Here is a 115,343-nt window from a genome sequence, read left to right as displayed (position 1 = left end):
AAGCCGACGTCGTCCGGCAGAGCCTGCCGGGCCAGCGCTGCCAGCTCTTGCAGATAAGGTCCGACCGGCATCACCGGCCGATGCCGGGTCCGGCCCTGCTCCACCAGGCCGTTCTGGAACTTCACCTGCGGTTCGGAACCATCCTTGTAGCGCAGCGCCGCCATCTGCTCGAACGACCAGCTTTGCTGCGCCGGCCAGTTCCGCAGCGCACCCTTGACCAGCAAGGGCCGGGTACGGTCGCCGAAACCGCCCTCGCGTTGCAGCTGCTCGGCGTCGACCTGATCGACTAACTGGAAGGAAGGGCCGCGAATCGGAATCGAAGTCATAGGTGAATAAATCTGAGATAAAGAATCGGAATGAAAGCGGATTTTACCGACGGTAATCCGTTAGTTTAGCAGGATGGCTTGAGAATTTTTCTGCCGCGATTGTCTCTGGACAATTGAGTCTAGAGTCAGCATGAAATAAAAAACCACGCTCTCGCGACGAGATCGCGGTTAACCGGTGCAGAGGGGCACTGGAGGGAGACCGGGCGAAAAAAAAGCCCGCCGCCATACGGCAGCGGGCTAAATATCAACATAGGAGAGGATAGGCTCCGATAGACAGCTTTATTTTAGTGACAAACGTAAGCCGGCACACCTGTCAGATTTAACAGGTTTACAAATCGGATCTTTCGCCATCATATTATTTATGACAACATTTCAATTAGTGCTATTTTATTTATTTTTTTTTCGGCGGCAACTGAAATGCCGCCGGCCGACCGCTCAATTCGCCAGAAACTCGCGCCACGGTTCAAAATATTTTTCGCGCCAGCCAATCTTGACCTGCTCGTAATCCTGGTCTGGCACGTCCAGATGCACAAGCTCTATACGCCCATGCTCGCCCTGGGGATGAAATGACAGGATCAGGATCGAATCCGGATCGTCTGCAGTAAACGCCGCCGAACGCCAGGTCTGCACGATCAGCCTGGGCTTGACCACCTGCAGCATGATGCCGGTCAGGGCGCCGTCGAACGCCGAGAACTCGGCGCCGGCGCCGCCGCCAATGGTGGCCGGCAAACCGGTGATTGCCTGATGCAGCACCGGATCCACATACATATCGAACAGCGCCTCGGGAGGCGCCTTCAAGACCACCGTTTTATAAATCACATTGCGCATGCTGGTTCTTCCTGCTGTTAGCAAAGCATCAGGTCTGCAAGCGCCAAGGATTCTGCTTAGGAATGGCGCACTGAGAAATTTTCCGGGCCGCGGCAAATACGAGTACGGATGCAAGTACAGCCACCGCCACAAAACTCTACCTTATTTTTCAAAAACTCATTTCATCGCGCGCCGCATGCCCACATACAAGGCTTCCACCTTCTCACGCGCCCACTCTGTCTTGCGCAAAAATGTCAGGCTGGACTTGATGCTGGGATCGCTCTTGAAACAACGGATGTCGATCCGCTGTCCCAATCCGTCCCAGCCGTAATGGGCTATCAGCTCGGTCAGCATCGCTTCCAGCGTAACGCCGTGCAAATGATGATGTGTATTCTGTGTCATGCGTTTCTCGATCAAGGTTCAGGCTGACATTTTACGGCCACATGGGCCTGCAGCAGCGCGCACGGCACAGTATTCAAGTTTTTGGGGGATCTGTCATTATCTAAATTACAACTATCCAGGTTACCCACAGAAATTGTGGACAGTCCTGTTGATAACTACTAGGCGTTTTAGTTATGTCGTTGATATATATAGATTTTTTATCGCTGCACAGAGTTACCGCGCGGCCCGCCTGAGATTGTTTAAGAATCGTTTAATTCAATCCGGCTAAACTGTGACGACTTTCGGCGTTTGCCAAGTGTTGCTAAGGAGCTGGTGCCATGCGTTTGCTGTTGGTGGAAGACGATCTGATGGTGGGCGAAGCCGTGCGCAAGGGATTGCGCCAGGACGGTTTCGCCGTCGACTGGGTGCAGGACGGCGCTGCGGCGCTGAGCGCGCTGGCGCAAGAGGATTACCAGTTGCTGCTGCTCGATCTCGGCTTACCGAAAAAGAACGGCCTGGAAGTGCTGAAGTCGCTGCGCGCCGGCGGCAACCGGATTCCGGTGCTGATCCTCACTGCGCGCGATGCGGTGTCGGACCGGGTGGCGGGCCTGGATGGCGGCGCCGACGACTACCTGGTCAAGCCGTTTGACCTGGAAGAACTGGCAGCGCGGATTCGCGCCCTGCTGCGGCGCCAATCCGGACGCGCCGAACCGCTGATCGAACTGGGCCAGCTGACGCTCAATCCGGCCACCCATGAAGTGTTGATGGAAGGCCGCCAAGTCAATTTGTCGGCGCGCGAATTTGCTCTGCTGCGAGCCTTCCTGGATCGCCCTGGCGTAGTGCTGTCGCGCGCACAACTGGAAGAAAAAATGTACGGCTGGGATGACAGTATTGAAAGCAATGCGGTGGAGGTATACATCCACGCCTTGCGTAAAAAACTCGGCAGCAATTTCATCAAGAATGTGCGCGGCATCGGTTATATGGTGGCCAAATGACGCCGACATCATCGTCAAGACTGTCAATCCCATCCATACGTAAAAGTTTACTGCTATGGCTGGCAGTCGGTTTGAGCGGCGCCATCCTGGTGGCCGGCGGCGCCCTGTATTTCCAGGCGCGCGGCGAAGCCAACGAATTGTTCGACTATCAAATGCGGCAGATCGTCGCCTCCCTGCCGCGCCAGGCGTTTTCGCCGATGATTGAGAATGGCGATAGCGGGCCGGAACTGGATGACCAGATCATGATCCAGATCTGGGACAACACCGGCGTCGTCATCTATCACTCGCATGGGCAGGCCAACTTGCCGCTGCAAGCCGAACTGGGCTTTACCAACGTCCGCCAAAGCAATGGCCTGTGGCGCGTGTACAGCGCGCAAATCGGCAATACCGTGGTGCAGATCGCGCAGCCGCAAAGCGCACGCAATCAGATTGCGGCACAGATGGCGGTCAAGACCGTCACTCCCCTGCTGCTGCTGTTTCCCTTGCTGGGCATATTGATCTGGGTTGCCGTCGGCCGCGGGCTGGCGCCGATCAAACGCGCTGCGGCAGAAGTCCAGGCACGCGATATGCACGCCTTGTCGCCGATCCCGGACGCCACGCTGCCGCGTGAAATCCGGCCGCTCACCCAGGCGCTCAACGATTTGCTGGCGCGCCTCGGCCAATCCATCAATGCGCAACGCGCCTTCGTCGCCGACGCCGCGCACGAACTGCGCACACCGCTGACCGCCCTGCGCCTGCAAGTCCAGCTGGCTGAACGTGCCGCCGACGACGGCGAACGGCAAGCAGCGTTCGGCGATCTGAAACAAGGACTGGAACGCGCCACCCATTTGCTGCAACAGCTGCTGACACTGGCGCGCCAGGAACCCGGCGCCTTTGAGCAAGCCCACGTCGAACTCGATTTGCGCGCGCTGCTGCATAGCGTAATCGGCGACTTTGCCCTGAGCGCCCATGAGCGCCAGATCGATCTGGGCATCGGCACCGAGACGCCGGCCAGCGTGACCGGCAACGCCGATGCCTTGCGCATCCTGTTCAATAATCTGATCGATAACGCACTGCGGCACAGCCCGCCGGGTAGCAGCATCGATGTCTCGCTGGCCGCCGATGCCGCCGGCGTTACGGTGGCGGTGGAAGATGGCGGCCCCGGTATCCCGGAGGCCGATTTGCAGCGTGTGTTCGATCGCTTCTACCGCGCTGCCGACAGCCAGACGCAGTCGCACGGCAGCGGCCTGGGGTTGGCGATCGTCAAGCAGATCGCCGATGCCCACCGCGCCAGCATCAATTTGCAAAATACCGGACACGGGCTACGCGTCACTGTGCACTTTGCTGCCTGACCACTATTTTTTAAGTCTGCTTTAATTTTTCGTATTTATGCTGTGTGCTATTCCATCTGCAAAAGGAGCACAGCATGAATCGTCAGACCTTTACCCGCAGCATCGTTGCCGCCGCCGTTCTCGCGGTAGCCGGCGGCGCCTACCTGCATTCGAAGAACGGCGATATCGGCATCGATAACGCCAGTGCGGCGATCGTGGCGCCAGCTCCGGCAGCGGCGCCGGTGAGCAATGCGGCGCCGGCCGTGGCGGTGGCCACCGATTTTTCCGGCATAGTCGAACGTTCCGGACCGGCCGTGGTGAACATCAGCGTCACCGGCAAAGCGAAACAGAGCGCCGTATCTGAGCAGGACGACTCCGGCGAGCTCGATCCCAACGATCCGTTTTCGCAGTTCTTCAAGCGTTTCGGCCCGCAATTGCAAATCCCTAGCCATCCGCAGATCATGCGCGGTGAAGGCTCCGGTTTCATCATCAGCACCGATGGCCTGATACTGACCAATGCCCACGTGGTCGACGGCGCCCAGGAAGTGACAGTCAAGCTGACCGACCGCCGTGAATTCAAGGCCAAGGTGCTAGGTTCCGACAAACAGAGCGATATCGCGGTGATACGGATAGCCGCCAAGAACCTGCCGACGGTGCAAATCGGTAATCCGGCCCTGACCAGGGTCGGCGAACCGGTGCTGGCGATAGGCTCGCCTTACGGTTTTGAAAATACCGCTACCGCCGGCATCGTCAGCGCCAAGTCGCGCTCCCTGCCGGACGATAATTATGTGCCATTCATCCAGACCGATGTCGCCGTCAATCCCGGCAACTCGGGCGGGCCGCTGTTCAATATCAAGGGCGAAGTGATCGGCATCAATTCGCAGATCTACAGCCAGACCGGCGGCTACCAGGGCCTGTCTTTTGCGATTCCTATCGATGTCGCCACCAAGGTTGAGCAGCAGCTGGTCAAGCATGGCAAGGTCACCCGCAGCCATCTGGGCGTCAGCGTGCAAGAGGTCAACCAGGCATTGGCGGAATCGTTCGGCTTGAAGAGTGCGGCCGGCGCGCTGGTCAGCTCAGTCGACAAAGGCAGTCCGGCCGACAAGGGCGGCCTGGAAACCGGCGATGTGATCCTGCGCTTCAATGGTCAGCCGATCAATCATTCGTCTGATTTGCCGAACCTGGTGGCCGACACCGCGCCCGGCACCAGCAGCACGATTGAGGTGATGCGCAACGGCCAGGCCAAGACCCTGACCGTCAAGCCGACGGAAGCGGAAGCGCTCAAGACTGCCAGCAACGACAGTAGCGCCGGTTCGCAAGCACGGCTCGGGCTGGCGCTGCGCCAGCTCACTCCGGACGAACAGCAACAGGCCGGTACGCGCGGCGGGCTGGTGGTGGAAGATGCAATCGGACCGTCGGCGCTGGCCGGCATCCAGCGTGGCGACGTGATCCTGTCGCTCAACGGCAAGCCGGTCAACAGCGTCGAGCAGTTGCGCCAGCTGGTGAGCAAGGCCGGCAAGAATGTGGCGCTGCTGGTGCAACGCGACAAGGATAAAATCTTTGTGCCTCTGAATCTGGGCTGAGGCGCCGACAGCGCAGGATGGGATGACGATGACGAAACTGGTAAATAAGCTGCTCAGTAACAATAACTTGTCGCAACACATCCTGCCCTCTTCCGCCACGATGATCGGGGTCTGCATTACCGCCCTGTCGATCATCAAGCTCGCCAGATTCAGCGGGCTGGCGGTATGGCTAAGCCATCTGCTGGCGCTGAACAGCCTGGTATTCCTGACCAGCGGCGTGCTCTCGTACGCCGCCATGCGTTCAAGCCGCAGCGCAAGGCTGGAACAATACGCCGACATCGCCTTCATCTTCGGCTTGATCCTGTTGAGCCTGTCCACCGTCTTCATGGCGGTGGTGATTGACTAAACCTTCCCTGATTGAATTTTCATTCCGATCAAAGTTACCCACAGAAACTGTGGATAGTCCTGTTGATAACTCCAATGTGCTTTGGCTATGTGGTTGATATATATGGATTTTCTATATCTGCTTAATGTTGTGCGAGCAACGGCGCTCAAATAACATCGGATACGTCTGTCCACGGCGCATAAGCGCAGCACAAAAATACGATGTTTGAGCGAGTGCTCAGTTTGTGTTTTGCACCGGGCTTGCCTAAGCTAATTAAGTTCCACTGCCTGGCGCGGCAGATTCAGGATCTGCTGTCAGCTCGACCGGCAGATGAGGCAAGACGGAATTGCGATTTCAACAAGCAAAATCTGCCCATCAAATATAATTTCAAAAAAACTCTGCAGCTTGTCGATCTCGCGGTTTCCCGTTCGACTAATTAGCAGATCCCGGATTTAAGCAGACTGCAGCCGGCATCCTGAGCAAACCATTGAAACCACACGGAGATATGACGATGCGATTCATGATCATACGCAAGGCAGACAAGGACACCGAGGCGGGTACGCTGCCCAGCACGGAGCTGATCGCCGCCATGATGAAATACAACGAAGAAATGATACAAGCCGGCGTCATGCTGGCCGGCGAAGGCTTGCAACCTAGCGCCAAAGGCGCACGCATCAAATTCTCGGCCGGCAAACCGACCGTGCTAGACGGTCCCTTCGCCGAAACCAAGGAGTTGATAGCAGGATTTACCATGATCCAGGTGCAATCGCGGCAGGAAGCGATTGAATGGGTCAAGCGCTGGCCGGCGCTGGACGGCGGCGGCGCGGTCGAACTCGAGCTGCGCCAGGTATTCGAGGCGGAAGATTTCGGCGCCGAATTCACACCCGAGCTGAGGGCGGCCGAAGAACGCCTGCGCCGGCAAAGCGCCGCCCAGCACACCGACGCCAACTCCTGACCCACGCCGCATCGCTGGCAACATAAAGGAAACCATGATCAAGACCATCGTCATCATCGTCGCCGTTGTCCTGGCCGGCATCCTCGGCTATGCCGCCACCCGGCCCGACACTTTCCGCGTACAGCGCACGATCTCGATCAAGGCGCCGCCGGAAAAGATTTTCGCCCGCATCAACGATTTCCATGAGTGGGGTAGCTGGTCTCCTTACGAAAAACTGGATCCGGCGATGAAAAGAACCTTCAGCGGCGCCGCCAGCGGCAAGGGTGCGGCGTATGCATGGGAAGGCTCGGGCAAAGTCGGCGCCGGACGCATGGAGATCAGCGTTACTTCGCCATCGAAAACCCTCATCAAGCTCGACTTCATCAAACCGCTTGAAAGCAGCAACGTCGCCGAATTCAGCGTCGACGCCCAGGACGACAACAGCAACGTCACCTGGGCCATGTACGGCCCCACGCCCTATGTGAGCAAGGTGATGGGATTGTTTTTCAATATGGACAGCATGATCGGCAAGGATTTTGAAACCGGCCTTGCCAACCTGAAAACCGTCACCGAAAAATAAAGACGGACACCGTGGCGCCAGGCCTGGCGCAGTTTCATCGCTAATCGCAACAACCAAGGAGAACATTATGCTATTGAATGCCTATCTCAATTTCGACGGCCGGTGCGACGCCGCGTTCAAGTTCTACCAGCAAGTCCTGGGTGGAAAAATCGCATTTAGATTAACCAACGCTGAAACGCCGATGGCAGAACAAACGCCACCGGACCGGCAAGACAAGATCGCGCACATGCGACTGGAAATGGACGGCGGAGTCTTGATGGGATCGGACTGCCCGCCAGAGTATTTTGAAAAAATGCAAGGCATGGTCCTGTCGATTAATGTCGACAAGATAGCGGACGGCAAACGCATCTTTGACGCGCTGGCACAGAACGGCAAGGTCAAGATGCCGTACGAGAAAACCTTCTGGGCCGCCAGTTTCGGCATGCTGGAAGATCAGTTCGGGACGCCGTGGATGGTTAACTGCGAAAAGGATAGCTGACCAACGCTGAAACGGGACGTTGCGGTTGTTCTTGACCTGAATTCCGCATTTGGGGACCTCCTGCGGAGGTGACGGCTTTGGCAGGAGCCGCGCTCCGTGGCTCGTTAAATAGGGTCAGAGTCAAGTTTCGCGATAAAGCCTGCGAAAGTCGACTCTGACCCTATTTAACTACAGCGCTGGCAATTTGACGACTGTCACGCGGTCGATGAAGAAATCACCGTCGACACACTTCCTGTGAGGCACGCCGGCAACCTTGAATCCAGGGCCGCCTTCCGCCGCCCAAATTTTGGCAACCGTATCGAAATCCTCCAGCTCCAGCCCAAGCAAAGGCGCAGACAGCACAAATTGCGCGCCTTCTTTTTGTCTTGCCAAAACTTCTTCAATCGTTTTTGCCATGGTTTCAATCTGATATAAGAAAATTGTGCGCTATCCGCGATGAAGCGATCAGGCATCGCGCAGCAATTCGCGCGGCAGCTCGTAGGTTTCCTTGATCGCCTGCAGCACGATATTCGAGCGGATATCTTGCACGCCCGGTATTTTATATAACTTTTCCAGCACAAAAGCAGAATAGTGCTTCAGGTTGCGCGCCTTCACCCGCAACAGATAGTTGGCATCGCCCGTGATGATGTAAGAACCAACCACCTCCGGATAATTCTGCAACGCCTGCATGAAATTCTCATGCCAACTCTCAACATCGCGCCGCATGGTCACCTGTACGAACACATCCAGCTCCAGCCCCAGTTTTTCCGGATTCAGCAAAGCGCTGTAGCGGCTGATAATGCCCTCTTCCTCCAGAATCCGCACACGGCGCAAACACGAAGAAGGCGACAGAAACACCTGCTCCGCCAAATCCTGATTGCTGATCCGGCCATTCTGCTGCAATAGCGTCAAAATGTTTAAATCGATAGTATCCAGCTGCATTGAAATCATCTTTCAATATTAAGTATATATTCTCCATACTATTCTAAATAACATCAAAATCACCCACTAATTTCGCATAAAAATTCCAGCAAGCTCACCTAAAATAATTCATCGAATCAGCATGGGAGAACGCCATCACCACCTCAAAGCCCATCTGGGACATCAGCCCCACCCTCTCCGCCCGGACCCCGGTGTGGCCCGGCGACACCGTCTATAGCGCCCAAACCACCTGGGAAATCAGCGACGGCTGCCCGGTCCATGTCAGCCGCATCACGCTTTCCACCCACACCGGAGCCCACTGCGACGCGCCCAGCCACTACGATCCGCAAGGTCTGCCCATCGACCAGGCAGCGCTGGATGCCTATATCGGCCCCTGCCGCGTGATCCATTGCATCGGCGCCGCGCCGGTCACGCCGCAAGATATCGAACATGCATTGGCGGACGTTCCGCCACGCGTACTGCTGCGCACCTATGCCAGCGCCCCGCAAGAACAATGGGATCCGGCCTTTGCCGCAGTAGCACCCGCAACCATCGCGCTGCTGGCGCAACACGGCGTGCGCCTGGTAGGCATCGATACGCCTTCGCTCGATCCGCAAGAATCCAAAACCATGCAAGCGCACCACGCGGTCAGGCAGCACGGCATGGCCATACTGGAAGGCATCGTGCTCGATGCAATCAGCGCAGGCGACTATGAACTGATTGCGCTGCCCTTGCGCCTGGCCGGCATGGATGCCAGTCCGGTGCGCGCCATCTTGCGTCCCCTTTGAGCTTCACGAACACAGCCATAGCAACAACGATGACTACAACCATGACAACCGACATCAAGACCCGGGCAGAACGCCAAACCCTGGATGGCAATTAGCTGAGCGCACGCCCGCATGCAGCGCAACAGGTGATCCAGCAAGAATGGGACGCGGTCGATACCCTGCACCAGATCCTGGCCGACAAAGATTACGAAATCAATGCACAGCAAGAAGCGGTTACCTAATTATTCAGGAGTCAAAAGATGGCATGCCCTTTCAACCCAAAAGAGTCATGGCATGCGCCCAGATGGAATTCGGCCAGCTATCTGAAGTTGATGCTGGACGTAGTGTTGTTCCCGGAGCTGTTTTCACCGCGGACATCTCTCTGAGGCAAGCCACATGCAAACAGTTTTTCAGGCAGTCTGATTGCGCCTTGCGACCCGTGTTCGTACATCTTGCACGTCGACCGGATCGCAACGCAGTTCCAGCAACTGATTGACGGCAATCTCATCGGCCAGTGAAGTCGCCGTCACCTTGGCGCCGAAAAAATCCGTATCCAGGCTGAGTGCATTGCAGATGCGCTTGCGGCCCTGCGCATCGGCCGGCAACTGCAGCACCACTGTCAGGTAATTTGTTGCAAGACCTTCTACTGCGTTCTGTTGAGAGACCATCACTGGCACCGACTGAGATGGCGCAGGTGCAATTTCCACAGGAAAGCGGGCAAGCTGTTCTTCTGCAATTTCATCCACCGACACCAGCACGGTGCTATGCGGGCCGGGCCACTTCTTGACGCCGCCGATCACGGCTGGCGTACCGCCGCTGACTTCATATTCAGTGTCGGAAATCTTCTCGTAATGAAAAGGCTCCCACGCCGGGTCGCCGTGCTTGCGCATCGCCACCGCCTCCAGCACCTGGCCGGCGGGCGCGCCGTTGCCCAGCATGCCGACCGCGCTTAGTCCTGCATCGGCTGTTGTGTCATCCATCTTGCTTACCTCACTTCTCACTTATTTCCCGATTTCCCAACTTCCCACTTGCTTAAAACGGATTGCTGACCTTTACCACGGGTGCAACTGCCAGCATCTCAGGCAATGCCCTCGATTCCAGTTCCGCCACCACCTGGTTGATCAGCGATTGCAAGGTTTTTGCCTGCTCCAGTCCACGCTGGTCCAGCGTCAGGTCGAGATCGCCAAACAAGCTGACCCGGTCCAGCCGATTTTCAATATTCAGCTTGCCGATGGACAGCGTTGCGCTTTCATCGGCGAATGGAATGAATTTAACCATGTTAACCATGCGACCATCCTTTATGTATCAAATTGGTGACGAAATCGAACAGCATTTTCAAGGCATCATTGAATAATTTAGTCAGCAAATCGGCCTCTATTTTTTTTACCTGGGCGGCCGGCTCCTCGCTTCTTTCAGGAGTGCTCCTGCCGCCGTGCTGCCCGGCCCCGGCTTTAGGCAATGGCATCGCTACGTCCTTGATGCGTTTCGGCACACCTGGCAGCAGATCGATGCGCAAAGTGCTTTCCAGCTGCGTCACCGACAAAGCCTGGTAGTGGGAAGTATCCTCGTTCTTGATGAAATAGGCGGCTGCCTGCTGTCTCTTGGGACTATAGACCACTTTATAGATATAAGTCGGCACCAGCACATTGCCGATCTTCTGCAGATCCTGGCCGAGGAAGGCAGGCCCGGTAATCACGTACAGCTCGCCGTCTTTCTCGGCCAGGCGCCGCACCGCGCTTTCGATCTCGGCCCAGATATGGCGATTGTTTTGCGGATTCTGCGGGATCATATTGGCAAGACTAAAACTTTCATACTGCGAAGTACGGTTTGCCATGTCGCCGTTCGGGCTCATGTGGCCGCGGTCGAAGCCGGAGCGCGCGTAATCTTTCAGCTCGGCGCGGCCATTGATCAGCAAGGCTGGCTCGGGATGAAAGGAATTTTCGCGCGACAGCGTGCGGGCGGCGTCGATGTTATCGCGCGTCAAATGCTCGGCCGACCATAAAGGGGTACGTGTGATACCTGAATGCATGACCGCAAAAGCCTGGTAGCACAACTCCTGCGTCTGGCGCGCCAGCTTGTCGTTGAGGATTTCAGGGGCGCGTCCGGCGGCGTAGTGCGAGGGACAATCAGTGGCAAAAACCGGTGAGCTGAGAAATAAAAGGAATAACAGGGACAGCAGGAAGTGAAGGAACTTGTGCGGCATTGCTCACCAAAACTGTATAAATACCCAGTATAAGGTTTATCCTAAATCACTCCAAGCATTATCCCTAAATTTTTCCCAGCATTTCAATGCGGCGTGCGAAATTCGTTGGCAATCCATGCGCCTGCGCTGCTCTCGCTGAGCTTGAAGGTCGCAGCTACCCGCACCTGCGCCAGCTGTTCGCCGTCCGCATTGTGGGCAGTCAGCAAGGCATATGGGAAATCGTCGTCGGGAATGATATCGAGCGCGATATTGAACGTTGCGTCAGCGTCATTCACCACGATGCTCTTGTGCAGCATCGCATGCAGTTGCTGCTCGTGCCTGCGTACAAATTCCGATGCCGTCTTGACCAGCGTGATGAAGGCGGAGGCATCCAGCGGCTTCGGATTTTTCTTGTCGCGCCCCATGGTCCAGGGCCCGATCAGCGCCGGCTCCGGTTCGCCATCCTTGATCATGGCTACCGCCCAGCCGTCATCGTCGTCGTTCTTGATGATGCGCGCGGTCCAGCCATCGTCGCGCCACAGGCGCGGTTCCTGGATTTTCTGGTCATCGCTGGCGTCGTCGTCAACGTATTCATCGGGGGCTGGTGCGGAATGATCTGTCATTACTGAATGCTTCACTGCTAATGGGGTACAGAAAGGAACCGTGAAAAAACCGGCAAGTGCGAATTGTATAGCAGAAAGTGAGGTGTCCCGGTTAGCCGGCTTGGGTGACGGCATCCGCGACGAGTGAAGAGTAAGCCGGAAAATAAGTGGCATACTATGCAAATCGAAGGGCCGGGTGCGCTCGACGGCAATCACTGAAAGGTGGAATGGAAATGAAAAACTGGATTCGTCTCAACAAGGGATTTTTGCTTTTCCTGTTTCTCTTCGGGATCTTCCGCACCGCAGTCGCAGACTGGAACCCGATCCCCTCCGGCTCCATGCGCCCCAACCTGCTGGAAGGCGACGTAGTATTCGTCAACCGCCTCGCATTCAATCTCAAGGTCCCCCTCACCAATATCGTCATCAGCCGCCTCGGCGAACCGAAACGCGGCGACATCGTCACCTTCTTTTCCCCTCTCGACGACACCCGCCTCATCAAACGTGTGATCGCACTACCCGGCGACACCGTCGAAATGCGCGATGAAAAAATGATCATCAACGGCCGCGAAGCCAGTTACGCCATGCTCGGCACCGCCCCCGAACCGCTAGAACAAGGCGGCGCCCTGGTCGCCTTGCGCCTGAACGAAAAGATGGGAACGGAACAACACCGTATCCAACTGCTGCCGCAAGTCAACGCCAACCGCAATTTCGGCCCCGTCGCGGTGCCGCAAGACCACTACCTGATGCTGGGCGATAACCGCGACAACAGCGGCGACTACCGCCACTTCGGCTTCGTGCCGCGCGAGCTGCTGATCGGACGCGCCGAACGCGTGCTGGTATCGGCCGACATCAAAGGCAACTGGATGCCCAGAACCGAACGCTTCGGCATGGAATTGCATTAGGATTTGTTGATCTGAACCTTGATGCGCTTCGGCGCGGTGCGGCTGCCGATGTTATGCAGCCGCTTTTCAATCAACTCCGACATGCCCTGAGCAGCAATGGAAAGAGAACGCTCTTTCTTTTTAACGATCAGGATCGGCCGTACGATTTCGTCCGCATCGACCGGCGCGTCGACCGGGATACTCACCAAATTCATATGGCGAAACTGGAACAAGGTCAGTTCCGGCACGATGCTGACGCCCAGGCCGGATTCAATCAAACCCGCCACGGTAGCCAAATGCTCCACTTCCAGGCCTGAATTCATCACCGGGATCCCGCGCAGCAGCAGCTCGACATGCTGACGCACGCTGGTGCTGCGCGTCAGGTGGATCAGTTCGCAACCGCTCAGGTCAGACAGACGAATACGGCGCTTGCCGGCCAGCGCGTGATCCTGCCGGCACACCAGGTAAAAAGGATCGCTGCACAAGGTTTTGGTGTCGAATTCGGTCAAACCCGAACCCGGTGCGGTCAAGGCGATATCAACCTTACCTTGGCGCAGCATGGCAAGGCACTGGTCCGACAAGGCATCGAACAGTTGCACGGTGATTCCCGGATAAGCCCGCTTGTATTCGGCAATCACCGCCGGCAAGCCGTTCGCCGCCAGCGACGGCAAGGCCGCGATCGCCACCCGGCCTTTGCGGCGCGCAACGTAGTCGCTCATATCCGCAAACGCTGCCTCGATATCGCTCACCAGCGAACGCGCCACCTCGGCAAACAATTCTCCTTCTGCGGTCAGCGTAACGTTGCGCGTATCGCGCTCGAACAGTTTGGCGCCTACCGCCACTTCCAGTTTTTGAATCATGACGCTGAAAGCAGATTGCGACATGAAGCAGCGTTCTGCGGCGTGGGTGAAGTGCTTGCATTCCTGCAACGCGAGAAAGGCGTGCAGCGAGCGGGTAGATACATTGAGTTTCATTGATTAATCTGATTTAGCGATCAATCCATCGGAAAAAACCATTTTACAGTACAAACCCCAACTACCAGAATGCAGTCAAAACAAGATCAATAACAAGACTAAAAACAGATTTTCCAAAATATCCAATGGATAGGAGACAAACAATATGTTGGCATTACTCGGCTTCATCACCATCGCCACCCTGCTCGCGGCGATCCTGAGCAAAAAAATGTCACCGCTGGTGGCCTTGATTGCGATTCCCATCATTGCCGCCCTGATAGGCGGATTTGGACTTGAAACGTCCAAATTCATTGTATCGGGCATCACCAGCATTGCGCCGGTGGCCGGCATGTTCGTATTTGCGATCCTGTTTTTCGGGATTGTCACCGATGCCGGCATGCTGGACCCGATCATCTCCGGCATCCTGCGCATCGTCGGCAGCCGCCCTACCCGCATCGTTCCGGGTACCGCGTTGCTGGCATTGCTGATCCACCTGGACGGCTCCGGCGCGGTGACCTTCCTGGTGACGATTCCCGCCATGCTGCCGCTATACTAGCGCCTCGGCCTAGACAAACGCATTCTGGCCTGCGTCGCATCGCTCGCGGCAGGCGTGAATTTCCTGCCATGGACCGGCCCCATGATCCGCGCCTCAGCCGCCTTGCATATCCCGGTCAGCAACATTTTCACACCGTTGATCCCGGTGCAGATCGTCGGCCTGGTGTTCGTTTTCTCGGTGGCTTACTACCTCGGCTTGAAAGAAGAACGGCGCCTCGGCCTGACCAAGGGCGCCCCTACGGGATTCGTCCATGCCCATGAATTGACGGTAGCAGAAAAGGACATCCGTCGTCCACAGAATTTCTGGATCAATATCGTTCTGACCGTCCTTGTACTAGGCGTGATGATCAGCGGCAAAGTCGATCCGGTGGTGATGTTCATGATCGGTGTGGTGCTGGCCTTGATGATTAATTACCGTAACGCGGACATGCAGCGCAGCCGCATTGACGCGCATGCCAAGGCGGCCCTGCTGATGGCCAGCATCTTGTTCGCTGCCGGCGTATTCACCGGCATCATGACCAAATCCGGCATGCTGAGCGCGATGGCCAAAATGGCAGTCGGCCTGGTGCCGCCGTCCATGGCCTCACATATTCCGGTGGCGCTCGGTCTGCTGTCGATGCCGCTGTCCATGTTGTTCGACCCTGACTCTTTCTACTTCGGCGTGCTGCCGGTGATCGCAGAAGTCGGCAATATGCTGGGAGTGCAACCACTGCACGTAGCGCAAGCCGCGCTGCTGGGCCAGATGACCACCGGCTTCCCCGTCAGCCCATTGACGCCAGCAACTTTCCTGGTCGCCGGCCTGGCCGGAATTGATTTGGCCGACCATCAGAAATACACATTCAAATACCTGTTCGCGGCATCCGTCATCATGACGATTACCTGTGTCGTGATCGGCGTCTTTCCTGTCTAAGACTAGGGCGTGTTGCCATATGATTTGGGAGTGCGAACGCGCGGCAGGCGTTACAGGCCTAGGCGCGACGACGCGACGTAGTGGTGCTACGGCAAGGAGGAGTAACAACGGCATGTGACGCCTGCAGCCGTTCCCGGAGGGTTCAAACCAGAACGTGCGCTGGCCGCGTTGCATGGCTTGCTGGGGCACCAGCCCCAGCTGCGCCACGCGCCTTGCCAGCACACGTTCTGGTTTGAACGCATCTCCCAAATCATATGGCAACACGCCCTAGCATCCGAGGAAATTATCATGAAACATATCAGGATCGGCGCCGGCGCCGGCTACTCCGGAGATCGCATCGAACCCGCCGTCGAACTGGCGGAAAAAGGCGAGATCGACTATCTGGTCTTTGAATGCCTGGCCGAGCGCACCATCGCCATCGCCCAGCAAACCAGAATGAAAGATCCCTCCTTGGGCTTCGATCCGCTGCTGGCAGAACGGATGCGAGCTGTGCTTGGCATCTGCAACGAGAAAAAGATCAAGATCATCACCAACATGGGCGCGGCCAACCCGCTGGCAGCCGCAGCCATGGTCAGGCAGATTGCGCTATCCATGAATCTTCAGCTAAGGGTGGCGGCAGTCAGCGGCGACGATGTGCTGGATACCTTGAAAGCCGGCGCCTACATCAGCGACCAGGATATCCCCGTCAGCAGCCTGGGCGGCAAGCTGCTTTCGGCCAACGCCTACATCGGCGCCGCGCCGTTGGTGGAGGCGCTGGCGCAAGGCGCCGATGTCATCGTCACCGGCCGGGTCGCCGATCCGGCCTTGTTCCTGGCCCCCTTGATCCACGAATTCAACTGGGCCATGGATGACTGGCAAAGGCTTGGACAAGGCACGCTGGTCGGCCATTTACTTGAGTGCGCCGGCCAGATCAGCGGCGGCTACTTTGCCGATCCCGGTTATAAGGATGTGCAAGGACTGGCGCGGCTGGGATTCCCGATCGGCGAGGTGGCGGAAGACGGTTCAGTCGTCATCACCAAAGTGGCGGGTTCGGGCGGCCAGGTGACAACCGCCACCTGCAAAGAGCAATTGCTGTATGAAATACACGATCCCGCCAGCTACCTGACGCCGGATGTGGTGGCCGATTTCTCCGCGGTGACGATGCGTGAAATCGGCCCTGACCAGGTACTGGTGCAAGGCGCCACCGGACGCGCCAGGCCGGACACGCTGAAAGTATCGATAGGCTATATCGACAGCTACATCGGCGAAGGACAAATTTCCTACGCCGGGCCGGGAGCGCTGGCGCGCGGCAAACTAGCGCAAGCCATCGTCGCGGAAAGGCTGAAACTCAGCGCGGTGGGATTTGAAGAATGCCGTTACGACTTGCTGGGCGTCGACGCCATCCACGGCGCCGCCCTGTCGGCTCCCGCATTGCCGGCTCCCGCACCGCCGGCTCAGCCATCCGAACCGTATGAAGTTCGGGTACGGGTGAGCGCCCGCTGCGACAATATGCGCGACGCAATCCGCATCGGCAACGAGGTTGAAACGCTGTACACCTGCGGCCCCGCAGCCGGTGGCGGCGTCACCAAAACAGCCAAGGAAGTGGTGGCTGTGCAATCCTGCCTGCTACCGCGCCAGCAGGTAAAAACTTCTGTTCATTTCAAGTGAGAGTGATGATGAAACTACGCGACCTTGCCCATTCCCGCGCCGGCGACAAAGGCGACATCTCGAATATCTCGGTGATTGCCTATCAGGAAAAAGATTATGCGCTGCTAGAAAACTGCCTGACCCCTGAGCTGGTCAAGGCGCATTTCGCCGACATCGTGCGCGGTGACGTGGTGCGCTATGCGCTACCGAATCTGGGTGCGTTGAATTTCGTCATGCAGCGCGCCCTGGGCGGCGGTGTCACGCGGTCATTGGCTCTTGACGCCCACGGGAAATGCTTGAGTTCGGCGATGATGAATTTGGAAATCCCTGACAGAATAAATAACTAATCAAGCCAGCTTCAACATTCGCCAAAGTCTGACTATCGCTGTCACTGCTGTCGTGTTACTGAATTCGAGCGCAAGAACCAGAGTGTCCAGGATCCGGATATGTCCTATGTTTCAGTTGTACGGCGCTTGCTGCCGGCCAGCTAAAGGGCACTCCCCGTGAATTTTATCGAACTGCTCTTGCTCGCCGCAATCTGGGGCGCATCCTTTCTATTCCTGCGGATTGCCGCTCCCGAGTTCGGCCCTTTCGCACTGATCGCCCTACGGGTCGGCATTGCCGCACTGGTGCTGTTGCCGGTGCTGCGGTCCGCTGCCGCTCGTAGCGAATGTCGCAGCAAGGCGTGGCCCTTGTTTGTGGTCGGCATCTGCAATTCTGCGATTCCGTTCGGCCTGTTTGCTTATTCGACGCTGTACGTGAATGCCGGCCTCGACTCGATCTTGAATGCGACGACACCGGTCTGGACTGCGTTGATCGCCGCGACATGGTTTCAGTCAACTCTGGGTCGCCAGCAAATATGCGGTCTGTTGCTGGGTCTTGCCGGCGTCGTGGTGCTGGTGTGGGATACCTTGGGCGCCGGGGTCCCCGGCGTACCGCAGGCGATTGCCGCTGCGCTCCTGGCTGCCGGATTTTACGGTTTTGCGGTAAATTATTCGAAGCGCCATCTGGCCGGCGCCAAGCCGCTGGTGGTAGCCTTCGGCAGCCAGTTCTTCGCTTCTGTCGTGCTGCTGCCGCCGGCGCTGTCGTATTGGCCGCAGCATGCTGTCGCACCGTCTACCTGGACCTGCGTTGCGGCACTTGGCGTTATCTGCACCGGCTTTGCTTACATCCTTTATTTTCGATTGATCGAACGAGCCGGCGCCGCTTATGCGGCATCCGTGACTTTCCTGATACCGATTTTCGGGTTGCTCTGGGGCGCTGTTTTCCTGAATGAAAAAGTCACGCCGGCGATGTTGGCCGGGTGCGCCATTACGCTGCTCGGGACTGCGCTCGCCAGCGGTAAATTCAACGGTCTGCGGGTAGAGAAACGAAAATCCGCGTGAGCCAGGGCTGGTCGAGATCCATCCAGAAATTACAATTAACGATAAATGATCAATAAATAGACATTTATTATTGTTTTACGATAATTTTATATTAAAATACGACCATCCTATCGAAAAGGAGGCGTCGTGCAGCAAAACATCATCACTCTAGCCCGTCGCTTTCTGGCTGCGCTTTTTTCCTGGCTGGCGATTGTCGTACTGGGGCTCTACCTCTGCAGCAAAATCCTGCCGCACCTTGGCATCAGCGCGTCGCTTGAAATGGTTTTCCATAGCACTTTGGCCGATCAGGCTGCGGCCCGTCTTGGCAATGTCTTTCGTATTTCCATTCATCTCAATGACAAATAACAGGATCATCCCAAAGGACGCTTCATGAAACAAGATCATATTGCGCGAACCAGCCAGCGCATGGCCAGCATCACCATGTTGCTGCTGGTTGGCATGCTGGCCCTGAATATCGGTAGCTGGCTGTTCCCCGAAACGCTTGCCTGCGTTGCTGACTTTAGCAACCCAAGCCTCAAACTGGGCATCGATCCGGCCAGCCTGCCCTGGTGGCAATTGCTGGGCGGCGTGGTATTGACCAACATTCCGCTGCTGGCATTGGGATATGGCCTGTTTCAACTGCGCGCGCTGTTCCAGCGCTATGCCCAAGGTGAATATTTCTCGCCGGCAGCCGCCATCCACCTGGGCCGGGTCGGCCGCGGCATAGCCTGGTGGGTATTGCTGAATTTTCTTTGCGGATCGCTATCTTCCGTCTGGCTGACAATCACCCGGCCGGTGGGACATCGCCTGCTCAACATCAGCTTTGACGGTAATGCGATAGTCGCCCTGTTCATGGCTGCCTGCATTACCGTTATCGCCCGCATCCTGCAACGTGCCAGCGAGGTCGATGCAGAAAATCGGCAGTTTGTATGAGGGCGAGATGAGCATCATCATTACGCTGGACGTTATGCTGGCAAAACGCAAGGCGAAATCGAAGGATCTGGCCGCAGCTATCGGCATTACCGAGCAGAATCTGTCATTGTTAAAACAAGGCAAGGTAAAAGGAGTACGCCTGGAAACCCTGGAGGCGATCTGCCGATACCTGGATTGTCAACCGGGTGAGCTGTTGAGCTATCAGCCGGATAATGCAGCTGCCGCAACAGAACCGGATGCGACACCCTGAACGGCGCTGATAAAAATGTCTGACAAGACCGCTTGGCCTGCTGCGGCACATCCGCGCGCAATGAGCGTGGGCATACTGCTGTCCCTGTTATTCCATATCGGTTTGATGCATTTGTTTTGGCCCCGTCAGGCGGCCGATGTCGCAGCAGCCCGCAACTCGCAGGCAGAGATCACCCTACTGCTGTTGCCGGCAGCAGCGCCGGTAGCGCGAGTCGTTACGCCGCCCGCCGTGCAGCGCGGCTCTCGTCTCCTCAAATCCCCTGCTAGCACAAATACGATAACGCAAACCTTGCCCCCGGCGCCGCGCAGAAACAGCATGGACGACACCCCAAACAACTCCCTGGCAACGGAGCAGCAACCTCGCGTGGATCTCGACGCAGCACTGAAAACGGCCAGGCAAATAGCAATCGATCCGAAGGAGAGGCGCAACGGAACAGCCGTCGCGCAATTGCAGACGCATCCGCTGGAAGCCCAGCCGGATAGTCGCCTGGCGCGAGACATTCAACGCAGCGCGCGCACCGATTGCAAGGACTTCGGCCAGCCCTTCGGCTTAATCGCGCCTCTGGTGCTGGCCGCCGATGCAGTGCTGTCAAAGAAAGATGGCGGATGCAAGTGGTAGTGGCTTGCCGTCACGCTGCGGCCCGATAGCGAGCGCCAGAGCGGGCACAGATTGTCTTGTGATCGGCTACGCGTGATGTTACATTTTCTCTTTGCAATTTCCAGCGACGATGGGCCGCTAGCCTTTTGTCATGCTGTCATCAGGGAGAAAAAGATATGCGCGCCATCGGCAATTTTCTGTGGTTTGTTCTGGGCGGGGTGTTCATGGGCCTGGGCTGGTGGCTGGTTGGCGTATTGGCCTTCATCACGATAGTCGGCATCCCGTGGGGCAAGGCCTGTTTTGTGATCGGACAATTTACCTTCTTCCCCTTCGGTAAAGAAGCGGTGAGCCGCAAGGAAATGACAAAGCAAGACGATATCGGCACCGGCGGTCTTGGCCTGGTCGGCAATATCATCTGGTTCGTGTTCGCCGGAGTCTGGCTGGCTATCGGCCATGTACTCTCGGCAATCGCATGCTTCGTCACCATCATCGGCATTCCGTTTGGCATCCAGCACCTGAAGCTGGCAGGTATTGCGCTGGCGCCGATCGGGAAAACCATTGTGACGAAAGAAGTTGCGGCAGCGGCGCGCAAACAAGGTGCGGAAGAACATGCCGCCAAGATGCGGAACAATGTCTGATAGGCTGAATCTATTTCTTTCCGCTGCGGCCGGATTTCTGCGGCGCCAGATTCTCGACCGCGCCGCGCACCTCGAAACGGACCTGGTCGACCACGGCCATTTCATGGTTCAGCAATTCCAGCACGTGGCGGCCGGGCCATGGCATCCAGTCGAGGGCCAGTTGCGGATCTGGTGCTGCGGCCTGGTGACTAGCTTTCTTGCCATTTTTCCCCGCAGGCGGCGCCAGCATCTTGCCATCCAGCCGCCACCAGCCATTGGATAAGCCATCTGCCGCAAAGCGTATGCGCTGCCGCTGCGGCGGGATATCCGGATCGAGCGCGACCAGCATGCCAGGCGTCGGATAGCGTATGGCGATGGCGATATCGTCGGATTTGGCGGTAGTGATCAGGCTCTGCTCGGTTCCGGCCAGAAAATACTCCTGGCGCGGCGCTTCGATCTTGTCGGCATAGCGAATTTCCTGTCGCACCACAGCGGCCGGCTGTTGCGGAATCTGTTGCCGCTGCTGGCCACGGCGGTGCAGGTACTGCATCACCTCTTGCCAGATCGGCGCGGCGCCGGTTACGCCGGACACATCCCACATCGGCAAGCCGGATGCATTGCCGACCCAGACGCCGACCGTATACCGATCCGAATAGCCGACCGCCCAATTGTCGCGCATGTCTTTCGAGGTGCCGGTTTTCACCGCCGTCCAGATCCGCGTCGAGAGCGCATTCTCAAGGCCGAAGGTAAGGCTGCGGGCGCTGCGGTCAGACAGGATATCGCCGATGATGAAAGCGGCGCCCGGCTCCATCACCTGGTTCATTTTGACGGCAGGGTCGGTCAATGTGGTGCGCACGCCGCTGTAGCGCCCTTGATTGGCTAGCGCACGATAGGCATTGCTGAGCGCCAGCAGGCTGACATCGGCGCTGCCCAGCGCCAGGCTGTAGCCGTAATAATCGCCGGATTCACGCAACTGGAAACCCAGTCCTTGCAGACGTTCGAAGAAAGTCGTGGGCGTGACCGTTACCAAAGTCCGCACCGCCGGAATATTCAGGGATGAAGCCAGGGCGGTGCGCAAACTGACCAGGCCTTTGAACTGCTTGTCGTAATTTTGCGGAATATATAAACCGCTGGCGGTCGGCAGATTGATCGCCGCGTCGTTCAGAATCGAGGCGGCGGTCAGCCATTTTTTTTCGATGGCCAGTTCGTATAGAAACGGCTTCAAGGTCGAGCCAGCCTGACGCAAAGCCACCACACCGTCGACCTCGGCAGCGTTGGAAAACGCGCCGCTGGAACCGACCCAGGCCAGCACGTCGCCGCTGGCGTTGTCGAGCACGACGATGGCGCCGTCTTCGATGTTGCGTTCAACCAGAGACGCCAACTGCCGGCGCAAGGCATCGTTGGCAAAACGCTGGACGCCGGCATCCAGCGTTGAACGCACAGCTTGTCCCGGCGTGCGCAACAGTTTGCGCGCCAAATGCGGCGCTAGTTGCGGCGCGCTGGTGGTGACGATGACTTCCGAATTCGAACCGGTGCGCACCAAAGCCAGCAAAGTGAAATCTTCCAGGCCCTTGCACTCCTGCGCCGCATGCTGCTCTTGCAAGATGCGGCAAGCGCGTTCAGCAACCCGCGCCGGCGTCGCGTTCGGGCCGCGAATCAATGCCACCGCGATCGCCGCTTCGCGCTGGCTCAAACCGCTAGGATGCTTGCCGAACAATACCCGCGACAAGGCATGTATGCCGACCAGTTCACCGCGAAAACTGACCAGGTTCAGATAGGCTTCCAGGATCTGGTCCTTGCGCCAGTTACGCTCCAGCTGTTGCGCCACCATCACCTGGGACATCTTCTGCCTGATCGAACGCGGCGCGCTGCGGCGTCGCAGATCGTCGTCCAGCAAACCCGCAAGCTGCATGGTGATGGTCGATGCGCCGCGGGTTTTGGTGTTCCATAAATTGCCCCATGCGGCGGCGGCCACCGCGCTCCAGTCGACGCCGCTATGCGCGTAAAAACGCCGGTCTTCCGATGCTACTAACGCGTTGCGCAAGGCTGGCGATACATCCTCCAGCGCTATCCATGACAGGCGGCGTTCATTCGGATTCAGGCGAATCTGCTGCAGCAACTGGCCCTTGCGATCGTACAAGCTGGCTTCCGATGAACGGAATTCGTGCTGCACATCGGCGTAGCTTTGCAGGGCGTGCACCGGGCCGGCGCTCAAGGCCAGCATCAACACAGCGCCCAGGGATGAACGCCTGATGCCGACCGAAATGCAAGCCGAAATGCAGATCGAACTCACTTCACCATCCATTTCTGATTAGGGCTTTCACCAAACATTTCCGGAGCATACATCGCTTCCACCCGGGTCGGCGGCAAACTGAATTGGCCCGGATTGTTGATGCGGAAGGTATACGTCATGGTGAATTTCCCTTTCGGCACGTATTCGTAATAACTACGGAACGCTTCAAAGCTGCGTTCTTCATACGCCACCCAGGCATTGCCGGCCGGCCGTTCGCTGCTGGTGGCGATGGCCGAATCACGACCCAGGCCGGAACCCAGCAAGGTGGCGCCGGCCGGAATCGGATCGGTGACCACGACCCAGGTCATGTCGGATTGCGCATCGACTTCCAGATCGACCCGCACGATATCGCCGCGGGTGTATTTGCCTTTTTCCTTTTGTTCTACCGGAACGATGTTCTTGTTGATCCGGTAGCCGCTGGAAAACGGCTTCTTCAATGCCACCGCCGCCAGGCTTTGCACTGTCACCCAAGGCGCGCCGCTGCCGGCATGCGTCAGTTTCAGTTCCGCCGGCGCGGCGGATGCGGGCCACGGCAGTTGCAGCTTGCCGACTTCAGCCGTGGCGGCGCCGGCAGGCCAGTTGTAGCTTTGGCTGCCGCTCACAGTCGCGCCCTGCTCCAGGCTGGCCTTGGTGATACCGCCTACCTTTTCAGATTCGAATTTGCGGGCGAACTTTTGCAGCGCCAGCGAGCCCCACAGATTCGCCGTGGTGGTGGACCAGTGACCGCGCTGCTGCCGCTGGATGGCGCCGTTGATCAGCTTCGGCATGTCCTCTTTCCATGCCGGATTTTCCAGCATGGTCAGCACCAGCCGGTTGGCGTTGGCATCGGCGCTGGCCATCAGCCACCACCAGTAATCGCTGTTCTCGGTGGAGAAGCCCATGCGCGTGCTTTGGTAATTCAAGCGCGCCCGGATGATCTGGTCGGCTTCGGCCTGGCGTTTGGCGCGATCCGGAATGCTGGATACGCGTTGCAGGATATTGATCCAGTCCAGCACTGCCGAAGTCGGCCACAGATTGGGCGACAACTGGATCGAATCCAGCATCGCCGGCCGCACCCGGTCGTAACGCGACAACGCCTCCAGCGCCGCCAGCTTGCGCACATCCAGGTCTTTCTGCGGCGACCAGAAATCGCGGGTGATCTTGCCTTCCACAAACGCCGCCAGGCCATCCAGCATCTTGTCGCGGCTTTGCTGCGGAATCGCAAAACCGGATTCCTGCGTCACCGCCAGCAAATAGGCGGTCAAGGTATCGCTGCCGCGGCGCGCATTGCCCTCGTTCGGCGGATAGTAATAAGCCAGGCCGTCGCTGTCCAGATAGGTCGGTAAGTCGTTCAATACCTTTTGCCACATCGCCTCGTCGCGCAAACCGATCGCCTTCGATGTCTTTTGCTCCAGGCAGGAGAAGGGATAGCTGACGAAGTAGCGGCGCAAGCCGTCGCTGCCGGAAGCCAGCGACGGCGCAAGCGAAAGCGCCAGGCCTCCGCGGCCCGGTAAGCCATCGGCAGGCGGCGCAAGCGCCATGCTGAACGGCTTGTCGAGCTGGAACAAGGTAGCTTGCTGCACCGTCACCGGCACTGCCGGCACCACCCGCTGGGTAAATTTGATGCTGTCCTTGACCTTGGGACCGCCTTGTTCCTGGGCGTTGATTTCCCACACCAGCTGGCCGACGTCCGCCGGCACCGTCACGGTCCAGATCAATTCACGCGTCTCGCCGGCAGCAATGCTCTCATCCTTGGCCGGCAATGCCGCAGCAGCCGGCAAGCCGCCAACCTGCGCCGTGGCATGGACTTGCATGGCGCGGGAGCTGGTGTTACGCACCGTTACCAGCGCACTGAAATTGTCGCCTTCGCGTACCAGCGGCGGCAAGCCGGAAATCAGTTGCAGATCCTGGGTCGAGCGGATGCTGACGGCGCCGCTGCCGAACAGGCTGTCGCCGCTTTGCGCCACTGCGACTATCTTGAAACTGGTCAAGGCATCGTTCAAGGGCACCTCAACCTGCGCCCTGCCGTTAGCATCGAGCACGATGGCCGGCTTCCACAGCAACAGGGTATCGAACAATTCGCGGGTCGGAGATTTGCCGCCGCCGCCGCCGGCCGGTATGGCTTTGCGGCCGTAATGGCGCTTGCCGACTACCTGCATCTGCGCGGTCGAGGTTTCCACGCCATAGCTGCGCCGTTGCAGCATCGCTCCCAGCAGATCCCAGCTCTTGTTGGGTTCCAGCTCAAGCAAGGCTTCATCGACCGCCGCCAGGGCGATTTCAGCACCCGCCGCCGGTTTGCCGTTAGGCAGATTGACCTGGATATCCACCTTGGCGGCGGTGCGGATCGCATAACTCGGCTGATCCGCCTTGACCGTCACCGCCAGCTGGTTGGCCGCGGTGCCGACCGTGATTTCAGCGATGCCGTATTTATAGGCCGGCTTTGCCAGATCGACGGTAGCGCTTGGCGCCTGATACTCCTTGAACTCGCTCCACCAGTTCAACGGTTCTTTCCACCCCCAGATAAAGAAGGAATACCACGGCACTTCCCGCATGCGGCCACGCACCGCCAGCACCGAGACGTACACATTGGGGCCGTAGCCGGCCTTGACCGGCAAGCTGAAAGTCGGATCCTGGCCAGTCAGTTGCACCACCCGGGTTTCGATCACGCCTTCGCGCTCCACCGCGATCAGTGCGGTAGCGTAGCGGAATGGCATGCGTACCTGGAACTTCGCGCTTTCGCCCGGCTGGTAAGTCTTTTTCTCAGGCAGGATATCGATGCGGTCCTGGTTCCCGCCATCGAACCACAATTCGCCTTGTTTGGTCACCCATACCGAGCTGCTGGCGAGCGCAGGATAGCCGCTGCCATCCTGGCCCTTGGCCGTCAATTCAATATTGCCCGGCTCCAGCAATTCGACGCTACAGATCATCAAACCGCGGGCATCGGTCTTACCGGAACACAGCGGCCCCAGGTCGCTGCCGGCGGTGGTGTTTTCGTAGGCGTAGAAACCGCCCACCATGCGCTTGCGGTGCGAGTTGGCTTGCTTGCTCGAACCGCTGATTTCAATCGGCACGCCGGCTTGCGGCTGGCCGGCCGGATTCAGAGCAACCGCGGTCAAGGTCAGTTTCTTCTTGACCGACACCCACTCCCCCGCCTTCAAGCCGACCACCACCGCCGAGGGCCATATCGGCGTGACGCTAGCTACGGTCTGGATTTCGCCGTTCGGATCGGCGTAGGTCATTTCAGTCAGCAATTCCTTCGGCGCCGTGATGGTCGGTAAATCCTTCACCAGCGTTTTTCCGGCGCCGTTTTTATCCAGGGTCACCGGCAATTTGTCGGCCACGATCTTCTGGTTGTCGGCGCTGCCGTCATCCTCATTGCGCTTCACAAAAGAATAACCGTCGTAGCCGGCAAAACCGATGTCCTTGCCGCGCAGCAGGCTGGTGATGTGCACCGCCTGGCCGGAAGCGCCGCCGCCGTTCAGATAATTCAATTGCACATCCAGCGCCACTTCCTTGGGCGCGATCAATGTCTTCGGCGGCGTAATCCGTCCCTGCAGCAGCGGCAAACGGAATTCTTCGACGCGGAAACTGCCGGTGCTGTAGCTGCGCCGGCCCTGGTCGTAGCCGCCATTATCGTTGTCCGTGCTGTCCGCGTCGCCGGTATCCGTGTTATCGCCGCCGCTGACGCCGCTCTTGACCTTGCCGCCGTCCAGTACTACCTCATAGCTGCCGAGCTTGGCTTCTTTCGGAATCTGGAACACGGTTTCGGCATTTTTCTGGCCGCGCCAGCTCAGCGCAAACTGATATTCCTGGCCGCTGCCCTGGTGCGTGATGCGGGCGCGCGTCGGCAGTTTATCGTTTGGCAGCAAGCCGAAACCCTGCATGGTTTCGGTACGGATCACATGTTTCATCGACACCGTTTCGCCGGCCCGGAACAGAGTGCGATCGAATATCGTGTGGGCGCGCACCGTGGCCGATTTGTCGTAGTCCATCGGCAAATTGAAACGCCAGGATTCGATGCCGTCATTCCATGAGGTCAGCGCAAAAGCCATGTCGGCGCGGCCTTTTTCGTCGCTCTTGCGGGCGCTGACGAAGAAGCCGTCGATGTGTCCCGGCTCAGTACTGGCGCCGTTGCGGCAGCCGTCAAGCGGGAATTCCGGCACCATGGCGATCCCTTGCTTATCGGTCTTGCCGCGCCACAGCTCGGCGCCGCGGCAATCGGAAATCCGCACCTCGGCATCGCTCACCGGTTTGGCGTTATCCAGGGTGGTGACCCACACCGCGCCGTTTTGCCGGCCGATCTTGACGTGCACCGATAAATTGGTCACCAGCGCGCTGGTGCGCACATACATGGGCGCAGCTTTGCCCAGCAAGGCCGCGCCCAGTTTTAGCGATTCCAGTTCGACCACATAGAATCCGGGATCCTTGAGAGGAATGCCGATCACTTCAAACGGCCGCACGCCGTCCTTGCTATCCGGCGCCGGCGGCAAGGTCAGGGTTTTGGCGCCAGTCTGTTTTGCCAGCAAACCGATGCTGCGCGTTTCAACCTGCTTCTTGTCGATAGTGATGCTGGTTTCGTGGTAACGCCTGAGCTTAGTCAGCCAGGCAATGATGTTCTGGTCGTCGCTGACTTTCAGATTGCTGACCGTGCCGGGATGGACCTTGCCGTCGGCGCTGCGCGCCAGCATGCTGGTTTCAACGCTGCGCAAGGTGACCGGCAGCGTGGCGTCGGCATTCAGTTCAATGATGCCGAACGGGGCGGACGGGAATTTTGCCAGCGGCGGATAATCCGCCATCCGTACTTTCAATGGAAACGCAGCGGCGTTCGACAACGGCCGGCCGCTCTCGTCCCGGAACCCTTTCGGCAAGTCGACGCTGAGCTCCGATTTTTCGGCAAACGGCGGTTTGAATGTCAATTGCGAGACGGTGTCATCGTTATCGTTTTTTTCAAAAAACGGTTTCAGCTTGCCATTGGCGGCATGCAGCGTCACGCCTTCGGCCAGCTTGCGCGGGACCGGCGCGGTGAACAGGATGCGCAGCGGCAGGATCGGCGCGCAAGCCGCATTGGCATTCTCGCGCTCGCAGCTGACGCTGGCAGTGAACACCGGCCGCACCTTGAACTTGAACGCCTGCGGCTGACTGCTGGCGATGCCGGACGGCGTGCTCACGCCCTTGTCCCATACCAGGCGAACCGCTGCATCGTTAGGCAAGCGTTGCTGGCATTGCACAGTGCTGACTCTGTCGGGATTGATCTTGTCGGCGAAATGGTCGAGCAACTGCTTGCGTTCTGCCGCAGCGATGAACTTGACCGGAATCCGTTCATGCACGCCTTCGGCTTCGCAATACACGTGCTGCAATATGCTGGCGCTGGTGGCGGCGCCGTTTTGTATCAGGATGAAGACTTGCTCTTCATCGATCTTTTCCCCGTAAGGCATGGCATTGACGACAGCAGGGCCGCCGGTATTGAACTGGAACACGCTCTTGCCGCTGACTGCCGCGCCGGATAATAATTTGAATCCCGGTTTCAGGGCAAAGCTGCAACGCGTCCCCGGCGGTACATCGCGCACGAAATCGTAGATCCAGTTGCGCTCGTCGGCCCAACGCCCGCTGCCGGCTTCGGGACAGCTGATGTCGAACGGCATAGGCGCCTTCGGATCGCCGAATTTGACGGCCGCTTCAGAGAAGTTCACCCGCACCTGGCGCACCTGAGCGATCTCGCCTTGCGGCGCAAAACTGCTGATGTTGGCCGCCTGAGCTGCCGGCGCCATCTGAGCGCCCAGCATTCCCAACAGCAGCGCCAAGGTGTTGCGCGCGCCGGCGCCGCCGAGGAACTTGCGTCCGAAAAAAAACAGCCCCGGAAATCTCACGGCGCTGTTATTGTTTTTTTTCCGTTCTGCGGCTACTTGCATGGCTATCCCCGGGTTAGGAAAATATGAAATATGACCTTGCGAGGATACAACATTTTTGTGTCTTTATGGCAATTTTACAGACGTATGGGTGGCACCTGTGTCACCCTGCACTTCGGTTGCGCTGGACCATCTTCGCAAACAGGAAGTACGTGAATTTCAAACCCTTTGTATTGCGTTATCTGCCACACGGTCCCCTTATGAAGGACCGGCAATCCTGAACCGAGCCGCCAATTTGAAGTTACTTAACGACGTCGATGAGGCCTTTTGCGAACGCCATTCCCTGATCACGCGCAGCGTCCCAGGTATTGGACGGGTCGATCTCCGGCGGCGGCTGCAACACTCCGTCAATCAAAACAGCCCAACGATACTTGCCGCCCCTGACGATCGTGCTCGCGACTTTGATCGTGTGTCCTTTGTGCTCTATCTCGAATTGCGGCATATGTCCCTCCACAGATAATATCCGGAAGGCAACGTTACCATGGGCAACGACTACTGCATACTGGTAAAAATACAACCTCCCCCTGATTGGACCGGTCCTTGCATTCACAATGCATTGAACTTCGCCCATGAGCGCGAGATTGGGAGGGTCGCGTGAAACTACAGCCCTTAAATGCCTTATCATTTCATCAAGAATATCGTTGGTACTGTCAAAATTACCAGCTAGACATCTGGCGACAAAAATCTACAATCGCATTTGTGCGCCGCACAATATGCCATTTCAATCAATGGTGCTCTGTAACCAGCGGCTAATCTTTAGCCATCTTTTGCCGTCCTACTGATGTCGTCTGTTTTTACGACACTGTATCCTTGGAGAAACCATGTCTACCATTGCAGAACAATTTTCAGCTGCCGCCAAAGCAAATTTTGAAACTAACCTGGCTCTGTATACCGATCTCACGACCAAAGCATTTGCCGGCGTGGAAAAGCTGATCGAGCTCAACCTGAGCGCTGGTAAAGCTTCGCTGCAAGAGTCGACCGCCACCACCCAGAAACTCTTTGCTGCCAAAGACCCGCAAGAATTTTTCTCGCTGAGCGCAGCGCTGGCCCAACCGAACGCGGAAAAAGCCATCGCTTACGGCCGCCATTTCGCCAGCATCGCTTCCAGCACACAGGCCGAGCTGACCAAGGTTGCTGAAGCCCAGGTTGCGGAAACCAAGCGTAAAGTCATCGAGTTCGTTGACCTGGCGTCGAAAAACGTACCGCCAGGTGCGGAAGGCGCAGTTGCTTTCGTCAAATCGGCAATCGGCAGCGCCAACGCCGGTTACGAACAGTTGGCCAAGAGCACCAAGCAAGCAGTTGAAACCATCGAAAGCAATGTCAACAACGCCGTCGATCAACTGTCGCAGGCCGCTACCAAGGGTACAGCTCATTCGAGCAAGAAGTGAGCTTTAGCTACATGAGCTAGCGCTTAGCATGTAACTTATCGGTGCGGCTTGCCGCACCGGCAAGCTGAGCGTTCCCTTGTTGCTGGCCGAGAATGAGCAGCAGCCTGCCTAACTGCGCTTGGCAACCAGCGTCAGAATATCGTAGGAAGCCACCAATTCACCATGTTGATTGCTGACTTCGACATCCCACGCAACCACCCCCTGTCCGAGGCCGTTGACATCTTTTTTGTTATGATCGATTTTGCGTTTGCAGGTAAGGCGAGCCCGAATCGTGTCGCCGATGCCGACCGGCTTGACGAAACGCAGTGTATCCAGTCCATAGTTGGCCAGCACGGGTCCTGGCGCCGGCGATACGAATAATCCGGCTGCGGCCGACAGGACGAAGTAACCGTGCGCGATACGCTTGCCAAATGAGGATTCCTTGGCGGCAATTTCATCGAAATGCATATAAAAATAATCGCCGGACAAACCGCCGAAATTGACAATATCCGCCTCCGTGACGGTACGACGATGGGTTAACAGCGAATCGCCGATTTGCAATTCTTCAAAGTGATGACGGAACGGATGGATGGCAGATTCGCGCACTGCTGCGCCACGCACATGCTCGCCCACCGCTGCGGCCAGCATGGTGGGAGAACCCTGCAGCGCAGCACGCTGCAGATAATGCTTAACCGCGCGCGAGCCGCCCAGCTCTTCGCCGCCGCCAGCCCGCCCCGGACCGCCGTGCTTAAGCTGCGGCAACGGGGAGCCATGCCCGGTGGATTCCACGGCTGCTTCGCGATCGAGTATCAAGATACGACCGTGCAAGCCCGCAATGACCGGAATCGCTTTCGCCGCCACTTGCGGGTCATGCGTGACGAGAGTACCCACCAAACTACCGCGGCCACGCGCGGCAAGTGCCAGAGCGGCATCGAAATCGTCGTAAGCCATCAAAGTGCTTACCGGCCCAAACGCTTCTACGTCATGCACCGCATCGTTATTCATGGGATCGCGGCACAGCAGCAATGTGGGCGCAAAAAAGGCGCCGTTTGCCACGCTGTCCCCCAACGGCTGAAAGCCGTCGCGCTCGCCGAAGACCAGTTCATTGCCACGAGCCAACAACGCCAACTTTTCAGCGACGTCTTTTTGTTGCGCTTTGGACGCCAGCGGCCCCATCCTTACGTTATCCAGTGAGGGATCGCCGACAATTACCTTGGCCAGCCTTGCCTTGAGCCGTTCCGCGACCGCATCGATATGCGTTTGCGGGACGATGACACGACGGATTGCCGTACATTTCTGACCAGCCTTGGTGGTCATTTCACGTGCAACTTCTTTCACAAACAGATCGAACTCTTCATCATCGGGGCTCACGTCCGGACCAAGAATGGCGCAGTTCAGGGAATCCGCTTCAGCATTAAACGGCACCGACTGCCGGATCAGGTTTGGATGCACACGCAGTTTGGCCGCAGTATCGGCAGAACCGGTGAAGGTAACCACGTCCTGCCCTTGCAAGCGGTCCAGCAAATCTCCTGTGCCGCCGATAATCAGTTGCAAGCTTCCTGCCGGCAAAATACCGGAAGCATCGATCAGCCTGACCAGCGCCGCAGTCAGGTAGCTGGTGGCGGTCGCCGGTTTGACTATGCACGGCATGCCGGCCAGGAAAGTCGGCGCGAATTTTTCCAGCAAGCCCCAGACCGGAAAGTTGAATGCATTGATGTGGAGCGCGACGCCGCCGCGCGGCACCAGTATGTGGGTGCCGGCAAACTTGCCCTGCTTGCCCAGTCCGACCACCGGTCCTTCATGCACCAGATTACCGGATGGGAATTCATTTGCGCCTATGCTGGCGTAGGCGAACATGGTGCCGGTGCCGCCTTCGATATCGATCCAGCTATCGCTTCTGGTCGCACCGGTGTGCGCGGATATGGCATACAGCTCTTCCTTGCGCTCGGCCAGGTACTTGGCGAGCGCCTTGAGACGCGCGGCGCGCTGCTGGAAATCCAGCGCCAGCAATCCGCGCAAGCCGTCGCCACGGGCATGGCTGACCGCCTCGCCGAAATCGATCGCTTCGGAATGTGTAAAACCGACCACCTTGCCGTTGACCGCGCTCAACAGCTCTTGGCCGGCAGCTTCGCCAATCCAGCGGCCGCCAATATAACTTTGTATCGTTTGCATGATTGATTGTCTTTCTTTGGTCGAATATTAAATTTGCCCGTATCGCACATCACATATCGCAGGAGTCAGCGTTTCGCGTTTTTGGTCCGATGCAGAATGCCGCCAGACGCGGCATTCACGCGCTGCCGGTCCGGCTCCACTGCCGTCAGGGCTACCGTTTCTTGCATCGTGCGCAGCGATCTTTCCGTCAATTCCTGGTATTGCCGGGTGCCTGCCGTCTTCCAGGCGATTTCTTCTTCAGTGAGCGCGCGCAGCACCTTCGCCGGCGAACCGACCGCCAAGCTGCGCGCTGGAATCACCGAGCCGGCCTTGACGAAGGCCATGGCGGCCACGATGCTGCTTGCGCCAATCACGGCATCGTCCATGACCACCGCATTCATGCCAACCAGCGCATTGCGTCCTATGCGGCAGCCATGCAGCACCGCGCCATGGCCGATATGGCCATCCTGTTCAACCACAGTATCGCTTTCCGGAAAGCCATGGATGACGCAGGTATCCTGCACATTGGCGCCCTCCTCCAGGACTAGGCGGCCGAAATCGCCGCGCAGCGAAGCTGCCGGACCGACGTAGCACCTTGGCCCGATGATGACGTCACCGATCAGCACCGCACTCGGATGGACATACGCCGATGGATGGACCACAGGCGTGACGCCATCGATTGAATAGACTTTAACCATGAGCAGCTCCATACAATGCAAACTAGCGCCCGCTGAACGCCGGCGCACGCTTTTCCAGGAATGCGGCAATGCCTTCTTGACGATCATCGCTTGCGGCCAGCAACGCGAAGGACTTGCGTTCCAGGTTCAGGCCGCTCTCCAGTCCAAGCTCGAATGACTTCAGCATCGCTTCCTTGGCCAATCTGACAGCCAGCGGCGACTTACCGGCAATCACCTCTGCCAGCGCCAATGCGCGCGCGATAGTCTGGCCGTCCGGCGTGACTTCTGCGACCAGGCCGGCTGCCAGCGCCGCAGCGGCATCGATCATTTCGCCGCTCAACACCATCTTCATGGCCAGCGGCTTGCCCACGGTGCGTATCAGCCGCTGGGTACCGCCTGCCCCCGGTATCGTGCCAAGATTGATTTCCGGCTGGCCGAAACGGGCTCCCGCGCCGGCGACGACGATATCGGCATGCATCGCCAGTTCGCAACCGGCCCCTAAGGCGTAGCCGTTCACCGCCGCCAGCAGCGGCTTGTGAAATGCCGCGATTGCTTTCCAGTACTCAGGTCTGATGTCGGTCAGCGCATCTATCGGCCCCAGCTGCGCCATCTCCTTGATGTCGGCGCCGGCGGCGAATATTTTTTCTCCTCCGGTGATGACCACCGCGCGTACCGCATCGTCGTCAGTTGCGCCACGCAGCGCCACGCCGATTTCGCGCAACGTATCGTTGCGTAGCGCATTACGCGCCTCGGGACGATTCAGCGTGATCAGCAAAATGCCGGCCCGGCTGCGGTCGACCAGGATGTCCTGGTAGTTTTCCATAGGATTTCCTCAGTATTTTTCCGTTAAATGCATTTTTGCGCCTGCCGCCTACATGCCTAGGTAGGCGCTCTTGACTTGCTCGTTGTTCAACAGCTCGGGACCTGGACCCGACAGCGTAATGACGCCGGTTTCAATTACGTAGCCGATATCCGCAATCGACAGCGCCGCATGCGCGTTTTGTTCGATCAGCAGAATGGTGATGCCTTGCGCTTTCAAATTCCCGATAATGCGGAATATCTCTTCTACCAGAAGCGGGGCCAGCCCCATGCTCGGTTCGTCCAGCAGCAGCAGCTTTGGCCGGCCCATCAGCGCGCGCGCCATGGCGAGCATCTGTTGCTGCCCGCCCGACAACGTCCCGGCAGGCAGAAGACGCTTTTCCTTCAAGATCGGAAACAGCGCGTACATCCTTTCCATATCGTGCGCGAGCTCTTCCTGCGGACGGGTAAATGCACCCAGCCGCAGGTTGTCTTCGATCGACATCGGGCCGAATACCTGGCGGCCTTCCGGCACCTGGCAAATGCCGGCGCGCACCCGCTTGTCCGGAGCCATGCGGGTAATGTCGGCCGCATGCAGGGAGATACTGCCGGCACCGGTCGGCTGCACACCGGAGATACAACGCAGCAAAGTCGTCTTGCCGGCGCCGTTGGCGCCAACCAGTGCGACCAGTTGTCCTTCGCCGACCTGCAGGTCGATGCCGTGCAATGCCTGTATGCGCCCATAGTGGCTGGTCACCCCCCTGATTTCGAGCACCGGGCGTTTGGCGTCCGGCTGCGCGTTGGCGATCGCCGCACTACCCAGACCCACAGGCTCCGGCGCAAGCATCACAATGCGGGCGCGCAAATCGGCAAACTCGGCGCGCGCATGCACGCCAAACAGCGGATCCTGGTTGTCCAGGAACGCCGCGTCGATTTCCTGCCAGTCTTCTGCGGTCAATACCTCTCGCGCCAATGGCAACACGGTCGTTTCTTCAAATCGCATATGCGTGCGCAGACTGTCGATGAAACGCGCCATCTGTTCGAAGTATGCCGCCCTGTCGTTCTGGTTGCCTTGCGCCAAACTGAAGACCAGCGCCCGCAGTGCGGCCAGGTGCCGCGGTCCGGCTTCGTGCTCGGCTTCGAGCTTTTCTATGGCGGCGACCGCATGCGGAGCACGCAGCCGTAACAGACGGAATAGATACCTGTCTTCTTTCGGATGGTGCATGCGGTCGATGTACGCGTCCAGATAGTCGAGCATCATGACCACTACGCTGGCGCCGCCATGCGAGCCGCTGCTCTGCATTTCCCGGCTGATGCTGTCGAGCGCCGTGGTCAAACGCCACATTCCGCGGTGTTCCGCGCTGATGATATTGAGAGCTTGCATGACGATTTCCTTAGGCAGATGCGCCCAGATAGGCGGCGATAACATCCGGGTTGGCGCGCACTTCGGCCGGCGTGCCTTCCGCCAGCTTCTGGCCGTAATCGAGTACCGAAATGATGTCGGACAAGTTCATCACCAGCTTCATGTCGTGCTCAACCAGCACCATGGTGACGCCCGAATCCGCAACCTTCCGTATCAGTACCTCGATCTCGCGGGTTTCCGTATGATTGAGCCCCGCCGCCGGCTCGTCGAGCAGCAGGATCTTTGGCTTGGCCGCAAGCGCACGCGCGATTTCGAGGCGCTTCAAGGCCCCGTATGACATCTGGCTGGCGGCTGACCCGAGATACTTGCCGACCCCGACGAACTGCATCAGTTCGGCCGCTTCGTCACGGCATAGGACATCGGCACGGCGCACCGACGGCAGTCGCAGCATGCCGGCAATCAGGCTCCGGTTCAGGCGCAGATGCGCGCCGACCATCACGTTCTCGATCGCGCTCATGTTCATGCATACCTGCAGGTTCTGGAAGGTGCGGCTCATGCCTCGGCATGCCAGCTGGTCGGGCGCCATGCCGGCCACATCCTCGTTCAGAAACATGATCTCGCCGCCGGTCGGGGTGTACACGCCGGTCACCAGGTTGAACAAAGTGGTCTTGCCAGCCCCGTTCGGTCCGATCACAGAATGGATGGTTCCCTCTTTAATCGAGATACTGACATTCTGTACCGCCTTTACACCGCCGAACGTCTTGCTGAGATTTTGAATGCTGAGCATGATTAGCGTCCCTGGCTGCCGAAGCGCCGATGCAAGGTCGGCACCAGGCCTTGCGGCATGAATATCATGGTCAGCATGAGGATCACGCCGTACACCACCGTTTCCCAGCCCTCAAAGGTCGACAGCACTTGCGGCAGCAAGGTGAGCAATGCGGCGCCGACGATGGAGCCGAATACCGACGCCATGCCGCCGGTCACCACCATCGTCACCAGCTCGATGGAGTGGAAGAAGCCGGCGATTCCCGGTGTGACGAAGCCGACGTAATGCGCACTCAGGCTACCGGCCAGGCTCGCCGCCACGGCCGACAAAACGAAGACGCGCAGCTTGAAGCGCGTGGTGTCGACGCCAACCACGCGCGACGCCACTTCCGACCCGTGGATGGCCTGCAGCGCGCGGCCGCCGGGAGAGTCGATCAGATTCAGCGCCGCCCATGTGGCCAGCACCAGCAGCACTGCCACGACTGCGTACCAGGTCTTTTCGCCCGCGATGGTCCAGCCGAGCAATGCGAATGCCGGTACCGCCATGCCGTCCGGCCCGCCGGTGTACTGCGCTTCATTGGTGAGGACAATCGAGATGATGATGCCAAGGCCCAGCGTCGCCATCGCCAGCGTATGGCCTTTCAGCCTCAGGATTGGACGCGCGACGACGAATGCAAGGATGCCGGTTGCGGCAGCGCCCGCCAGCATCGCCGGCAACGGCGCCCAGCTGAAGTGCGAGGTAAGCACGGCGGATGCATACGCACCGATGCCGAGAAAGCCGGCATGTCCGAGGCTGATCTGCCCGGTGTATCCCATCAGCAGATTGAGGCCGATCACGACGATGGCATTGATCGCGATGCGAATCGCAACGTCGTAGTAAAAGCTGTTTGGCAGCAGCCACGGCAGCAGCGCCAGGATCACTGCGAGAATCGCCAGGCCCTTGTAACGCGCAATATGACTGCTCATGCGCGCAGTTGACGCGGTTGGAATAGCAACCGTTGCGGACGCTGGCGCAGGAGTCACGGCAATGCCCGCGGCCCGGGTAGATGAAGTTTTCATACGCGCTCCGTTAGTTTGGCGCCGAACAGTCCGCCCGGACGGAAAAACAGGATCAGCAGAATCAAGACAAACGGCACTGCATCCTTGTAGGCAGACGAGATGTAGCCGGCCGCCATGGCTTCGCTTACTCCCAGGATCAGGCCGCCGGCAATCGCGCCGAGGCCGCCGCCGAGGCCGCCGAGTACCGCGGCGACAAACCCTTTCAGGCCGAGCATGATGCCGATATCGTACGAGGTGTAGGTGATCGGCGCCAGGATGACGCCGCCGACCGCCCCGAGCACCGCGGACAGGCCGAATGAGAGGAGCAGGATCATCCTGGTATTGACGCCGACCAGCTGTGCTGCCAGCTTGTTGTGCGAGGTAGCCAGCATGGCCTTGCCCAACAGCGTTTTGCCGAAGAACCAGCCGAGTATCAACACGATGACCAGCGCCACGCCCAGCACCCATAGGCTTTGGGGCAACAGGCTGGCGCCCATGACCTGGATCGGCGTCTCGCCGGAAAAGGCCGGCAAAGCGTGGTTGCCCTTGCCAAGCCAGACCTGGATCAGGCCGCGAATGGTCAGCGAGGCGCCGATCGTGATAATGATCAGCGTGACGACTTCGGCATTTTTCGCCGGTTCGATCGCCAGCTTTTCGACAATCAGGCCGGCTATGCCAGTCAACACGACGGCGATCGCGATAGCTGCCGGCAATGGCAACCCGGCGGCCAGCAACGCCGTGGAAAACATCCCGCCGAGCATGATGAATTCACCCTGTGCGAAATTGATGACGCCACTGGTGTTGTAAATGATGGTGAAGCCGAGCGCGGCAAGCGCGTAGGCGGCGCCGATCGTAATTCCTGTAAACAGGAACTGGAGGAATTGGGCAAGCATGGTATCTCCTTGATACGCAAAAAACGCAGTCGCGCCAGTCCTACTTCGACAACGTCCAGTCGCCGTTCTTGACTTCAACCATGCGGAACGCGCTCAGATCGAGGCCCAGGTGGTCGGTGGCCGACATGTTGAACACACCGGTCGTGCCGACCAAGCCTTTGGTCTGTTCAAGCGCGGAACGCACCTTTTCCTTGTCAACGGAACCGGCGCGCTTGACCGCATCGACGTAGAGCACGAGCGCATCGAAGGCGTAGCCGCCAAAAGTGGACGGTTCGACCTTGAACTTGTCGCGGTATGTCTTGTTATAGCCGACCACCACTGTCTTTTGCAGATCGTTGGCCGGCAACGCCTGTGCAATCAGCATCGCCGGGGTAGGCAGACGCACGCCTTCCGCCGACTTCCCGCTCAGCTTGATGAATTCCTCCGACGCCACGCCGTGCGACTGGTACAACGGCAGTTTGCTGCCGAGCTGGCCGTAGTTCTTGGTCACGATGGCAGGGCCCTGGCCGAGGCCGAACACGAAGATCGCCTGCACGCCCGGCGTACCTTTGATCTTGGTGAGCTGCGCAGTGGTGTCAGTGTCTTTCGGGCCGTAGGTCTCGTCCGCCACCAGCGTGATGCCATACTTCGCCGCAACGCCCTGGGCTTCCTTGCGGCCCGACTGTCCGAAGCCGCTGGACTCTGACAACAGGCCGACCTTGGCAATGCCGCGCTTCTGCATATCCTGAAACACCTTTTCCGCCGCCATGCGGTCGGTATGCGGCGTCTTGAAGACCCATTTCTTGGCCGGCTCGACGATCACCACCGCGCCGGCAAGCGAAATGAACGGCACGCCAGCCTTCTCGACCAGCGGCACTGTCGCCATGGTGGCGCCAGTAGTAGTGCCGCCGATGATGACATCGACTTTGTCGGCTTCGATCAGGCGCTTGGCAAAACTGTTGGCCTTGCTCGACTCGCTGCCGTCGTCATAGTGCACCAGCTCCAGCTTGCGTCCGAGCACGCCGCCTTCGCTATTGATCTTCTCCACATAGGTCTGCAGGGTTTTCAGCTCCGGATCGCCGAGAAATGCCGCAGGGCCGGTTACGGACAGGATGGAGCCGATTTTGATTGGTTCTGCCGCAGCGGCGCCGAATGCCGTCGACAGCAGGAATGCACCGACCAGGAGGGCCTTGCCAAAAATTTTCTGAGTCATGTTTGTCTCCAACTTCCTCTAAGGATTTTGTAAAATATTTTTAAACTTCTGCTTGCTTCATACCTACCCGTGCGGCTTGCCTGCTTTTGCAGCAGACTTCTGTGTCCGCGTTACACGCGCTCGATGATGAGTGCAATGCCCTGGCCGACGCCGATGCACATCGTGCACAGGGCATAGCGGCCGTTGCTGCGCTCCAGCCGGTTCAATGCCGTCATCACCAGGCGCGCGCCGGATGCGCCGAGCGGATGGCCGATGGCAATGGCGCCGCCGTTCGCATTCACATGCGCCGCATCGTCGGCCAAACCGAGGTCGCGTGTCACTGCCAGCGCCTGCGCGGCGAAGGCTTCATTGAGTTCGATCACGTCCATTTGCGCCAACTTCAGTCCGGTCTGCGCCAGCACCTTCTTCGATGCCGGCGACGGACCGAAGCCCATGATGCGCGGCGCCAGGCCGGCCGTCGCCATGCCCAGCACGCGGGCGCGCGGCTTTAGTCCATGGCGCTGCGCTGCGGCGGCGGATGCCAGCAGGATCGCGCAGGCGCCGTCGTTGACACCGGACGCATTGCCTGCCGTGACGCTGCCGTCCGGGCGCACCACGCCCTTGAGCCTTGCCAGCATGTCCAGCGAAGTCTCCGGACGCGGGTGTTCGTCAGTCGCAAAAACCTTTGCATCGCCCTTCTTTTGCGGGATGCTGACCGGCACGATTTCGTTGGAGAAGAAGCCGGCGGCCTGCGCGCTGGCCCAGCGTTGCTGGCTGCGCACCGCCAGCGCATCCTGATCGGCGCGGCTGATCTTGAAATCGTCGGCGACGTTCTCGGCAGTTTCCGGCATCGAGTCGATGCCGTACTTCGCCTTCATCAGCGGATTGACGAAGCGCCAGCCGATGGTGGTGTCCTCGATTTTCGCCGAGCGCGAGAATGCGCTTTCAGCCTTGGCCAGCACGAACGGCGCGCGGCTCATGCTTTCCACACCGCCGGCGATGATCAGACCGGCTTCGCCGGCCTTGATGCTGCGTGCGGCGAGACCGACCGCATCCAGGCTGGAACCGCAGAGCCGGTTGATGGTATTGCCCGGCACTTCGACCGGCAGCCCAGCCAGCAGTGACGCCATGCGGCCGACGTTGCGATTATCCTCGCCGGCCTGATTGGCGCAGCCATACAGCACATCGTCGACTTCGGCCCAGTTCACGCCTGGATTGCGCTCCATCAACGCCTTGATCGGTAGCGCACCGAGGTCATCCGCTCGCATGGACGACAAGGCCCCACCGTAGCGGCCGAACGGTGTGCGGATGGCATCACAGATAAAGGCTTCATTCATTTCAGACACTCCTAAAATTCCAGTTTTGCTATGGTTTATATGGCGCCACCAGGCCGTTCAGAGGTGATCTTCGGACGCAGATCGATCACATGCCTGGCTTTGCCGGTCAGGGTGCGTTCGATGCCGTTCGGCGGCAACACGCTGACCTTGGTGGTGATGCCAACGTAGGTCTTGATGGCGCGCTGCAGTTCTCTTGCCAGTTCCTCTTTGTCGGACGGCGACACGCTGTTGCTGATATCCGGCCTGATTTCAACCAGCACTTCGACTTGGTCAAGATTGCCGTCACGGCTGATGAGCAACTGGTAATGCGGCGCCAGCTTCGGCATCTTCAGAATCAGTTCTTCAATCTGGGTCGGAAACACATTCACGCCGCGTATGATCAGCATGTCGTCGGAACGGCCGGTGATCTTGCCGATGCGGCGCATCGAACGCGATGTCGGCGGCAGCAGACGCGTCAGGTCACGCGTGCGGTAACGGATGATCGGCAATGCTTCCTTGGTCAGCGAGGTGAATACCAGTTCCCCCTCTTCGCCGTCGGCCAGAACTTCACCGGTGTCCGGATCAATGATCTCGGGATAGAAATGATCCTCCCAGATCACCGGACCATCCTTGCTTTCGACGCATTCGCTGGCGACACCCGGGCCCATCACTTCCGACAGGCCGTAAATATCCACCGCATCGATACCTGCGCGCGCTTCGATCTCAGTGCGCATTGCATCTGTCCACGGTTCGGCGCCAAATATCCCGACCTGCAGCGAACTCTCGGAAGCATCCAGCCCCTGCCGGGTGAACTCTTCGATGATGTTCAGCATGTAGGATGGCGTGACCATGATGATGGACGGCTTGAAGTCGCGGATCAATTGCACCTGCTTTTCCGTTTGCCCGCCGGACATGGGGATCACGGTGCATCCGAGGCGCTCCGCACCGTAGTGCGCACCGAGACCGCCGGTGAACAAACCGTATCCGTAAGAAATATGCACCATGTCGCCGCGGCGGCCGCCGGCCGCGCGGATCGAGCGCGCAACCACATTGGCCCAGGTGTCGATGTCGTTCTGGGTGTAACCGACGACGGTTGGCTGGCCGGTGGTGCCGCTGGAAGCATGTACGCGTACCACCTGTTCACGCGCAACGGCGAACATTCCGAATGGATAGTTTTCACGCAAATTTTGCTTGGCCGTAAACGGAAACCTGGCAAGGTCAGCCAGGGTCTTCAAGTCATCCGGGTGCACACCCGCGGCATCAAACGACGCACGGTAGTGCGGCACGTTGTCGTAGGCATGCTTCAATGACCACTTCATGCGCTGCAATTGCAGCGCTTGCAGTTCGTCCTTGCTTGCCAGTTCAATCGGCTCCAGGTCGCCCGGCTTGGGTTTACGTTGCGGCATATATGTCTCCTTCAGTGAATTATTCGGCTTTACACCGTATCTTTTAAAACTTCGCCGCTGATCTGGTAGGACTTCCCGCGAAACAGCGCGATGCGGATCCCCGCCTGGTTGCTTACCGTAATGTCATACACACCGGTGCGGCCGGCGCGCGACTGTTCGCTGGCTTCCGCTGTCAATACATCGCCTGCGTAGCCGGGGGCCAGATAATCGATGCTGCAACCGGAAGCGACTGTGTTGCGGTTATAGCTATTGCAGGAAAAGGCAAACGCGCTGTCGGCCAATGCGAAAATGAATCCGCCATGGCAGGTCTGGTGACCGTTCAGCATGTCCGGCCGTACCGTCATCGTCAGCTGCGCATAGCCCGGCCCCATCTTCACGATCTGCATGCCCAGCGACTGTGTCGCCTGGTCGCGCTCGAACATCGCCTTGGCGGTCGCTTCCGCCAAGGCCTGCGCGTCCCGTGCTTGTTGCAAGTCATCCATGAAATGTGGCTCCCGTTGCGACCTTGCGATGAATCAGCGGAGAAATGCGATAGCGGTCTTCCCCATAGCTCGCAGCCAGATTGCTTAGCACCGTCCTGACATTGGCCACGCCGATGCTGTCTGCCCAGGCTAGCGGACCGCGCGGATAATTGACGCCATTTTGCAGCGCCGTATCGACCGCCTGCACGCTGCATACACCCTGATTGACTGCATCCGCGGCTTCATTGGCCAACATCGCGACGGTCCGCATGAGCGCCATTCCCGGGACATCGCCCAACGGCGATACCGCATAGCCGGCTGCCTGGAACAGTCCGACCGCTATCTCGTATGCGGCATCATTGCATTGATCGGCACGTGCGAGGGCGATGCGGGAGGCGGTCGAAAAATCAAGCGCCAGATCCAGCAATACCGTATTCGGCAACGCATTGTCGCTTGCGCGTTGGGTGGCACTGCGGCCATCGGTCAGGAAGACCGTTGCATCGCCGCACTTCAGTAGCGCGCCGTCTTCCTGCTGAAAGGAAGTACGGTGCACTTGCAGGCCAGCAGCGGACAAGCGCGCGGCGAGCGTGTCGGCCACGCTATTCTCTCCCTGCAAGATGACTTCCTGTGGGATCGGATACGCCGGCTCAGTCTGCGGCGCCGGCGCAACGGCGTTGTCGCCGTACTGATAGAAACCGCGCCCGCTCTTGCGCCCCAGGAAACCGGCATTGACCAGCTCTTGCTGCAGGAGCGATGGCGTGAAACGCGGATCGTTAAAGTACGCCGCGAATACCGAACTGGTTACCGCAAAGTTGACGTCGTTTCCGATCAGATCCATCAACTCGAACGGTCCCATGCGAAATCCGCCGGCTTCACGCATGACTGCATCCAGCGTTGCCGGCGTTGCGGCCTGTTCGGTCGCCAGGCGCAAGCTTTCCGCGTAATACGGACGGGCGACGCGATTGACGATGAAGCCCGGAGTTGACGCGGTATGCACCGGGCTCTTGCCCCATGCAGCGGCGGTTGCATAGATGATGTCGGCGATGTCGCGGTCGGTAGCGAGGCCGCTGACGATTTCCACCAGTCCCATCAATGGCACCGGATTGAAAAAATGCATGCCGACAAGCCGCCGCGGCAAGCGCAAGCTGGCGCCGATTGCCGTGACTGAAATCGAGGAGGTGTTGCTGGCCAGGATGCAGTCGTCGGCGACCACCGCTTCGAGGTCGGCAAACAGCTGCCGCTTGGCGTCCAGATTCTCGACGATGGCTTCCACCACCAGCGCAGCATCCGCCAGATCGCCGGGCGCGGCAACCGACTGCAGCCGCCCGCTGGCTGCATCCGCGGCAGCGGCGCTCATCTTGCCTTTTGCCGCCAGCGCGCCGTAGGTTTTGCGGATAGCCACGATGGCGCTGTCAGCCGCTGCTGCACGGGTATCGAACAGTTTTACCCGGTGGCCAGCAGCGGCCGCGACCTGCGCAATGCCGGCGCCCATCGCGCCGCTGCCGACGACCGCGACAACCAGCGAAGTATCAAGTGCGATTGCCATGCCTTATGCTCCCTGGAACTTCGGTGCGCGTTTTTCAGTGAATGCTGCCACGCCTTCTCGATAATCCTGGCTATGTCCAAGCTCGCGCATCAAATCGCGCTCAAGATCGAGCTGCTGTTCCAGCGTGTTGGCCGGGCTCGCATACAACGCCTGCTTGGTGCGGGCCAGGCCCTTGGTCGGCGCAGCGGCGAAATGTTTTGCCAAATTGTCCACCTCGGTACTGAATACATCGTCCGCCACACATTTCCAGATCAGGCCCCAGCTTTCCGCCCGTTCCGCGCTAAGCTTTTCGCCGAGCAGCGCCAGTCCCATTGCACGCGCACTACCGATCAGGCGCGGCAGGAAGTAAGTCCCGCCGGTATCGGGAATCAGTCCGAGGCGGCAAAAAGCTTCGACAAACGATGCTGACCTGGCGGCAATCACGATGTCTGCGGCAAGCGCCAGATTGGCGCCGGCTCCTGCAGCAACACCGTTGACCGCGCAGATAACGGGTACCGGCAAATTGCGCAGCGCCAGCACCAGCGGCGCATAGTATTTTTCCACCGATGCGCCGAGATCGACCGTTGCCGCACCCGGCGCGACCGCACGGTCGCCCAGGTCCTGGCCGGCACAGAAGCCGCGCCCGGCGCCGGTTAACACCAGTACACGCACCGACGGATCGGCCTTGACCTGCTCCAGCGCTGCACGCACTTCAAGATGCATCGCAACGGTAAAACTGTTGAGCTTGCCGGGGCGGTTGAGCGTCAGGCGCGCAATACCGTCTTGAATCTCGAACAGGATGTTTTCATAGCTCATCAATCGCTCCAGTCTTTGTTTGTTCGTTGTTTACCTATGCGTGCGCGCGGCTTTGCACGACGCGGAAGCGGCTGGCCACGAAAGCGGCATCCGACAGCGAGGCGTTGGCCGCCGGATTGGCGCCGGTGCCGTGGAAATCGCTGAACGCGGCGGACTGGTTCACAAAGACGGCGCCGGTCAGATTGATCGACAGTGCGACGCCAGCTTCCTCTGCGGCGCTACGTGCGTTGGCAATAAGCTCTGCACTGCTGGAGTACACCGACAGGGTCAATGCGCCATGCTCACGTGCAATCTTCTCGGACAATGCAATGCTGTGCGCCGTGCTGTCGGTAGCAATGCAGAAAGAAATCGGGCCGAAGAATTCCTGCATGATCTTGCTCTCGTCGACTGCGCTGAGCTTGAGCAACAGAGGCGTACGGATGCGCGCTCCGGGGAACAAGGGATGCTCCAGCGCTTGGCTGTCGAGCACGACCTCACCGATGGCGCGCGCGGCGTCGATGCGTTCGAGCACAGCGACGTTCTGGATTGCGCCCAGCACCTCGACCGCCTTGGCCGGGTCGCTGGTCAGCCTGGCGATGCTGTCGCCGATCGCGGCGACCACCTGATCGAAGCTGACGCGTCCTTCCGGCGTGTCGATGCCCTCTTTTGGAATATATATGTTCTGTGGCGCAGTACACATCTGGCCGGAATACAGCGCGAGCGAAAACGCGATATTCCGCACCATGCCCTTGAAGTCGTCGCTTGAGTCGATGATGATCTGGTTAACGCCTGACTTCTCGGTAAATACCTGCGCCTGGTGGGCATTGCGCTCCAGCCAGTTGCCGTTCTGGCTGCTGCCGGTAAAGTCGATCAGACGCACTTCCGGACGAGTCGCAAGCGCCACTGCCGCGTTGTCCCCCTGCTCATGTGCCGCCAGCGTCACGATGTTCGGATCGAAGCCGGCTTCTGCCAGCACTTCGCGCGCGATCTTGACGGTAATCGCCAAGGGCAGGATGGCGCCGGGATGTGGCTTGACGATGACCGCATTGCCGGTCGCGAGACTGGCAAACAGGCCTGGATAGCTGTTCCAGGTCGGGAAGGTGCAGCAGCCGATGACCAGGCCGACGCCGCGCGGCACAATGGTGTAATGCTTTTCCATCTTCAGCGGCTCATTCTTGCCCTGCGGTTTTTCCCAAATGGCTGTTTTCGGAATGTTGCGCATTTGCTGCCATGCGTACGCCACTGCTTCCAGGCCGCGGTCCTGGGCATGCGGACCGCCGGCCTGGAACGACATCATGAATGCCTGGCCGGTAGTGTGCATCACCGCATAGGCGATTTCAAAGCTGTGCTGATTCAGGCGCTGCAGGATTTCCAGCGACACGCCAACCCATGCCTCCGGTCCGGCCTTGCGCCATGCCGGCGCAGCGGCTTTGATTGCGGTGAACAGTTGCTCGAGATCCGCCTTCGGGTAGCTGATGCCAAGATCGAAACCGTAGGGTGACGCCTCTTTTCCGGTTTGACCGGCAGTCGCCGCCTGCGTCAGTGCGAACGGCTTTCCCAGATGGGCTTCGTACGCCGCCTTGCCATCGGCGTTGGCGGTTTCGCCATACGCTTTCGGACTTGGCATTTCGGCATAGGCGCTCCAGTAAGCGCGCTGCTCGATTGCTGCCGTCGCCTGCTGCAGCAGGACTTGGTGCCGCTCAAAAAAGGGATGAGGCATAGTCTATTTCTCCAATATTTCAATTATTTAGCGCTGAATTTAGTGGTCCTGGTCAAAATCCATGACCACTTTGTCCGACACCGGAAAACTCTGACAGGACAGTGCGAAGCCGCGCGCGACTTCGTAGTCTTCCAGCGCATAATTGGCATCCATGTCGACCTTGCCGTCCAGCACCTTGCAGCGGCAGGTGGAGCACACGCCGGCCTTGCAGGAGTAGCGCATGTCGATGCCTTGTTTGAGGGCCGCATCGAGCACCGATTCCTTGTCCTTTTCCATCGTGAAATTGATGTGGGCGCCGTCGATAATCAATGTGATCTCGCAATCCTGGCTGCCCGCTACTGGCCGCGTATTCGGGACATGCTGTTGCTTCGAGGCGCTGGCCGCGAACAGCTCGACCTTGATTTTTTCTTTCGACAGGCCGTTGGCCTGCAATACTTCCGACACGTCGTGCATCATCTGTTCCGGGCCGCAGATAAATGCCTGATCGACGTCGCCGAGCACTATCCAGTGCTTGAAGAATTGTTCACATTTCTCTTTGGTGATGCGGCCGTTGAACAATTCGATGTCCTGCTGCTCGCGGCTCATCACATAGACCAGTTTGAAACGGTCCAGGTAGCGATCTTTCAGGTCCGCCAGCTCTTCCTTGAAAATCACCGACGACGATGCGCGGTTGCCGTAGAACAGCGTGAATGTGCTGTGCGGCTCGGTGATCAGCGTTGTCTTGATAATCGACAGTATCGGCGTAATGCCGCTGCCGGCGGCGAACGCCAGGTAGCGCTTGCGGTGTTCCGGAGACAGGGGCACGTTGAAGTGGCCCATAGGCGGCATTACCTCGATGACGGCACCGGCCTTCAGCGTGTCGTTGGCCCAGGTCGAAAATACACCGCCCGACGCCCGCTTGATCGCCACGCGCAAGGTGTTTTCCTGTACCGCGGTGCAGATCGAATAGGACCGGCGCACGTCTTCGTCGTTGACCATGGCGCGCAACGTGAGATGCTGGCCTTGCGTATAACGATACGCGTCCTGCAACTCTGGCGGCACCGCAAAAGTGACCGCAATGGTGTCGCGCGTCTCGTTGCTCACTTGCGCGACGGTCAATGCTTGGAATTTGCTCATAACGGACTGCTCCCGAATGTGGCCAGAAGCCCTGCGCAACGTGCACGGAGCTGTTTGACTAATAACTAGTGGCATTTAAAATAATCGAATGGCTCCAGGCAGTCGTCGCAGCGGTATAGCGCCTTGCACGGTGTAGAGCCGAACTGGCTGCTGCAGCGTGTGTTGGTCGAACCGCAGTGCGGACAGGCCACCTTCAAATCGTCAGCTCTCTTGCGCGCAAGACGGCTGGTGATGCGGCTGATATCGATCACCTGTTGTGCCGGCGGCGCAATGCCATATCCCTTCAGCTTGAGCTTGCCGGCTGCCGACATCCAGTCGGTAGTCCAGGCCGGCGACAGCTGCGTCTTCATCTTGAAACGCGCGATACCGCGCTTCTTGAGCGCTTCTTCTATCGATTCGGCAATCACCAGCATGGCCGGACAGCCGCTGTAGGTCGGCGTGATGGTGACGATGCATGCACCGTCTTCCCACGCGACGTCGCGCACGATTCCCAGGTCAACCACCGAAATCACCGGTATTTCTGGATCGGGGACTTGCGCCAGCCAGTCCCAGATTTGCTCGGTATTTGCGCTCATGATATTTACCAAACGGCTCCCGGATAGGCGCGTGGCAGGAATTGCATTTCAGCCAGCAGGTAACCGAGATTCTCGGTATGCACGCCCTGCTTGCCGCCTTTTTGCATCCACGCGTTCAGCGGCGGCAGATCCAGCGTCGCTTCTTGAAAAATCCCGGTCACATGCGCTATCCAGGGAGCACGCAAGCCGGCAAGATCCGGCGCGACACCCTGCAGCGCCATGGCATGATCGACCGCGTCCGCCTGGAACATTTCATCAGTGAACATCCACAGGTCATTCACCGCGTTCTGCATCATGCTGCGACTCCGATCGGTGCCGTCACCCAAGCGCACGATCAAATCCCCGCTGCGACGCACGTGATAGCACACTTCCTTCAGCGATTTTTCGGCAATCGCCGCGATACGTTCGTCGGACGATGCAAGCAGCTGTTCCAGCAGCACGTAATGCCAGGAATCGAAGTAGAACTGCCGCGCCAGGGTATCGGCATAGCTGCCGTTGGGCTGCTCGACCAGCAACAGGTTATGGAAATCGTGGGCGTCACGCAGGAACGCCAACCGGTCTTCGTCGCGGCCGGCGCCCTCGATCTCGCCGGCATAGGTGAACCAGAAACGGGCTTGCCCGATCAGGTCGAGCGCGACGTTGGTCACTGCCATGTCTTCTTCCAGCGCCGGGCCTTTGCCGCACAATTCCGACAGGCGCTGACTCAATACCAGCGCATTGTCCGCGAGACGCAACAGGTACTCGAATTTAGGATCTGCCATTTTTCAATCTCCGCGCCGGCTTACAGGTTTTTGACTTCTTCCGGCATCGGAAAGAAGGTCGGGTGGCGATATACCTTGCTGTTGGACGGCTCGAACAACGCCGCCTTGTCGCCAGGGCTGCTGGCGGTGATGTCAGCCGCTTTCACTACCCAGATGCTGATGCCTTCATTGCGCCGGGTGTACACGTCACGCGCATTGTTGACTGCCATTTCTGCATCCGGCGCGTGCAGGCTGCCGACATGCTTGTGCGCCAAGCCATGCTGGCTGCGAATGAATACTTCCCACAGGGGCCATTCTTTGCTCATGAAATTCTCCTCCGGTAATTCAGGCGGCAAGCTGCGCCTGTGCCTTGCGGCGTTCTTGTTTATCCGCGTGCGCTACCAGCGCGTCGCGGAACCATTCACCGTCGTTGTAGGCCTTGACGCGTGTGCGCAGGCGATCGCGGTTGCAAGGTCCGTTTCCCTTGATCACGTTGTTGAATTCGCTCCAGTCGATCTCGCCAAATTCGTAGTGCTGGGTTGCTTGGTTGAACTTGAGGTCCGGGTCGGGTACGGTCAAACCGAGGAATTCGGCTTGCGGCACAGACTGGTCGACCATCTTCTGGCGCAACTCGTCGTTCGAGAACAGCTTGATGCGCCATGCGGCGGATTGCGCGCTATTGACCGATTCCGCGTCGGATGGACCGAACATCATGAGTGCCGGCCACCACCAGCGGTTGAGCGCATCCTGCGCCATCTGCTTCTGCTCCGGCGTTCCTTTGCACAGCGCCAGCATGATGTCGTAGCCCTGGCGCGCATGGAAGGATTCCTCCTTGCACACGCGCACCATCGCACGCGCATACGGACCATAAGAGCAACGGCAAAGCGGGATCTGGTTGATGATGGCGGAACCATCGACCAGCCAGCCGATTGCCCCCATGTCGGCCCAGCTCAGCGTCGGATAGTTAAAAATGCTGGAATACTTTGCCTTGCCTGAATGCAGGTCGGCGAGCACTTCATCGCGCGACACGCCCAAAGTTTCCACCGCGCTATAGAGATACAGGCCATGACCCGCCTCATCTTGAATCTTCGCCAACAGAATCGATTTCCGCTTCAGGCTCGGTGCGCGCGTGACCCAGTTGCCTTCCGGCAGTTGACCGACAATTTCGGAATGCGCGTGCTGCGAGACCTGACGAATCAGGGTTTTACGGTAACCCTCCGGCATCCAGTCCTTCGCCTCGATCTTGATACCTGCATCGACTCGGACCTGAAACGCGCGCTCTTGCGGCGCCATCTCATCCAAGGAACGTATGTGTTTGCTGCCGGTTTCAACCAACTGTGCGTACATGGCCTTACTCTCCTATGCAACGATTTGAGGACTTGTCGGCTCCGATCTTCGGAGCGCCAAACGGTGTTTTGAAAATGCGAAAAACTCGATTTGAATCATTTATTTTTCAGCTGAATCTTGAAAAACCTCGCAGCCATAATACGATACATAAAATATTATGCAAGCAGTTTTTTATGTATCACATAAAATATGCGTATCATTTTATGCATGCAATCACCGCGCGCATTCAAAAAAAATGTCACGTTACCTGTATCATTTGCCGATTTGACGGCGCAGCCAGCATTTATCGTGCTCCGGTGCGCGTGTTATTTTGCATTGCACAAAATCCATTTCCATTCTGACTATGCCATCAACCAAAATCCCAACAATCAAGAAGTGGATTGAGCAATTCATGGCCCACAATCCTCCACGCACCAAATCCGTGGTGATGACGCTCTTCGGTGATGCGATTACGCCGCACGGCGGCGAAGTGTGGCTGGGAAGCCTGATCGAACTACTCGCACCTTTCGGCATCAGTGACCGACTGGTACGCACAAGCGTGTTCCGGCTCGCGGAAGAAGGATGGTTAGACGCCACACGTGAAGGCCGACGTAGCCTGTATGCACTGAATGCGTCTTCGGCTAGCCGTTTCGAGCGGGCGTATCAGCGTGTGTACGCACCATCGAACCGGCCCTGGCAAGGGAAATGGACACTATTGCTTGCGACCTCCGACGAAATCACGGCAGTGCAACGTGCCGGGCTGCGTAAGGAGTTGCTGTGGGAGGGCTTCGGCATGATCGCTCCGGGAATCTTCGGACATCCAAGCGCAGATCCGCAAGTAATCGGGGAAATTCTTGAGCGCGTTGGCGTACGCGGCAACGTCTTTGTGTGCGCCGCATCCGAAACGGAAATGGCGGATGGACGTCCGCTCAGCGGCCTGGTAGAACAATGCTGGCAGTTGGGATCGGTAGTTTCAGATTATGAACACTATATTGAGCGCTTTGCATCGCTGCCCAAACTCCTGAGCGCGAAAAATGCACTTGACCCGCAACAGGCGTTCATGGTCCGCACATTGGCAATCCACGAGTTCCGCCGCGCTCAGCTACACGATCCGCAACTACCGCTGGAACTGCTGCCCGCACAATGGCCTGGCACAACTGCCTATGACCTGTGCTATCAGATCTACAACGCCGTGTACGCCAATGCAGAGAAATACCTGCTCGACACCTTGCGCCGCGAAGACGAAAATGCGCCGCAAGCCGCGCCCTACTTTTATCAGCGATTCGGCGGCCTGACCTGAACAGCTGAGCCAGGACAGCCCGTTATTTATGTTGGCATCTCTCGCAGATGAAGATACGTTCAAAAGACTGTTCGTCACATAGATACCCCGGCTGCCTGCTTCCAAAGCGCCTAATGTGCAAGCGCTTTACCCTTTTTTCGCACGCCGATGAGGAGCGCCATGGCGCTCATGACCAACAATACGCTCAGCAAGTACAGTGCAATATCCATATTTCCCGTGCGCGTTTTTATCTGGCCTATCACCCACGGACTGACGATGCCGCTGGTAATTCCGATGCTGCTTATCATCGCAATCCCGCCCGCCGCAGCATTCCCCGACAGATAGGTGGTGGGCACCGCCCAGAAAATAGGCAGGGCGGCAAAGATAAGAACGGCGGCGGCCGAGAGTATCGTGAGCGTCGCTATCAGACTCCCGGGATGCAGGGTAAGCAAGAACAGCGCGGCCGCGCCGCCTATCGTACACAGGGCGAAATGCCTGCGGCGTTCAGCCTTCAGGTCGGAGTGGCGCGCAATCAAAATCACGCCGACCGCGCCAATGGCATTCGGGATTGCCGAATACAAACTTATCAGGAGCACGTCGCTCACGCCAAAATCCCGAATCATGATCGGCATCCAGAAATTCAAGGTCAGCGATGCACAGGTCAGGGAAAAGTAAATGAAGGCGAACAAGTAAACCCGCGGGTTGGCCAGCGCCGCTGAAAACGCGTGTCGTGAATCGCCCTGCGTTTGCTGGCGATCATGCGTCAGATTTGCAGCTAGCCGCTGTTTTTCTCCGCTTGCCAGCCACCTGGCCTGATGCGGATTATCGTCCAGATAGAAATAGGCGATTAACGCCAGTAGAATTGCCGGCGATCCTTCGATGACAAACATCCATTGCCAGCCGCGCATGCCGAGTACCCCGGCCATGTCGCGCATGATCCAGCCGGAGAACAGGCCGCCCAGGACGCCTGCCACCGCGACGCCCGCGAAAAACACAGACAGCACCGATGCCCGCCGCAATGAAGGGTACCAATACGTCAGATACAGCACAATGCCAGGGAAAAATCCAGCCTCAAATACACCCAGCAAGAAACGCAAGACATAAAAATGGATGGGGGTCGACACCCACATCATCCCCACTGAGGCAACACCCCACAACAACATGATGCGCACGAAAGTTTTGCGTGCGCCGAATTTCTCCAGTAACAGATTGCTGGGCACCTCGCACAGGACATAGCCGACATAAAACACCGCTGCCCCCAGACCATACATTGCATCGCTGAAGCCAAGATCCTGCTTCATCTGCAACTGCGCGAAGCCGATGTTGATGCGATCCAGGAAAGACACGACGTAACAGATAAATAGAAAAGGGATGATGCGCATTGAAACCTTGCGGTAAAGCGCGGCGTCTGCATGGCTTGTATCGATCAGGTCGATCGACTTTTCATTCGCGGGCGTGCTGATCATTTTTGTCTCGCTTCGGGGCTAATGGCTGACGACCTCACAAATCGGCGTGATGGGACAGCGCAATGAGTTGCGACATCTGCGTGTCGTTGAAATTGCGTTAGGTGCATTAGATGACTGGCTACTGTCTGAGAACGGATTCGCGCGCCAACGTCATTGCTTCACATAGCAAGTTGAAATCGCCAATGTGGTTTGCCAGAAGCAAGATCAGCTGGGCATTGGCGGACTGGCTCTGCGCCTCGTCCAGATCGCGATGCATTTCGATCAGGAACTCGTAAAAATCGTCTGGGCGAGTCAGGTTCTGGGTGGTATTTAACGCCATGGTTGTCTCCTATGGGCAGTTCTATTTCTCATAATTTCCAATAATCAGATCGTCAGGCGCTAACGCCCTAGCGCACGTCGCCATGCAGCTTGCACTGCCGGCACATCGATCTCCCGCCAGCGCGCGCTGACGTGCTGGTCTGGCCGCAGCAGGTAAAAGCTGCCGTCGTGCGCGTCATAGCGTTGTGCCGCGAGGCCTTCGTGATCGGAAACAAAGATGGCGCCCGGCAAATCGTTGCGACAACTTGCAGTACCGCCACCGATATGCACCAGTACCAGCTTCAGCGCGGGCTTTCCTTGCTGCAGCGCGCGCAGGGTCGTCACGGTAGGGGTATCCAGTTCCGGACTGCTATGAAAAAACAAGCCGGTGAACACCTGACCAAGTTTCGACAATAGCCAGGCCGGTTGACTATCAGCAGTTACCGGCGCATCCACAGCGGCAGCCCCTGGCATCATCTGCCCGCTGAAGCCATCGCGATCAGGCGTATTCAGCGGCGAGTCGCAAAGAACGGCCGGAACGGATAAGCGACCGCTGTTGACCAGCTGCCGCGCAAAGGAGTGGCGGCTGGCGAGCTGCAAAACCGCATCGCGGAACAAACGACTAACCTTGCTCTTGGGCGTAATAAAGTCAGTCGCGCGGGTCGAATTCCGGATATTTTCGTCAGCGGCGTATTCGCGTTCCTCCGCATAGCTGTCCAATAACGCATCGGGAGCCAGGCCCTTCAGCACCAGCGCCAGTTTCCACGCCAGGTTTTCGGCGTCCTGGATACCGCTGTTTGCGCCACGTGCACCGAAGGGGGAAACGCCATGTGCCGCATCGCCGGCGAACAGGACTCGTCCGTGACGGAATTTGTCCATGCGCAGGCACGAGAACGTGTACACGCTGACCCACTGCAGTTCGAATTCGGTGTCGTTGCCCAACAGCGCTTTGACCCGGGGAATGACTCTCTCCGGGGTCTTTTCCAACTCGGGATCGGCATCCCATCCGAGTTGAAAATCAATCCGCCAGACGTTGTCGGGCTGGCTGTGGAGGAGTACCGACTGATTCGGGTGAAATGGCGGATCGAACCAGAACCAGCGCTCGACCGGAAATGCGGCCTGCATTTTCACATCGGCAATCAGAAAGCGGTCCTTGAAGGTTCGTCCCTTGCTGTCAAGCCCCATCAAGCGGCGCACCGGACTGCGCGCGCCGTCGGCAGCAACCACATACTGGCCATGCAATGCATAGTTGCCTTCGGGCGTCTCGACCGTAAGCGTGACGCGCTCGCTTTCTTGCTGAATGCCAATGATCTTGCTTTTCCAGCGAATCTCAAGATTCGGCAACTGGCGCGCACGCTCAAGCAGGAAGCCCTCCACGTAATACTGCTGCAGGTTGATGAAAGCAGGCCGATGATGACCGGACTCCGGCAACAGGTCGAAGCTGTAGACCAGTTCATCTTTCAGAAAAATCTTGCCCACATTCCAACTGACGCCCTTCTCCACCATCCGCTCACCGCAGCCGAGCCGGTCAAAAATATCCAGCGAACGTTTGGCAAAGCAGATGGCGCGCGAGCCCGTCGACAAAGTGCAATCATCATCGACCAGCACTACCGGCGTGCCTTGCTGCGCCAGATCAATGGCCGTAGACAGTCCCACCGGCCCCGCCCCCACCACGATGACCGGATGCGTCGTGCTGACGGGGACAAGCGCATCTTGTTCGCTGCAGCGCTGGAATTCAAATTTAAGTGATTGATAAACTGTGTTCATCGCGACGGGTCTCCTCCAACTCAGATCTTTCTTATTTACTGCTCTGTAACGCGGACCACATCTCCTGGTCCCGTTGTGCGGTCCAGATGCGAGGATGGGCGATGCCGCTGGCTTCATCGAATGCACGTGATACGTCAAATGGCAGGCAGTGTTCATAGATAAACACTTGTCCGAACTTCGGATCCATCGCCTTGCGCGCGTGTGCCATCGCCCCCTTCAAATCGAGGTTTTGCGCAACGGCTTCGCGTCCCTGCTGCAACAGTGTGGTCACGAAGTCCTTGGTATAGTCGAGGCCGACATGGACTTCCGCAGCGTTGAACATGGCCGGGCCGCGGCCGGGCACCAGCTTCTCGGGTCCCAGTTCCCGCAACGCTTCGAGTGTGGCTGGCCATTGCTCCAATTGTGCATCGCCGCAATAACAGGCGGCACCGTACTCGACCAGGTCGCCGGAGAACAATACTTTTTGGGACGGAATCCATACCACGGTGTCGCCCTTGGTATGGCCGGCGCCGAGGTGCATTATTTTGACTTCAAGCTTGCCGAGAAATAAGGTGATCTCTTTCTCGAAGACCAGCGTTGGCCAAGTCAGGCCCGGGACCGTTTCGACGCCGGCAAACAAGCGTGGGAAGCGTTCTATTTCCGATTTCATATCCGCCTCGCCACGTTCCACGATCATCTCGTAGGTACCGCGGCTGGCAATGATTTGCTGTGCGCCTTCGTTGAAATAGGCCGATGCGCCAAGCACCCGCACCGCATGATAGTGCGACAGGACGACATGCTTGATCGGCTTGTCGGTGACGGCGCGTATCCGTGCGATCAAGTCTTGCGCCATGGCGGGAGTGGCGGTGGTATCGACGATCAGGACACTGTCATCGCCAATAATGACGCCGGAGTTGGGATCGCCTTCGGCGGTATACGCCCAGGCGTTTTCCGACAACTGCGTGAAGGTGATTTTCTTCTCTTCCAGATCGGCCTGGGAGGCAAAAGCTTTAGTCATGGTTCTTCCTCGAAAGTTGAGGTGAGACCTTGCCTGCCAGCACCTTGTGCAGACGATTGCTTTGGCGCTTGTCTCACCTTGTTTTGTATTAGATTTTTTTCGGTAAACGGATGATAGGCCCCCGTGATTTAATTTGTCAATATCAAATATATTTGTTATTAACAAATAATAATGAGGAATACGACATCAGCTTTCGGTAGGAAAGACGGGAATTTCATTTAATATGACGCTTTAGAGAAGTTGACCTGGCGGGAACAATCAATGCGCAAAGTGGCATCATCAGCAACAGCAACACCGATTGACGACGAAGAGCGCAGCAAGTCCGATGGAAAACGGCAACGGGGCATTCAGAGCGTCGAGGTTGGAGCAAGGCTGTTGCAAGCTATCGCGGCCGCTCGGCGGCCGGTTGGACTGACCGATCTGGGTGTTGCCGCCGACCTGCCGCCTGCGCAGGCATTCACCTACCTGGTCAGCCTCAGCCGGATAGGGCTGGTGAGGCGCGATCCTGTTTCCGGCGATTACGAGCCGGGTCCACTCGCCCTGCGGCTGGGACTACTGCGGCTGGAACAGACAGCGGCATATCGCGCTGCAATGCCGCACGTCCTGGCATTGGCCCAGACAGTGGGCTACAGCGTGGCGGTCTGTATGCCCGGCCCCCAAGGGCCGACCATTGTGCGCTATGAACATGCCGGCTTCCCGTTGCATGTGAACTTGCACATAGGCACCGTCATGTCGCTGCAAATGACCACAACCGGGCGCGTGTTCTGTGCATTCGCGTCCGCAGAACAGCGCCAAATCATGCTGGCCAGCCAGCTCGGCAGCGACATTCCGGATCAAGCGCGGCAGGCCGGTCAGGCGGCTTTGGATGCGACTTTTGAAAAGCACCTGGCTGAAATACGCCAACGCGGAATGGAGCGCAGCATGAATACGCCGAGTCCCGGAATCAGCAGCTTGTGCGCACCGGTATTCGACCGCGACGGTCAGCTTTGCCTGGCGCTGACGATCATAGGTGCATCGGGTTCGATTGATGTGGAATGGGATGGCCCGGTGGCTACCGCGCTGGAGCGCACCGCAAAAACCATCAGTGGCGAGCTCGCCGCCGTTTTATAAAGACTTTAGCTGTGTCATCTACAACAGAGAATTCCCCCGCCAAACTGGCGACATTGAACAGTGACAAACCGCAGCGCGGCATCCAGGCACTCGAAAACAGTGGCGAATTACTCGTCGCCCTGGCCTCCGCCGGAGTGCCGCTGTCCCTGCGCGACCTCGCGCAAGTCGCGGGCATGCCTGCGGCCAAGGCATTCCCTCACCTGGTAAGCCTGGTCAAGACCGGCATCTTGCGCCGCGATCAGGCCGGTTGTTTTTCAGCGGGCGTACTGAGTCTGGAACTCGGTCTGCTGGCATTGCAAAGACTGTCGCCGACCAGGGAAGCCGCGCAGGAAATCCTGACTATCGCGAAGGCCACCAAGCTCAGCGTGGCAACCGCGGTGCTAGGCCCGCTGGGCCCGACCGTGGTACAACTGGAAGAATCCGCGCGGCCGCAGCACGTGAGCCTGCGCATCGGGACGGTTCTGTCATTGGTGAATACCGCCATCGGCAGGGTATTCGCCGCACACTTGCCGCCTGAGGTGTTGGCAAACCTGCTGGTACAAGATGAAATACGCATGGCGGGTGAGCCATGGATTGCGACTGTCAACCAGCGGCACTCGAAATCGGTAGAGGCATACCATGAACAGCTGCGAATTATCGCGGCACGCGGCATCGATACCGCCATCGATAAGCCGGTTCCAGGCATCCACACCCTGGCGGCGCCGGTGTTCGACCATACCGGAAACATTTGCCTGGTGATTGCCTTGATGGGATCTTCCGGCAGCTTTGACAGTTCGCTCGATGGAGCATTGGCAGATTACCTGCGCAGCGCAGCGCAATCGCTGTCCCATCGCATGGGTTACTTCGCTCCCGCGCCGACGCATGCCAGCTGACTATTACAGATCGGTCAAAACCGATTTTGGCCACTTCTTTCCAGTCTCCGTAAAGACATGAACATCGCCCCGATTCACGATTACTTAATCAATATTTTTTTCTAAGACAACCTCCATTTGTCTCAACCAGGAACTTCCAAATGAAACTAACAGGTATGAACAAGAATATTCTCGCGCTCATGCTGCCCCTCTTCCTCGCTCTATCAGTTCATGCGCAAGAGGCCGCAGCAAAGAAATTCACTATCTACGTTTTTTTGCCCTGGAAAGTGCAAACGCCGGATGGGAAAATTGATCGCTCGATCAAGTTGACAGACTATGTTGTCCAGTTTGGCCTCAAGCCGGTCAAGGTGATTTACGAAGCTGCCTATTTGACCAACGGCAAGGTGGATCACGAAAAAATCAAAGCCATTGCAGAAGCGACGCAGGCCGAGCCAGACAGCATTGTTTCATTTGATACGGAATTTGGTAAGCGTTTTTATCCGCAAACGGTCATCCCCGAAGTGCTTGAAATTTTGCACTCCTATCGCGGTGAGCATCCCAAGGCCAAGGTGGGGGTATATGCCACGGCTCCGCAAAATACATATGGATGGAAGAGCGGCATTGAAAGCTATGACGGGCTGAACGCCAAATACAAAGTAGTGGCTGAAGCGGTCGATTTTTTGAGCCCGGTCTTGTACAACTATAACCGGGACGATCTGGATGCCTGGATGAAAGCGGCGACGTACAACGTCAACGCGGCCAAAAGATACGGAACCAATAAGCCCATCATTCCCTACATCAACCCTGGTTACGGAACCCCGACCGCCGATGGCAACGGGTCGAATCCGGTGATTCAATTTTCTGAAAAAGAAATGACGATCCGCCTGCAAAAACTGTATGACCTAGGCGCTTCCGGGTGCATTGTGTGGGGTAGCAGCGGGGACCGGGACGCCAATGGCAAACAACCCGTTTTTGACGCCAGCACTGGCTGGGCCAAAGCTCTCGTTGGATTTGCCCAGACTCACGGCCAATAGCCGAATAGCATCGATCGGCGGGCGCAAGACGCGCAGCAAAAATCCTGCGAGTTTCACGGCTCTGCCGATGGCATTCAGTTCTTGCAAACGCAGTCACCCTTGTTGTTTTTTTTTCGAAAATTGCTAGGATTCCGGCCGGCCATCAGGCCGGAGGCGATGCTTTTCTGTGCTCAAGACCTGGAGAGATGGGAACAAGGACACTTCGCCCACCTACCCTGGCTTGCCCATGGCGTCGTTGCGAATGGACGGAGCAAGGGCGATCCGTTTCGTAATTGCCCCCGCACCGCTACAGCTTACTGCCAGCCTGGGTGGCGTGCCCGGTAATACTCCAAGGCAGCGTTGCGTTCCTGCTCAGCTTGTTCGGCCAATGAAACGGCTCTGGCCAAGTGGCCGCCGAACTCATTGCCGTGTTCTTGATGGATGATGCGCATTTCAGTAATAGCTTGTTGCAAATCGTGAGTTGCAGCCATGGCTTTATTATGAAGTTCGTCAGCAAAAACGACAGTGGTGACTAACAGGGAGCACAAGAGCACAGGGAGTGTCTGGATCTTCATGATTTTACATTCTCCGGAAAAAGGGATTATTCCCTGAGGGCTTAAACCTCTGGAGTTCCTTGCCGGTTGACCGTTATTACAAACCATTACAACTCGATAGACAGGTGAAGCTGGAAATACGATCTGGCTGATAGAATCCCAACCTGCCATCCATTCAGATATCCGCTCCGTTGACGCCACCGGGAAAGTGCGCAAGAAGCCCGCTGTTTTCATCGAGTGCACGGAATTATTCAGAAAAGAAAACAGGCAAGGGGCAAGGCATGAGATTAGCCATTGGCGTATCCGATACATATTCTTTATGGCGTAAAGAACATCCGCTTCCTCATTGAATTATTATTGAACGTTAGCGCCCGAGACACCTGCTCGCGATGACTAGTCGGCACATGGAAGCATTAAACTGAATCGGTAATAATGGCGGGTGAAGCGCTCAGGATGTCCGAATTTCGGAACTCAACGTGGCGCCGACTCCTATGGCGCCCGCCCGACTGTTGCACAACCGTAAGTGAGCGACCGCAACGCTGGCGCCTTATTTACCCAGCAACGCCAGAGAATGATGCCATTCCGCAGCCCATGCGTACAAAAAATCATGCGCATTAAAAGCGCGTTTCAGATGTGGTATTGGTACCCGATACACATCGTTTAATCCCAGCGCCAACGTGACCGGATTCCACAAAGCCTTGTTTTTTGCTCTTTTAGCGCTGCCTTTGATCCTTGCGCCTTCATCGCCGAATATGCCGCCGCCATCGCAAAGGGCCTGGTCCAAATCAATTTTCACCAGGCTGGAAAATGCCATCAGCACCTGCTCTTTGCTAATGCCAGTCTGTGACTCCCTTGCCGCTTCAATGTTGACAGGTTCAGGCTCGGCCTCGCGCTTGAGCTTGCTAGCCAGGCGCTCCAGATCCTTTTTCAGAAAACGCAACTCATGCAAAGCCCTGCGAAAACCTGGGGGCTTGAGTTGCGTCACTATCTTATAGGCGTCTTTCGTGATCGTGATGAGCACATCCTCGCTTCCCGCTGAAAGCCGCCGGGTGTCGCCTTCGAAAAAAATCGGCGCCGGGTAACCACCGTTGGCGTCACCGAACAGCGCAGGATAGTCGGCGTCATAGTCCAGCCAAACATAGGGTGTCAAGCCGTTCTCTATCATGCGCGCCAATGTCCATGGCGCAGCGGTTTGCTGCGCAAGCCAGTGGCAAGCCTGCGCCGTTGTTGCCCGAAAAGGTAGTTCGATGCTCGTCATTGTTCTTTCTTTCACATGCCAAAATTACATTACTGGCATTACTTCGCGCATTTAAGGATAAGTGCCAAGACCCGATTCGTTTCAGGCCGGCTCCGAGATGGCGGGCAAAATTCCGGGAGCGGCTTATACAATTGGATGGGAACCTGGCGTCCCAATGAATGCGCATAAAGCTGCGCAAATCTTATCTCTCCAACCGTCCGTCACGGCGCTGCCAAATATGCAGCGGATTGGCATCTTGTAGCGCTGCAGGCAACAAATCCTGCGCCAGGTTCTGGTACGACACTGGACGGAGGAAGCGATAAATCGCTGCGCTGCCGACCGCCGTACTGCGGTTGTCCGAGGTGGCCGGGAACGGACCACCGTGTACCATCGCATGCGAAACTTCAACACCGGTCGGAAAACCGTTTGCCAGAATCCGGCCAACCTTACGTTCCAGCAGGGGTAACAGACGGCGCACCAGCGCCTTGTCACCGTCATCCATTTGCAGGGTTGCGGTCAACTGTCCCTCCAGATGCTCAGTCACCTGCATTAACTCCGCTTCATTCTCGCATGCAATCATCAAGGATACGGGGCCAAACACTTCTGCGCTCAAGCTCGGGGTGTTCATGAAGGCACGCGCGCTAGTGGCAAACAATGCGGGCGTTGCCTGATAACCGTCAGCAGCCCCACCTTGTCCCAGCTGTTTGACGTCGGCTTGCGCAGCTAACGTAGCGACACCGCGTTGATACGCCGCATGGATGCCGGCAGTCAGCATGGTGGCCGCACTGCGTTGTGTGAATTCCTTTCCGGCCAGCTGTGCAAACCGCTCAAAATCAGCACCGGCCAAGCCTAACACGAGTCCCGGATTGGTACAGAACTGACCGGCCCCCATAGTCACCGAATCGACAAAATCCTTGGCGATAGTATCAGCCCGCGCTGCCAGCGCTGCCGGCAGCAGATAAACCGGATTTATGCTGCTCATTTCAGCATGCACCGGAATCGGTTGCAAGCGAGCCGCTGCTACTTTCATCAACGCCAAGCCGCCCTGGCGCGAGCCGGTAAAACCGACTGCCTGAATCTGTGCGTTTTGCACCAGCATGGTTCCGAGCGCATTGCCAATACCGGTCAGCAGCGAAAACACGCCTTCCGGTAATTTGCTGGCAGCGACCGCCTGTTGAATCGCACGCCCGACTAGCTCCGAAGTGCCAGGATGGGCCGGATGCGCCTTGACCACAACCGGACAACCAGCGGCCAGCGCTGCCGCGGTATCGCCGCCTGCAACCGAAAATGCCAAAGGAAAATTACTGGCGCCAAACACCGCTACCGGACCGATCGCAATATTTCGCAGGCGTAAATCGACGCGTGGCAGCGGTAGACGTTCCGGTATGGCCGGATCGATACGGGCATCGTTCCACGAGCCTTCGCGCAACACCGCGGCGAACAGACCTAGCTGAGCTACGGTGCGGCTGCGCTCACCTTCCAGCCGCGCGCGCGGCAAACCGCTTTCAGCCATGGCGCGAACGATCAGTTCATCGCCAATGTCGAGGAGGTACTGGCCAATCATTTCCAGAAACTCTGCACGCGCTTCCGGGTTAATTTCTCGATAGATATCGAATGCGGAGTGCGCCAGATCGCAGGCATGCTCGACGTCGCACTGGTCCGCGCTATAGAAGTTCGGCCCTATCTCCTGCCCCAGCGTCGGATCAAAGGCCTGAAATACAGCGCCGTTGCCGGTGCTATAGCTGCTACCGATAAGCGACTTCCCTGTAATGGTCATATTGCTTTCTTAGTTAACGTCGGTTTAATTATCTATAACTTTGCGCGCAAACAATTCCAAATAGTCGATCAGCGCGTTGGCTCCTTTTGCGGCGTTCTTTGGATCGCCCTCAGCGACCGAAGAGGCCATCAGCATATGACATTTGGCGCCTTCGACGATGTCTCCCTCGTGCTGGAAGGCATACCAGAAGCGCCGGCACTTGATGATCAGTGGAACCACAGCCGTCACGGCCGACGGATTGCGACAGGCCGCGTGAATCACATGATCGAGCTCCTGATCCGCTTGCATGTAGGCAGCCAAATCATCCTTTTTGGCCGCCGCCACCATCCGTTTTGCGCAAGCCAGCAAATCCTTGCGTTGCTGCGGCGTAGCCAGGCGCGCGGCGCTTTGGGCGATCAGTTGATCGAGCACACGTCGGGTTTCGATCAGCGTCAGATGTTCGGCTGCTTCAATGTCACTGACGATCAAACCGCGCCTGGGCATCTGTTTGATCAAGCCGTTCGAGGTCATCCGCACCAACGCTTCGCGCAAGGGGGTGCGCCCGTGTCCGGTCATTTCTATCAGATCGGCTTCAACCACAGGTGCGCCAGGCTGGATCTGTAATGTCACGATCAGGTTTTCCAAAGTGTCATACGCGATATCGGCTGCACGCAATTTGGGGGCGGGCAGGATGCGGCGACTTGTTTCAGTTTTGGTCATTGCGTTTTACCACCTTTATTTTGGTTGCACTACATGCTGCCTTGGCTGGCACCAGAGTCTGGTGACATTATCATTAATATCCTTAGATTCACGCCAACGATTTTTTCGAGTCTAGTAATTGTATTTATGCCGATGCAGACAAGATTCATGCGCAATTCTGCACAGTACTGACGGTATGCATAAATAGCATGTTCGTCGATTTTTCAGAGCGATTAATTTCCTCTTTGTGCTGATGCGATTATCCAATTTAAATATATTGCAAATATATTTGCAAGATATTATTCTCACTATTCAGCATTATTTTTCAACACTGGTGGTGACACCAGCCTGATTTTTTCAAAGGAGCCGTACATGTCGTTACCAAAATGGGAAGGCGTATTTCCCGCAGTCACTACAAAATTTAAAGAAAATGAGGAACTTGATCACGCTGAAATGGAACGGCATTACGCCTTCCAGATTGATAGCGGCGTGCATGGCCTGGTCACCTGTGGATCGCTGGGTGAAGCCAGTACCCTGTCGCTGGATGAAAAACTGGAAGTGACCAAGATCGCGTTGTCTGTCGCTAACGGTCGCGTGCCAGTGCTTGCCAATGTGTCTGAATTACGTACCAAAGACGCCGTGCATTTCGCCGAGCAGGCTGCCAAGCTGGGCGTTCAGGGGTTGATGGTCATGCCGTCAGTGTTGTATGTGGCCGATGCCCGCGAAGCCAAGGATAATTTGCGCACTATCGCCAACGCGGCACAACTTCCGGTGATGGTCTACAACAACCCGGTTGCCTACAAAGTCGATCTGACTCCTCAGGATTTTATCGAACTGGCCGATTGCAAATGGATGGTGGCAATCAAGGAATCGACTGACAACATTCGCCGTATCACCGATCTGCGCAATGCCTTGGGCAATCGATATCAGTTGTTCATGGGGGTGGATGATCTGGCTTTCGAATCACTGGCGATAGGTGCTGACGGTTTATTGGCTGGTGTCGTCGTCGCCTTCCCGAAAGAGACCGTGGCACTGTACAAGCTGACGAAAGCGAAGCGTTACGATGAAGCGCTCAAACTGTATCAATGGATGACACCGCTGTTGCATCTGGACGTATCAACCAAGCTGGTGCAAAACCTGAAATTGATTGAAGCGATGGCGGGAGTTGGCAATGAATTCGTGCGTCTTCCACGCCAGCCACTGGCTGGAGCAGAGCGTGAGCGTGTTATGGCGATCATTCAAAAGGCAATCGACACGCGCCCTGATCTGAACAAATTCCAGATCGGTTAATAAAACAGGTAAACGCAACGCCGGTTCCTAGGGCCTGTTAACGGCGTGGCGTCATCAAGGTAGTCGCTCTGAAAACTACGCCCGGCAAGGTAAGGACACACACGATTTTTGTCAAATTAATCCCTAATTAATAATGATTCAGGAGAAACGAAAATGAACTTTACAAACAAAGCAATTTTTCTGGCCTGCAGTTTGGCAATCAGCGGCGTGTCGGCGGCACAGGAGATCGTCAAGATCGGCCTCACCAGCCCGCTGACCGGCTCGCAGGCACAGGCCGGAAAAGACAATGAAAGCGGTGCCAAGATGGCGATCGAACAGCTCAATAGAAGCAAGTTCACAGTGGCCGGCAAAGCGGTGACGTTTCAATTGCAGTCAGAAGACGATCAGGGCGATCCGAAAGCGGGCGTCGCGGTCGCTCAAAAATTAGTGGATAGCAAAGTCAAAGCGGTCCTGGGTCCGTATAACTCCGGCGTAGCGATTCCAGCGTCAAAAGTTTACAACGATTCCGGTATCGTCATGGCTACCGTCGGCACCAATCCACGTATTACTGAACAGGGTTACGAACATGTGTTTCGATTGGATCCGAACGATAACCAGTTGGGCGGAGACATGGCTATATATGCGGCCAAGCAATTGAAATTGAAAAAAATCGCGGTCATCGATGACCGCACCGCCTACGGCCAAGGCGTCGCCGACGCTTTCCTGAAAGCCGCCAAGGCCAATAAAATCGACATTGTCAGTCGCGAATTCACCAATGATAAAGCCAGCGAATTCAGCGCCATTTTGACCTCGATCAAAGGCAAGCAGGTGGACGGCATTTTCTACGGTGGCTACTTCACGCAGGCCGCTGCGATGAAACGCCAGATGAAAGCATTGGGTCTTGACGTGCATCTGCTGGGCGGAGATGCAATCTGCAATGCGGAAACCGGAAAGCTCGGTGGCGAAGTGGTCAACGACAAGCTTTACTGCGTACAAGGCGGCACCGTGTTGGGCAACAAAACCACGGAAAAAACTTTCCTGGGAGATTTCCAGAAAATCTACGGCAAAGCGCCACTCACCTACGCACCGTATTTCTACGACGGCATGCTGATGATTGCAGAGGCGATGAAGAAAGCCGACTCTACCGATCCAGCCAAATTTGGTCCTGTGCTGGCGGCTCTGAAATATTCAGGGGTGGTCGGCGACTATGAGTTTGACAGTACACACAATCTCAAGAATGCTCCGGTGACGATCTATCGCTTCAAGGACGGTGAACCGGTCCCTGCTCCGCTCAATTAGGCTGCTTGGCGCAAGCTGCTGGCGCTGAACGCCGGCAGCAGCCTCACTGCAATTTTTCTGCGTGTATGATACATGCAACTTTAGCCGAGCCATTGTCAGAATGAAACAGTTCGCCGCGCCTACGGACACAACTGCCCAGACCGACCGCACCCTGCTGGCGGCAGCGCTGGCTAACGTTTTTTTTGCGGAAGCACTGTTTGACGCATTGCCGGATGTAGTGTTTTTCGTCAAGGGCAAACAAGCCCAATATTTGCTTGCCAATCGCACCCTGGTAACACGCTGCGGGCTGCCCGACAAGGCAGCTATACTGGGACGTACTGTCAGCGATATTTTCCCGTCAAGGTTCGGCGCCAACTATCTGGAACAGGACATGCAGGTGTTAAACACCGGCATCGACATCCATGATCGGCTGGAACTGCACCTGTACCCTGACCGTGCGCCGGGCTGGTGTGTAACACATAAGATAGTGCTGCGAGACCGCCATGGCGACATCGCCGGCATGGCGGGGATTTCGCGGGATCTGGCGATGCCGGATAAGGACCATCCTGTGTATAAGCGCGTCGCCGCAGCCGCGCGTTTTATCCATGATCACTACGATCAGCAGTTGCAGATCAGTGACCTCGCACAAATCGCCGATTTATCGGTGTCACAGGTAGAGCGTTACTTCCAGAAGATTTTTTCCCTGAATCCACGTCAGATGATCATCAAGACTCGCCTGGATGCAGCTTCGGCGATGCTTGCCGGTCATGGCAACATCACCGAAATTGCCGTCGCTTGCGGCTACCACGACCATAGCGCTTTCACGCGTCAGTTCAAGGCCACGGTCGGCATGACACCGCGAGCATACCGGCTGTTGCTGCGAGCGACATAAGTCAGCCTGCCGGATCGCTATCTGGCGCAGCACTCTTGCCATGCAAGGACAGCAGGCTGCCAAGCCGCGTTGGCGAAATCGGCAAGCGCACCGAATCCGGTTTCCAGCCGAACAGAAAATCGGTGGCACCACCGCAGACCCGGCCCTGGCACGACCCCATGCCGCAGCGTGTACGCAGTTTCGCACTACGCCAGCTGGCATGCGACTGCAAAGCGCTATAAGCGACATCTTCGCAACGACAGACCAGGGTATCGGAATGGCACAAATTGCGTAGTTCAGGACGCAATCTGAAAGCCCTGCTCAAACGCCCGGCGAAGGCCTGCTGACTACGCCGTTGGGCTAGCCAGTAGGGGCCGGGAGTAGCGAGTCCACTGGCATGAGCACCAGCTATGTGCCCCTCCGCCAGCGCCAGATCGACACCGCCAACACCGCTACCCTCGCCGGCACAATACACATTTTCAATGCTGGTCTGCTGCTGCATATCCACCTGTACCGCACCGCCGACGATGCGGCAACCGATCGCCTCTGCCAATTCAGTATTTGGCAACAAACCGTAGCCACAAGCAAGATAGTCGCAGGCGATCGTCTTGTGCTGCCCGGCACTCACCGCCTGCACTGCGCGTAACTGCTGCTCACCCTCCGCTTGCACTACATAACTGTCGGCGTGATAAGGTATGCCCGCCAGTTGCCCCCGCAATTGCCAGGCCTGCTTCAATTTTTCTGGCGTACGAGTGAGTTGCAGAGCAAAGCCAGCCAGCTGACGCCAATTACTTTGCTCCAGTATTTGCAGCACCTGCGCACCGTGCTGTTGCATGGTCACCGCCACCGCCAGCAACAAGGGACCGGAACCTGCCACGACAATCCGTTTGCCATGTACTGGGTGGCCGCCTTTAACCAGCGCCTGTAAGCCGCCAGCGCCTGTCACACCGGCTAGCGTCCAGCCGGGAAACGGCAACAAGCGCTCGCGCGCGCCAGTCGCGAGTATCAGCTTGCGATAGCGCAGCTTAAACGCCTGTTGCGATGTTTCCAGCAACAGTTGCGCCGGACCGGCCACGCCCACTATGCGGCCTTGCATGAACCACTGGACGTTGGGCATCGCTTGCAATTGAGTCCATAATTTTTTGGCCCGGGGGTCCGTGCTGCGATCCGGCCCCCCGCGCCAGATCTGACCGCCGGCCAGTGGATTGTCGTCAATCAGCGCTATCGCAGCACCGCTTTGGGCAGCACAGCGAGCAGCGGCCAGACCCGCTGGCCCGGCGCCGACTATTACGATGTCGAAATCGCGCATCATGTTGAAATCTGTGCAGTTTCTATCTGCATACCCGCAACGCACACGGTCTGGCAAGCCAGGCGATGGGGATTGCCATCGATGCTGACTCGACATTCCTGGCAAATGCCCATGCCGCACAAAGGCGCCCGCAACATGCCGCTGACCGAGCGCCGGGTGATGCCGGGCGCGCCTTTGGCGGCCAGCGACAACGCAGCCGCTACGCTACAGCCATCAACCACGGTCACGCGACTGCCATTGAGGTAAATTGTGATAGCGAGCTCATCAGCCATATTGTTTTCCCAATTGTTCGAATCGCGCCGGCAAATACGGTGTTATCGGTATCTCTGTCTGCCGCCCCGCGATCTGCGCGCTTAGCAGCTGCGCGGTGGCCAGCGAGGTGGTGATACCGAGTCCTTCATGACCGGTAGCCAGCCAGACATTCGGTCTTGATGGATGTGGCCCTATCAGTGGCAAACCGTCACTGCTGGCGGCGCGCAGACCGGTCCAGCAGCGTAAGACATGCAAGTTGGTCAGCGCCGGTACAAAACTGGCGGCGTGCGCAAGCATGCGCGCCAGTATCGCCGGTTCGACAGTTTTATCGGTAACATCGAACTGACGCGAAGAGCCAATCAACAACTGTCCCGTCGGGCGCGGCTGCAGGTTGAAGGCCACTGAATCGCCATCGGCCGCGTGCGCACTTTTGATATAGCCGAGTTCGACCAGTTGATGGTTGATCGTTCCGGGATAGCGGTCGGTGATCACGATATGACCTTTTTTGGGGCGAACGGGCAATTCCGGCAGCAGCTGCAGCGACGCGCTGCCATTCGCCACCAGCACTTTTCCGGCATGTATTGCACTGCCATCGGCCAGTAACACGCCGCCTTCGATGACAGCACTCACCTGTCCGCTGCGCAACTTGGCGCCACGGCTCTGCGCACGAGCCAGCAACAGCGCGGCGCTCTTGGGCGGATACACCACGGCGTCGGCGCCAACCCGCAATCCGCCGCGCAAACCGGGCCGCAGCTGTGGTTCATGTGCATACAATGAGGCGGCATCCAGCAGCTCGCAAGCTATGCCGTGCTCGCTCAAGGTGCGCTGCTTTTCGCGCGCGACGGCCAGTTCCTCGTCGTCGGCGGCGATCCATAAGGTGCCGCAACAGCTGTATTCATGGAGCTTGGGATCAAGCGCGACCAGTTGCCGCCATAGGGCAACCGAGTAAGCAGTCAACGCCAGTTCGGCAGGATTATCATCCATCACCACCAGATGCCCCATGCCTGCTGCGGTGGCGCCGCTCCCGATCGCTTCGCGTTCGATGACCGTTACCGCCAAGCCCTCGGCCGCCAGCGCATCGGCGCAGGCGGCGCCAATCATGCCGGCGCCGATTACCAGGACATCGATGGTCAAACGATACCCCAGGCGAACGGATCGTTCTGGTTGAAAATGAAGCTGCTTTCGGCGTTGACGTGTGCGCTGCCGCGAATGATCGGCAAGATATGCTCACCCTGGCGCCGATACGAGGCTTCGAATACGCTGCCGATGATGCTTTCCTGGCGCCAGACTGCGCCTTCCGCCAGTTTGCCGTCTGCCGCCAGACAGGCGATCTTTGCGCTGGTGCCGGTACCGCATGGCGAGCGATCATACGCTTTACCGGGACACAATACGAAATTGCGGCTGTGGTTGCCGTCTTGCAGAGCAGGCGCAAACAATTCGATGTGGTCGATGGGCGCCTGGTTGGCGCCGGTAATGCCGGCCAGCGCCAGATTCTCGCGTACCGCCCAGGAAAAATCGGTCAAAGCGGCGATGTTGTCTTGCCGCAGATCCTGGCCATGCTCACCAATCAGGAAAAACCAATTGCCGCCCCAGGCGATGTCACCCACCACCCGGCCATAACCAGGCACCTGCAGCACCACATCCTTGTGCAGGCGATACGCGGGAATATTGTGCACCGTCACGCTGCCATCGTCGTGCAGTTCGGTTTCGACCACACCGACCGGGGTTTCTATCTTGTAACGGCCTGTCTCCATGCGCCCCAGATACGCCAGCGAAGCAATCAAGCCGATGGTGCCGTGCCCGCACATGCCCAGGTAGCCGACATTATTGAAGAAGATGACGCCGGCAGCACAAGCAGGATCCTGAGGCGCGCACAGCAGCGCACCGACCAGCACATCGGATCCGCGCGGTTCGCACACCACCGCAGTACGCAGATTGTCATGTTGCGAGCGCAATATCTGCAGCCGTTCGGACAAAGGGCCGCCCCCCAGATCGGGACCGCCGTCGAGCACCAGGCGGGTAGGTTCACCGCCGGTGTGAGAATCAAGAATCGAGATTTTTTTCATACTGACAGCGTAACCATGTCCACCAACGCTGTCTTGCCACTACACACCGCATTACATGACGAAATCGGCACAGTGCTGGTGACGTCACTCTAAGCAACCCAAAGTACCCTGGCAGAAAAAATTCCCGTTGGTGAAAAGTCAAATTCGGCTGCTGGCAAAACCAATCAGCGCCGCTTGAATTGCACGGTCCGTCAGATCAATACGCTTTCTCGTCTCCGAGCGCTTGTGCGAAGGGACATCTTGCAGATTGGGCATGGGGATGTGGTCGCAAGAGAGCAAATAATCACCGTCCGGACCACGCACTGCGCCTATTTCCAGCCAAAAATCATCGTAGTCGGCAAGGACCTTACCTGTGCGCACCTGATGGAACAGAACACGATTCTTATTCCCCACCAGAATCATTTTCTTGCATCCATAAGCATGCCCGATTTCCCTTACCAAGCGGATCATCAGGGCTTTTGGCCGCAAGCCAAACATGTCGCGGGTGGCGTTACGTACTCGTTCTTGTGCGTCGTTGCCGCGTGGCCCTTGCAGGCAGCCGATGCCTACACACCAGATCGACTCGCTCTCATAAAAAGTAAAGGCTATGGAGAACAGGCGTTGTTGATCGCAGTACAGGTCCAATGCCAGTTCCCCCTCCCGGTCGAGGGTGGCAATTGCCGATAACCTGATTTCGTAGCTGGCCCCGGATTTTCCGTTAAAGCCACCCAGCAATACCGGTGATTGTGTTGCGTCCAAGATCAGAGTAGCAAGACCTCGCTGGAGAATGAAGTCGTAATGACTCACCAGGATATTGAACCGGTCCTGGCTGCGCAAGCGCAGTGACTGATAGGGACGGTAGATTTTCTGCAACAACCTGGGAGTGGCTTTGGCCAGCTCGGCGCGCATTGGCGTTGAGTTCCAATAGGCAAGCCAGCGCCGCGTCTGATGATAGTGAATAACACCTCTGACGCTTAGTTTGATTTGTTTTGCGACAAAAGAGAGGCCGGGCCGTGCATGCGCCAGGCAGGTGTGCAAATCGACGGGGATGGCCTTGCTGGCGTGGCGGCTGCTGTGCAAACCAGACGGCAAACGGGCAAACATGGCGAATCTTGGCGATAACGCCAGAATTTTCGGAGGAGCGTTGTCGAACCGGATCATTCGACGGAAGCGCGTGACTATGTTGCCACTTCCACCGCCAGCGGCCGATGCAGATTTGGCGCGGGCGGATTGATGCTGGCGAAGGAATGCCCAATTAAACAGGCCATGGCGTTCAGCAGTCGTTGCCGTTAGTGCATATGCCTGGCGCAAAGCGCGCGCAAGGCTATGGAACATCAAATGAAAAACCAGAGCGAATGTGGATAGTACATAACATGCCCACAATGACTCTACGTTTGCCAGAAGCAAAGGTAATAGCGCCATGTGAGGCAGCACCGGCCCGTGACCATATTTGTATCGCATCGTCATCTCAGAACAAAAAGAAATTTATCGGATCTTTATGTTCTGTATGTGCAACGAGATGAAGAAAGTGACGGTCTGTTACAAATTATTTTTTCATTCTGCGACTAGGGCCTGTTAACAATTGATTTGGGAGTGCGAACGCGCGGCAGGCGTTGCGTGCCTAGGCGCAGCGACGCGACGTAGCGGTGCTACGGCAAGGAGCTGCAACAACGGCATGCGACGCCTGCAGCCGTTCCCGGAGGGTTCAAACCAAAACGTGCGCTGGCGGCGTTGCATGGCTTGCCAGCACACGTTTTGGCTTGAACGCATCTCCCAAATCAATTGTTAACAGGCCCTACGGTGACGGCATTTTCCGATCTATGGGAAATATCTGCCTCGCTCAGAACTCGAAAGTGTTGGTCAGCAGCAGCGTGCGGGCTGGTTCGACGCCCACCGTAGATGTGGCAAAGTCGCTATAGAGACGACGATTGAAGAGGTTTTTAATGCCAAGTGTCGTGGTCCAGTATCGTGATTTATGGTAGACGCTGGCATCGGTGCGCACCTGGCCCGCTATGCGGCCGGGCGCATCGGTGTCCGGCAGCGCCATATACCCGCTGCGCATCGTCAGGCCAAGACCTGCCCCCCAGCCGTGCCAGGCTTCTGACTGCAAATCATAGGTGGTCCACAGGCTGGCGCGGTGTCGCGGAAATTGCGAAATTTGGGGATCCTGGCCTGGCGGTTTGGCGTACTGAAAGGCGATATAGCTATAACTCGCCGTCAAATTCCAGCCGGCCATCAGCCGTCCCGCTATGTTCAATTCAATTCCACGGCTAACGGTGGAAGGAAGCAGCACGTAATCGGCATAAGCCGACGCGATAGTCGGCACACTTATAGCTTGCAGAACGTTTGTATGTGTCGCCCGAAAAACTGCAGCGGAGAATGTCACTCGATTATTTAGCAGATTGAGTTTGAGACCTATTTCAGCCGACTTGCCGGTGGTCGGAGGAGCGACAATGACACCTGGGGGACCGCCATTCAGGGTGGAATCAAGAATTGTGTTACCCGGCGTGAAGCTGCGGAAGGTATTTGCGTACAGTGCAGCATTCTCGCTGAGCCGATAGGCGATGCCAACGTTATAGACGGGCACGTTCTTGGGCGGTGACGTATCGTGTACCTTGCCGTCGCTATCAATATCGGAGGAAAAATTATTTCGTTCCTGCTCATAACCTGCGTTGGCCAACATATGCCAGCGGCCCCAGGTCAGCTGGTCCTGCAAGAAAAAATTGGTGGTGTAGAAAGTGTCATCGCTGGTGATGAGGTTTTTCGGGCCAGTGACAGGTGGCAGATGCAAATCGGACAGAGGCCAGGGAACGATGACGCTGTCCGGCGAGCTCGCATCGCTGTATGCGCCCAGTCGTGTCTGGCCATAACTCATGCCGATCAACATCGTATGTTGCAACGGTCCGGTTTGAAATTTTCCACGCACACTGTTTTCTATGTTTCGACTGTAGCTAGTGATGGTGGACTGATCAAGGAAACAAACCCCGGTGCTTGAGCCCATTGCGGATTGGACGCAATTATCGTAACCCGCCGCGTCATAGCGCAGTTTGGTGTATTGCGCCTTGCTGAGGAACGCCCAGCCTTGCCATAAGCGTTGTTCAAGATCGTAGAAAAATTCCGTTTTTGCGGAATAGCTGTGGTCGTCAGGCCTTCCCCAAGGGCCTGTGTGCAGATCTGGTCCAGGTCCCTGCGCGGTCAGTTGCGCGCTCTGGTAGCCGCCAAACGGGGAGTGAGTGAGCTGATGGCTTGCGCCCGCCACGATGGAAGTACCGTCATGCCGGTAGCCTACAGATGGCGCAAGATAGAGTTCGCGTGCGCCATCATAGCCGTCGAATGTACGCGCATCGCCTGTGGCGGAGACAACTGTACGATAAGTCCAGGTTCGATCTGTCGACAGGCTGCCAGCCAGATCGAGTGCCGCACGCCGGTGGCCATAATTGCCGATCTCTAGCGTCGCCTCCCTGATCACATTTGCCTGCGGCCGCTTGGTGAGGATGTTGACGGCGCCGCCTGGCTCCATCGGTCCGCCGGCAATGATGGAGTCGGCTCCCCCAAGCACTTCCACGCGCTCAATCGCCGCCATTGGAATATCCAGCGAGGTGATTGACAGCGATCCTGCTCCTCGGCCATTGGTCACATTGGTCAGTGAGACCAGGTCCGCCACCCCATTCTTGATGACGGGCGCGACAAAACCTCTGACGTAGATGGTAGCGGCCTGGTCAACGCCGCTGCCGCGCGCGAACGTGACTGCACTGACATTGCGCAAGGCATCTACAACCGATTGCGCCTGCTGGCTCTCCAGCAGATCGGTTGTCACTTCCTGGATCGATTGGGGGATGTCGGCCAGCGGCGTGTCGGTGCGCGTGGCAGATCGGGTGTTGCGCGGGATGAATCCGGTGTCGTGGTAACCGTGGCCGGTCTCGGTAGAATTAGTGATGACAATCGGCGGCAGTATCGACGGTGCAGGTTCGGAGGAGACGCTTGGTGCTGGCAGAATTTCCCGAGCGGCAGGCAACGTCGTTTTGACCGCAGCCCGATGCACCCCAAATGATCCGTCAGGATTGGCAACGGCTTCCAGGCCGGTTCTCTGCATGGCCTCCCGCAGCGCGTCGTTGATGGTGAAACTTCCGTTGACCCCGGCAGATTTCAACGATCCTACCAACGCCGGATCAAACAGGATAATGCCTCTGACGGACTTGGCAATCGCCACCAGCACCTGCTCCAGCTGGCCGGCCGGAATATTGAAGCTGGATTTGGCGGACGGAGCCGGTGCAGCGAATGCGTGATTCGCCCAAACCGAAGTAGTGGCAACGACCAACAGAGATACGGCAAGGGGAGACATCATGACTCTGGTTGCACAGCGATATTGCATGGTCGTATAAAAGGAAAAGAGTCTGAGCCAAGCCGCTTTCTGCTGCGATCAGCGAGATTTAAAAATTGATGAGCTATCGTCGTTTTCGGCGGCTATGGCAGCGTCATCAAGGGCGAATATTCATGCAATCAACGGTACGGCGGACTGCTATGCCAACGCAGAAATCGTGACACAGTATGGTGTAAAGCGCGCAACCGCAACAGGCAGAGCGGCAGCCAGCGCATTGAGCGCATGATCGGTATCATCCAGTGGAAAAGCGCCACTGATTCTCAGTTGCGCCACCGCAGGATCGACTCGGATCACGCCGCGCCGATAGGGGCGCAAGGCAGCAATCACATCGATCAAAGCTGCGTCATATGCCGTGTAGTAGCCGTCGACCCATGAGTTCTCGCTGCCGCGATTGATCTGAACCTGGGCAACTGTGTCGCGATTGAACCAAGTATGCTGACCTGGTTGCAGCTGCCTGCTCTGCCCATTCCGCGTCGTTAAGTTGGCAAGCGATTGCAGAGATACGACTTCCGTGCGTTCCGCTACAGAACGGAGCAATAGCGTGCCGCTCAGAGTGCTGGCGCTACCCTGCGCTGTTTCGATCAGGAACGGACGCCGCGCTAGCGGCGCGACCTGGACCTGCAATTCGCCGGCCGCCAGCCGGATCAGGCGACGACTCTGGTCTATCCACCGGTCGGCGGAACTGCGTGCGTTTAATGTCACGATGCTGCCGTCCGTCAGTGTATAGGTTTGACGCTCGCCGGTGCCGGTGCGAAGGTCGGCGTTCATGTCCAGGATCGGCGTGACCTGATTGACAAGCACCCCAGCGCCGACGCTCAGGCCAGCCAGGGCAGCGATCCGCCGTAACGTTTTGCGGCGATCTTTCTGTTGTTGTAATGTGGCGCGCAATACCGTCGTTGTCGCCCCCAGTTGACGCGGCACATCAAATTGACGAACCGACTGTGTCAGGTTGGCGTAGGCGATTTCATGGCGTGGCTCAGCAGCACACCACCGCTCGAAAGCGGCGCGATCAGCCTTGGTGACGTCAGGAAGCTCCAGGCGCAGCATCCATTCAATCGCTTGTTCGACGATCTTTTCTTCGGTCATAGTCAAAACTCAAGTCAGAGGCGTAAAGGCGCAGGCCTTGTAGCACTGCAGGAGCCCCTTCGCGACGTATCTTCTGGCGACACTCGCCGATATCCCCAACTGCAGCGCAATTTCCGGATAGCTCAGGTCGTCGAGTTTATACAGCAAAAACGCGGCACATTCGCGCGAAGACAGCCCGGCCAACGCGCGGTCCATGGCACGCAACGCCTCGAGCAACAGCATTTGATCCTCCGGCGAACTTGCATATTGCTCGCCGCTGGTATGCGCCAGCGCTTGCAGACAGGCTTGTTCAAGGTCACGCCGGCGCCATATTTCATAGACTATGCGCTGTGAAATGGTGGTCAATAGCGCTTTAGGTTCACGAATATGTTGCGCAAGCGGAGCCGCCAGCAACTGTGCGAAGGTTTCGGCAGCGACATCATCGGCAGCAAATGCATCGCCGACACTACGCCGAAGACGTGCTCGCAGCCAGCCATGATGCTCAACAAAGATGGCCTCGATATTATTAGCGGCAATTGATGAAATGGTCACAATGTCATTCCCGTCATATTTTAAACTGCCAGCCCGATATCTGGGATGGGGTACAAACCAGCAAAAACAGTTGCCACACAGAGTAGCCAGCGGCCACGCCGATCCCAGAGTAGTTACAGCTTCACGCGACTGCGCAATCCAAGTTGAGACGATTGGCAGTACGAATTTCCTTCCGATGCCATGCTTGCCTATTAGTCAACTATCGTGATTTGGGTCAAGCGACGCTGCAAGCGCGCTATATTCTACCCTCACCCCCGCCTATTGCGACCAGTATCTTGCTGTGGAAGACGCAGAATACCTTCGCATTCCAGCCTGCGGCTGGAATGCACATGATTGAGATAGCCAGGGATGTAAAGCTTGAGAAGCATGGCCGGGTGATAGCCGGGCCGGCCCGTTGCAGCAGCTTGTATTCTTTCAAAACCCGGTTCGACCAGATTGAATCCGTCCACGAAGACATCAATAACGCGCACCGGATTATCTTCGCCAATGAAGTCCTCAAGGCGCTCCAGCAGCAAGGTCACCTGCCCCGAGGAAAATATACATGCGGTAGCGATGGCCGCAGCAACGAGCGTCCGGTCTATCGATCATCGATTCAGCAGCTGCAGCGTTGAGCCAGTGAGCAAGATCAGGAAAAACAAGCTGCATGAAAACCGCCGAATGAAACCCCAATTCCAAGGGAACCTCATTTCCGCCTTTTGCACAGCAGTGACGATCAGATTAATCGGAGAGCGTCAACTCCGAAAGCATGGCGACATTTTATTCTCGTTTTTTGAACGTCATTGACTCTAGGATTGCGTCCGATGTTGAATCAACAAAGACAGAATTTTGCAGGACATGATCGGAATTCAAAACAAATTTGCTGACGGTGACGCCCATCGATTTTTTGACCGCAATAACTGGAAATTTGAACTGAGCGCGATTTCCAGCCAGAGAAGAAACTCGGCCAAACGAGATCCGGTTCGAGTCATTAACGCTTATTTCACCCTGACCACTTTTAGCTCTTTGTCCATTCCCCGTCCCCTCATACTTGTTAACAATCGCATCTGAAGTAAGATTGAACACTGCGCCTTCTTCAGCATTATTGTAGGCGGAGAGAGTAGTTGCTTTAATATCCTGCCCTCCCTCTATCCAGAAACCCGCTGCATTATTACTTCTCGATGTTATTTGCTGAAGTTTCAATCCGCGTATCTTTTGGTCCTTGCCGCCTCCAGTCATCAGGCCGCGCTTTCCATTGAATTCGGAAAGAATGTTGCATAAGAGGCCTTCGCTCGCCAAACCTCCTTTATCCGGCTCAATGCCAATTCCTGACTCTGGCAACGTACCATTGGCATGATGCACGTAGACATTGCAAATTCGGTACCCTCTGGCATTGACTACACTAATATTGTTACGACGGTTGTACGCTGCCTCTACGCCATCGATCTCGACGTTGTCAGCAAAGGTCGAGGGATCGCCTGAAAGGGCCGCCCCGAGATAAATACCATCTCCCCAGCATTTGCTTGCCTTTGTTCCTTTAATAGATACGTTAGCGCCACCCCTGACAGCAATGCACATTCCCCATTCGCCGTCTTTGCCAAGATGAGAATCACGATCGCCAATTATCGTTCCCCCTATCACGCCACTCGGTGCATTTCTATCTTTGAATAGAATGATGTTATACCCACTCCGGTCATTCTCGATTAACCGAAGGACCGTTCCCCTCATATCCAGGAATATTCCAGATGGCACAGTAATTGCGTTTCCAGACGCATCCAAAGCAACCCAGATTTCGCCCTTCGGCAAACGCACCACCCCTCCGCCAGCCGTCTTCGCGGCTTGCATGGCGCGCCCAATGGCCGGAGCGTAATCGACTTTTCCAGCTGCAACGGCGCCGAACAGGCGGGTCTCGAAGATCCGCATCGACGCAGGCGGAGCGACAACGGCATTGCGCAGTATCTCATCACCGGTAATCCCATCTTTTTGAGCCATTGCAATCTGCGGAAAACAAGGACTAATCAGAACACAGAAAAACAGTGATTTTGATGAGGAAACAAGCCGCCATGCCTTCATTTTTTGTAACATGATGCATGCCTTTTCAATTGCGATGTCATGTTCATATTCCGCGGTCATGAACGGTCCATCGCACATCATTTCATTCGGTTCGACGTGCAGGTACGTCGAGTTAAAAATCTGTGTCGCACTACAATCCGTTCTAAATCTTCTTCTCGCATTAGCAATGCGAACGGTCAGGTTCCCTGTTAAACATGCATATCAGTTTCTGCTTCCGAATCTCGAACCGGCGTAGCATTGACTGGAATGCCTAATCCGAAATACTTTAACACCACCTTATATAATTCTTTGACGTGGAGTCCATCTTTCGCAGCGTAATCCGCTACTCTTCCCTTGTAATAGACGAATCCCTTGCCGTCATGCATACCGTTTTTTATGGCGACGAAAACAACATGCGGCTTTAGGTCGAAGCGTCTATCGCCATTTTTAACGAACAATTCGCTCTCAATTTCTGCGGCGTATGTAAGAGTCACGAAAAGGCTTGAGCCGCGATTATCGATTACGCCAAAAATCGCTTTTCCGTCGGCCTCACAAATTATTGCTTCCAATTGCTGGGCTCCATATCTAGCCGCCTCGGCGGAATCGAATTCAATCATGAAATCCCGCGTCATGCGTGGATGAACCGCGCGACAGTTCACGCCAATATGCGCCATGAAGGCGACATGATCCCGCAAGCGCCAGTAATACTTCACTCTGTCATACGGTTTCTGCGTAAGGCCGGTGGCGATAATCAGGTCCGCATCTTTCATCGCCATGTAGTCGCCCAGGATACGGTCATAAACCTCCAGCATTTCTTCGAAGGGATCCTGATCCGCATGGACATACCAGCTGGGGTTTCGGAGATTGCCCTTGACAGCGTCACGCGCGTTAAAGAGATAATGGTGCTGGATGAAAGCGCCTGCGTTTAAGAAAATTGTTGAGAAATTAGGTCGTTTTCCAAGAAACATCCGCAGATGAAGGTCGTGAAGGAATAGATCCAGGAATAACGCTTTGCGCCAGGGCCTGCCGTGACTGAACAGAGCGAGACGAAAATAATAGGAATAGTTGCGAGGCCGGGCAAACCGAATTAAACCTCCAAGAAGAGCCAATATGCTCTTGGCGCTCAATCGCACGCTTGAATTATCGTTGACGGCTTGCGATACAGCGTCACCTATGGCTGTGCTCCAAAAAGATCCATCGGATGGCGTGGCAGTCCAAGGGTCGGGAATGAAATACGCGGGCGATTGCAAGCGGTTTTCGGCGTTCATCGCAGATATAACGCCGACCGTATATCCAGCTGCCTCAACCACTTCAAACAACTGCGGAATTCCGCAGCCGACGATATCTCCCAAGCGAACGATGCGATGGTCCGCAGCGACTTTGCCGGTATGGACGGACACCCATTGTATCCAGGGCTCCAATTTTTCGTAGTCCATTTCTGAACTGGTGCGCCGGAAGCCTTTAATCACACGCTGTAGATGAATGAGGGGCTTGCGTTCGGCGTAGACTCGAGCAAATTCAAGATTCACTTCGTTCAGCTCCACCAGGATCAGTCGCTTATTGTTTAAGATTTTCACTACATCCTCCATCGATTAAAAAGAATGAATTACTGCGGAACTCACACTCGGACGGAAAGTCCATCGAAGGTTTGGCAATCCCCTCACAAAAAAAACATCAGTTGAAAGTAGAATTTTCTTAAATGCGATTTTGAGGAAGTTCTATATGAAGACATCACGCCTTACCGAAAGTCAGATCATCAACATCTTGAAGCAGGCCGAGACCGGCACGCCGGTGCCGGAGCTCTGCCGCGAACACGGGATGAGTTCGGCCTCGTTCTACAAGTGGCGTAGCAAATACGGCGGCATGGACGCATCGATGATGACGCGGATGAAGGAGTTGGAGGACGAGAACCGTCGACTCAAGAAGATGTACGCCGGAGAGAAGCTGAAGGCCGAGATCATTTCGGAGGCGATGCAAAAAAAATGGTGAAGCCATCTCACCGACGTGAGATGGCACAAGCGGCAGTCCAAGCGCATGGCATCAGCGTCAGCAGCGCATGTGCGACTTTCGCGATCAGCCAGACCTGTTATCACTACAAGGCAAAGCTATCGGAAGATAACGAGCGTGTCGCGGACTGGTTGAATCCGTCCGCTCTAAAAATGGGGGGATTACCGTTTCATCTTCGCTTAGCTCAAGCCGATGCAGAAGGAGGTTATCGCTGACAGCGCCCGATTATTTTTGACTGCCCCCTATCGGACTGCGGCGCCTGCCAACAGCTTGTCATAGGTATTCAGCGTGGTTTCCAGCACGGCATCTATATCGAAGCGCGCAACGGCTAAGGCGCGTCCTGCTGTACCGTAACGATGACAGCGGTCCGGTTCGGCAATTAATTTGGACAGTGCGGATGCCAATGCGGCGGCTTCACGAGCGGGAACCAGATCTCCCGTTTCTCCGGGAATGACGGCTTCCCGGCAGCCAGTCACATCCGAAGTCACCACCGCGCATCCCGCTGCGGCTGCTTCCAACAGACACTTAGGCATGCCTTCACGATATGACGGCAAGCACACAATGTCTGCTTGAGCATAAACAGCCGGCATGTCCTTCCGATGCCCCCACCACTCGACAAATCCAGAATCGGTCCATGCCTTGATCTGAGCCTCGGAGATCGACGACGGATTCGCATAATCCGCGGTTCCAACCAAAGCAAATCGCCAATCGCTCCCCTTCTCCTTGATCATCTTCGCTGCCGTCACGAATTCTTCAACTCCCTTGTCGCGTAACAGTCTGGCGGGTAGCACAATGAGACGTTGCGAATCGTTGGTTCGAGCAGTTGAGTATTCGGAAAGATAGACTCCTGACCCCGGGATAAGTATCACGTCGCTTGGACGCGCCGTGCCGGATTGCAGCAACGCCTGTTTGTCGTCCTGATTCTGAACAATAATCGTCATGTTGGGATGCCTGCACACCCAGGCTAGCAACGCGCTGTACAAACGCTTCAGCATGCCCTTAAGTCCGTCTGTATGACCAGTAAACAGAAAGCCCATGCCAGAGATAGCAACCACAAGACACGGCACCTGCAAGAGACGGCTGGCTAAACCGCCATACAGCCCCCCCTTAGGAGAAGCTGTATGAACAATCGATGGTTTCATTCGCGCTACGTGCCACAGCAACTGAAGCATGCCGATTAACTCCCATATGGGATTTAATCCAACCGTACGAAAGCTTAAGCGCGTATAGGGCACGCCCAGACGATTGAGTTCTGCCTCAGCCAAAGGCTCCATAATGTCGCTGCCAGGCTGGCCAATCAGCAGATGCACGTCCCATCCGGCCTTGCGAGCTGCTATCGCCAAAGGTAATCGATGAGATACAAAAAAGGCCGCATGGTTGATAACGAAAACAATTTTTTTCTTCATTATTGTTTTTCCAGCCAAGCCTGAAACATCAACACATCCCACAGCTGATATTGCCAATTGCGCTCACCAGAGAGATGCTCTTTCCATTTCGACCTTATCTGCGGCGGATGGAAAAAACCTTCATTTCGCAATCGTGCTTCATCCAGCAAGGACTCTGCCCAATCCCGCAATGGCCCGCGCAGCCAAGCGCCGATAGGAACGCCAAATCCCATCTTGGGCCGCTCAATCAGGGCTTTTGGCACATGCCGGTACAACACCTGGCGCAGCGCCCACTTGGTCTGTCCGTCACGCAATTTCATCGACTGCGGCAAGCTCCATGCGAGCTCTACTACCCGGTGGTCCAGAAATGGCACGCGCGTTTCCAAAGAAACGCCCATTGCCGCCCGATCCACCTTGGTCAAGATATCGTCAGGCAGGTAGGTGAGCATATCTAGCGCCATCATGCGTTGGATATCATCCAGCCCGGCAAGATGCGGTGTCTCGCCAGCCAATAGGGTAGATGGTTCGTATCCGCAGATCACTACCGATGCTGGGTCATGCCAATGCGAAACCAGATTCAGGTACAGTGCATCCAACGACTTGCTTGCCAATGCACCCGCACCCCTGTGCACCTTGTCACCCATATTGGCGAACGGTAAAGAGCGCGGTAACAGGCCGTTGACAACGCCCGCCATCCTGTTCCATGACTGTGGCGAAATGCTCGTCAGCACCTTGGCTGCCATTCTGCGCAATGCCATAGGCGCAGAGGCCACCTTGTTCCAATGACTTGCCGTCAGATGATATCGGTTGTACCCACAAAATAGCTCATCGCCCGCATCGCCAGAGAGCGACACCGTTACATGCTGCTTGGCGAGTTGCGACACCAAAAAAGTGGGAATCTGGGAGGAATCGGAAAATGGCTCGTCATACAGTGTCGGCAAGCGCGGGATCACGGCCATGGCCTGTTCGGCGGTGACATACAGCTCCGTATGTTCAGTGCCCAAATGCTTGGCCACGGCCTTGGCATGTACTGCCTCGTTATATTCATCTTCATGAAATCCGATCGTGAATGTTTTCACGGGACGCGAAGACTGCATCTGCATCAACGCCACCACGGTAGAGGAATCCACCCCGCCGGACAGGAACGCCCCGAGCGGAACGTCCGCTACCATCTGCTGGCGTACCGCATCCCTGAGCAAATCCTCAAGCATATCGACTGCCTGGTCAGCACTTCCGGTAAAGGGGTTGGCCACGCCAGATTCTGCCATTTGCACGCCAGACCAATACGACCACACTTTCGGCTCTGGCTGCTGCAGCGATACGACAAGAAGGCTGCCTGACGGTAACTTGGCAATACCATCGTAAATGGAATACGGTGCAGGAATATAGTTATGCCGTAGCTGCAGGCTCAGCGCCCCTCTATTGATCGTGTTTTCAAAAGCAGGATGGACACGCAACGCCTTCAGTTCAGAACCAAACAAAAATACTGCGTCATTGCCCCTCCCCTGCCAACCGTAATAGAGTGGTTTCTCGCCAATGCGATCTCGCCCGAGCAACAGCCTTCCGGCTTGCATGTCCCATACCGCAAAAGCAAACATGCCGATCGCACGCACCACCGTACCCTGGATGCCCCACGCATCGAAACCGGCAAGCAGTGTTTCTGTATCCGAATGGCCGCGCCATGTCGGCGCCTGTCCAGCAATCTCCAATGCCTGACGCAATAATAGGTGATTATAAATTTCGCCATTAAAGACGATCGCATACCGGTTGCTGGCGGACTGCATTGGCTGATGTCCGGCCGAGGAAGGGTCGATAATCGATAACCGGCGATGACCCAGCCCGATCCGACGATCCGTATCAGACCAATAACCCGCGTCATCAGGCCCTCTACTGACAATCGTTCCTGCCATGCGCTTGAGCATGGCTTCATCGCCCGCCTGGCCATGCGCGGCAGCACCGCCAAAAAAACCCACAAATCCACACATCATCGCTCCCCTTTTCCTGCTACACGTTGATAGATATCCTCAAAGCGCGTTCTAGCGAGCTCAATGGTGAACTTTGCATGAATCCGTTCGCGGGCTTCCTGCCCCAACCGCCGGCGCGAATCGGGTCCCATCGCCAGCAGGCGCCCCAGTCCGCGAGCAAGGCGTATCGGATCTTCTTTCGGTACGACTATCCCGGTGTCCGCTATGAGCATGGCTGAATCACCGACATCGGTCACCACGCACGGTACGCCCATCGCCATAGCTTCGCCCACCACATTAGGAAAACCTTCGGTACGAGAAGAGAGACAGAAGATATCCATGGCCGCCAGGCATACCGGCACGTCGGCTCGTTCGGCTAACAACACAAAGCGATCGGCATGACCTGTTTGCGCAATTTCGCATGCGAGCTCCGCATTGCTCGCATCCAAACCGCGGCCAACCATTAAAAAGCGCGCATGTGGGTATTGCTGCGCCACCAGGCCCGCCGCGCGCACAAAATTTTTGTGATCCTTGGCTGGATTGAACCATCCTATGACGCCGATCACGATCTCAGTTGCAGCGATTCGATACCGTGCCCGCAACATGGCGCTCTGGCCCGCCGTCGCCACCAAACGTGATAGATCAAAGCCATTCGGCACTATCACCATGCGCGTCGCATCGTAACCCACTGCCACATGTGCTCGGCGCGAAGCGTCGGCTGCGCACACGATGGTGTGCGGCACCCATCGGGATAAGCAAGCACACGCCAGCCTTACCATTGTCGTGGCGCGTGTCCCGGCGGCTTGCACATCCGTGGTGCGTATGCCCCAGATGACATTCCTGTTGCCCGCAATACGTGCAGCCAAACCACCCAACAGATCGGCATGATACATCCAGGTCTGAACGAGCACGGGGTCCGACCCGCGTATCAAGCGTACGAGCTGCCACAGCACACGCGGGATATCCAGAACGGAATGCATATACAGTGCTTGCACTTCAACGCCGAGACTTTGAAGTTGTTGCCCGACCTTGCCGATGTCGGTGAGCGAAATGACCGTATGTCGATATGCGGTATCACCTTGATGCGATTCGATCAGGCGTTTGAGCATGAACTCTGCGCCGCCGACGTTGAGGCCGACAATGACGTGAACGATGTTCAAGCGATCGCTCCAATCTCTTTAAATAGTTCATCCCATTTATTAAGAACTGTCGCCAGGCTAAATCGTCTTACGACCGACTCTCTGGCTCGGCTACCCAATGCAATCCTCAACGGCGCATCGCCCATCACTGTCGCAAGTGCTGCGGTCAAACCTTGCAGATCATTTAATGTCACAAGCATCGCGTCTTCGCCGTTACAAGTAATTTCATTGGGGCCGCTCGGGCAATCAAAGACCACGCAGGGCAAGCCCAACGCCATGGCCTCAAGCAGAACATTTGGAAACCCTTCCAGCCGTGATGTCATGACAAAAACATCTGACCGAGCCATTTCCTCCCAAAGCGTTTTTCTGACGCCGGCAAGCGTCACTCTTCCTGTCATGCCGAGAGTTTGAATCTGGCGCTCCAATTGCTGGTGCAATTGCCCTTCGCCATAAATGACAAGATCCCATTTATGCCATTGCGGAGCCAGCGTCGAAAATACAGCTATCAGCAAATCGAACTGTTTGTCTTCAGTCAAGCGGCCTGCGGCTACAAGGCGTCGTCGTTCACGTGGCGGTAATGAAAGCGGATGCTTTTGCAGTTCCTCTGGTATGGGATTGGGGACAACTCGCAATTGCTTCAATCGTGGAAAAGCTGAGTGCATTCGCGTTGCAACCGCCTGCGTCTGAACGCTAAGCATGCGAGCGTGGTGGTATGCGAAGTACGTCGACAATTGCAAAAATATGGTTTTTTTGCTGACAAGCGGATCGGTTCTCTCGCAAATTATGACGGGTATCCGTAACCCCAACGAGGCAATAACAGAAGCCACATTGACATCTGGAAGAAATGACACGACGACATTCGGTCGCTCACTCATCAGCAATCGTCGCAACGCAACTAGCCGTTGAAGACGATTGATAAAAGATCTTCTTGTACTGGCCACAAGGTCAGCAAGAAAGACGATTCTGGCTTTTTCCGATATAGGATAAAAACAGGTTCCTCTGCCTGAGAAAGTAGCGACTAACGTCACCTCATCACCGCGCTCTACCCATGCATTGGTGAGAGTGGCGGCCACACGCTCCGCGCCGCCGGCATGCAAAGAGCTAAGGGCAAACAATATTTTCATAGATTACGGAGTTTGGTTATGGTCGAATTTGAGAAAACAAACGTTCGCAGGCCTTCAGTCCAGCACGCTGAGCTACTGACGCCGGGACTACACCGGACAATTAAAACGAAACGCAATAACGCTTGCCGATCATCGGCAGAAGATTCTGTTGTGGCGAGAATCGGTTCATTCGAATAGCCATCTCGATCAGCGGATATCACCAAGTGAATTGCACATAACCGTCCGATCAAAGACTGAAATCATGCCGATGCAAGGGCCATATCATCACTCTGCAGATGCAACGTGCGGTTGTCTATGCTCGCCTCCTCTTTCCAGCCATTAGTGCAAATGTGACCAGCCAATACGGCGAGTCGAACATATTGTGCGTAAACATCGACATGAAAATAAACAGGCAAAATATGGCGAACTGAAGACTCTTGTTTTCAAAATATTTTCCCCTCCACAGAATTATTGCCAACGACGCCCAAAGCGCAATACCGAGAACGCCATATTCGGCGGCGAGCATGACCAACTGGTTGTGTGTACCAGCCTTATACAACCAGAAATTGGTTACGCCAGCTCCTGCGCCGGAAACAGGATTTTTTACGAATAGATCCCAGCCCGCCTTCAATACTTTTACCCGTTCTTCGGCGCTATCGTCTTGAAGATTCGGATTGAAAAAGAATTCCAATCGCGTTTGAATATTAGTGATGGATTCGCCTGAATTTTCACGACTGCTCAAATAATTCTCAAAAGTGCCATATAGGAGTGGAATAGCAATGAGCAGCGCGAAGGTAAAGACAACGGCTGAGCGGGGAAGGAGGCGTTTAAGTAATAAAAATATCCAGCAAAATATCCACGCAATAATTCCCGAGCGTGTAAATGTCACCATGATTCCAATGCCTGTCAGCATAAGCAGTGGCATCCGATACTGCATCCTCACTACTGTACAGGCCATCAGAAAAACAATCAGCATTGCCTCGGCGGCACTGGTCGGATTGAGGAAAGTTGCAGCGCCTCGACCTAAGACAGATCCCTCGGTGCCAACGGGATATAGTGTTCCGGGAGAAAAAAAATCCAATATGACCGCGCATGAAATAAACGCAACTAGAATTGGAAACAGACGCTCATATGTTTCGGTTCGTGTAACAGATAAAATATAACCAAGAAAAATGGCAATGACGAACACTTGAATACGGGTGCTAACTAAGTCAACCACCCCCATATTGCTATCATTAAAGGGATTTAAAATATGAATGAAATTGAGAAGGATTACTACAAATGCCCAGAGAGGAAAGGGGGAGACTAAATATGTCAGGAAGGTTTTTGGTTTTAACAGCAACACAGGAACTAAAATCGGAATGAGCCCGAAATAGAAATATTTCGGCAATAAGGCTTTGTTTAAGGCGAATGCGTAAACAGGTAAATTCAGATAGATCAAACTCAATGCGACCATTAATGCAACAGCGCTATAGCCAGACCAGAAAGTCTGGTGAGGCTTCTTTAAAGACATTGCGGGCCCGCCTCGCATCTCAAAGGAAGGAACAGACGATTTCATGAGGGGAACTTTATGTTTCATCGAGACTGTCTATTCCCTATTTTTCATTGCATGCATTGAGTAAAAAGCTTTTCCCACATGTAGGCAATTTTTTCTATTGAAAATCGTTCTCGCGCATCCACCGCCTTAGAGGCGAAACGTTCTCTCAAGGAGCTGTCACTCATCATTTTTCCCAACGCCGACATCAACTCCATTGAATTCCCAGGGGGCACCAGAAGTCCGTCAATTCCATGTCGGATAATGTCCCGCGGCCCTGTGTCGCAATCGAAACTCACCGCCGCCAAACCGTGAGAGAGCGCTTCGGCAAGCGTATTTGGAAATCCTTCGAAGCGTGAAGTCATTACATATAGATCTGCCTGCTCGTACCACTCTCCCACATTGCCAATGCGACCGGGAAGGAAAACGCGCTTACCCAGATTTCCAGCCTTCACTTGCGCCTCCAAGCCTTGGCGTTCAGAGCCCTCCCCGAGGATCACCAGGTCCCAATCCACGTGTTCCTGCGCGAGACGCGAAAATACGTCTATCAGCAGTTCGAAATTTTTTTCTTTACTCAGCCGCCCTATCGCCAATAAAAGCCTGCGTTCGGATGAACATATTTCGGATCGCTTTTTTTGGGGGCCGTGTTCAGGAAGTGGCCAACACGCAGGATTTGGAATAACTGAAATTCTACGGGCCGATGAATGTTCGCCGATCCATTGGGCGCACTCTTGGGTAAGCGCCACTACGGCGGCCAATTGACCATACGTGTTACGTCGCAACGCCTCCCAAATAGCTCCCAAGGGCAACTGTGGCGGGAATGTACGTTCTGAACCGATGGCGCACACATTCGACAGCCCCCTTGCAGCCAGTGCCAGAATCACGTTCGCTGTGCTCATCATGGCAAGCGCAACGTCTGGCTGTATCTCTCGGAGCGCACGCCGTAACTCTTTCACACGGCGTATATTGTTCGAAAGGCGAGATAACAAATTACCGCTATCGCAAGTTAAATCGAAAGCGACGCGCTTAATCCCTGGGTGGAGTTTATAAAAATCGGCGTTGGTCGAAGCCAGCGTGACTATGGTAATTTCCCAGCCTCTCGCGGCCCAATAGTTCGCAAGATTGGTGGTAACGCGCTCTGCACCGCCGGATCCAAGGGAATAAATGAAGATGAGTAAACGCATTACGTTATCCCCTTACGGCTCTCGACGAAATTTGTCAGCTTATATAGCGTAAAAAAGGAAGACACGTACATCAATGCTGTCGCGAGAGCGATACCTTTAATGCCCATTATTGGAACTAAGAAATAATTCCCGCATATCTTAATGATGAGATTTACTATCGCGCTCAGCGCAACCAATTTGTGCATTCCTCGACTCACCAAACCTGAAACCAGTATGAGACCTGAGAAATAAAACGGCAGTTGCACCAACGCGTAACGCAATACTTCTGAGACTGCCGCCGAGTCTTTGGCCGTAAAGGCACCTCGTTCAAAAATAAATTTCACGGCATGAGGCGCTAACCACCAGGAAACAGCAAAAGCAATGACACCCACCAGGAACATGAGGTTCGCCCACAGAACCGCAATGCCATGCACCTGTTTGCCGCCCTGCCGATACGCAGCGGAAAATATCGGCAACGTAGCGCGGCTAACAACGGTTCCTCCTAACGTAAGAAGCAAGCCGAGAATCCGGTTTGCGTAACTGAGTGTAGCGATTGCACCGGTGCCGACGTGGACGGCAAAAAACTGGTCAACGATAGCGACCAGACTCATCAACGCCTGTCCGGCAAGCATTATCCCAAAGCCGCGCCAAAATAAAGGCCACTGACTGGATCGCAAGATAAAGCGCGGCAATTCGATTTCCCTTCGATACGCCAAAGCTATCGCAAGACTTATCAAATGAGCGGTAAAGCCAGCGACGGTGGCCCAGACAAGCGATTGAATGCCGCTGCCCGCGGAGACGAGAACGACAATCCCGATGACAAAAGCAGGCACCCCTTCCAGCAAGGTATTGGCATGTTGTCCCGCAGCCAGCATCCACGCAGAAAAAAGGCTAATGATGATACCTAAGGGCAGGAGCAAAATGAGCACAGGAGTAGCATGTACGGCAATTGCTGCAGTGGCCAGGGGCAGCCCGGCCCATTGCGAGCGCAGCACCATGGGGAGTCCCAGAAAAGCCAGAGTCGCCAATACCAGCCCTAATAAAATAGCTACGCTGAACAGTTCTGCGCGAAAACGCTGTAATTCGTCGCTGGCTTCCTGTCGTATTTTCGCAGCCAGGGGCACCAGCACCACGGTCAACGCGCTGAACCACACTCCAACTGGCCAGCTAATGAAGTTAAGAACAAAAAGATAGGCATCCACCTCTGCGCCGACGCCATAGCGATAGGCGACCATCATCTCTTTGGCGGCTCCCATGAGCTTGCCGATGACGACAAAAAAGCTGATCCATGCCATACCCTTGAAGATGGCGTGATGATCTGGATGAGCTGCTTTAATTCGAGCGTCAATGGCGCCAAGAATATTCACGCGTCACCTTCTAACGGCATATGGAGCGCGGGAAGCATTTCCTCATCGTCGCTACACGAAAATCGCTTTCGATGAGAATATGGCCACTTGCGAAGGCGGTTATTTTCTCCAGATATCATTTCTGACTTTGTCCCATATACCATTGCATTGCCGTCTCAATACCCTCGCTGATACGGTACTCAGGCGCATAGCCGAGTCTTTGGAGAGATTTACTTATATCGGCTTGAGAATGACGCACATCGCCATCTCGGAAGGCGCGATAGGCAATCTCCTTTTCATAGGGAATTCCTTTCTTTCTCAGCGTCGATTTGAGGATGCCGACAAGTTCATTGAGGCTTGTGATGTCGCTCACGGCAACGTTATAAACCTCATTCCTGTTGTCCGCAGAAGTCGTCGCTGCCAACAAGTTCGCCTGCACGGCATTTTCCACAAAACAAAAGTCGCGACTGGTTTCGCCATCGCCGTTGATGAATATCTCTTCATTACGGATCATTGCTGCGATCCATTTTGGGATCACGGCCGCATAGGCACCGTTCGGATCTTGCCGTTTTCCGAACACATTAAAATAGCGCAGCCCAATGGTTCTGAATTCATAGCAACGCGCAAATACCTCCGCGTACAGTTCATTGACATACTTGGTGACGGCATAAGGTGACAATGGTTTGCCGATGCGATCTTCTACCTTGGGCAAGCCAGGATGGTCACCGTAAGTGGAGCTTGACGCCGCATAGACGAATGACGTTACCGCTGCATCCCTCGCAGCCACCAACATGTTCAGAAAGCCGTTGATATTGACATCGTTGGTGGTGATCGGGTCTTTAAGCGAACGTGGGACTGATCCAAGGGCGGCCTGATGCAGTACATAGTCGATGCCTTGCACAGCTTCTTGGCAGGTGCCAAGATCGCGGATGTCACCTTTTATAAAACTGAAACGTCCCCATCGCTTAGAGCCGACCAATTCTTCCACTTCGTTCAGATTATGTTGGTATCCCGTAGAAAAATTATCCAGGCCAACAACCGTCTGGTCGAGTTTCAATAGTGTCTCCAGCAAATTGGAGCCAATGAAACCGGCGCATCCCGAAATCAGCCATTTTTTTTGTTGTTCGCGCAATTCTTGCTGGATATGTCCGAAATGATTCATGCCTTGGTCCCCATATTTATCAACTCTTAGGCGTTATGGTTAAAGGCGGATATCCGAATCAGACTTCGGCAACACATACTTCAAGTCGAACAGCACATGCTCCTTTTTCCCTAGACGTCGCAAGCCATCTACGCCGATTTCCTTAAATTCGCGATGCGCCACCGCGAGGATTATCGCGTCGTATTTTCCGGGTTCCGGCATGGGGGTGAGAGCGATCTGATACTCATGTTGCGCACTCTCGGCGCTAATCCAAGGATCGTGCACGTCGACGTTGACGTTATAGCTTTTCAATTCGTCGATTATGTCAACGACCTTGGTATTGCGTATGTCCGGACAATTTTCCTTGAACGTCAAGCCCATGACGAGAACGTTGGCGCCTTCAATCTGAATGCAGCGCTTGAGCATCTGCTTGACGAGCAGACCTACGGCATAGCTTCCCATATTGTCGTTGATGCGGCGACCGGCGAGAATCACGTGGGGATGGTAGCCAACTGCTTCCGCCTTATGCGTCAGGTAGAAAGGATCCACACCGATGCAGTGGCCGCCTACCAGACCCGGACGAAACGGAAGGAAATTCCATTTCGTACCAGCAGCTTTCAAAACATCTTCCGTGTCTATCCCCAATTTCTTAAAGATGATGGCGAGTTCATTCATAAGGGCGATGTTGAGATCGCGCTGGGTATTCTCAATCACTTTCGCTGCCTCCGCCACTCTGATGGACGGCGCCCTGTGGGTGCCAGCGAGAATGATGCTGCCGTAGAGTGCGTCGATAAAGTCCGCTGCCTCCGGCGTTGACCCTGAGGTAATCTTGGTGATGGTGGTTAACCTATGTTCCTTATCACCTGGATTAATCCGCTCCGGGCTGTAGCCGACGAAAAAATCTTCATTAAACTTCAGGCCGGAAACGCTTTCGATCACCGGTACGCAATACTCTTCGGTAGCGCCTGGATAGACCGTTGATTCGTATACTGCAATATCGCCTTTCTTGATGATTTTTCCTAACATCTCGGATGCTCTTTGCAGCGGGATCAAATCAGGCTGCTTGTATTTGTCAATCGGTGTTGGCACCGTGACGATATAGACGGTAGCCTGGCGCAAATCTTCCGGGTTGGTCGAATAGGTGAGACATCTTGCTTCTTTCAGTTCATGAACATCAATTTCCAACGTGCTGTCGATGCCATCCCGCAATTGACCCACACGATGCTGGTTGATGTCATAACCAATTGTGGGATATTTTTTTCCAAATTCCACTGCCAAGGGCAAACCAACGTAGCCAAGCCCAATGATTGCGATGCGAGTGTCTGTCGATATTTTCATAGTCTGTCCATGGATGCAGAAGTTATGGTCGGATGATTCATGAATGGCTTTATAAGCGTCAAGGATGTGTAGCGTTGAGAGCAACACTGCCGACTTAATGGCATGCGCCTGGCAGCACCGGAACTAACATTCAACGGGCGCTATTATTTGTTTCAAAATGGGCTCTTGCATGAGGCTTTCGGCAGCCGCTTTTCATTCGGACACGCTACCGCCCTTGGAATACCAATTAAATTCCAAAAGACGCCTGCCTCTTCATTCAGATTTTCAGCTCCGCTCCATGTCCTGCAGGAGCTGGGCATGCGCTTACTCTTCCAGCTACACCGTCTTGCGCAGCATGTCCAGATCGAACACCAGTCTTTGCGGCTGACTGATCAATTCAATCAAGACTAAAGCTCGCGCTGCACCATCCGATATCTGGAACACCCCTTCGAGACCGGAAAACGGCCCGGATGCGATTGCAACCTTATCTCCCGCCACAAACGGCGGTGCAGGATCGAGCGTCCCCACATGCCGCAGTCCGCCAACGAGCGAGTCGGATATCGTGGCGAAGCGACCGCCAATTGCCACCAACTTGCTAACCCCTCGCGTACTGCGTACTTGTGACCAATTTGCCGACATAGCATCAAGTCGAATGAACAGATAACGCGAGAACAGCGGCTCATTAATGATTTCCGGCCGGCCCCGCCGCATTTTTTCAACTTTCAAAATCGGCAAAAAGCAGATGTGCCGCTGATTCTCCAATTGCTCCAATGCGCGAAATTCCTGTCTTGGCTTTGTCTGAAGAAGATGCCAAGTTGTCGCGGCCGATGACGCTGACTCTGTCACGACAGTTCTCCGTTGGCGTCGATATCGCCTACTACGTTGGAAGTCTGAATGCGTTGCAAATGACCGCGCGCGAGCAGCGTGTAGATGGACACATATAGCGAGACCTGCGCGAGCACCAGAATCAGCCCTCCAATGATCGTGCCGCCAGCGATCACACTGATAAAGGCGATAAGCGCGACCCAGGGAACCATGATGAATGCAACGGCAGCGTTGCGGACCCAGGCCTTGGCGACGTTACTAGGAATCAGCTTTGTGGCCACACAGCGGAAAACAAGCGTATGCAGATGCAAGCCGTCTGGATAGTAAGGATTGGAGTGCTGGATGAATTTTCTCCGATAAATACTGTACATGACTTCGATCACCGGATAGGCGCAAATCGACAATATCTGCCAAGCATTTACCGACGGATTGCGGACTAGCAGTAAAACCGCAATTTCGGAAACCCAGAAGCCCAGAAAATAGGCCCCGCCATCGCCGAGAAACAGTTTTCCTGCCGGATAGTTTGCCAGCAAAAAACCTGCGGCAACACCAAGGCTCAGGATGGCCAGCATCGCAACCAGAGCATCTCCTGCCTGCCACGCAAGAAATCCCAGCGCCGCGGAAATAATCACGATGACACTACCCGACAGCCCATTGAAGCCATCGATTATGTTGATGGCATTGGTGCCCCCTGCTACAACGATTGCGGTCACGACGAGAGCAATCGGCGCGAAAAGCAGCAAGGCGTCGACTCCCCATATATCGAGATGGTCAATCGTTGCTCCCAAGAGTTCGCTGGCGATCAGCGCACTGGAAATCGCTGCCGCCAGCCGCACTTTGATCGACATTTTTTTCATCAGATCTTCGGTGATTCCGGCGATGAAGACAGGCAAGCTGGCAATCAGTAATTTCGTTGCACTGCCTGCGTGCAATGTCGTGATTTGGCTGGGTTGGATAATGAGAAGGAATGAAAGTGCAAAGGCGATGCCTGCGAATACGGCAACGCCGCCTACCCGGGGTACCGCTGCGGTGTGATATTTCTGAACGCCATCCAGATCATGATCAAATGTATGCTTTCCGTGCCACCTCTGTGAACAGACGATCAGCACGCAAACCGTGAAACTGACAATCGCCGCAAGTGTCGCCATCTTCAGCATTTCAACTGCCATCATGATTACGCTCCGTTGTCGACGATCCCGTCAAACTGCGCAAACTGCATGCTTTTCAGGGCCGCAGGGACTACTTCAATTGCTCCACTGCGGCGCGAACCAAAATTGCGAGCATCGAGTCCCGGTGGCCTATGAGCAAATAAGCGCATGCTCTTTTTTTGCGCGCCCTAGGCTTCCAAAATAAATCGATCGAATACCAGTTGCCTGCAATGTCCAGTCATCATCGAGTCTACCGGCATCATGAAATTTCACTACTGGTAACTCTGACAGTATTGCGTTGGAAAACAGTCGTGGCGGGAAATTGCGATGCCACGTGAACGCTTCGGATCACAATTGCCTTTCCCCCAAAATTTTCCGTCACGATCATCACTACATCCATATTTTGAACTGCGGACTATGGCTCCCATAAGAAATTGCATTCAATATTTATAATGCGTATGTCGATATTTTCCGTACTTATAACCGTATCCGTAACGGCCAGGGCGCAACTTCAAATCATTGAAGATGACGCCTTTGGTCGATATACCCGCATGGCTCAAGCGCTTGATCGACTCTTTGATCTCACCTATCGTACTGGCGCCAGCACGTGTCACCAAAAAAATCGCTCCTGCCTGCGAGCCCATGATCAAGGTATCGGAAACCGTTAACACCGGCGGCGTATCGATCAGCACGTAATCGTAACTAGCCGCAATCGATGCAAGCAGCTCTCCGAAATTTGCATGCAGCAGCATTTCAGATGGATTCGGCGGTAAGTTTCCGGTCGAGATCAAATCGACGTTCGCGATCACTCCACGATGCAGTACCTGTTCCAAACTCATTGCTCCGGCAATCAGATCCGACAGGCCGCCTTGGCGACCAACACCAAAGTATTGATGCAGGTACCCTTTGCGTAAATCCGCATCCACCAGCAAGACGCGTTTGCCGGTCGCCGCCAGCACTGCTCCAAAATTGACAGAGACAAACGATTTTCCCAGGCCTGGCGTAGGCCCGGCGATCATCACAATATTGCTTTTGGAACCCAGCATCGAAAAATGCAGAGCGGTGCGTAAGCTGCGCAAACTTTCAATGGCGCTATCTGCCGGGTCACTTTGTGCCAGTACCGACACAATATCCTTCGACTTGGCATGCACCAACGCATACAGCTCTTCCTGTTTTTTGCTATGAGGGATGGTCGCATAGACAGTCAGTCCCAGCATTTGCTCTATCTCATGGGGATCGTCTATTCTCCCGTACAACGTTTTCTTGATAAAAGCGCATATCACCCCGAGTAATAGTCCGATCAACATTGCGATCGGGATTATCAGTAGGCGCCTGGGCCTTATCGGCTGCTCCGGAATCTGCGCGGCATCGATCATCCGCGCATTGCCCACCTTACTAGCTTTGACTAGCCGCAGTTGCTGCGTGCTGTTCAATAATTCTGTATACAAATCGGTATTGACCTTGACGTCACGGGCAAGACGCAGCACGTCCTGCTCCAGACCCGGCAGTATTTTTATTTGTGCGGCAATGCTCTTGCTGACTCGATTGAGCTCCCTCATCTGATTATCGACTCCGACTACGGCGGGATGATCGCTCGTGAAGCGGATCAACAGTTCTTCCCTCTTCTGCTGCAGCTCAATCAGTTTGCTTTGGGCGTTGACGGATTGCAGCAGAAGAGCTTTCGCTTCTTCGCCCAAATCGATGGTGCCGTGGCTGTTACGGAAGCGATTGTAGGTTTCTTCGGACTGCTCCAGGTGCCGCTTCAGTTCTGGCAGTTGCTTGTCCAGAAAGACCAGGGATTTTTCCGCTTCTGCCGATTTTCGCTCGACATTCTGACGGACGTATTCGCGGCCAATCTGGTTGAGGATATTACTGGTTAGTACCGGATCACTGCCTTCCAGCGTAACGCCGATGATGCCGGATTGCTTGCCTCTCTCCGAAATGGCCAATGCATTCTGCAAGTTTTCGATCGTGGCCAGCCGGGACGTCCCCCTGACCAGGAATTGCGCGCCGGGTTTGGCAGCAAGGCTCTCTACCCGCAGTTCTATAGTCCCATGCTCGGTCGCTGCATTGAGCGTGCTCCCCACCCTGCCATTCAGTTCAATATCTTGGCTTTTTTGGCTCAGGCGGAACTGACCATGGGATTCTGCAGTGAGGATGAAATCCAGATTCAGCAACTCTCCCGACACATTGAAGCGGGGAACATCGATCTTCTCCGCCCCCCAGGCATAACCGCCGTAACCGGCTAAGCCAGGCTCGGAAAGCTGTTTATTGCGCCCGGCTAGCCATGCGCCAATAACCGGAAAGTATTTTGGACGCGCGCTGATGGTCAGCCGCAGGCTGTCGACCGCACTCGACACCATCGTCCGTGACCTTAAAAGTTCCATTTCTGATGCAGCTACCGTTTTTGTGTCGAACATCGACGACAAGCCGCCCAAGATATTGGTAGAGGAATTCGGATTGTCTTCCACCTGGATCAGGATATTGGCCTCATAAATCGGCTTGGCAATAAACGCATAGGCCAGTCCCAGCAAGGTAATCGCCAGTGCGATGCCGGCAATCAAACCGCGATTGTCAAACAAAAGGTCGAGATAGCTCGTCAAGTTAGCGTCATCATCCCCATCGTCTTGCACGCCAACGGGGACCAGCTGCTGAGTGGGATGATTCATCGTATAGTTATCTCGATGGCTGCTTTAGTGGATGAGAATGATGCGTTCGGTCAAGTCGTTTACGCCCTGGGTAATCAGTTCGAATGACTGACGGAATACGTCCAGGCTTTGCTGATATGGGTCAGGAATGTCATAGCTACTGAATTCTCCGAGACGAAACACCTTCCCCTTAGATACGGAATATTTGAGCTCGACATAGCGCTTTTGCTCCTGATCCATGGTCAGGATCAGATCTGCTTCAGCGATCATCCAACCCGCGAGGCTCTGCGCGCGATGCTCGCTGATATCTATGCCACGTTCTTGCATTATCTGCACCGCAAATGGGTCAGCCGGGTTACCGATCAATGCATTGATGCCGGCGGACCGCACATTTTTTTCCGGTAAGGCGTGCTTGAGCAGGCCTTCAGCCATTGGGCTGCGGCAGATATTGCCGATGCAGATCACCAAGATTGTGTGAATCATTTTGCGATCTGCGCCGCATTTGTCAGCGATTGTGTGCTCGGCAAGATGAGGCTGATCACGCGGTTCCACATGGCTAGCTGGGAGGCATTCACAAAGACCACATCCTTGGGCTTGAGCTCGAAACTCTCCGCCATGGCCAGGGCTATCGGCGAACGCGCGTCGAGGTTGTACACAGTCGGCTCCTTGCCGCTCTCATTGCGCACCACATAGACTTGCCGGCCATCCGCGCTGAGTTGGCTGACCCCTCCCGCTTCGCCGAGCGCCTCATTCAGCGTCAGGCGCCCGTCGTGCATCGTCAGCGGCATCGGACGTGTTACATCGCCCATCACAAAAACCTTGCTTTCATCACGCGAAAGTACGTGAACCACATCGCCATGCGCAAGCAGGATGCCGCTGGGATCGACACCTTTTTGGATAAGTTGCGGAATGTTGATCCAATGGTTTATGCCTGCTCTGCTGATGCTGATACGGCTTTGGTCGCCGCTGGGCAATACCCCGCCGGCGCGGTTCAGCGCCTCTGTCAGCGTCATCGGGATGTCGTTGATGACTTGAGTACCAGGCGCTTTGACTTCTCCGCCGATATAAATGCGTTGGCTTCGATACGCCTGGACGCGCAAAGTGACCTCAGGTTTTTTGATGTAACGGGCCAGCTTCAGCGTGAGCTCACTGCGTGCCTGCATCTCCGTCAGGCCGGAAAGCTTTAGGGCGCCGGCGTAAGGAAATTGCACCATTCCATCATGATCGACGACGAAGCCGGCAGGAGGCACTGCCGTGCCAGCGGCATCGGCGTCGGTGGTTCCGAGTGACGGCTGCATATTCAACCGCGCTGCGTTTGCCAACTCAGGGTGGTCCCAGACCACGATGGACAGCACGTCCCCGCAGTCGATGCGATATGGCGTCAGGCTGTCAACCTGCAGACGACTTATATCTTGGCTGGCCTGCTGCTCGCGCTGCTCTCTCTCCGATTGCAATAGTTGCGGCGTAATGGATTTAATCGATGGCATTGCTCCTGGGGTGGTAGACGCAGCTGCGTCCTCCAGGTCCACGCGCATGCCAGGGGTGAGTGCTGAGCATGCGAAAAGCCAAGGAAGTATTGCAGCTGCCAGCAATTTCTTGAAGCGGGTCTTTGATATACATTGCATGTTGTCATCCAGCCTGGAGAGGCAAAGCTATTAAGCGGATTAGCAGTATTTTCCGTTAGAAATAATATTTTCAATCTAAAGACGCCAACAACCCGGTCTACCCGCCGATGACGAGCGCAGCTAAAAGGTGAATACCAATCCCGTGCTCAATATGCCGTAACGTTGACTAAACCGGTGCGAAGTCATGCTGTTGTAAGCGAACGGGATCTCACCGGTAAATTGATTGCTCATATACTGACCTCTGACAAAGATCGCGGCGTTATGAACGATTTTGTACATGATTTCACCCATCAGGATGTGGTTACGTTTATTGACCACTCCACCACGTCTTTGAATGATGTCATCCACATCGCTCCGTTTCAACGCTTGGTATTGATAGCCGGCCCGCAACTGCCAGTCATCCTTGCTCCATTTCGCCATCAAGCCGGCCTGGAAGTAGCTTGCGGTGTACTCGGTTTCTTTTTTTACATTGACGCCAAAGACGCTGTTCGGTATCGAAAAACGATCGATCGCGCTGCTCGCATTGCAGTGTTGTGCGGGGGTTCCGACGACTTCATCTGAGCCGAACGCCAGGTTGTAATTGCAGCCGTTTAAGGTAATGGCGCCATTCACCGAACCGACGCTGACCCGGCTCGCGCCGCCGCCGGAAAACATTGACAGCTCCGTATGCTCAGAAACCCGCCAGCTGCCAATCAGATCGAGCTGATACTGAATATCTTTAGGATCAGTAACCCTCACTGAACTCAAGGTGACGCCGGCGACTGTGGTGGGCGATGTTTTGTTCAACTCATTCGCATAATTACCCCACGCCCCCAGCCTTAGCGCCAAGCTTGGCAGGTATCCTGAGCCATCGAGCATCTTGTACTGCGCCGCCACCTGCCAGGTATTAATCTTGGCGCTGTCGCTGCGATAGTCAATTCGTCTTTCCCACAGGGCGCCATCCAACCAGAGCAGCGGCGTGATCGCCACGCCTGCGCGCACATGCGCACCGTGATAATTTCCGACATTGGTACCGGAAAAATTTGTATCGCTATCCCGCACCTTGAACACGTCAACCGCGCTGTTGAGCAGATCGTAGCTAGCCTCAACCTGGCCACTCCCGGGTATATTATTCTGGTTAGCGGAAAGAAACGCATCCATAGGCGCGGCGTTCACGGGCGAAAATATGTCTGCACAGCATACGAAGAGACCGAATAAAAAAAATTGTTTTTTCATCGAAAATTCCTAGATACGTCTATGCTGAGAAACCCCGGAATTGGTGCAAGCGCTAGGCTATGGACAGCTCTCTGCAACTGTGAATCAGGAAAGCGGGTTAGGCTTTCATATCCTCCTTCTGGGCTTATCCCTTCCGCCCTGGACTCGAATCAGCGATCTGTAGATGGATGAACTCATGTGCTTTTGCGCCGCGGCATTCCGCAAGCAAGCCGATCGATTATCAGATACCCGAAATATTCGATTGTTATCGAGTCTAACGGCAACGTCGAATTTCGCTACTGCCAATTCTGACAGGATTGCTCTGGATGACGCGAAATCATGTTTCGAAAAAAAACATGCGGCGTGATATCATCATTTTTTTATTTTCAAACTGATAATGTCGTTAGACCACAAAACATCCTCTGCTATCGTTCAATAAAGAAATGAGGCTTGAGTGCGAAGAAAATGAAATTACAAAACAATGTCTTTAAACTCGGCGCAATACTCCGCAAGCGGAAAATTGACTTCCCCGCTCTGCTCGATCGCAGCATCCGGCCGATCGGCAGCTGCAGCTTGGTCATCGGCATCGTCGCTGCCGCGATGGGCATGAGACCAGCGTCGGATTACCTGCTAGCTGCCGGTGTGCTGTGCCATCTTGTTTCCTGGTTTGGAGACTGGTGGAAAGGCCGCTGAGGTTTGCCAGCGAACGCAAGCCAGACTGGCTCGTTATTTTCTCCATGGTATAAATCATCTGTTCGGTTGCCTGTCATGGATAGCTGCTCGGGACGCATGTCGTTTGAACAGCTGTGCCACAGGCTGGCGTTTCTTGAGGCATGGGACCAACCGCTGCGCCCCACCCTTCTTTGCGAACTTGCGCACTGTCAAACGCTTATTGGACCACGACGCCCCCCTCAACGCCAAGCCCGCTCACCCTGTGCGGGCTTGGCCCCGTGACCGTGATAGACATGCCTGTCACTGCATGGTCTATCTGACTCCCGATCTTTACGTTCGACACGACCATTTTCAAATTAAATGCGCCAGTGACGATTGGCAGACTGGTCAATCCGATTTGATTCAATACCTTGTCTGCATTGACCGTAAGCGTATTATTATCGACGGCAATAAATTGATGGGCATTGAGATTCGTGAGCGTCTTATTGACGGAGATACCGCTGCTGGTCTTGCTATAGACATACAAATTGGAATCTGCCGGCACAGATATGAGCAATTGTTTATTGCTGTCGAGCGTCAAGTCAGCCCGATCCAAGACGAATTGCAGCACCCGTCCACTGGCGCCGGTATCGGTCACCTCGATGCCGAGGGCCACCTTAGTCGTCCTGACGCCTTGGCTATTTTTGGGAATTGGATTTCCCTTCACAATCAATCCGAAGCCGACGGTATTGATAGACGACGGCTTTTGAGCAAGGGAGACGCCGTTCATGAACTGATCCAGTGTATAGGTATGCCCGTTTAGGTTGACACTGTCATCCCGGATTGCAAAATAGTTGTTAGGCTTACTCAAGTCAGTGAAATCAATGGAAAGCGGCGCGATGCCGGCTTTGCCGGTTTGCAGCGTCACTTCGGACATCAGCGCTGTGCTTGCTGCGCTGTCATTATTCGTATTGGTATCAGCTAACCGTCTCAGGTCCGTGCCCATCGCTGTCAAATCAATTTTATTTGCGATGCCGATCGTTAGCAGAGCCGCGAGTTGAGACGCTGTGTTCGCGATGACTGGATTCGACTGCAGCGACGTGGTTTGTTGAGTTAACGCCGCGTCGGTAGACTGGACCAAGGTTTCTGCCTGGACCTTGATGGCTTCCGAAACCAATGCCGAGACACTACCCGCACTATATGCGCCCAAGTTGGCTTTGACCGTGTCCAACGCAGTGTTCGCGGTTATTGTGACGTTTTCCATCGTTTTCTGAACTATGCCGGAAACTAGCGAAAGACTGACGCTGCCGCTGTCGACCAGTTGGGTCGTCGGGTTAGCTACCAGAGTTGCGGCTGCCGCGTTGGCTACCTCGCTGTAAATTGCCTGTGTAGACTCAGGACTGGTGTCCTGAGCCAAGCTCCCCAGTGTATCGGCGACTTGCTGAATGATTTGATGCACCGCCACGGTTTTTCTCAAAAGATCCGCATTGATCAATGTGCGGTCGGCATTTCTAGCAGCCGGATCCACTTGAGTCACGTCGATGCCAGCAGGCAGCCCCAAGGCAAAAGCGATTTTGGCGGCGGTCGGGCCATCAGTCGCAGCCATCAAGCTGGTTAGCGGCGTCACGACAGTACTGCCGGCCGGTGCTTTGAGGAGGCCGGCAAACGGTAAGCGGGTGTCGACATTCGTACCGCCGCTTGCGACAATTGAACTCGAACATGCGGGTGAAAATGCAAAATTGCCCTGGCTGTCTGTCACCACGACACTTTCGCTGCTATCGGCTACACCATTTTTATTCGCGTCGCACAGAACCGATGCCGCACTCAAATAACCATCCACCGCCTTCCCTGCTGCGGTTGTAGCCGCTGCCGGCGTTGGCGCGGCCGATCCGCCGTCACCGCCACCGCACGCGGCCAATACGATAGCGATAGCAAGCAACAGCGGAATATTTCTCTTCTCTATCATGTCATAGCTCCTGATACGTCACTGCACGAATGCAAGCCGAGTCGTTGAATCAGTATGGCTGTTTGAGTAAATCAAAATCAGGAAAGGCTTTTTTGACACCGTTTTCAAATCTACTGTGAAGCGGTAACCGTGGAAGATTGCGGAACTGGGGAGGATTCAGTTGCTAGCGAGTCTACCGCCGCCATGCAATTCCACAACTGTTAATCTTGACAGGATAGTTCTCTGGAGAGGACCAGCGAATCCGCTTGAATTTCTCTGGCGCGGCTGCGTTGCCGGCCAAACTCGCGTTGCGAATTTGCCGCACATTCGTGCTTCGCCTCATGGACAACGCCGGCATAAGTCACTAGAGTCTGTAGCCGAAGTCAAAATGCCGGTTTGATCCACCTACTCTTGGAGAGCGAGATGTTTACCATTCTTCGACATGGCGAAAAAAATCACCTCTTCACTTATCTCCGCAGTACACGCATGCAACCATTGGCGCATGCAAGCTTCACGGCCCTAGCTATTTCCGTTCGAGTGCCGCAATGAGCAAGTTACCTGCAACTCGCGATTTAGCTGAACTCAACGTTGGCAATTACGATCCTGCCGGCGTCGCCCCGCAAGGTTTTCTAGCATCAAGCAACGGGAAAATAACGTATTCAAGCGCTACCTTAACGGTCCCGGCTCAAGTGGCGGTTTTAAAGGGTAATGTGTTCAATATCGCACAACAAACTTTTACCCCGGCAACGCCATCGCATGCGCTTGCGACAATTAGCGCCGGTATCGTGACAATTGTCACAGCGGCACAAATGCTATCCAAATTTAGCGTCGCGGTATCAAATGCCAGCGGCGGCAATGTCAGCGGCAGCCTTACCGTCAATGGTTTAGACGAGCGGGGTTTTGCATTGTCGGATGTAGTGACTATCGCATCCGTCGCCAACGGCAATTCGTCCATTAGCGATTCCAATAAATACCTTGCGTCGATCACGAGCATTACGCCAATAAGTGGAACGTTAGGCGCTCCCGGGGTGACGATTTCCCTGACTGAAAAACAGTTCCGCAATCACCTTAAGATCAATAATTCCGGGGCCATCGTATATGCGAGCGACAATACCTACGCGGCGGATGAAGTGAAGCTTGCAACATTTGAAGTCGTATCGTCAGGTATCTTAAGTGTTCAGGATTGGCGGCTTCTTGGTGCCATCCCAAAAGCGCAGCGTGTCGGGTCAGAAATTGTCGACTGGAGCGGCGGCACCGCAGAAGGACCGCCATCATGGCTAGGCAACTGCATCTATGTCGCTGCCGAAACATTGGACGGGCATCTGATCATTTCTGGCAATGGCGGATTGATTTCCGAATGGGACGGGCAAATATTTACTACTACTTTGACCTGTCCGGGACTCGCCCTTGCCGATAATATTACCGCTATATGCAATGTCGGTTTGAACGTGAATGGACACGAAATCATATTTTTCGGCACATCGACCGGAAAAATCGTCAGATGGGACAGGACTTCAAATAATTTTGGAAGTATCACCGGCACCCCTCCTTCAAACATCAATAAGATGGTTAAAGCCAGCGGATCAGCTAATGCCTGGGTAATGGGGAGCTCGGGTTTTATTGGTTTTCTCAGCGAATCCGGCTCATCTGCAGCTCTCGCGTCCTATACATCAAATGCATCCTTTTCCGCAGGAACGGATACTGTGCATGACGGTGTGTACACGGACCGGCATCTGTATGCAGTCGGCGGCTCAGGCACCGGATTGAAATTCCACTCCTTCAATCTCGACACCTTCCAAGGCACCAGATTAGGTATGTACTTGCCGGGAAAACCCGCACAGTTGGGGGGCAACGGAGCTTCGCCAGCAATTTTCGGCATAGGATTCGATCCTGCATCGCGCAAACTGCTGCTGGCTGGTTTTGGCGCGGCTCTATACGTTGCCGAATGGGATACGACACAGCAATACACAACCGGCACATTGCAATTTACGACGAGCGGCGCCACTACAATACCGGCAGCAACCGTGGCAAGCGATGGAAAAATGTTATATCAAACCACCGAGACTGCTGTCGTGGGGTCTGCTACAACTATCGCAGTTCCCGCCATAGCCCTGACCTCAGGATTTGCGGCATTAGCGGCAGCATCAACCGTAACGACCATGCCATCTCCAGTCGCCAACGTGACGGCGGTAACTAATATCACGCCATTTGGCATGGGTAGGCTGATCGCATCCGGGGGGTCCGAAGACTTGCCAAACGGACTGTTGAGCAGTACTCCGCTAGCAGTCACATGGGACGGCACACAGTGGCTGATTGCCATGCAAGGTGGCGATGTGCTGTCATTTGACGGCACCCGCCTGACTCGCTTGACTGACAGGTTCTCCTTCAAAGGACGGGCTACCGGCATATTGAAAGCGACCAAATGCACCTGGATATTTGGAGATGAAGGAAAATTATTCTCCATGCCGCACTAGCGCCCTAAGCCATTAACTCGTGTACAAAAAATGCCCGGCCGATTCGATGATTTGATCGGCGGTCTTATGCAAAACGAAAGCGGCCGGGTTTTGCTTATAGACTGTTTGTGCTCATATCCATGCGGTTCTCCGAGATTGACGCCGCGGCATCACAGCCTAGTCCGGGAGAGAACGGATTCGATCAACTCAGCCAGCCTTCAGCGAAGCGTCCCCGTTCAATGCCAATGGCAGCGCCCTGGCCCATCGATTGGCTGAAAGCGAAAAAGTCAGCGCGCGAACCTGGTGGTACCACCCGGCCGGCACATACAGAAGCTCACCGGCTTGTATGATGCATTCGATCAATGCCGCCTGGCGGGCAAGTGGAAATTTCTCGAAATCCGGCGCCTCAGGGTTAAACGGCGAGCCGAACAAGACGGCGTTCGCCTCGCGGGGATAAAGGAATTCGTCGTGGTGTGGCGGCGACAGGAAAATACGTTTGCTGCCCCAGATCTGCGCAAAAATATTGTCGTCATAGTCGCAATGCAGCGGGGTCACCGTGCCGGAGGGGCCAAGCCAAAAGCGAGGCGGACCCATTTTCTTAAAATAGGCGGGCCAGTAACACAGCCTGTTCAATTCACGCATTTCCAGATTGCCCAGATACGGTGGCAGGTCCTGCGTATTATCCGCGACGAGCTCAAGGTACGCCAGCAGCGACATATCCTGCATCGCCCGATCAGCCGCGAAAGCGGTATTGACATAGTCACCCACCCGCGCGCGCACGTGCAGCTCGCCAAAGCGGTCGCGCAGCGTTTGCGGCTTAAGGCTGGAAAGTGGCCAACGATTGACCAGCCCGGTGATGACGAATGGCAGGCCTTCTGCGGCACGCATGCGAAACGCCGCGGCGTCGAGCGTACCCATGCGCGGCACTGCGGAAATGGTCGGGAGGCCGCGCCCCGCACACCTTATCGCTTCACGCATTTTCTGTATTGAAGTGACGCCACGAACCAGCGCATCCTTTCGCTCTCGCGCCTGTTTTTTGACAATGACGTCTTCGGGCGACATGGGTGTCGATGACGGCCGGGGCGGCAGCAATCGTGACGATAGGCATGTCTCTTGCCGTTCTTGATTACCGGCTACCGGATTTTTCATATTTCCATTTTTCTATAGCTGTACAGATTTATGTCTTAACGGTGATTAACGCCGATGGGTTGAATTACATGACGGATTGACCAATTTTTGTGGCTGGCGATGACCCGGCTTGGCGGTGAAAACAGCCGCAGCGCCTGGGGCCGCCAGCGAAATGATGGATCAACGCACAACACAAAAAAATGGACTCAATAATGATGCAACTCCACAGATCCTTCATGCTTTTTGTTGCCAAGTCAATTTCATCGGCAACCAAAGTTCGCCTTGAATGTAGTGCAAACATATCCTATTGTAATTTAGAAATAGTTGCCCTATAGAACTGTTGAAGTACAAAAAACAGAGCAATATGTCAATCGAAATTGACAGGCCCATTTTCCAGTTCAGCACCGCTATTTCCGCTCCTTGCGGCGGTATGTAATTGGCACGAATCCGATGATGATCGGCGCATAGCTTGATCACATCGACGTTCTCCTAGGTCTGAAGCAAAATTGTTCTTGCAGATGTCGGATAGTCAATTGGGGGCCAGCATGAATAGGCTGTTGGAACGTTATTTCCCCGCATTTCGAAATGCAAATTTTCCTGTCCATAAGGAAAACCATGCCCAGCGCGGCGCTGGCTCGTCAGTCCCCTTCAGAAATACATTTCCAAAACGGAATCGGCTGGCAGCTTGCCAAACACCGCCAGCAGCAGCCTCGAACCAGGCGTTCGCGGCCAACAGCGCCAAGTCGTAACAGAATTCAGGAAGTTTCTCATGCGACTTTGGCTTATCGATTAGATCTACGACAGGAGAACACTATGCCAGATGCCACAGATACTTCGGCGACTGATTACGATACCGACATGCAGACCATCCAGAACTATGTCCAAGCCGTGGTCGAAGCGAAAGCCAAGATAGCTACCGTCCACCTGTCGGCTATCGACAATTTCCAGACTACGGTCCAGTCCGCCTCGCCAGCAGAGGCTAAACCGGATTTTCTCACTGTAGTTTTAAAGGCCGGCCTGAAGATGGCGGAGAAAGCCGCCGTCTCCGCTGTGAAGGATGCCACCGGCGCAGATCTTGGACCGTTGGTCGATCTGATGCATGGAATTTCGGATGAGATCGACCGTGCCGCAAAAGCCGCCCAGAACCTTGCGGTGGCCGACTGGATCAAGACTGTTCGCACCGCGGTGACCAACGCCTATGCCCAGGATCAGACAGGAAGCGCGCTGCGCAAGACTATCGAAGACGCCTATAAGCAGAATGACGAAGGTGGGCGCGGGGGTTATATCGGAGGTATTCAAAATGAACTGACGGCTATGCAAACCGTACTGCCGCCCAAAACGGAACTGCTGGAAACCGCAATGTACACAACCTGGATCAGCCAGAATTTCAACAACGATTGCATAGATGGCACCGGCATCATCTACGTACAGTTTGCTGACGACAGTACGTTTAGCTCGGCGACGGTGCTAGCGCCCCTCGGCGACAAAATCGCCGGGGCCTTGAATAGGGTGATGACTGGCGCAGGCAAGAATCAACTGATGGACCTGGACGTCGTGAAAAAAGTATGCAAAGGCAACGACTGCATGTGCTTTGAAGGCAACAATGTGGTGCGCAAGGCGGCATCCAGCGACGACACGCAAACGTTTCTGTCGTCCGCCGACACCTGGAAACTGGCAACGCTTTTTTCGACACCTGCTTGAGGGGTATTGTCCGCCAACGCTTTGGAGACAGCGATCATGATTGCGCAGGAAATTTCACACGACCCGGATCTCAAGGATTATAAGCTCAAGTTTCCTGACTTCTTGCAGGACAGTCCGCCCTCGAATCTGCAGACGGTATTCAAGAGCAGCACGCAGTTCTCGGCCGGTTCAGATGCGCATACGTTCATAGTCAGTGTTTCCATCCTGGACGAAGGGGCGCAAACACCGTCGGTTGCGAATGCCAATCTATTCATCATGCAACTGTGCTCGAATATCGGTGCTGGACTGATTGGTTCACTGAATCTGAAACTCGACGATGGCTACTCTATGCCGGTTCCATCCACCCTGGTCTTGAATTTTTCACATACGACAGGCTCGGACGAGCTGAGTTTGCAGATCGATGAGGCGTCGGCGCAAATCAAATTAAGCAACCAATCGCCGTTGGATCTGCAGGTTTCGCGCTATGCCCTTGTTTCAGCGTCCTCGATAACAGTAGCTTCCGTGCCGCTCCATCTGCCGCCAGGAACTGCGGTACCGATTCCTTTGCCGGCCGAACATGCTGATTTATCGCTTGCCGAGGATGCGCAATTGATACTGCCGGCACCGATGATGAAAGCGGACGTCGCAAGATTCCTGAATTTCCAGACTGTCGACGTGCAAGAGACGCAATACGTTATCGCCATTGATGCTGGCAGCGTCAATTTCAATAAATTCGATTCCATCGTGGCAAGCATCACGTTCGCCACCTTGCCGACCGTCGCGCCGCAGGTGCTGACCCTGACCAAGCACATTCATGCCGACAGTACGCATATCGTGATCCCTCTGGAAAACGCCGTGTTCTCCCTGCCTGGGGAAGTCGATTTGACGATCAAGTTTTCGGATGGAGCCACGGCAGATCTGAAGTTCACTCTGCAGAATGATTTTACTGTCCAGCCGGTGCTGGTTCTTCTGCAAAGCGACATCGATAACAACATGGCGGGCCGAGTCTAAAACCTCCATGAGCAAAACAATTCAAGCGTTTCAGAATAGAGGGAATATGACATGGAATCGACGAGACGATATGCATCTATAGGCAGCGCGATAGCCACGGCAAGCCTGATCGCTGCTATCGCCGCAGCGGAACTGGTCCCGGATCCGGCCTGGGCCTGGCTCTTGACGGCTGCTGCGCTGTTGGCTTTTTGCGCAGGTATCGGTTATGGCATCAGCGGCCATTTCAATGGTCTCGTCATCGACAACCGGAACCGGGTCAGCCTTTCAAAACTGCAGGCAAGCGCTTGGTCGGTGTTGGTGCTGTCAGCGTTTCTGGCGGCCTCGATTGTGCGTATCAAGCTCAATCTCCCCAACCCGATTGCCGTCAACATCCCTCAGGAACTACTGGCCGTGATGGGAATTTCGGCCACCTCCTTAGTGGCTACGCCCGTCTTGCTGAGCTTCAAAAGCAAGGAAGCGGCGCCGCCGGGGCAAGCGCAACGAACCGCGCTGATGCTGGGGGATGATCCGAAGAACCTGGTTGCGACGGGCAAAGTCTATGCACGCAACAGTTCCGACGACGCCCAATGGCTGGATATCTTTCGCGGCGAAGAAGTCAGCAACGCCGCCACGCCCGATCTTGGCAAGCTTCAGCAGTTCTTGATTACCGTGGTGGCCCTGACTATCTACTCTATCCAGCTCTGGCATCTGTTTGGCGCGAATCCGCCCGCGCAAGCCGGAACCACCTTCATGGACGCTCTGCCCGCTTTCAGCGCGAACATGGCGTGGCTGATAGGGATCAGTCACGCCGGCTACCTCGCCTACAAGGCGGCTCCCCATGACAACGGCACAGCGCCCGCGGGCAGTTCTCAAACGTCTGCCTTACAAGATGGCAGTGTCGGATAGCTGGCGAAGACAAGCTGACAAGGAGCAAGATTCTGCCATGAGCGATACCATTGAAATTCCTATTTCGGGGACCGTCCAGAACAATGTACGCGTCAATGTCCGGCAAGGCTCGCCAAGTACGGCTGCCCCCGTCCTTAGGAAACTTGATCCCGGTACGACATTTCAGGTAGCCGCCTTGGCGGTTGGTGAATCTGTCGACGGTAACGCGCATTGGTACCGTATATCGGCCGACACCTATATCTGGGCCGGGGCTTGCAGCGAGTTGCAACAGAACGCCACGACAGCTCCGGCACAGCCGCTTGCAGGTCCGCCGAACAGATCTACCCGCTTGAATCAGGTGCCCCTGGTCATAGACATCAGTCATGGCGACGGCGTCATAAGTTTTCAAGATGCAAAAAACGCGGGCTTGGTCGGAGTGATACATAAGGCAACTACAGGAGCCACAGGCAAAGACGACGCCCATGCGGCGCGCCGTGAAGATGCCTTAAAGGCCGGGCTGCTTTGGGGTGCATATCATTGGGGAACGGCAGCCCCGGTCGGGGATCAGGTTGAAAATTTTATTTCATGGACGAAAGCAGACGAAGATAAAAACATGCTGGTCGCGCTGGATTTCGAACCCACGCCAGGGAACCAGATGACGATCGATGGTGCGCGCGCGTTTTGTGAACAGATTTACGCGAGACTGGGGAGGCGCCCGGTCATTTATAGCGGCGACACTTTGAAAACGGCATTGGGTTCGGCAAAGGATCCATTTTTTGGAGCCCACCGCCTCTGGCTAGCGCAATATGGCGCAAATCCCACCGTTCAGAGCAGTTGGGACACTTTCTGGTTATGGCAATATACCGATGGCGACAGCGGCCCGTCCGGCTGCCGACTGGTGAGCGGAATTACGGGAGACTCAAAAGGACGCCTGGATTGCGACTACTTCGAAGGTGATGCTGCAACATTAGTCTCACAATGGGTTTCCTGACTGCGCCGCCTTTCCGTCAATTGCTGCTTGCATGGGCGCCCGACCGCTCGGACGGACCTTAAGCATTTTGCAAAGCCGCCGGATACTGCACCTCGTTCTCCCGAATCAATGCGTACCCAGTTCGAATGCTAAATCGCCAGATCCGGCTTCAATTACACTGTCAACTGCGCAGCTGGCGCCATTTTTGTTTTTGATGTGAGCTACCAAGATCTGCATGGTCGACTTTCAGAATTCTGTCGCCCAAATCTGAATTTCCATTGCAACTGTTCAGTTAGCTGTCTTTTCGGCCAATGTAGGCAAGGACAGCGCGGAAACCCAGTTCATGACTTCTTCGACGTCCTGCGATGGCAGCGATTGCATCGCCTCGACGGTGATCGACAAGCGATCGGCCAAAAAAGAATCCGATGCAAAGTGCCAGTCGTAACTGCCGCACCCGACGCGTACCGCGCGGCTCTCCTTCTCCGGCATGACAACCATCCAGTCGCACGAAAACGTAGACTGCTTATCTTCTGGCGGCGGCGACAGGCACAGCGCATAGACATTTTCATAGGTTCGCCCGAATCGGCGCACCAGGAGTTCTGCAATGGCGTCGCGTCCATCCGAGACGGGCGGAAACGAAATCGTGCCGGTGTTAACCACCATTCTCAGTAACGCATCGTCGGTGAAAGCATGTGACATCAGGTGCGGTCGATTGCCATCTTTGGCCTGTAGCAGGATGCTCTGAGTGCGATCCGTTCCCTGGGCAAAGCGTTTCATCGAAACCTCGGTCAAATATACAATATCGATTCGACGCTCGTATCGAGAAATTGTTTACTAACTGAACGCGTTTTCACTCAGCCTCGATCGGGTCCGGTCTCCTAAAGTTTAGAAACTGGCCATTAAAAAAAGTAACGCCAAAGACTGAACCCATGTGGCTGGACCAGGGGGGGAGCAAAAATTCAAGCGGTCTGTTGTGCGCGTTGTGCCTCGAATGAATTGGGTGAGATATAGCCAAGCGCCGAGTGCATATGCCGGGCACTGTAGCTCTCTTCAATAAAGCGCGGTAAACGCGCTGTGACATCAGCAAATTTTTCTTAGCCTATCGCCTGGCTTTCCTTACAAGAATGGCGCGATTCGCCCCTATTGATCGGCCCTCAGTAGTCCGCATTCTTTTAAACAACCCTGGCCTCCAGTTCTGCCAAGCGTTTGCGCAAATTGCGTTCTTCGGAGAAACGCGTGGTTTCATCGCGGATAATCGCGACAATCGCCGTCAGCGTCTGCTCTGCCGAATATAGGATCGCCACGGTAAACGCGATGGACAAGGCGTGCCCTTCTTTATGCAGCGCCGGCACCCGCAATACATCGTGACCGTAACGGGTTTGCCCTGTTTGCATGGTCTTGTGATAGCCATCCCAGTGGCGCTGGCGCTGGCGCTCCGGAATAATCAGATCGAGCGACTTGCCGAGCGCCTCGCTTTCCGCAAAGCCGAACATGCGCTCGGCCGCCCGGTTCCACAGTGTGATGGCGCCGCCCGCGTCGCAGACGACGATCGCATCGCCGACCACCTCTACGAGTTGCTTGAAATCAGTTTCCGAGTGCATGCAACTTACTCCTTATCCTTGAAGGCTGGAGAGCGACGTTCAGAAGCCAGTTCGTGCTTCTGAGCGCGCTGGTTACCGGGCCGTTATTTTAAACCGCCTGTGCGAGATGCAAAGCGGCCACCTGGTCCGGATTGTAGCCGAGGCTCGCCAGCACTTCGTCGGTATGTTCGCCCAACAATGGCGAGCCGGTGATTTCGACCGTGGTCTCCGAGAACTTGATGGGACTGCCGACTGTAAGATATTTACCACGGGCCTTGTGATCGACCTCGGTAATGGTCCCGCTGGCGCGCAGCGACGGATCGGCGGCGATTTCCTTCATCGACATCACCGGCGAGCAGGGAATGTCGAATTTGCGCAAGATATCCACGGCTTCGAACTTGGTTTTATCCTTGAGCCAACGCTCGATCACCGCAAAGATATCGAAGATCTTGTCCTGCCGCGCCGCAGCCGTGTTGTAGGCCTTGTCCTCGATCCATTCTTCCTTGCCCAGCGCCTTGCAGATCGGCGCCCAGGCATGGCCCTGGATGGTGAAATAGATATACGCGTTCGGATCGGTTTCCCAGCCCTTGCACTTGAGCACCCAGCCCGGCTGGCCGCCACCGCCGGCATTCCCGCCACGCGGCACGACGTCGCTGAATTTGCCATGCGGATATTGCGGATACTCCTCCAGATAACCGATCCGGTCCAGCCGTTGCTGGTCGCGCAACTTGACGCGGCACAGGTTCAGTACGCTATCCTGCATCGAGACCGCCACCTTCTGGCCCTTGCCGGTTTTTTCACGGCCGATCAATGCCGTCAGAATGCCGATCGCCAGGTGCATGCCGGTATTGGTGTCGCCGAGCGCGGCGGCACTTACCGTCGGCGGGCCATCCCAGAAACCGGTGGTGGACGCCGCGCCGCCGGCGCATTGCGCGACGTTTTCGTAGACCTTCAGGTCTTCGTAATGGTGGCCGTCGCTAAAGCCTTTGACCGAGGCGACGATCATCTTCGGATTGAGTTCGTTGATGCGTTCCCAGGTGAAGCCCATGCGGTCCAACGCGCCCGGCCCGAAATTCTCGACCAGTACGTCGGACTCCTTGATCAGCTTTTCCAGGACCTCCTTGCCCTCAGGCTTCTTGGTGTCCAGCGTCAGCGATTTTTTATTGCTGTTCAACATCGTGAAATACAGCGCATCGACATCCGGAATGTCACGCAACTGACTGCGTGTAACATCGCCCGAGCCGGGGCGTTCAACCTTGATGACGTCGGCGCCGAACCAGGCCAGCATCTGGGTGCAGGCGGGGCCGGCTTGCACGTGGGTGAAATCAATGATTTTGATTCCGTCTAGTGGCTTGCTCATGATGGGTAGATTCCTTTTATGACGTTAAATTGCTTACTTCTTGGTCGCGCTGCTTTGCGGATTCAGATTGGTCAGGCGGCCGCTCTCGGTACCCGCTGCTTCGTCGATGACGGCGTTGATGAGCGCCGGTTTGCCTGCCGCGATCGCTGCGCTCAATGCCTGCGTCATTTCTGCCGGCGTGGTGACGTGGTAACCGATGCCGCCGAAGGCTTCAATCATCTTGTCGTAGCGCGCGCCCTTGACGAACACGGTCGGGGCAACGTCCTTGCCTCCGGTCGGATTGACGTCGGTACCGCGGTAGACGCCGTTGTTGTTGAAGATCACGGAGATGACCGGCAGCTCGTAGCGGCAGATGGTCTCGAGTTCCATGCCGCTGAAACCGAAAGCGCTGTCGCCTTCGATGGCCACCACCGGCAAACCGCTTGTGACCGCCGCACCGATGGCGTACCCCATGCCGATGCCCATGATGCCCCAGGTGCCGGAGTCGAACCGCTTGCGCGGCTGGTACATGTCGATGATGCTGCGGGCGTAATCGAGGGTGTTGGCGCCTTCATTGACGACGTTGATGTCCGGGCGCGTCTTGAGCACATCGCGGATCGCGCGCAGTGCGCTGTGGAAGTTCATCGGCGACGGATTCTGGTCGAGGGTGGCCGCCATCTTCGCCAGGTTTTTCTGCTTGCGCTGTGCGATCGCGCCAGTCCATTCGACGTCCGGCTTGCCGAAACCGGCATCGATGCCGGCCAGCAGGGCCGATACGCAGGAGCCGATGTCGCCGATCAGCGGCGCGGCGATCGCCACGTTGCTGTCGATTTCGGTGGGCGAGATGTCGATCTGGATGAATTGCTTCGGTCCACCCCAGGTTTTACCCTTGCCATGGGCCAGCAGCCAGTTCAGGCGGGCGCCGATCAGCACCACAACGTCGGCTTCCGCTAAAACGAAGGAACGGGCGGCGGCCGCCGATTGCGCATGCGTGTCGGGCAGCAGGCCTTTCGCCATCGACATCGGCAGATACGGGATGCCGGTTTGTTCGATCAACGCACGAATGTCGGCGTCGGCCTGGGCGTAGGCGGCGCCTTTACCCAACAGTATCAGCGGACGCTTGGCGCCTTCCAGCAGATCGAGCGCACGCTGGACCGACTCCGGCGCCGGAAGTTGACGCGGTACCGGATCGACCACGCGCACCAGCGATTTTTTGCCGTGTTCGGCGTCGAGCGACTGCGCCAGCAATTGCGCCGGCAGATCCAGATAGACGCCGCCGGGACGGCCGGACACGGCCGCACGAATCGCGCGCGCAATGCCAATGCCGATATCTTCGGCTTTGTTGATGCGGTAGGCTGCTTTGGCGTACGGTTTGGCCGCATTGAGCTGATCCATTTCTTCGTAATCGCCCTGTTGCAAGTCGACGATTTCACGTTCGCTGGAACCGCTGATAAGGATCATCGGAAAGCAGTTGACGGTGGCATTGGCGAGTGCCGTCAGGCCGTTCAGGAAACCGGGCGCGGACACGGTCAGGCAAATCCCCGGCTTTTTGGTCATGTAGCCGGCGATGGCCGCCGCATTGCCGGCGTGTTGTTCGTGGCGGAAACCGATGAAGCGCATCCCCTCGGCCTGGGCCAGGCGGGCCAGGTCCGTGATCGGAATGCCGACCAGACCGAAGATGGTGTCGATGTCGTTGTGTTTCAGGGCGTCGATGACCAGGTGGAAGCCGTCGGTCAGTGCCCCTGAGGGCGACTGGAATTCTTCTAATTGAATGTCGTTTTTCATAATGAAATCTTCTTCTCCGTTTCAAGTGAACCCATCATAGCGAGCCGCCCATGCGCCACTCATTGACCGCGGTCAATTTTCGACG

102 protein-coding genes and 4 pseudogenes (1 of these 106 running past the window's edge) are annotated in these 115,343 nt (G+C 56.0%); 33 read left to right on the top strand and 73 right to left on the bottom strand.

Features of this window, described 5'->3' with window-relative positions; genetic code table 11:
• The 3 genes from BLV81_RS07850 to BLV81_RS07840 form a co-directional block, all read right to left on the bottom strand.
• A protein-coding gene (locus BLV81_RS07850) for a cupin-like domain-containing protein (RefSeq protein ID WP_255365042.1) crosses the window boundary here: on the bottom strand, positions 1 to 326 show its 5' portion. Its footprint begins 628 nt before the window's first position; the window shows 326 of its 954 coding nt (coding positions 1–326); its start codon is at positions 324 to 326; its stop codon lies off the left edge, out of view.
• Positions 327 to 761: 435 nt separating this feature from the next.
• Positions 762 to 1,154: an SRPBCC domain-containing protein gene (locus BLV81_RS07845; protein ID WP_092354131.1), complete on the bottom strand. Its 393-nt coding sequence runs from the start codon at positions 1,152 to 1,154 to the stop codon at positions 762 to 764.
• A 156-nt stretch (positions 1,155 to 1,310) separates the two neighbouring features.
• Positions 1,311 to 1,535 (bottom strand): VF530 family protein, encoded by a 225-nt coding sequence (locus BLV81_RS07840; protein WP_092354396.1) that lies wholly within the window; start codon positions 1,533 to 1,535, stop codon positions 1,311 to 1,313.
• Between the two features lie 317 nt (positions 1,536 to 1,852).
• Between BLV81_RS07840 and BLV81_RS07835 the strand changes: the two genes are divergently transcribed.
• From BLV81_RS07835 to BLV81_RS07805, 7 genes are all read left to right on the top strand, one after another.
• Positions 1,853 to 2,509: a response regulator gene (locus BLV81_RS07835; protein ID WP_092354129.1), complete on the top strand. Its 657-nt coding sequence runs from the start codon at positions 1,853 to 1,855 to the stop codon at positions 2,507 to 2,509.
• A 26-nt stretch (positions 2,510 to 2,535) separates the two neighbouring features.
• The gene (locus BLV81_RS07830; protein WP_092354394.1) at positions 2,536 to 3,840 is read left to right on the top strand and encodes a sensor histidine kinase; all 1,305 of its coding nucleotides are present in this window, start codon (positions 2,536 to 2,538) and stop codon (positions 3,838 to 3,840) included.
• A gap of 74 nt (positions 3,841 to 3,914) precedes the next feature.
• Positions 3,915 to 5,402, top strand: coding sequence for a DegQ family serine endoprotease (locus BLV81_RS07825; protein ID WP_092354127.1), 1,488 nt, complete (start codon positions 3,915 to 3,917; stop codon positions 5,400 to 5,402).
• 28 nt (positions 5,403 to 5,430) lie between these two features.
• Positions 5,431 to 5,748, top strand: a complete 318-nt coding sequence (locus BLV81_RS07820; RefSeq protein WP_092354392.1) for a hypothetical protein — start codon at positions 5,431 to 5,433, stop codon at positions 5,746 to 5,748.
• 490 nt (positions 5,749 to 6,238) lie between these two features.
• Positions 6,239 to 6,682, top strand: coding sequence for a YciI family protein (locus BLV81_RS07815; protein ID WP_092354125.1), 444 nt, complete (start codon positions 6,239 to 6,241; stop codon positions 6,680 to 6,682).
• 34 nt (positions 6,683 to 6,716) lie between these two features.
• The gene (locus tag BLV81_RS07810) at positions 6,717 to 7,241 is read left to right on the top strand and encodes an SRPBCC family protein (protein WP_092354123.1); all 525 of its coding nucleotides are present in this window, start codon (positions 6,717 to 6,719) and stop codon (positions 7,239 to 7,241) included.
• Positions 7,242 to 7,308: 67 nt separating this feature from the next.
• Complete coding sequence (locus BLV81_RS07805) at positions 7,309 to 7,719, top strand: VOC family protein (RefSeq protein WP_092354121.1); 411 nt, start codon at positions 7,309 to 7,311, stop codon at positions 7,717 to 7,719.
• Positions 7,720 to 7,887: 168 nt separating this feature from the next.
• On the opposite strand, the gene BLV81_RS07800 is transcribed toward BLV81_RS07805, so the two are convergent.
• Together BLV81_RS07800 and BLV81_RS07795 are read right to left on the bottom strand one after the other, a co-directional pair.
• Positions 7,888 to 8,115 (bottom strand): hypothetical protein, encoded by a 228-nt coding sequence (locus tag BLV81_RS07800; protein WP_092354119.1) that lies wholly within the window; start codon positions 8,113 to 8,115, stop codon positions 7,888 to 7,890.
• Between the two features lie 48 nt (positions 8,116 to 8,163).
• Positions 8,164 to 8,640 (bottom strand): Lrp/AsnC family transcriptional regulator, encoded by a 477-nt coding sequence (locus BLV81_RS07795; RefSeq protein ID WP_092354117.1) that lies wholly within the window; start codon positions 8,638 to 8,640, stop codon positions 8,164 to 8,166.
• Between the two features lie 134 nt (positions 8,641 to 8,774).
• Here BLV81_RS07795 and kynB point away from each other — a divergent pair, with 134 nt between their 5' ends.
• Positions 8,775 to 9,407 (top strand): arylformamidase, encoded by a 633-nt coding sequence (gene kynB / locus BLV81_RS07790; protein WP_092354114.1) that lies wholly within the window; start codon positions 8,775 to 8,777, stop codon positions 9,405 to 9,407.
• A 389-nt stretch (positions 9,408 to 9,796) separates the two neighbouring features.
• On the opposite strand, the gene BLV81_RS07785 is transcribed toward kynB, so the two are convergent.
• The 4 genes from BLV81_RS07785 to BLV81_RS07770 form a co-directional block, all read right to left on the bottom strand.
• The gene (locus tag BLV81_RS07785) at positions 9,797 to 10,366 is read right to left on the bottom strand and encodes a hypothetical protein (protein WP_092354112.1); all 570 of its coding nucleotides are present in this window, start codon (positions 10,364 to 10,366) and stop codon (positions 9,797 to 9,799) included.
• Positions 10,367 to 10,418: 52 nt separating this feature from the next.
• Complete coding sequence (locus tag BLV81_RS07780) at positions 10,419 to 10,673, bottom strand: hypothetical protein (RefSeq protein ID WP_369823838.1); 255 nt, start codon at positions 10,671 to 10,673, stop codon at positions 10,419 to 10,421.
• Positions 10,666 to 11,589 carry a DNA/RNA non-specific endonuclease gene (locus BLV81_RS07775; RefSeq protein WP_255365040.1) on the bottom strand — a complete coding sequence of 308 codons (924 nt, stop codon included), beginning with the start codon at positions 11,587 to 11,589 and terminating at the stop codon, positions 10,666 to 10,668. Before BLV81_RS07775 ends, BLV81_RS07780 begins: the two co-directional genes overlap by 8 nt.
• Positions 11,590 to 11,672: 83 nt before the next feature.
• Positions 11,673 to 12,191, bottom strand: coding sequence for a hypothetical protein (locus BLV81_RS07770; protein WP_092354108.1), 519 nt, complete (start codon positions 12,189 to 12,191; stop codon positions 11,673 to 11,675).
• A gap of 212 nt (positions 12,192 to 12,403) precedes the next feature.
• Between BLV81_RS07770 and lepB the strand changes: the two genes are divergently transcribed.
• Positions 12,404 to 13,072 carry a signal peptidase I gene (gene lepB / locus BLV81_RS07765; RefSeq protein ID WP_092354388.1) on the top strand — a complete coding sequence of 223 codons (669 nt, stop codon included), beginning with the start codon at positions 12,404 to 12,406 and terminating at the stop codon, positions 13,070 to 13,072.
• On the opposite strand, the gene BLV81_RS07760 is transcribed toward lepB, so the two are convergent.
• Positions 13,069 to 14,025, bottom strand: coding sequence for a LysR family transcriptional regulator (locus BLV81_RS07760; RefSeq protein ID WP_092354106.1), 957 nt, complete (start codon positions 14,023 to 14,025; stop codon positions 13,069 to 13,071). The two genes, lepB and BLV81_RS07760, sit on opposite strands and share 4 nt — an antisense overlap.
• Positions 14,026 to 14,170: 145 nt before the next feature.
• On the opposite strand from BLV81_RS07760, the pseudogene BLV81_RS07755 reads away from it, so the two are divergent.
• The 9 genes and pseudogenes from BLV81_RS07755 (at position 14,171) to BLV81_RS07710 (ending at position 20,877) form a co-directional block, all read left to right on the top strand.
• Positions 14,171 to 15,469 (top strand): annotated as a pseudogene (locus tag BLV81_RS07755) (CitMHS family transporter).
• A 288-nt stretch (positions 15,470 to 15,757) separates the two neighbouring features.
• On the top strand, positions 15,758 to 17,116 hold the full coding sequence (locus BLV81_RS07745; RefSeq protein WP_092354104.1) for an acyclic terpene utilization AtuA family protein: 1,359 nt from the start codon (positions 15,758 to 15,760) through the stop codon (positions 17,114 to 17,116).
• An 8-nt stretch (positions 17,117 to 17,124) separates the two neighbouring features.
• The gene (locus BLV81_RS07740; protein ID WP_092354102.1) at positions 17,125 to 17,442 is read left to right on the top strand and encodes an AtuA-related protein; all 318 of its coding nucleotides are present in this window, start codon (positions 17,125 to 17,127) and stop codon (positions 17,440 to 17,442) included.
• 156 nt (positions 17,443 to 17,598) lie between these two features.
• On the top strand, positions 17,599 to 18,480 hold the full coding sequence (locus BLV81_RS07735) for a DMT family transporter (protein WP_092354100.1): 882 nt from the start codon (positions 17,599 to 17,601) through the stop codon (positions 18,478 to 18,480).
• A 126-nt stretch (positions 18,481 to 18,606) separates the two neighbouring features.
• Positions 18,607 to 18,825 (top strand): hypothetical protein, encoded by a 219-nt coding sequence (locus BLV81_RS23580; protein WP_143036315.1) that lies wholly within the window; start codon positions 18,607 to 18,609, stop codon positions 18,823 to 18,825.
• 24 nt (positions 18,826 to 18,849) lie between these two features.
• Positions 18,850 to 19,392, top strand: coding sequence for a DUF2975 domain-containing protein (locus tag BLV81_RS07725; protein WP_092354096.1), 543 nt, complete (start codon positions 18,850 to 18,852; stop codon positions 19,390 to 19,392).
• Between the two features lie 7 nt (positions 19,393 to 19,399).
• Entirely contained in the window at positions 19,400 to 19,642 is a 243-nt protein-coding gene (locus tag BLV81_RS07720; protein ID WP_092354094.1) for a helix-turn-helix domain-containing protein, read from the top strand.
• A 15-nt stretch (positions 19,643 to 19,657) separates the two neighbouring features.
• A complete protein-coding gene (locus BLV81_RS07715) occupies positions 19,658 to 20,260 on the top strand; it encodes a hypothetical protein (protein ID WP_092354092.1) in 603 nt (200 codons plus the stop codon).
• Between the two features lie 155 nt (positions 20,261 to 20,415).
• Positions 20,416 to 20,877, top strand: coding sequence for a YccF domain-containing protein (locus tag BLV81_RS07710; protein WP_092354090.1), 462 nt, complete (start codon positions 20,416 to 20,418; stop codon positions 20,875 to 20,877).
• Between the two features lie 10 nt (positions 20,878 to 20,887).
• Here BLV81_RS07710 and pbpC read toward each other — a convergent pair whose 3' ends face one another.
• The 3 genes from pbpC to BLV81_RS23575 form a co-directional block, all read right to left on the bottom strand.
• Positions 20,888 to 23,080 (bottom strand): penicillin-binding protein 1C, encoded by a 2,193-nt coding sequence (gene pbpC, locus BLV81_RS07705; protein WP_092354386.1) that lies wholly within the window; start codon positions 23,078 to 23,080, stop codon positions 20,888 to 20,890.
• A gap of 65 nt (positions 23,081 to 23,145) precedes the next feature.
• Entirely contained in the window at positions 23,146 to 29,037 is a 5,892-nt protein-coding gene (locus tag BLV81_RS07700) for an alpha-2-macroglobulin family protein (protein WP_092354088.1), read from the bottom strand.
• A 238-nt stretch (positions 29,038 to 29,275) separates the two neighbouring features.
• Complete coding sequence (locus BLV81_RS23575; RefSeq protein WP_143036314.1) at positions 29,276 to 29,476, bottom strand: hypothetical protein; 201 nt, start codon at positions 29,474 to 29,476, stop codon at positions 29,276 to 29,278.
• A gap of 379 nt (positions 29,477 to 29,855) precedes the next feature.
• Between BLV81_RS23575 and BLV81_RS07690 the strand changes: the two genes are divergently transcribed.
• On the top strand, positions 29,856 to 30,422 hold the full coding sequence (locus BLV81_RS07690) for a phasin family protein (RefSeq protein ID WP_092354084.1): 567 nt from the start codon (positions 29,856 to 29,858) through the stop codon (positions 30,420 to 30,422).
• A gap of 108 nt (positions 30,423 to 30,530) precedes the next feature.
• Here BLV81_RS07690 and paaZ read toward each other — a convergent pair whose 3' ends face one another.
• The 20 genes and pseudogenes from paaZ to paaA all read right to left on the bottom strand — a co-directional run bounded on the left by paaZ (position 30,531) and on the right by paaA (position 50,258).
• Complete coding sequence (paaZ, locus tag BLV81_RS07685) at positions 30,531 to 32,573, bottom strand: phenylacetic acid degradation bifunctional protein PaaZ (RefSeq protein ID WP_092354082.1); 2,043 nt, start codon at positions 32,571 to 32,573, stop codon at positions 30,531 to 30,533.
• 65 nt (positions 32,574 to 32,638) lie between these two features.
• Positions 32,639 to 33,250, bottom strand: coding sequence for a phenylacetic acid degradation protein PaaY (paaY, locus tag BLV81_RS07680; protein ID WP_092354384.1), 612 nt, complete (start codon positions 33,248 to 33,250; stop codon positions 32,639 to 32,641).
• Between the two features lie 22 nt (positions 33,251 to 33,272).
• Positions 33,273 to 34,052, bottom strand: coding sequence for an enoyl-CoA hydratase-related protein (locus tag BLV81_RS07675; RefSeq protein ID WP_092354080.1), 780 nt, complete (start codon positions 34,050 to 34,052; stop codon positions 33,273 to 33,275).
• Between the two features lie 48 nt (positions 34,053 to 34,100).
• Positions 34,101 to 34,802: an ABC transporter ATP-binding protein gene (locus BLV81_RS24180; protein ID WP_255365061.1), complete on the bottom strand. Its 702-nt coding sequence runs from the start codon at positions 34,800 to 34,802 to the stop codon at positions 34,101 to 34,103.
• A 204-nt stretch (positions 34,803 to 35,006) separates the two neighbouring features.
• Positions 35,007 to 35,411 (bottom strand): annotated as a pseudogene (locus BLV81_RS24175) (hemerythrin domain-containing protein); the annotation flags it as partial.
• A 10-nt stretch (positions 35,412 to 35,421) separates the two neighbouring features.
• On the bottom strand, positions 35,422 to 36,177 hold the full coding sequence (locus BLV81_RS07665; protein ID WP_092354078.1) for an ABC transporter ATP-binding protein: 756 nt from the start codon (positions 36,175 to 36,177) through the stop codon (positions 35,422 to 35,424).
• Between the two features lie 2 nt (positions 36,178 to 36,179).
• Positions 36,180 to 37,214, bottom strand: a complete 1,035-nt coding sequence (locus tag BLV81_RS07660) for a branched-chain amino acid ABC transporter permease (RefSeq protein WP_369823837.1) — start codon at positions 37,212 to 37,214, stop codon at positions 36,180 to 36,182.
• Complete coding sequence (locus BLV81_RS07655; protein ID WP_092354074.1) at positions 37,211 to 38,086, bottom strand: branched-chain amino acid ABC transporter permease; 876 nt, start codon at positions 38,084 to 38,086, stop codon at positions 37,211 to 37,213. Before BLV81_RS07655 ends, BLV81_RS07660 begins: the two co-directional genes overlap by 4 nt.
• A gap of 40 nt (positions 38,087 to 38,126) precedes the next feature.
• Positions 38,127 to 39,278: an ABC transporter substrate-binding protein gene (locus BLV81_RS07650; RefSeq protein ID WP_092354072.1), complete on the bottom strand. Its 1,152-nt coding sequence runs from the start codon at positions 39,276 to 39,278 to the stop codon at positions 38,127 to 38,129.
• A 110-nt stretch (positions 39,279 to 39,388) separates the two neighbouring features.
• Entirely contained in the window at positions 39,389 to 40,594 is a 1,206-nt protein-coding gene (gene pcaF, locus BLV81_RS07645; RefSeq protein WP_092354070.1) for a 3-oxoadipyl-CoA thiolase, read from the bottom strand.
• Positions 40,595 to 40,629: 35 nt separating this feature from the next.
• Positions 40,630 to 41,979: a phenylacetate--CoA ligase PaaK gene (gene paaK / locus BLV81_RS07640; RefSeq protein ID WP_092354069.1), complete on the bottom strand. Its 1,350-nt coding sequence runs from the start codon at positions 41,977 to 41,979 to the stop codon at positions 40,630 to 40,632.
• 29 nt (positions 41,980 to 42,008) lie between these two features.
• Positions 42,009 to 42,461: a hydroxyphenylacetyl-CoA thioesterase PaaI gene (paaI, locus tag BLV81_RS07635; protein ID WP_092354067.1), complete on the bottom strand. Its 453-nt coding sequence runs from the start codon at positions 42,459 to 42,461 to the stop codon at positions 42,009 to 42,011.
• Positions 42,454 to 43,986 (bottom strand): 3-hydroxyacyl-CoA dehydrogenase PaaH, encoded by a 1,533-nt coding sequence (gene paaH, locus BLV81_RS07630; protein ID WP_092354065.1) that lies wholly within the window; start codon positions 43,984 to 43,986, stop codon positions 42,454 to 42,456. Before paaH ends, paaI begins: the two co-directional genes overlap by 8 nt.
• A gap of 3 nt (positions 43,987 to 43,989) precedes the next feature.
• Positions 43,990 to 44,781: a 2-(1,2-epoxy-1,2-dihydrophenyl)acetyl-CoA isomerase PaaG gene (gene paaG / locus BLV81_RS07625; protein ID WP_092354063.1), complete on the bottom strand. Its 792-nt coding sequence runs from the start codon at positions 44,779 to 44,781 to the stop codon at positions 43,990 to 43,992.
• Positions 44,782 to 44,815: 34 nt separating this feature from the next.
• On the bottom strand, positions 44,816 to 46,480 hold the full coding sequence (gene paaN / locus BLV81_RS07620; protein WP_092354061.1) for a phenylacetic acid degradation protein PaaN: 1,665 nt from the start codon (positions 46,478 to 46,480) through the stop codon (positions 44,816 to 44,818).
• A 39-nt stretch (positions 46,481 to 46,519) separates the two neighbouring features.
• Complete coding sequence (paaE, locus tag BLV81_RS07615; protein WP_092354059.1) at positions 46,520 to 47,596, bottom strand: 1,2-phenylacetyl-CoA epoxidase subunit PaaE; 1,077 nt, start codon at positions 47,594 to 47,596, stop codon at positions 46,520 to 46,522.
• Positions 47,597 to 47,661: 65 nt separating this feature from the next.
• Positions 47,662 to 48,171 carry a 1,2-phenylacetyl-CoA epoxidase subunit PaaD gene (paaD, locus tag BLV81_RS07610; protein ID WP_092354057.1) on the bottom strand — a complete coding sequence of 170 codons (510 nt, stop codon included), beginning with the start codon at positions 48,169 to 48,171 and terminating at the stop codon, positions 47,662 to 47,664.
• Positions 48,172 to 48,176: 5 nt separating this feature from the next.
• Complete coding sequence (gene paaC, locus BLV81_RS07605) at positions 48,177 to 48,932, bottom strand: 1,2-phenylacetyl-CoA epoxidase subunit PaaC (RefSeq protein ID WP_092354055.1); 756 nt, start codon at positions 48,930 to 48,932, stop codon at positions 48,177 to 48,179.
• Positions 48,933 to 48,952: 20 nt separating this feature from the next.
• Positions 48,953 to 49,237, bottom strand: a complete 285-nt coding sequence (gene paaB, locus BLV81_RS07600) for a 1,2-phenylacetyl-CoA epoxidase subunit PaaB (protein WP_092354053.1) — start codon at positions 49,235 to 49,237, stop codon at positions 48,953 to 48,955.
• Between the two features lie 19 nt (positions 49,238 to 49,256).
• On the bottom strand, positions 49,257 to 50,258 hold the full coding sequence (gene paaA, locus BLV81_RS07595) for a 1,2-phenylacetyl-CoA epoxidase subunit PaaA (protein WP_092354051.1): 1,002 nt from the start codon (positions 50,256 to 50,258) through the stop codon (positions 49,257 to 49,259).
• 391 nt (positions 50,259 to 50,649) lie between these two features.
• On the opposite strand from paaA, the gene paaX reads away from it, so the two are divergent.
• Entirely contained in the window at positions 50,650 to 51,537 is an 888-nt protein-coding gene (gene paaX, locus BLV81_RS07585; RefSeq protein WP_092354047.1) for a phenylacetic acid degradation operon negative regulatory protein PaaX, read from the top strand.
• 110 nt (positions 51,538 to 51,647) lie between these two features.
• Here the strand turns inward: paaX and BLV81_RS07580 are convergent, their stop codons facing one another.
• From BLV81_RS07580 to BLV81_RS07565, 4 genes are all read right to left on the bottom strand, one after another.
• The gene (locus BLV81_RS07580) at positions 51,648 to 52,982 is read right to left on the bottom strand and encodes an MFS transporter (protein ID WP_092354045.1); all 1,335 of its coding nucleotides are present in this window, start codon (positions 52,980 to 52,982) and stop codon (positions 51,648 to 51,650) included.
• A gap of 118 nt (positions 52,983 to 53,100) precedes the next feature.
• Positions 53,101 to 53,301: a DUF2783 domain-containing protein gene (locus BLV81_RS07575; RefSeq protein ID WP_092354043.1), complete on the bottom strand. Its 201-nt coding sequence runs from the start codon at positions 53,299 to 53,301 to the stop codon at positions 53,101 to 53,103.
• A gap of 59 nt (positions 53,302 to 53,360) precedes the next feature.
• Positions 53,361 to 55,046 carry an FAD-dependent oxidoreductase gene (locus BLV81_RS07570; protein WP_092354041.1) on the bottom strand — a complete coding sequence of 562 codons (1,686 nt, stop codon included), beginning with the start codon at positions 55,044 to 55,046 and terminating at the stop codon, positions 53,361 to 53,363.
• Positions 55,047 to 55,077: 31 nt separating this feature from the next.
• Entirely contained in the window at positions 55,078 to 56,043 is a 966-nt protein-coding gene (locus BLV81_RS07565; RefSeq protein WP_092354039.1) for an MBL fold metallo-hydrolase, read from the bottom strand.
• Positions 56,044 to 56,304: 261 nt separating this feature from the next.
• Between BLV81_RS07565 and BLV81_RS07560 the strand changes: the two genes are divergently transcribed.
• From BLV81_RS07560 to BLV81_RS07550, 3 genes are all read left to right on the top strand, one after another.
• Entirely contained in the window at positions 56,305 to 57,153 is an 849-nt protein-coding gene (locus BLV81_RS07560; RefSeq protein ID WP_092354037.1) for an IclR family transcriptional regulator, read from the top strand.
• 11 nt (positions 57,154 to 57,164) lie between these two features.
• Positions 57,165 to 58,025: an IclR family transcriptional regulator gene (locus tag BLV81_RS07555; RefSeq protein WP_176992793.1), complete on the top strand. Its 861-nt coding sequence runs from the start codon at positions 57,165 to 57,167 to the stop codon at positions 58,023 to 58,025.
• 140 nt (positions 58,026 to 58,165) lie between these two features.
• On the top strand, positions 58,166 to 59,038 hold the full coding sequence (locus tag BLV81_RS07550) for a hypothetical protein (RefSeq protein WP_143036313.1): 873 nt from the start codon (positions 58,166 to 58,168) through the stop codon (positions 59,036 to 59,038).
• Positions 59,039 to 59,331: 293 nt separating this feature from the next.
• Here the strand turns inward: BLV81_RS07550 and BLV81_RS07545 are convergent, their stop codons facing one another.
• The 4 genes from BLV81_RS07545 to BLV81_RS07530 all read right to left on the bottom strand — a co-directional run bounded on the left by BLV81_RS07545 (position 59,332) and on the right by BLV81_RS07530 (position 63,284).
• Complete coding sequence (locus BLV81_RS07545) at positions 59,332 to 59,592, bottom strand: hypothetical protein (protein ID WP_092354031.1); 261 nt, start codon at positions 59,590 to 59,592, stop codon at positions 59,332 to 59,334.
• Positions 59,593 to 60,118: 526 nt separating this feature from the next.
• The gene (locus BLV81_RS07540; RefSeq protein WP_092354029.1) at positions 60,119 to 60,829 is read right to left on the bottom strand and encodes a hypothetical protein; all 711 of its coding nucleotides are present in this window, start codon (positions 60,827 to 60,829) and stop codon (positions 60,119 to 60,121) included.
• 181 nt (positions 60,830 to 61,010) lie between these two features.
• Positions 61,011 to 62,585 carry an aldehyde dehydrogenase (NADP(+)) gene (locus tag BLV81_RS07535; protein WP_092354027.1) on the bottom strand — a complete coding sequence of 525 codons (1,575 nt, stop codon included), beginning with the start codon at positions 62,583 to 62,585 and terminating at the stop codon, positions 61,011 to 61,013.
• A gap of 24 nt (positions 62,586 to 62,609) precedes the next feature.
• Positions 62,610 to 63,284: a GntR family transcriptional regulator gene (locus BLV81_RS07530; protein ID WP_092354025.1), complete on the bottom strand. Its 675-nt coding sequence runs from the start codon at positions 63,282 to 63,284 to the stop codon at positions 62,610 to 62,612.
• Positions 63,285 to 63,635: 351 nt separating this feature from the next.
• Between BLV81_RS07530 and BLV81_RS07525 the strand changes: the two genes are divergently transcribed.
• From BLV81_RS07525 to BLV81_RS07515, 3 genes are all read left to right on the top strand, one after another.
• A complete protein-coding gene (locus tag BLV81_RS07525) occupies positions 63,636 to 64,553 on the top strand; it encodes a dihydrodipicolinate synthase family protein (RefSeq protein WP_092354023.1) in 918 nt (305 codons plus the stop codon).
• A 153-nt stretch (positions 64,554 to 64,706) separates the two neighbouring features.
• A complete protein-coding gene (locus BLV81_RS07520) occupies positions 64,707 to 65,831 on the top strand; it encodes a branched-chain amino acid ABC transporter substrate-binding protein (RefSeq protein WP_092354021.1) in 1,125 nt (374 codons plus the stop codon).
• Between the two features lie 100 nt (positions 65,832 to 65,931).
• Positions 65,932 to 66,702 (top strand): AraC family transcriptional regulator, encoded by a 771-nt coding sequence (locus BLV81_RS07515; protein WP_092354019.1) that lies wholly within the window; start codon positions 65,932 to 65,934, stop codon positions 66,700 to 66,702.
• Between the two features lies 1 nt (position 66,703).
• Here the strand turns inward: BLV81_RS07515 and BLV81_RS07510 are convergent, their stop codons facing one another.
• The 11 genes and pseudogenes from BLV81_RS07510 to BLV81_RS07460 form a co-directional block, all read right to left on the bottom strand.
• Positions 66,704 to 67,990 (bottom strand): FAD-dependent oxidoreductase, encoded by a 1,287-nt coding sequence (locus tag BLV81_RS07510; protein ID WP_369823840.1) that lies wholly within the window; start codon positions 67,988 to 67,990, stop codon positions 66,704 to 66,706.
• Positions 67,990 to 68,262: a 2Fe-2S iron-sulfur cluster-binding protein gene (locus BLV81_RS07505; protein ID WP_092354015.1), complete on the bottom strand. Its 273-nt coding sequence runs from the start codon at positions 68,260 to 68,262 to the stop codon at positions 67,990 to 67,992. Before BLV81_RS07505 ends, BLV81_RS07510 begins: the two co-directional genes overlap by 1 nt.
• Positions 68,255 to 69,376 carry an NAD(P)/FAD-dependent oxidoreductase gene (locus BLV81_RS07500; RefSeq protein WP_092354013.1) on the bottom strand — a complete coding sequence of 374 codons (1,122 nt, stop codon included), beginning with the start codon at positions 69,374 to 69,376 and terminating at the stop codon, positions 68,255 to 68,257. Before BLV81_RS07500 ends, BLV81_RS07505 begins: the two co-directional genes overlap by 8 nt.
• Entirely contained in the window at positions 69,373 to 70,308 is a 936-nt protein-coding gene (locus BLV81_RS07495) for a 4-hydroxyproline epimerase (protein ID WP_092354011.1), read from the bottom strand. Before BLV81_RS07495 ends, BLV81_RS07500 begins: the two co-directional genes overlap by 4 nt.
• Positions 70,309 to 70,446: 138 nt before the next feature.
• Positions 70,447 to 71,748 carry a VirK/YbjX family protein gene (locus tag BLV81_RS07490; RefSeq protein ID WP_176992792.1) on the bottom strand — a complete coding sequence of 434 codons (1,302 nt, stop codon included), beginning with the start codon at positions 71,746 to 71,748 and terminating at the stop codon, positions 70,447 to 70,449.
• 379 nt (positions 71,749 to 72,127) lie between these two features.
• Positions 72,128 to 74,497: a TonB-dependent siderophore receptor gene (locus tag BLV81_RS07485; RefSeq protein ID WP_255365036.1), complete on the bottom strand. Its 2,370-nt coding sequence runs from the start codon at positions 74,495 to 74,497 to the stop codon at positions 72,128 to 72,130.
• Between the two features lie 309 nt (positions 74,498 to 74,806).
• Positions 74,807 to 75,754 carry a FecR family protein gene (locus BLV81_RS07480; RefSeq protein WP_092354005.1) on the bottom strand — a complete coding sequence of 316 codons (948 nt, stop codon included), beginning with the start codon at positions 75,752 to 75,754 and terminating at the stop codon, positions 74,807 to 74,809.
• Positions 75,755 to 75,763: 9 nt separating this feature from the next.
• Complete coding sequence (locus BLV81_RS07475; RefSeq protein WP_092354003.1) at positions 75,764 to 76,285, bottom strand: sigma-70 family RNA polymerase sigma factor; 522 nt, start codon at positions 76,283 to 76,285, stop codon at positions 75,764 to 75,766.
• Positions 76,286 to 76,584: 299 nt separating this feature from the next.
• Positions 76,585 to 76,839, bottom strand: a pseudogene (locus BLV81_RS23565) (transposase); the annotation flags it as partial.
• A gap of 202 nt (positions 76,840 to 77,041) precedes the next feature.
• Complete coding sequence (locus BLV81_RS07465; RefSeq protein ID WP_143036311.1) at positions 77,042 to 78,394, bottom strand: glycoside hydrolase family protein; 1,353 nt, start codon at positions 78,392 to 78,394, stop codon at positions 77,042 to 77,044.
• Between the two features lie 128 nt (positions 78,395 to 78,522).
• Entirely contained in the window at positions 78,523 to 79,890 is a 1,368-nt protein-coding gene (locus tag BLV81_RS07460; protein WP_143036310.1) for a hypothetical protein, read from the bottom strand.
• Positions 79,891 to 80,035: 145 nt separating this feature from the next.
• Between BLV81_RS07460 and BLV81_RS07455 the strand changes: the two are divergent.
• Positions 80,036 to 80,454: pseudogene (locus tag BLV81_RS07455) on the top strand (transposase); the annotation flags it as partial.
• A gap of 108 nt (positions 80,455 to 80,562) precedes the next feature.
• On the opposite strand, the gene BLV81_RS07450 reads toward BLV81_RS07455, so the two are convergent.
• The 15 genes from BLV81_RS07450 to BLV81_RS07380 form a co-directional block, all read right to left on the bottom strand.
• A complete protein-coding gene (locus BLV81_RS07450) occupies positions 80,563 to 81,726 on the bottom strand; it encodes a glycosyltransferase family 4 protein (RefSeq protein WP_092353995.1) in 1,164 nt (387 codons plus the stop codon).
• Positions 81,726 to 83,690 (bottom strand): asparagine synthase (glutamine-hydrolyzing), encoded by a 1,965-nt coding sequence (asnB, locus tag BLV81_RS07445; RefSeq protein WP_092354380.1) that lies wholly within the window; start codon positions 83,688 to 83,690, stop codon positions 81,726 to 81,728. Before asnB ends, BLV81_RS07450 begins: the two co-directional genes overlap by 1 nt.
• Positions 83,690 to 84,829 (bottom strand): glycosyltransferase family 4 protein, encoded by a 1,140-nt coding sequence (locus BLV81_RS07440; protein WP_092353993.1) that lies wholly within the window; start codon positions 84,827 to 84,829, stop codon positions 83,690 to 83,692. Before BLV81_RS07440 ends, asnB begins: the two co-directional genes overlap by 1 nt.
• Positions 84,826 to 85,932 carry a glycosyltransferase family 4 protein gene (locus BLV81_RS07435; protein WP_092353991.1) on the bottom strand — a complete coding sequence of 369 codons (1,107 nt, stop codon included), beginning with the start codon at positions 85,930 to 85,932 and terminating at the stop codon, positions 84,826 to 84,828. The genes BLV81_RS07440 and BLV81_RS07435 overlap by 4 nt, the downstream gene beginning before the upstream one ends.
• 292 nt (positions 85,933 to 86,224) lie before the next feature.
• Positions 86,225 to 87,424, bottom strand: a complete 1,200-nt coding sequence (locus BLV81_RS07430; protein ID WP_176992791.1) for an O-antigen ligase family protein — start codon at positions 87,422 to 87,424, stop codon at positions 86,225 to 86,227.
• 89 nt (positions 87,425 to 87,513) lie between these two features.
• Complete coding sequence (locus BLV81_RS07425) at positions 87,514 to 88,629, bottom strand: glycosyltransferase family 4 protein (RefSeq protein ID WP_092353987.1); 1,116 nt, start codon at positions 88,627 to 88,629, stop codon at positions 87,514 to 87,516.
• On the bottom strand, positions 88,629 to 89,975 hold the full coding sequence (gene murJ, locus BLV81_RS07420; protein WP_143036309.1) for a murein biosynthesis integral membrane protein MurJ: 1,347 nt from the start codon (positions 89,973 to 89,975) through the stop codon (positions 88,629 to 88,631). The genes BLV81_RS07425 and murJ overlap by 1 nt, the downstream gene beginning before the upstream one ends.
• A gap of 115 nt (positions 89,976 to 90,090) precedes the next feature.
• Positions 90,091 to 91,116, bottom strand: a complete 1,026-nt coding sequence (locus BLV81_RS07415) for an NAD-dependent epimerase/dehydratase family protein (protein WP_092353983.1) — start codon at positions 91,114 to 91,116, stop codon at positions 90,091 to 90,093.
• 39 nt (positions 91,117 to 91,155) lie between these two features.
• A complete protein-coding gene (tviB, locus tag BLV81_RS07410; RefSeq protein ID WP_092354378.1) occupies positions 91,156 to 92,433 on the bottom strand; it encodes a Vi polysaccharide biosynthesis UDP-N-acetylglucosamine C-6 dehydrogenase TviB in 1,278 nt (425 codons plus the stop codon).
• 315 nt (positions 92,434 to 92,748) lie between these two features.
• Positions 92,749 to 93,258, bottom strand: coding sequence for a transcription/translation regulatory transformer protein RfaH (rfaH, locus tag BLV81_RS07405; protein WP_176992790.1), 510 nt, complete (start codon positions 93,256 to 93,258; stop codon positions 92,749 to 92,751).
• Complete coding sequence (locus BLV81_RS07400; protein WP_092353979.1) at positions 93,255 to 94,409, bottom strand: MraY family glycosyltransferase; 1,155 nt, start codon at positions 94,407 to 94,409, stop codon at positions 93,255 to 93,257. The genes rfaH and BLV81_RS07400 overlap by 4 nt, the downstream gene beginning before the upstream one ends.
• Positions 94,410 to 94,825: 416 nt before the next feature.
• Positions 94,826 to 97,054: a polysaccharide biosynthesis tyrosine autokinase gene (locus tag BLV81_RS07395; protein WP_092353977.1), complete on the bottom strand. Its 2,229-nt coding sequence runs from the start codon at positions 97,052 to 97,054 to the stop codon at positions 94,826 to 94,828.
• 24 nt (positions 97,055 to 97,078) lie between these two features.
• Positions 97,079 to 97,516, bottom strand: a complete 438-nt coding sequence (locus tag BLV81_RS07390; protein WP_092353975.1) for a low molecular weight protein-tyrosine-phosphatase — start codon at positions 97,514 to 97,516, stop codon at positions 97,079 to 97,081.
• Entirely contained in the window at positions 97,513 to 98,520 is a 1,008-nt protein-coding gene (locus BLV81_RS07385; RefSeq protein ID WP_255365034.1) for a polysaccharide biosynthesis/export family protein, read from the bottom strand. Before BLV81_RS07385 ends, BLV81_RS07390 begins: the two co-directional genes overlap by 4 nt.
• 258 nt (positions 98,521 to 98,778) lie before the next feature.
• A complete protein-coding gene (locus BLV81_RS07380) occupies positions 98,779 to 99,873 on the bottom strand; it encodes a hypothetical protein (protein ID WP_092353971.1) in 1,095 nt (364 codons plus the stop codon).
• Positions 99,874 to 100,317: 444 nt separating this feature from the next.
• Here BLV81_RS07380 and BLV81_RS07375 point away from each other — a divergent pair, with 444 nt between their 5' ends.
• Positions 100,318 to 100,545 carry a hypothetical protein gene (locus BLV81_RS07375; RefSeq protein ID WP_092353969.1) on the top strand — a complete coding sequence of 76 codons (228 nt, stop codon included), beginning with the start codon at positions 100,318 to 100,320 and terminating at the stop codon, positions 100,543 to 100,545.
• Between the two features lie 196 nt (positions 100,546 to 100,741).
• Here the strand turns inward: BLV81_RS07375 and BLV81_RS07370 are convergent, their stop codons facing one another.
• Positions 100,742 to 102,469 carry a hypothetical protein gene (locus tag BLV81_RS07370; protein WP_092353967.1) on the bottom strand — a complete coding sequence of 576 codons (1,728 nt, stop codon included), beginning with the start codon at positions 102,467 to 102,469 and terminating at the stop codon, positions 100,742 to 100,744.
• A gap of 524 nt (positions 102,470 to 102,993) precedes the next feature.
• Between BLV81_RS07370 and BLV81_RS07365 the strand changes: the two genes are divergently transcribed.
• Positions 102,994 to 104,922 carry a baseplate J/gp47 family protein gene (locus tag BLV81_RS07365; protein WP_092353965.1) on the top strand — a complete coding sequence of 643 codons (1,929 nt, stop codon included), beginning with the start codon at positions 102,994 to 102,996 and terminating at the stop codon, positions 104,920 to 104,922.
• A 186-nt stretch (positions 104,923 to 105,108) separates the two neighbouring features.
• Here the strand turns inward: BLV81_RS07365 and BLV81_RS07360 are convergent, their stop codons facing one another.
• Entirely contained in the window at positions 105,109 to 106,050 is a 942-nt protein-coding gene (locus BLV81_RS07360) for a cupin-like domain-containing protein (protein ID WP_092353963.1), read from the bottom strand.
• 564 nt (positions 106,051 to 106,614) lie between these two features.
• Here BLV81_RS07360 and BLV81_RS07355 point away from each other — a divergent pair.
• From BLV81_RS07355 to BLV81_RS07340, 4 genes are read left to right on the top strand one after another with little or no spacing between them, the layout of a single operon-like run.
• Positions 106,615 to 107,730, top strand: coding sequence for a hypothetical protein (locus BLV81_RS07355; RefSeq protein WP_143036308.1), 1,116 nt, complete (start codon positions 106,615 to 106,617; stop codon positions 107,728 to 107,730).
• 36 nt (positions 107,731 to 107,766) lie between these two features.
• Positions 107,767 to 108,720: a hypothetical protein gene (locus tag BLV81_RS07350; protein WP_092353959.1), complete on the top strand. Its 954-nt coding sequence runs from the start codon at positions 107,767 to 107,769 to the stop codon at positions 108,718 to 108,720.
• Between the two features lie 51 nt (positions 108,721 to 108,771).
• Positions 108,772 to 109,605, top strand: coding sequence for a hypothetical protein (locus BLV81_RS07345; RefSeq protein WP_092353957.1), 834 nt, complete (start codon positions 108,772 to 108,774; stop codon positions 109,603 to 109,605).
• A 37-nt stretch (positions 109,606 to 109,642) separates the two neighbouring features.
• Positions 109,643 to 110,575, top strand: coding sequence for a glycoside hydrolase family 25 protein (locus tag BLV81_RS07340; RefSeq protein ID WP_092354376.1), 933 nt, complete (start codon positions 109,643 to 109,645; stop codon positions 110,573 to 110,575).
• 267 nt (positions 110,576 to 110,842) lie between these two features.
• Here BLV81_RS07340 and BLV81_RS07335 read toward each other — a convergent pair whose 3' ends face one another.
• From BLV81_RS07335 to oxc, 4 genes are all read right to left on the bottom strand, one after another.
• Positions 110,843 to 111,331, bottom strand: coding sequence for a hypothetical protein (locus BLV81_RS07335; protein ID WP_092353955.1), 489 nt, complete (start codon positions 111,329 to 111,331; stop codon positions 110,843 to 110,845).
• 395 nt (positions 111,332 to 111,726) lie between these two features.
• Positions 111,727 to 112,155, bottom strand: coding sequence for a PAS domain S-box protein (locus BLV81_RS07330; protein ID WP_092353953.1), 429 nt, complete (start codon positions 112,153 to 112,155; stop codon positions 111,727 to 111,729).
• A gap of 88 nt (positions 112,156 to 112,243) precedes the next feature.
• A complete protein-coding gene (gene frc, locus BLV81_RS07325; RefSeq protein WP_092353951.1) occupies positions 112,244 to 113,494 on the bottom strand; it encodes a formyl-CoA transferase in 1,251 nt (416 codons plus the stop codon).
• A 33-nt stretch (positions 113,495 to 113,527) separates the two neighbouring features.
• Complete coding sequence (gene oxc, locus BLV81_RS07320; protein WP_092353949.1) at positions 113,528 to 115,258, bottom strand: oxalyl-CoA decarboxylase; 1,731 nt, start codon at positions 115,256 to 115,258, stop codon at positions 113,528 to 113,530.
• Positions 115,259 to 115,343 lie beyond the last annotated feature (85 nt).

Source organism: Collimonas sp. OK242 (genome assembly GCF_900107095.1).
Lineage (GTDB): Bacteria > Pseudomonadota > Gammaproteobacteria > Burkholderiales > Burkholderiaceae_D > Collimonas.
This window is presented reverse-complemented; position numbering and strand designations above follow the sequence as displayed.

What these genes read in the sequence shown, in the direction of transcription:
- BLV81_RS07845 (WP_092354131.1), bottom strand. Translation starts at nt 1,154, where the DNA reads ATGCGCAATGTGATTTATAAAACGGTGGTCTTGAAGGCGCCTCCCGAG.
- BLV81_RS07840 (WP_092354396.1), bottom strand. Translation starts at nt 1,535, where the DNA reads ATGACACAGAATACACATCATCATTTGCACGGCGTTACGCTGGAAGCG.
- BLV81_RS07835 (WP_092354129.1), top strand. Translation starts at nt 1,853, where the DNA reads ATGCGTTTGCTGTTGGTGGAAGACGATCTGATGGTGGGCGAAGCCGTG.
- BLV81_RS07825 (WP_092354127.1), top strand. Translation starts at nt 3,915, where the DNA reads ATGAATCGTCAGACCTTTACCCGCAGCATCGTTGCCGCCGCCGTTCTC.
- BLV81_RS07820 (WP_092354392.1), top strand. Translation starts at nt 5,431, where the DNA reads ATGACGAAACTGGTAAATAAGCTGCTCAGTAACAATAACTTGTCGCAA.
- BLV81_RS07815 (WP_092354125.1), top strand. Translation starts at nt 6,239, where the DNA reads ATGCGATTCATGATCATACGCAAGGCAGACAAGGACACCGAGGCGGGT.
- BLV81_RS07810 (WP_092354123.1), top strand. Translation starts at nt 6,717, where the DNA reads ATGATCAAGACCATCGTCATCATCGTCGCCGTTGTCCTGGCCGGCATC.
- BLV81_RS07805 (WP_092354121.1), top strand. Translation starts at nt 7,309, where the DNA reads ATGCTATTGAATGCCTATCTCAATTTCGACGGCCGGTGCGACGCCGCG.
- BLV81_RS07800 (WP_092354119.1), bottom strand. Translation starts at nt 8,115, where the DNA reads ATGGCAAAAACGATTGAAGAAGTTTTGGCAAGACAAAAAGAAGGCGCG.
- BLV81_RS07795 (WP_092354117.1), bottom strand. Translation starts at nt 8,640, where the DNA reads ATGCAGCTGGATACTATCGATTTAAACATTTTGACGCTATTGCAGCAG.
- BLV81_RS07785 (WP_092354112.1), bottom strand. Translation starts at nt 10,366, where the DNA reads ATGGATGACACAACAGCCGATGCAGGACTAAGCGCGGTCGGCATGCTG.
- BLV81_RS07780 (WP_369823838.1), bottom strand. Translation starts at nt 10,673, where the DNA reads ATGGTTAACATGGTTAAATTCATTCCATTCGCCGATGAAAGCGCAACG.
- BLV81_RS07775 (WP_255365040.1), bottom strand. Translation starts at nt 11,589, where the DNA reads ATGCCGCACAAGTTCCTTCACTTCCTGCTGTCCCTGTTATTCCTTTTA.
- BLV81_RS07770 (WP_092354108.1), bottom strand. Translation starts at nt 12,191, where the DNA reads ATGACAGATCATTCCGCACCAGCCCCCGATGAATACGTTGACGACGAC.
- lepB (WP_092354388.1), top strand. Translation starts at nt 12,404, where the DNA reads ATGAAAAACTGGATTCGTCTCAACAAGGGATTTTTGCTTTTCCTGTTT.
- BLV81_RS07760 (WP_092354106.1), bottom strand. Translation starts at nt 14,025, where the DNA reads ATGAAACTCAATGTATCTACCCGCTCGCTGCACGCCTTTCTCGCGTTG.
- BLV81_RS07745 (WP_092354104.1), top strand. Translation starts at nt 15,758, where the DNA reads ATGAAACATATCAGGATCGGCGCCGGCGCCGGCTACTCCGGAGATCGC.
- BLV81_RS07740 (WP_092354102.1), top strand. Translation starts at nt 17,125, where the DNA reads ATGAAACTACGCGACCTTGCCCATTCCCGCGCCGGCGACAAAGGCGAC.
- BLV81_RS07725 (WP_092354096.1), top strand. Translation starts at nt 18,850, where the DNA reads ATGAAACAAGATCATATTGCGCGAACCAGCCAGCGCATGGCCAGCATC.
- BLV81_RS07720 (WP_092354094.1), top strand. Translation starts at nt 19,400, where the DNA reads ATGAGCATCATCATTACGCTGGACGTTATGCTGGCAAAACGCAAGGCG.
- BLV81_RS07715 (WP_092354092.1), top strand. Translation starts at nt 19,658, where the DNA reads ATGTCTGACAAGACCGCTTGGCCTGCTGCGGCACATCCGCGCGCAATG.
- BLV81_RS07710 (WP_092354090.1), top strand. Translation starts at nt 20,416, where the DNA reads ATGCGCGCCATCGGCAATTTTCTGTGGTTTGTTCTGGGCGGGGTGTTC.
- pbpC (WP_092354386.1), bottom strand. Translation starts at nt 23,080, where the DNA reads ATGCTGGCCTTGAGCGCCGGCCCGGTGCACGCCCTGCAAAGCTACGCC.
- BLV81_RS07700 (WP_092354088.1), bottom strand. Translation starts at nt 29,037, where the DNA reads ATGCAAGTAGCCGCAGAACGGAAAAAAAACAATAACAGCGCCGTGAGA.
- BLV81_RS23575 (WP_143036314.1), bottom strand. Translation starts at nt 29,476, where the DNA reads ATGCCGCAATTCGAGATAGAGCACAAAGGACACACGATCAAAGTCGCG.
- BLV81_RS07690 (WP_092354084.1), top strand. Translation starts at nt 29,856, where the DNA reads ATGTCTACCATTGCAGAACAATTTTCAGCTGCCGCCAAAGCAAATTTT.
- paaZ (WP_092354082.1), bottom strand. Translation starts at nt 32,573, where the DNA reads ATGCAAACGATACAAAGTTATATTGGCGGCCGCTGGATTGGCGAAGCT.
- paaY (WP_092354384.1), bottom strand. Translation starts at nt 33,250, where the DNA reads ATGGTTAAAGTCTATTCAATCGATGGCGTCACGCCTGTGGTCCATCCA.
- BLV81_RS07675 (WP_092354080.1), bottom strand. Translation starts at nt 34,052, where the DNA reads ATGGAAAACTACCAGGACATCCTGGTCGACCGCAGCCGGGCCGGCATT.
- BLV81_RS07665 (WP_092354078.1), bottom strand. Translation starts at nt 36,177, where the DNA reads ATGCTCAGCATTCAAAATCTCAGCAAGACGTTCGGCGGTGTAAAGGCG.
- BLV81_RS07660 (WP_369823837.1), bottom strand. Translation starts at nt 37,214, where the DNA reads ATGAAAACTTCATCTACCCGGGCCGCGGGCATTGCCGTGACTCCTGCG.
- BLV81_RS07655 (WP_092354074.1), bottom strand. Translation starts at nt 38,086, where the DNA reads ATGCTTGCCCAATTCCTCCAGTTCCTGTTTACAGGAATTACGATCGGC.
- BLV81_RS07650 (WP_092354072.1), bottom strand. Translation starts at nt 39,278, where the DNA reads ATGACTCAGAAAATTTTTGGCAAGGCCCTCCTGGTCGGTGCATTCCTG.
- pcaF (WP_092354070.1), bottom strand. Translation starts at nt 40,594, where the DNA reads ATGAATGAAGCCTTTATCTGTGATGCCATCCGCACACCGTTCGGCCGC.
- paaK (WP_092354069.1), bottom strand. Translation starts at nt 41,979, where the DNA reads ATGCCGCAACGTAAACCCAAGCCGGGCGACCTGGAGCCGATTGAACTG.
- paaI (WP_092354067.1), bottom strand. Translation starts at nt 42,461, where the DNA reads ATGGATGACTTGCAACAAGCACGGGACGCGCAGGCCTTGGCGGAAGCG.
- paaH (WP_092354065.1), bottom strand. Translation starts at nt 43,986, where the DNA reads ATGGCAATCGCACTTGATACTTCGCTGGTTGTCGCGGTCGTCGGCAGC.
- paaG (WP_092354063.1), bottom strand. Translation starts at nt 44,781, where the DNA reads ATGAGCTATGAAAACATCCTGTTCGAGATTCAAGACGGTATTGCGCGC.
- paaN (WP_092354061.1), bottom strand. Translation starts at nt 46,480, where the DNA reads ATGCCTCATCCCTTTTTTGAGCGGCACCAAGTCCTGCTGCAGCAGGCG.
- paaE (WP_092354059.1), bottom strand. Translation starts at nt 47,596, where the DNA reads ATGAGCAAATTCCAAGCATTGACCGTCGCGCAAGTGAGCAACGAGACG.
- paaD (WP_092354057.1), bottom strand. Translation starts at nt 48,171, where the DNA reads ATGAGCGCAAATACCGAGCAAATCTGGGACTGGCTGGCGCAAGTCCCC.
- paaC (WP_092354055.1), bottom strand. Translation starts at nt 48,932, where the DNA reads ATGGCAGATCCTAAATTCGAGTACCTGTTGCGTCTCGCGGACAATGCG.
- paaB (WP_092354053.1), bottom strand. Translation starts at nt 49,237, where the DNA reads ATGAGCAAAGAATGGCCCCTGTGGGAAGTATTCATTCGCAGCCAGCAT.
- paaA (WP_092354051.1), bottom strand. Translation starts at nt 50,258, where the DNA reads ATGTACGCACAGTTGGTTGAAACCGGCAGCAAACACATACGTTCCTTG.
- paaX (WP_092354047.1), top strand. Translation starts at nt 50,650, where the DNA reads ATGGCCCACAATCCTCCACGCACCAAATCCGTGGTGATGACGCTCTTC.
- BLV81_RS07580 (WP_092354045.1), bottom strand. Translation starts at nt 52,982, where the DNA reads ATGATCAGCACGCCCGCGAATGAAAAGTCGATCGACCTGATCGATACA.
- BLV81_RS07575 (WP_092354043.1), bottom strand. Translation starts at nt 53,301, where the DNA reads ATGGCGTTAAATACCACCCAGAACCTGACTCGCCCAGACGATTTTTAC.
- BLV81_RS07570 (WP_092354041.1), bottom strand. Translation starts at nt 55,046, where the DNA reads ATGAACACAGTTTATCAATCACTTAAATTTGAATTCCAGCGCTGCAGC.
- BLV81_RS07565 (WP_092354039.1), bottom strand. Translation starts at nt 56,043, where the DNA reads ATGACTAAAGCTTTTGCCTCCCAGGCCGATCTGGAAGAGAAGAAAATC.
- BLV81_RS07560 (WP_092354037.1), top strand. Translation starts at nt 56,305, where the DNA reads ATGCGCAAAGTGGCATCATCAGCAACAGCAACACCGATTGACGACGAA.
- BLV81_RS07550 (WP_143036313.1), top strand. Translation starts at nt 58,166, where the DNA reads ATGAAACTAACAGGTATGAACAAGAATATTCTCGCGCTCATGCTGCCC.
- BLV81_RS07545 (WP_092354031.1), bottom strand. Translation starts at nt 59,592, where the DNA reads ATGAAGATCCAGACACTCCCTGTGCTCTTGTGCTCCCTGTTAGTCACC.
- BLV81_RS07540 (WP_092354029.1), bottom strand. Translation starts at nt 60,829, where the DNA reads ATGACGAGCATCGAACTACCTTTTCGGGCAACAACGGCGCAGGCTTGC.
- BLV81_RS07535 (WP_092354027.1), bottom strand. Translation starts at nt 62,585, where the DNA reads ATGACCATTACAGGGAAGTCGCTTATCGGTAGCAGCTATAGCACCGGC.
- BLV81_RS07530 (WP_092354025.1), bottom strand. Translation starts at nt 63,284, where the DNA reads ATGACCAAAACTGAAACAAGTCGCCGCATCCTGCCCGCCCCCAAATTG.
- BLV81_RS07525 (WP_092354023.1), top strand. Translation starts at nt 63,636, where the DNA reads ATGTCGTTACCAAAATGGGAAGGCGTATTTCCCGCAGTCACTACAAAA.
- BLV81_RS07520 (WP_092354021.1), top strand. Translation starts at nt 64,707, where the DNA reads ATGAACTTTACAAACAAAGCAATTTTTCTGGCCTGCAGTTTGGCAATC.
- BLV81_RS07515 (WP_092354019.1), top strand. Translation starts at nt 65,932, where the DNA reads ATGAAACAGTTCGCCGCGCCTACGGACACAACTGCCCAGACCGACCGC.
- BLV81_RS07510 (WP_369823840.1), bottom strand. Translation starts at nt 67,990, where the DNA reads ATGCGCGATTTCGACATCGTAATAGTCGGCGCCGGGCCAGCGGGTCTG.
- BLV81_RS07505 (WP_092354015.1), bottom strand. Translation starts at nt 68,262, where the DNA reads ATGGCTGATGAGCTCGCTATCACAATTTACCTCAATGGCAGTCGCGTG.
- BLV81_RS07495 (WP_092354011.1), bottom strand. Translation starts at nt 70,308, where the DNA reads ATGAAAAAAATCTCGATTCTTGATTCTCACACCGGCGGTGAACCTACC.
- BLV81_RS07490 (WP_176992792.1), bottom strand. Translation starts at nt 71,748, where the DNA reads ATGCGATACAAATATGGTCACGGGCCGGTGCTGCCTCACATGGCGCTA.
- BLV81_RS07480 (WP_092354005.1), bottom strand. Translation starts at nt 75,754, where the DNA reads ATGACCGAAGAAAAGATCGTCGAACAAGCGATTGAATGGATGCTGCGC.
- BLV81_RS07465 (WP_143036311.1), bottom strand. Translation starts at nt 78,394, where the DNA reads ATGACCGCGGAATATGAACATGACATCGCAATTGAAAAGGCATGCATC.
- BLV81_RS07450 (WP_092353995.1), bottom strand. Translation starts at nt 81,726, where the DNA reads ATGAAGAAAAAAATTGTTTTCGTTATCAACCATGCGGCCTTTTTTGTA.
- asnB (WP_092354380.1), bottom strand. Translation starts at nt 83,690, where the DNA reads ATGTGTGGATTTGTGGGTTTTTTTGGCGGTGCTGCCGCGCATGGCCAG.
- BLV81_RS07435 (WP_092353991.1), bottom strand. Translation starts at nt 85,932, where the DNA reads ATGAAAATATTGTTTGCCCTTAGCTCTTTGCATGCCGGCGGCGCGGAG.
- BLV81_RS07430 (WP_176992791.1), bottom strand. Translation starts at nt 87,424, where the DNA reads ATGTCTTTAAAGAAGCCTCACCAGACTTTCTGGTCTGGCTATAGCGCT.
- BLV81_RS07425 (WP_092353987.1), bottom strand. Translation starts at nt 88,629, where the DNA reads ATGCGTTTACTCATCTTCATTTATTCCCTTGGATCCGGCGGTGCAGAG.
- BLV81_RS07415 (WP_092353983.1), bottom strand. Translation starts at nt 91,116, where the DNA reads ATGAATCATTTCGGACATATCCAGCAAGAATTGCGCGAACAACAAAAA.
- tviB (WP_092354378.1), bottom strand. Translation starts at nt 92,433, where the DNA reads ATGAAAATATCGACAGACACTCGCATCGCAATCATTGGGCTTGGCTAC.
- BLV81_RS07400 (WP_092353979.1), bottom strand. Translation starts at nt 94,409, where the DNA reads ATGATGGCAGTTGAAATGCTGAAGATGGCGACACTTGCGGCGATTGTC.
- BLV81_RS07395 (WP_092353977.1), bottom strand. Translation starts at nt 97,054, where the DNA reads ATGAATCATCCCACTCAGCAGCTGGTCCCCGTTGGCGTGCAAGACGAT.
- BLV81_RS07390 (WP_092353975.1), bottom strand. Translation starts at nt 97,516, where the DNA reads ATGATTCACACAATCTTGGTGATCTGCATCGGCAATATCTGCCGCAGC.
- BLV81_RS07385 (WP_255365034.1), bottom strand. Translation starts at nt 98,520, where the DNA reads ATGCCATCGATTAAATCCATTACGCCGCAACTATTGCAATCGGAGAGA.
- BLV81_RS07380 (WP_092353971.1), bottom strand. Translation starts at nt 99,873, where the DNA reads ATGAAAAAACAATTTTTTTTATTCGGTCTCTTCGTATGCTGTGCAGAC.
- BLV81_RS07375 (WP_092353969.1), top strand. Translation starts at nt 100,318, where the DNA reads ATGAAATTACAAAACAATGTCTTTAAACTCGGCGCAATACTCCGCAAG.
- BLV81_RS07370 (WP_092353967.1), bottom strand. Translation starts at nt 102,469, where the DNA reads ATGATAGAGAAGAGAAATATTCCGCTGTTGCTTGCTATCGCTATCGTA.
- BLV81_RS07365 (WP_092353965.1), top strand. Translation starts at nt 102,994, where the DNA reads ATGAGCAAGTTACCTGCAACTCGCGATTTAGCTGAACTCAACGTTGGC.
- BLV81_RS07360 (WP_092353963.1), bottom strand. Translation starts at nt 106,050, where the DNA reads ATGAAAAATCCGGTAGCCGGTAATCAAGAACGGCAAGAGACATGCCTA.
- BLV81_RS07355 (WP_143036308.1), top strand. Translation starts at nt 106,615, where the DNA reads ATGCAAATTTTCCTGTCCATAAGGAAAACCATGCCCAGCGCGGCGCTG.
- BLV81_RS07350 (WP_092353959.1), top strand. Translation starts at nt 107,767, where the DNA reads ATGATTGCGCAGGAAATTTCACACGACCCGGATCTCAAGGATTATAAG.
- BLV81_RS07345 (WP_092353957.1), top strand. Translation starts at nt 108,772, where the DNA reads ATGGAATCGACGAGACGATATGCATCTATAGGCAGCGCGATAGCCACG.
- BLV81_RS07340 (WP_092354376.1), top strand. Translation starts at nt 109,643, where the DNA reads ATGAGCGATACCATTGAAATTCCTATTTCGGGGACCGTCCAGAACAAT.
- BLV81_RS07335 (WP_092353955.1), bottom strand. Translation starts at nt 111,331, where the DNA reads ATGAAACGCTTTGCCCAGGGAACGGATCGCACTCAGAGCATCCTGCTA.
- BLV81_RS07330 (WP_092353953.1), bottom strand. Translation starts at nt 112,155, where the DNA reads ATGCACTCGGAAACTGATTTCAAGCAACTCGTAGAGGTGGTCGGCGAT.
- frc (WP_092353951.1), bottom strand. Translation starts at nt 113,494, where the DNA reads ATGAGCAAGCCACTAGACGGAATCAAAATCATTGATTTCACCCACGTG.
- oxc (WP_092353949.1), bottom strand. Translation starts at nt 115,258, where the DNA reads ATGAAAAACGACATTCAATTAGAAGAATTCCAGTCGCCCTCAGGGGCA.